At 69.9% G+C, this 115,343-nt stretch carries 88 protein-coding genes, 2 pseudogenes and 2 riboswitches (1 of these 92 running past the window's edge); of the genes and pseudogenes, 31 read left to right on the top strand and 59 right to left on the bottom strand.

Features of this window, described 5'->3' with window-relative positions; translation table 11 throughout:
- Positions 1-90: 90 nt before the first annotated feature.
- From ilvC to ABZW18_RS03525, 5 genes are all read right to left on the bottom strand, one after another.
- Positions 91-1,089 carry a ketol-acid reductoisomerase gene (ilvC, locus tag ABZW18_RS03505; RefSeq protein WP_356181472.1) on the bottom strand — a complete coding sequence of 333 codons (999 nt, stop codon included), beginning with the start codon at positions 1,087-1,089 and terminating at the stop codon, positions 91-93.
- A gap of 105 nt (positions 1,090-1,194) precedes the next feature.
- Positions 1,195-1,719: an acetolactate synthase small subunit gene (ilvN, locus tag ABZW18_RS03510; RefSeq protein WP_356181475.1), complete on the bottom strand. Its 525-nt coding sequence runs from the start codon at positions 1,717-1,719 to the stop codon at positions 1,195-1,197.
- Positions 1,720-1,766: 47 nt separating this feature from the next.
- Entirely contained in the window at positions 1,767-3,644 is a 1,878-nt protein-coding gene (locus ABZW18_RS03515) for an acetolactate synthase large subunit (protein ID WP_356181478.1), read from the bottom strand.
- A gap of 209 nt (positions 3,645-3,853) precedes the next feature.
- Positions 3,854-6,769 carry an EAL domain-containing protein gene (locus ABZW18_RS03520; protein ID WP_356181734.1) on the bottom strand — a complete coding sequence of 972 codons (2,916 nt, stop codon included), beginning with the start codon at positions 6,767-6,769 and terminating at the stop codon, positions 3,854-3,856.
- Positions 6,770-7,093: 324 nt separating this feature from the next.
- Complete coding sequence (locus ABZW18_RS03525) at positions 7,094-8,032, bottom strand: 2-hydroxyacid dehydrogenase (protein ID WP_356181480.1); 939 nt, start codon at positions 8,030-8,032, stop codon at positions 7,094-7,096.
- A gap of 169 nt (positions 8,033-8,201) precedes the next feature.
- Here ABZW18_RS03525 and ABZW18_RS03530 point away from each other — a divergent pair, with 169 nt between their 5' ends.
- Together ABZW18_RS03530 and ABZW18_RS03535 are read left to right on the top strand one after the other, a co-directional pair.
- Entirely contained in the window at positions 8,202-9,260 is a 1,059-nt protein-coding gene (locus tag ABZW18_RS03530; protein WP_356181736.1) for an aldo/keto reductase, read from the top strand.
- A 169-nt stretch (positions 9,261-9,429) separates the two neighbouring features.
- On the top strand, positions 9,430-10,584 hold the full coding sequence (locus tag ABZW18_RS03535; protein ID WP_356181739.1) for a PQQ-dependent sugar dehydrogenase: 1,155 nt from the start codon (positions 9,430-9,432) through the stop codon (positions 10,582-10,584).
- Between the two features lie 387 nt (positions 10,585-10,971).
- Here ABZW18_RS03535 and ABZW18_RS03540 read toward each other — a convergent pair whose 3' ends face one another.
- The 15 genes from ABZW18_RS03540 to mnmA form a co-directional block, all read right to left on the bottom strand.
- A complete protein-coding gene (locus ABZW18_RS03540) occupies positions 10,972-14,028 on the bottom strand; it encodes an AAA family ATPase (RefSeq protein WP_356181483.1) in 3,057 nt (1,018 codons plus the stop codon).
- Positions 14,029-14,095: 67 nt separating this feature from the next.
- The gene (locus ABZW18_RS03545) at positions 14,096-14,290 is read right to left on the bottom strand and encodes a hypothetical protein (protein WP_356181486.1); all 195 of its coding nucleotides are present in this window, start codon (positions 14,288-14,290) and stop codon (positions 14,096-14,098) included.
- A 167-nt stretch (positions 14,291-14,457) separates the two neighbouring features.
- Positions 14,458-15,024: a hypothetical protein gene (locus tag ABZW18_RS03550; protein ID WP_356181488.1), complete on the bottom strand. Its 567-nt coding sequence runs from the start codon at positions 15,022-15,024 to the stop codon at positions 14,458-14,460.
- A gap of 155 nt (positions 15,025-15,179) precedes the next feature.
- Positions 15,180-17,384, bottom strand: a complete 2,205-nt coding sequence (locus ABZW18_RS03555) for an MMPL family transporter (protein WP_356181742.1) — start codon at positions 17,382-17,384, stop codon at positions 15,180-15,182.
- Positions 17,385-17,592: 208 nt separating this feature from the next.
- Complete coding sequence (locus tag ABZW18_RS03560) at positions 17,593-19,767, bottom strand: phosphocholine-specific phospholipase C (protein WP_356181490.1); 2,175 nt, start codon at positions 19,765-19,767, stop codon at positions 17,593-17,595.
- A gap of 435 nt (positions 19,768-20,202) precedes the next feature.
- Positions 20,203-21,708, bottom strand: coding sequence for an Asp-tRNA(Asn)/Glu-tRNA(Gln) amidotransferase subunit GatB (gene gatB / locus ABZW18_RS03565; RefSeq protein ID WP_356181493.1), 1,506 nt, complete (start codon positions 21,706-21,708; stop codon positions 20,203-20,205).
- A 12-nt stretch (positions 21,709-21,720) separates the two neighbouring features.
- Positions 21,721-21,963 carry a hypothetical protein gene (locus tag ABZW18_RS03570; RefSeq protein ID WP_356181495.1) on the bottom strand — a complete coding sequence of 81 codons (243 nt, stop codon included), beginning with the start codon at positions 21,961-21,963 and terminating at the stop codon, positions 21,721-21,723.
- 109 nt (positions 21,964-22,072) lie between these two features.
- Positions 22,073-23,566 (bottom strand): Asp-tRNA(Asn)/Glu-tRNA(Gln) amidotransferase subunit GatA, encoded by a 1,494-nt coding sequence (gene gatA, locus ABZW18_RS03575; protein WP_356181498.1) that lies wholly within the window; start codon positions 23,564-23,566, stop codon positions 22,073-22,075.
- Positions 23,567-23,568: 2 nt separating this feature from the next.
- Entirely contained in the window at positions 23,569-23,865 is a 297-nt protein-coding gene (gene gatC, locus ABZW18_RS03580; protein ID WP_356181501.1) for an Asp-tRNA(Asn)/Glu-tRNA(Gln) amidotransferase subunit GatC, read from the bottom strand.
- Positions 23,866-24,230: 365 nt separating this feature from the next.
- Complete coding sequence (locus tag ABZW18_RS03585) at positions 24,231-26,384, bottom strand: bifunctional diguanylate cyclase/phosphodiesterase (protein WP_356181504.1); 2,154 nt, start codon at positions 26,382-26,384, stop codon at positions 24,231-24,233.
- Between the two features lie 219 nt (positions 26,385-26,603).
- On the bottom strand, positions 26,604-28,787 hold the full coding sequence (gene ligA / locus ABZW18_RS03590; RefSeq protein WP_356181506.1) for an NAD-dependent DNA ligase LigA: 2,184 nt from the start codon (positions 28,785-28,787) through the stop codon (positions 26,604-26,606).
- A 31-nt stretch (positions 28,788-28,818) separates the two neighbouring features.
- Positions 28,819-29,832: a methionine synthase gene (locus ABZW18_RS03595; RefSeq protein WP_356181509.1), complete on the bottom strand. Its 1,014-nt coding sequence runs from the start codon at positions 29,830-29,832 to the stop codon at positions 28,819-28,821.
- A 43-nt stretch (positions 29,833-29,875) separates the two neighbouring features.
- Positions 29,876-30,565: an SDR family oxidoreductase gene (locus ABZW18_RS03600; protein ID WP_356181512.1), complete on the bottom strand. Its 690-nt coding sequence runs from the start codon at positions 30,563-30,565 to the stop codon at positions 29,876-29,878.
- 14 nt (positions 30,566-30,579) lie between these two features.
- Positions 30,580-31,119, bottom strand: a complete 540-nt coding sequence (locus ABZW18_RS03605) for a TIGR00730 family Rossman fold protein (RefSeq protein ID WP_356181514.1) — start codon at positions 31,117-31,119, stop codon at positions 30,580-30,582.
- An 88-nt stretch (positions 31,120-31,207) separates the two neighbouring features.
- Positions 31,208-32,389 carry a tRNA 2-thiouridine(34) synthase MnmA gene (mnmA, locus tag ABZW18_RS03610; RefSeq protein WP_356181517.1) on the bottom strand — a complete coding sequence of 394 codons (1,182 nt, stop codon included), beginning with the start codon at positions 32,387-32,389 and terminating at the stop codon, positions 31,208-31,210.
- Positions 32,390-32,470: 81 nt separating this feature from the next.
- On the opposite strand from mnmA, the gene ABZW18_RS03615 reads away from it, so the two are divergent.
- Positions 32,471-33,145, top strand: a complete 675-nt coding sequence (locus ABZW18_RS03615) for an N-acetylmuramoyl-L-alanine amidase (RefSeq protein WP_356181745.1) — start codon at positions 32,471-32,473, stop codon at positions 33,143-33,145.
- A 42-nt stretch (positions 33,146-33,187) separates the two neighbouring features.
- Here the strand turns inward: ABZW18_RS03615 and ABZW18_RS03620 are convergent, their stop codons facing one another.
- From ABZW18_RS03620 to ABZW18_RS03665, 10 genes are all read right to left on the bottom strand, one after another.
- Complete coding sequence (locus ABZW18_RS03620; RefSeq protein WP_356181520.1) at positions 33,188-34,357, bottom strand: cysteine desulfurase family protein; 1,170 nt, start codon at positions 34,355-34,357, stop codon at positions 33,188-33,190.
- 367 nt (positions 34,358-34,724) lie between these two features.
- The gene (locus tag ABZW18_RS03625; RefSeq protein WP_356181523.1) at positions 34,725-35,642 is read right to left on the bottom strand and encodes a thioesterase family protein; all 918 of its coding nucleotides are present in this window, start codon (positions 35,640-35,642) and stop codon (positions 34,725-34,727) included.
- Positions 35,643-35,822: 180 nt separating this feature from the next.
- Entirely contained in the window at positions 35,823-36,482 is a 660-nt protein-coding gene (locus ABZW18_RS03630) for a trimeric intracellular cation channel family protein (protein WP_356181526.1), read from the bottom strand.
- A 25-nt stretch (positions 36,483-36,507) separates the two neighbouring features.
- A complete protein-coding gene (locus ABZW18_RS03635) occupies positions 36,508-37,599 on the bottom strand; it encodes a dipeptide ABC transporter ATP-binding protein (RefSeq protein ID WP_356181529.1) in 1,092 nt (363 codons plus the stop codon).
- Between the two features lie 17 nt (positions 37,600-37,616).
- On the bottom strand, positions 37,617-38,675 hold the full coding sequence (locus ABZW18_RS03640) for an ABC transporter ATP-binding protein (RefSeq protein WP_356181747.1): 1,059 nt from the start codon (positions 38,673-38,675) through the stop codon (positions 37,617-37,619).
- A 74-nt stretch (positions 38,676-38,749) separates the two neighbouring features.
- Complete coding sequence (locus ABZW18_RS03645) at positions 38,750-39,763, bottom strand: ABC transporter permease (protein ID WP_356181532.1); 1,014 nt, start codon at positions 39,761-39,763, stop codon at positions 38,750-38,752.
- A gap of 130 nt (positions 39,764-39,893) precedes the next feature.
- On the bottom strand, positions 39,894-41,651 hold the full coding sequence (locus tag ABZW18_RS03650) for an ABC transporter substrate-binding protein (protein WP_356181535.1): 1,758 nt from the start codon (positions 41,649-41,651) through the stop codon (positions 39,894-39,896).
- Positions 41,652-41,717: 66 nt separating this feature from the next.
- Positions 41,718-42,716 carry an ABC transporter permease gene (locus tag ABZW18_RS03655; RefSeq protein ID WP_356181537.1) on the bottom strand — a complete coding sequence of 333 codons (999 nt, stop codon included), beginning with the start codon at positions 42,714-42,716 and terminating at the stop codon, positions 41,718-41,720.
- 356 nt (positions 42,717-43,072) lie between these two features.
- Positions 43,073-43,873, bottom strand: a complete 801-nt coding sequence (locus tag ABZW18_RS03660) for an enhanced serine sensitivity protein SseB C-terminal domain-containing protein (protein WP_356181749.1) — start codon at positions 43,871-43,873, stop codon at positions 43,073-43,075.
- Positions 43,874-44,108: 235 nt separating this feature from the next.
- Positions 44,109-44,903: an enhanced serine sensitivity protein SseB gene (locus ABZW18_RS03665; protein ID WP_356181540.1), complete on the bottom strand. Its 795-nt coding sequence runs from the start codon at positions 44,901-44,903 to the stop codon at positions 44,109-44,111.
- 223 nt (positions 44,904-45,126) lie between these two features.
- Here ABZW18_RS03665 and ABZW18_RS03670 point away from each other — a divergent pair, with 223 nt between their 5' ends.
- Entirely contained in the window at positions 45,127-45,780 is a 654-nt protein-coding gene (locus tag ABZW18_RS03670) for a hypothetical protein (protein ID WP_356181543.1), read from the top strand.
- A 75-nt stretch (positions 45,781-45,855) separates the two neighbouring features.
- Here the strand turns inward: ABZW18_RS03670 and ABZW18_RS03675 are convergent, their stop codons facing one another.
- The gene (locus ABZW18_RS03675; protein ID WP_356181751.1) at positions 45,856-46,581 is read right to left on the bottom strand and encodes an AAA family ATPase; all 726 of its coding nucleotides are present in this window, start codon (positions 46,579-46,581) and stop codon (positions 45,856-45,858) included.
- A 145-nt stretch (positions 46,582-46,726) separates the two neighbouring features.
- Positions 46,727-46,840: riboswitch (glycine riboswitch) on the top strand.
- A gap of 160 nt (positions 46,841-47,000) precedes the next feature.
- On the opposite strand from ABZW18_RS03675, the gene gcvT reads away from it, so the two are divergent.
- The 4 genes from gcvT (at position 47,001) to ABZW18_RS03695 (ending at position 51,549) form a co-directional block, all read left to right on the top strand.
- The gene (gene gcvT / locus ABZW18_RS03680; RefSeq protein ID WP_356181545.1) at positions 47,001-48,131 is read left to right on the top strand and encodes a glycine cleavage system aminomethyltransferase GcvT; all 1,131 of its coding nucleotides are present in this window, start codon (positions 47,001-47,003) and stop codon (positions 48,129-48,131) included.
- Between the two features lie 122 nt (positions 48,132-48,253).
- A complete protein-coding gene (gene gcvH, locus ABZW18_RS03685; protein WP_356181548.1) occupies positions 48,254-48,631 on the top strand; it encodes a glycine cleavage system protein GcvH in 378 nt (125 codons plus the stop codon).
- A gap of 60 nt (positions 48,632-48,691) precedes the next feature.
- Positions 48,692-49,954, top strand: coding sequence for a serine hydroxymethyltransferase (gene glyA / locus ABZW18_RS03690; protein ID WP_356181551.1), 1,263 nt, complete (start codon positions 48,692-48,694; stop codon positions 49,952-49,954).
- A 212-nt stretch (positions 49,955-50,166) separates the two neighbouring features.
- A complete protein-coding gene (locus ABZW18_RS03695) occupies positions 50,167-51,549 on the top strand; it encodes an L-serine ammonia-lyase (RefSeq protein WP_356181554.1) in 1,383 nt (460 codons plus the stop codon).
- Positions 51,550-51,660: 111 nt separating this feature from the next.
- Here the strand turns inward: ABZW18_RS03695 and ABZW18_RS03700 are convergent.
- Positions 51,661-52,455, bottom strand: a pseudogene (locus ABZW18_RS03700) (short-chain dehydrogenase); the annotation flags it as partial.
- Positions 52,456-52,537: 82 nt separating this feature from the next.
- On the opposite strand from ABZW18_RS03700, the gene ABZW18_RS03705 reads away from it, so the two are divergent.
- From ABZW18_RS03705 to ABZW18_RS03715, 3 genes are all read left to right on the top strand, one after another.
- Positions 52,538-52,795 (top strand): hypothetical protein, encoded by a 258-nt coding sequence (locus tag ABZW18_RS03705; protein ID WP_356181557.1) that lies wholly within the window; start codon positions 52,538-52,540, stop codon positions 52,793-52,795.
- A gap of 37 nt (positions 52,796-52,832) precedes the next feature.
- Positions 52,833-53,951, top strand: a complete 1,119-nt coding sequence (locus tag ABZW18_RS03710; protein WP_356181560.1) for a UDP-N-acetylmuramate dehydrogenase — start codon at positions 52,833-52,835, stop codon at positions 53,949-53,951.
- Between the two features lie 1,397 nt (positions 53,952-55,348).
- Positions 55,349-56,119, top strand: coding sequence for a hypothetical protein (locus ABZW18_RS03715; RefSeq protein ID WP_356181563.1), 771 nt, complete (start codon positions 55,349-55,351; stop codon positions 56,117-56,119).
- 755 nt (positions 56,120-56,874) lie between these two features.
- Here the strand turns inward: ABZW18_RS03715 and ABZW18_RS03720 are convergent.
- The 9 genes from ABZW18_RS03720 to ABZW18_RS03760 form a co-directional block, all read right to left on the bottom strand.
- The gene (locus ABZW18_RS03720; RefSeq protein ID WP_356181565.1) at positions 56,875-57,912 is read right to left on the bottom strand and encodes an ABC transporter substrate-binding protein; all 1,038 of its coding nucleotides are present in this window, start codon (positions 57,910-57,912) and stop codon (positions 56,875-56,877) included.
- Positions 57,913-57,921: 9 nt separating this feature from the next.
- Positions 57,922-58,707, bottom strand: a complete 786-nt coding sequence (locus tag ABZW18_RS03725) for an ABC transporter ATP-binding protein (RefSeq protein ID WP_356181568.1) — start codon at positions 58,705-58,707, stop codon at positions 57,922-57,924.
- Complete coding sequence (locus tag ABZW18_RS03730; RefSeq protein ID WP_356181571.1) at positions 58,707-59,816, bottom strand: iron ABC transporter permease; 1,110 nt, start codon at positions 59,814-59,816, stop codon at positions 58,707-58,709. The genes ABZW18_RS03725 and ABZW18_RS03730 overlap by 1 nt, the downstream gene beginning before the upstream one ends.
- A 122-nt stretch (positions 59,817-59,938) precedes the next feature.
- Positions 59,939-60,032: riboswitch (cobalamin riboswitch) on the bottom strand.
- Positions 60,033-60,164: 132 nt separating this feature from the next.
- Entirely contained in the window at positions 60,165-61,175 is a 1,011-nt protein-coding gene (locus ABZW18_RS03735; RefSeq protein WP_356181574.1) for an ABC transporter substrate-binding protein, read from the bottom strand.
- Positions 61,166-61,960: an ABC transporter ATP-binding protein gene (locus ABZW18_RS03740; RefSeq protein ID WP_356181577.1), complete on the bottom strand. Its 795-nt coding sequence runs from the start codon at positions 61,958-61,960 to the stop codon at positions 61,166-61,168. Before ABZW18_RS03740 ends, ABZW18_RS03735 begins: the two co-directional genes overlap by 10 nt.
- A 1-nt stretch (position 61,961) precedes the next feature.
- On the bottom strand, positions 61,962-63,014 hold the full coding sequence (locus tag ABZW18_RS03745) for an iron ABC transporter permease (RefSeq protein WP_356181753.1): 1,053 nt from the start codon (positions 63,012-63,014) through the stop codon (positions 61,962-61,964).
- Between the two features lie 23 nt (positions 63,015-63,037).
- Positions 63,038-64,333: an MFS transporter gene (locus ABZW18_RS03750; RefSeq protein WP_356181580.1), complete on the bottom strand. Its 1,296-nt coding sequence runs from the start codon at positions 64,331-64,333 to the stop codon at positions 63,038-63,040.
- Complete coding sequence (locus ABZW18_RS03755; protein ID WP_356181755.1) at positions 64,330-65,175, bottom strand: DUF364 domain-containing protein; 846 nt, start codon at positions 65,173-65,175, stop codon at positions 64,330-64,332. Before ABZW18_RS03755 ends, ABZW18_RS03750 begins: the two co-directional genes overlap by 4 nt.
- Before the next feature lie 62 nt (positions 65,176-65,237).
- The gene (locus ABZW18_RS03760; protein WP_356181583.1) at positions 65,238-66,275 is read right to left on the bottom strand and encodes a pyridoxal-phosphate dependent enzyme; all 1,038 of its coding nucleotides are present in this window, start codon (positions 66,273-66,275) and stop codon (positions 65,238-65,240) included.
- A 606-nt stretch (positions 66,276-66,881) separates the two neighbouring features.
- On the opposite strand from ABZW18_RS03760, the gene ABZW18_RS03765 reads away from it, so the two are divergent.
- Positions 66,882-67,835: a kinase gene (locus tag ABZW18_RS03765; protein ID WP_356181585.1), complete on the top strand. Its 954-nt coding sequence runs from the start codon at positions 66,882-66,884 to the stop codon at positions 67,833-67,835.
- A gap of 7 nt (positions 67,836-67,842) precedes the next feature.
- Here the strand turns inward: ABZW18_RS03765 and ABZW18_RS03770 are convergent, their stop codons facing one another.
- The 5 genes from ABZW18_RS03770 to ABZW18_RS03790 all read right to left on the bottom strand — a co-directional run bounded on the left by ABZW18_RS03770 (position 67,843) and on the right by ABZW18_RS03790 (position 71,456).
- Complete coding sequence (locus tag ABZW18_RS03770; RefSeq protein WP_356181588.1) at positions 67,843-68,034, bottom strand: hypothetical protein; 192 nt, start codon at positions 68,032-68,034, stop codon at positions 67,843-67,845.
- A complete protein-coding gene (locus ABZW18_RS03775) occupies positions 68,031-68,360 on the bottom strand; it encodes a hypothetical protein (protein ID WP_356181589.1) in 330 nt (109 codons plus the stop codon). The genes ABZW18_RS03770 and ABZW18_RS03775 overlap by 4 nt, the downstream gene beginning before the upstream one ends.
- Positions 68,361-68,471: 111 nt before the next feature.
- A complete protein-coding gene (locus ABZW18_RS03780; protein WP_356181591.1) occupies positions 68,472-69,281 on the bottom strand; it encodes an ABC transporter ATP-binding protein in 810 nt (269 codons plus the stop codon).
- Positions 69,278-70,459, bottom strand: coding sequence for an iron ABC transporter permease (locus ABZW18_RS03785; RefSeq protein ID WP_356181593.1), 1,182 nt, complete (start codon positions 70,457-70,459; stop codon positions 69,278-69,280). Before ABZW18_RS03785 ends, ABZW18_RS03780 begins: the two co-directional genes overlap by 4 nt.
- Positions 70,449-71,456, bottom strand: coding sequence for an ABC transporter substrate-binding protein (locus ABZW18_RS03790; RefSeq protein WP_356181595.1), 1,008 nt, complete (start codon positions 71,454-71,456; stop codon positions 70,449-70,451). The genes ABZW18_RS03785 and ABZW18_RS03790 overlap by 11 nt, the downstream gene beginning before the upstream one ends.
- A 271-nt stretch (positions 71,457-71,727) precedes the next feature.
- Between ABZW18_RS03790 and ABZW18_RS03795 the strand changes: the two genes are divergently transcribed.
- On the top strand, positions 71,728-72,495 hold the full coding sequence (locus ABZW18_RS03795; RefSeq protein ID WP_356181597.1) for a TauD/TfdA family dioxygenase: 768 nt from the start codon (positions 71,728-71,730) through the stop codon (positions 72,493-72,495).
- 57 nt (positions 72,496-72,552) lie between these two features.
- On the opposite strand, the gene ABZW18_RS03800 is transcribed toward ABZW18_RS03795, so the two are convergent.
- From ABZW18_RS03800 to ABZW18_RS03810, 3 genes are read right to left on the bottom strand one after another with little or no spacing between them, the layout of a single operon-like run.
- The gene (locus tag ABZW18_RS03800) at positions 72,553-73,176 is read right to left on the bottom strand and encodes a hypothetical protein (RefSeq protein ID WP_356181599.1); all 624 of its coding nucleotides are present in this window, start codon (positions 73,174-73,176) and stop codon (positions 72,553-72,555) included.
- Positions 73,177-73,192: 16 nt separating this feature from the next.
- Positions 73,193-73,642, bottom strand: a complete 450-nt coding sequence (locus ABZW18_RS03805; RefSeq protein ID WP_356181602.1) for a hypothetical protein — start codon at positions 73,640-73,642, stop codon at positions 73,193-73,195.
- A complete protein-coding gene (locus ABZW18_RS03810; RefSeq protein ID WP_356181604.1) occupies positions 73,635-76,088 on the bottom strand; it encodes a CHAT domain-containing protein in 2,454 nt (817 codons plus the stop codon). Before ABZW18_RS03810 ends, ABZW18_RS03805 begins: the two co-directional genes overlap by 8 nt.
- Positions 76,089-76,386: 298 nt before the next feature.
- Between ABZW18_RS03810 and ABZW18_RS03815 the strand changes: the two genes are divergently transcribed.
- From ABZW18_RS03815 to ABZW18_RS03830, 4 genes are all read left to right on the top strand, one after another.
- Positions 76,387-77,547: a hypothetical protein gene (locus ABZW18_RS03815; protein ID WP_356181606.1), complete on the top strand. Its 1,161-nt coding sequence runs from the start codon at positions 76,387-76,389 to the stop codon at positions 77,545-77,547.
- 88 nt (positions 77,548-77,635) lie between these two features.
- A complete protein-coding gene (locus tag ABZW18_RS03820) occupies positions 77,636-78,580 on the top strand; it encodes a hypothetical protein (RefSeq protein ID WP_356181609.1) in 945 nt (314 codons plus the stop codon).
- A gap of 105 nt (positions 78,581-78,685) precedes the next feature.
- Positions 78,686-79,669: a M48 family metallopeptidase gene (locus ABZW18_RS03825; RefSeq protein ID WP_356181610.1), complete on the top strand. Its 984-nt coding sequence runs from the start codon at positions 78,686-78,688 to the stop codon at positions 79,667-79,669.
- Positions 79,670-79,934: 265 nt separating this feature from the next.
- A complete protein-coding gene (locus ABZW18_RS03830) occupies positions 79,935-80,855 on the top strand; it encodes a hypothetical protein (protein WP_356181613.1) in 921 nt (306 codons plus the stop codon).
- A 179-nt stretch (positions 80,856-81,034) separates the two neighbouring features.
- On the opposite strand, the gene ABZW18_RS03835 is transcribed toward ABZW18_RS03830, so the two are convergent.
- Positions 81,035-81,397 carry a cupin domain-containing protein gene (locus tag ABZW18_RS03835; RefSeq protein WP_356181615.1) on the bottom strand — a complete coding sequence of 121 codons (363 nt, stop codon included), beginning with the start codon at positions 81,395-81,397 and terminating at the stop codon, positions 81,035-81,037.
- A gap of 58 nt (positions 81,398-81,455) precedes the next feature.
- Between ABZW18_RS03835 and ABZW18_RS03840 the strand changes: the two genes are divergently transcribed.
- Both ABZW18_RS03840 and ABZW18_RS03845 read left to right on the top strand, forming a co-directional pair.
- Positions 81,456-81,923 (top strand): SRPBCC family protein, encoded by a 468-nt coding sequence (locus tag ABZW18_RS03840; protein WP_356181618.1) that lies wholly within the window; start codon positions 81,456-81,458, stop codon positions 81,921-81,923.
- A gap of 48 nt (positions 81,924-81,971) precedes the next feature.
- A complete protein-coding gene (locus tag ABZW18_RS03845; protein WP_356181620.1) occupies positions 81,972-82,292 on the top strand; it encodes a hypothetical protein in 321 nt (106 codons plus the stop codon).
- Positions 82,293-82,356: 64 nt separating this feature from the next.
- On the opposite strand, the gene ABZW18_RS03850 is transcribed toward ABZW18_RS03845, so the two are convergent.
- From ABZW18_RS03850 to ABZW18_RS03875, 6 genes are all read right to left on the bottom strand, one after another.
- The gene (locus ABZW18_RS03850) at positions 82,357-82,581 is read right to left on the bottom strand and encodes an EF-hand domain-containing protein (protein ID WP_356181623.1); all 225 of its coding nucleotides are present in this window, start codon (positions 82,579-82,581) and stop codon (positions 82,357-82,359) included.
- Positions 82,582-82,706: 125 nt separating this feature from the next.
- Positions 82,707-83,897: a YncE family protein gene (locus tag ABZW18_RS03855; RefSeq protein WP_356181625.1), complete on the bottom strand. Its 1,191-nt coding sequence runs from the start codon at positions 83,895-83,897 to the stop codon at positions 82,707-82,709.
- Positions 83,898-84,171: 274 nt separating this feature from the next.
- Positions 84,172-84,675: an ATP-binding protein gene (locus ABZW18_RS03860; RefSeq protein WP_356181628.1), complete on the bottom strand. Its 504-nt coding sequence runs from the start codon at positions 84,673-84,675 to the stop codon at positions 84,172-84,174.
- Positions 84,676-84,954: 279 nt separating this feature from the next.
- Entirely contained in the window at positions 84,955-85,722 is a 768-nt protein-coding gene (locus tag ABZW18_RS03865; protein WP_356181631.1) for an enoyl-CoA hydratase-related protein, read from the bottom strand.
- A 79-nt stretch (positions 85,723-85,801) separates the two neighbouring features.
- On the bottom strand, positions 85,802-87,052 hold the full coding sequence (locus tag ABZW18_RS03870) for an Ig-like domain-containing protein (RefSeq protein ID WP_356181633.1): 1,251 nt from the start codon (positions 87,050-87,052) through the stop codon (positions 85,802-85,804).
- Between the two features lie 289 nt (positions 87,053-87,341).
- Positions 87,342-88,574, bottom strand: coding sequence for an Ig-like domain-containing protein (locus ABZW18_RS03875; RefSeq protein ID WP_356181636.1), 1,233 nt, complete (start codon positions 88,572-88,574; stop codon positions 87,342-87,344).
- 196 nt (positions 88,575-88,770) lie between these two features.
- On the opposite strand from ABZW18_RS03875, the gene glgX reads away from it, so the two are divergent.
- From glgX to ABZW18_RS03905, 6 genes and pseudogenes are all read left to right on the top strand, one after another.
- Entirely contained in the window at positions 88,771-91,323 is a 2,553-nt protein-coding gene (glgX, locus tag ABZW18_RS03880; RefSeq protein ID WP_356181638.1) for a glycogen debranching protein GlgX, read from the top strand.
- Positions 91,324-91,510: 187 nt separating this feature from the next.
- Positions 91,511-93,508, top strand: a pseudogene (locus ABZW18_RS03885) (ABC transporter ATP-binding protein); the annotation flags it as partial.
- A 380-nt stretch (positions 93,509-93,888) separates the two neighbouring features.
- A complete protein-coding gene (locus ABZW18_RS03890; protein ID WP_356181641.1) occupies positions 93,889-95,949 on the top strand; it encodes an ABC transporter ATP-binding protein in 2,061 nt (686 codons plus the stop codon).
- Positions 95,950-96,817: 868 nt separating this feature from the next.
- Complete coding sequence (locus tag ABZW18_RS03895; protein ID WP_356181644.1) at positions 96,818-97,966, top strand: alkaline phosphatase PhoX; 1,149 nt, start codon at positions 96,818-96,820, stop codon at positions 97,964-97,966.
- 422 nt (positions 97,967-98,388) lie between these two features.
- Positions 98,389-98,976 (top strand): HNH endonuclease family protein, encoded by a 588-nt coding sequence (locus ABZW18_RS03900; RefSeq protein WP_356181758.1) that lies wholly within the window; start codon positions 98,389-98,391, stop codon positions 98,974-98,976.
- Positions 98,973-99,224, top strand: coding sequence for a hypothetical protein (locus ABZW18_RS03905; protein WP_356181647.1), 252 nt, complete (start codon positions 98,973-98,975; stop codon positions 99,222-99,224). The genes ABZW18_RS03900 and ABZW18_RS03905 overlap by 4 nt, the downstream gene beginning before the upstream one ends.
- Positions 99,225-99,535: 311 nt before the next feature.
- Here the strand turns inward: ABZW18_RS03905 and ABZW18_RS03910 are convergent, their stop codons facing one another.
- Both ABZW18_RS03910 and ABZW18_RS03915 read right to left on the bottom strand, forming a co-directional pair.
- Positions 99,536-99,748 carry a hypothetical protein gene (locus tag ABZW18_RS03910; RefSeq protein WP_356181650.1) on the bottom strand — a complete coding sequence of 71 codons (213 nt, stop codon included), beginning with the start codon at positions 99,746-99,748 and terminating at the stop codon, positions 99,536-99,538.
- A gap of 158 nt (positions 99,749-99,906) precedes the next feature.
- Entirely contained in the window at positions 99,907-100,377 is a 471-nt protein-coding gene (locus ABZW18_RS03915; protein WP_356181653.1) for a CU044_2847 family protein, read from the bottom strand.
- Positions 100,378-100,914: 537 nt separating this feature from the next.
- Here ABZW18_RS03915 and ABZW18_RS03920 point away from each other — a divergent pair.
- Both ABZW18_RS03920 and ABZW18_RS03925 read left to right on the top strand, forming a co-directional pair.
- A complete protein-coding gene (locus tag ABZW18_RS03920) occupies positions 100,915-103,128 on the top strand; it encodes a M4 family metallopeptidase (RefSeq protein ID WP_356181760.1) in 2,214 nt (737 codons plus the stop codon).
- 213 nt (positions 103,129-103,341) lie between these two features.
- A complete protein-coding gene (locus tag ABZW18_RS03925; RefSeq protein WP_356181656.1) occupies positions 103,342-105,048 on the top strand; it encodes a M4 family metallopeptidase in 1,707 nt (568 codons plus the stop codon).
- Positions 105,049-105,270: 222 nt separating this feature from the next.
- On the opposite strand, the gene glgP is transcribed toward ABZW18_RS03925, so the two are convergent.
- Entirely contained in the window at positions 105,271-107,901 is a 2,631-nt protein-coding gene (glgP, locus tag ABZW18_RS03930; RefSeq protein ID WP_356181658.1) for an alpha-glucan family phosphorylase, read from the bottom strand.
- Between the two features lie 365 nt (positions 107,902-108,266).
- Here glgP and ABZW18_RS03935 point away from each other — a divergent pair, with 365 nt between their 5' ends.
- From ABZW18_RS03935 to ABZW18_RS03950, 4 genes are all read left to right on the top strand, one after another.
- On the top strand, positions 108,267-109,478 hold the full coding sequence (locus ABZW18_RS03935; RefSeq protein WP_356181661.1) for a S8 family peptidase: 1,212 nt from the start codon (positions 108,267-108,269) through the stop codon (positions 109,476-109,478).
- Between the two features lie 308 nt (positions 109,479-109,786).
- Positions 109,787-111,850 carry an alpha-1,4-glucan--maltose-1-phosphate maltosyltransferase gene (locus ABZW18_RS03940; protein ID WP_356181663.1) on the top strand — a complete coding sequence of 688 codons (2,064 nt, stop codon included), beginning with the start codon at positions 109,787-109,789 and terminating at the stop codon, positions 111,848-111,850.
- Positions 111,847-113,580, top strand: a complete 1,734-nt coding sequence (gene treS, locus ABZW18_RS03945; protein WP_356181665.1) for a maltose alpha-D-glucosyltransferase — start codon at positions 111,847-111,849, stop codon at positions 113,578-113,580. The genes ABZW18_RS03940 and treS overlap by 4 nt, the downstream gene beginning before the upstream one ends.
- 232 nt (positions 113,581-113,812) lie before the next feature.
- Positions 113,813-115,343, top strand: the 5' portion of a protein-coding gene (locus ABZW18_RS03950; RefSeq protein WP_356181667.1) for a phosphotransferase. 59 nt of this gene lie beyond the right edge of the window; 1,531 of the gene's 1,590 nt are visible here — the first part of the coding sequence; its start codon is at positions 113,813-113,815; the stop codon falls past the right edge of the window.

Consider the following 115,343-nt stretch of genomic DNA (forward strand, 5'->3'; position numbering starts at 1 on the left):
GGTGGGGGCTGGACGCATGGCCCACCCCCCCGGGGGGTGGCCCCGGGGCATCCGCCGCGGCTCCACGTCACGCATCCGCGCGGCAGCCGGTCAGGCCTGCTCGTCGACCCAGCTCATGAGCTTGCGCAGCTCCCGGCCGGTGGTCTCCAGCTTGTGGTCCGAGTCGGCCTTCTTGTACTCGTTGTACTTGGGCAGACCCGAGTGGTACTCCTCCATCCACTTCCTGGCGAAGGTGCCGTCCTGGATCTCGGCGAGGACCTTCTTCATCTCGGCCTTGGTCTGGTCGGTGATGATCCGCGGGCCGGTGACGTAGTCGCCCCACTCGGCGGTCTCGGAGACCGACCAGCGCATCTTCTCCAGGCCGCCCTCGTACATCAGGTCCACGATCAGCTTCAGCTCGTGGAGGCACTCGAAGTACGCGATCTCCGGCTGGTAACCCGCCTCGACCAGGGTCTCGAAGCCCGCCTTGACCAGCGCGGAGGCGCCACCGCAGAGGACTGCCTGCTCGCCGAAGAGGTCGGTCTCGGTCTCCTCGGTGAAGGTGGTCTTGATGACGCCCGCGTGGGTGCCGCCGATGCCCTTGGCGTACGAGAGCGCGAGCGCGAAGGCGTTGCCGGAGGCGTCCTGCTCGACGGCCGCGATGCACGGCACGCCGCGGCCCTCCTCGTACTGCCGGCGGACCAGGTGGCCCGGGCCCTTGGGTGCGACCATCGCGACGTCCACACCGGCCGGGGGCTTGATGAAGCCGAAGCGGATGTTGAAGCCATGGCCGAAGAACAGCGCGTCGCCGTCCTTGAGGTTGTCCTTGATGGACTCCTCGTAGACCTGGGACTGGATCGGGTCCGGGACCAGAACCATGATCACGTCGGCCTCGGCGGCAGCCTCGGACGGGGTGGTCACGCGGAGGCCCTGCTCCTCGGCCTTGGTGCGGGACTTGGAGCCCTCGGGCAGACCCACGCGCACGTCGACGCCCGAGTCGCGCAGGGACAGCGCGTGCGCGTGGCCCTGGCTGCCGTAGCCCAGGACCGCGACCTTGCGGCCCTGGATGATGGACAGGTCGGCGTCGTCGTCGTAGAAGAGCTCGGCCACTTCGGATACTCCTTGTTTCTTGCGAAGAGTCGCAGTGTGCTTCCCACCGTATGCCGGGTGGGCGAGGGGAAGAATCAGGATCTCGCCATGCGGTCCTGCCGCAGGTCAGGCGCTCCGGTCCAGGGCCCGCAGCGACCGGTCGGTGATGGAGCGGGCGCCGCGCCCTATGGCGATGGTGCCGGACTGCACCAGCTCCTTGATGCCGTACGGCTCGAGCATCTTGAGCATCGCTTCGAGCTTGTCGCTGCCGCCGGTGGCCTCGATGGTGACGGCCTCCGGGGACACATCGACGGTCTTGGCCCGGAACAGCTGGACGATCTCGACGACCTGGGAGCGGGTCTCGTTGTCGGCGCGCACCTTCACCAGGACGAGTTCACGCTGAATGGCCGCACCCGGCTCGAGCTCGACGATCTTCAGCACGTTGACGAGCTTGTTGAGCTGCTTGGTGACCTGCTCCAGCGGGAGCGACTCGACGTTCACCACGATGGTGATACGGGAGATGTCGGGGTGCTCGGTGGTGCCGACGGCGAGCGAGTCGATGTTGAAGCCGCGGCGGGAGAACAGGGCGGTGATCCTGGCGAGGACGCCGGGCTTGTTCTCCACCAGGACGGAGAGCGTGTGCTTGGACATGGTCTCGTTCTCTCTTCTCTGTCTCTCTGCGTCTCTGTCCTGGGTTTTCAGTCGTCTTCGTTGTCGCCGAAGTCGGGGCGGACCCCGCGGGCGGCCAGGACCTCGTCGTTGGAGGTGCCTGCGGCGACCATGGGCCAGACCATGGCGTCCTCGTGGACGATGAAGTCCACGACGACGGGGCGGTCGTTGATGGAGTTCGCCTTGGCGATGACGGCGTCGAGCTCGTCCGGTGACTCACAGCGGATACCGACGCAGCCCATGGCCTCGGAGAGCTTCACGAAGTCCGGGATACGGGTGCCACCGCTGGGGGCGGCGGGGGAACCACTGCCCGTGCCGGCGCCGTCCGCCTCGGGGCCGGAGTGCAGCACGGTGTTGGAGTAACGCTGGTTGTAGAACAGGGTCTGCCACTGGCGGACCATCCCGAGCGCGCCGTTGTTGATGATCGCGACCTTGATCGGGATGTTGTTCAGCGCGCAGGTGACCAGTTCCTGATTGGTCATCTGGAAGCAGCCGTCGCCGTCGATCGCCCAGACCGTACGGCCCGGCAGGCCGGCCTTGGCGCCCATCGCGGCGGGGACCGCGTACCCCATCGTCCCGGCGCCGCCGGAGTTGAGCCAGGTTGCGGGCTGCTCGTAGCCGATGAAGTGCGAGGCCCACATCTGGTGCTGGCCCACGCCCGCGGCGAAGACGGTGCCCTCCGGCGCCAGCCGGCCGATACGCTCGATGACCTGCTGCGGCGACAGGCTGCCGTCCTCGGGCAGGTCGTAGCCCAACGGATAGGTGTCGCGCCAGCGGTTGAGGTTCACCCACCAGTCGGAGTAGTCGCCGGTGCGGCCCTCGTCGTGCTCGGTCTGGACCGCGACGATCAGGTCGGCGATGACCTCCCGGGCGTCGCCCACGATCGGGACGTCGGCGGCGCGGTTCTTGCCGATCTCGGCGGGGTCGATATCCGCGTGCACGATCTTGGCGTACGGGGCGAAGCTGTCGAGCTTGCCGGTGACGCGGTCGTCGAAGCGGGCGCCCAGGGCGACGATCAGATCGGACTTCTGCAGCGCGGTGACCGCGGTGACGGCGCCGTGCATGCCGGGCATGCCCACGTGCTGCGGGTGGCTGTCCGGGAAGGCGCCGAGCGCCATCAGGGTGGTGGTGACGGGGGCGCCGGTCAGCTCGGCGAGGACCTTCAACTCGGCCGTGGCGCCGGCCTTCAGCACGCCGCCGCCGACGTACAGCACCGGGCGCTTGGCCTCGGTCATCAGCCGGGCCGCCTCGCGGATCTGCTTGGCGTGCGGCTTGGTGACCGGGCGGTACCCGGGCAGGTCGGTGTGCGGCGGCCAGACGAAGGTGGTCTGTGCCTGCAGCGCGTCCTTGGCGATGTCGACCAGAACCGGTCCGGGGCGGCCACTGGAGGCGATGTGGAAGGCCTCGGCGATGGTCTTCGGGATCTCGGCCGCGTCGGTCACCAGGAAGTTGTGCTTGGTGATCGGCATCGTGATGCCGCAGATGTCCGCCTCCTGGAAGGCGTCCGTCCCGATCGCCTTGGAGGCGACCTGACCGGTGATCGCGACCATGGGGACCGAGTCCATGTGGGCGTCGGCGATCGGGGTGACGAGGTTGGTGGCGCCGGGGCCCGAGGTGGCCATACAGACGCCGACCCTGCCGGTGGCCTGGGCGTAACCGGTGGCCGCGTGACCCGCGCCCTGCTCGTGTCGGACCAGGATGTGACGCACTTTCGAGGAGTCCATCAGCGGGTCGTACGCGGGGAGGATGGCGCCGCCCGGAATGCCGAACACGGTGTCGGCGCCGACTTCCTCGAGAGAGCGGATGAGGGACTGCGCGCCCGAGACGTTCTCGGTGATGGTGGGCTGCTGCCCGCCGCTACGGGTCCGCGGCTGCGGATGGTGGGCCCCGGTGGCCTGCTCGGTCATCGACATTCTCTTCTCGAAGATGAGGGTTTTGAGTGGGTCTGCGAGGTATCAGTGCAACAAAAAACCCCCCGTGCCGTAAGGCAAGCGAGGGGAGCGCGCCGGGTGCGGTCCGCGGGGTCTTCATGGTGACCCTGCTTCAGCCGACGCGCTTTCCAAGTACGAGAATTCGGGTGCGCATGGCTCGACCTTCCCCCGGCGCCCGACGGGTGTCAAGTGGGTGGGACAGCCGTCTCATTATTTGAGCACAATGGCGGATGCACGACCGAATCCGGAGCGGCGGCTCCACCCAGCCGCACCGGCAGTGCGCTGGTGGTCAGCACGGCCTCCCGGAGGCCGTCGCGCAGGTCCGCCGAGTCCGGCACCGGGCACTGGCCGCGGGCGAGCACACGGCGCAGCCGGTGCTCGTCGAGCGGCCCCGAGAAGGCCGTCCCCTGGCCGTGGGTACAACCCATGGCCTGCAGCGCCGCCACCTGCTCCGGCAGGTCGATGCCCTCGGCGACGGACTGCAGGCCGAGGTCGGCGGCGATCCGCAGCAGCCCGGCAGTGATCTTGTGAAGTCTGGCCGACTCGACGACCCCCTCGACCAGTGCACGGTCGATCTTGAGGACGTCGACGGGGAGCCGCCGCAGGGCGGCGAGCCCTGCGCAGCCGCTGCCGAACCCGTCGAGCGCGATCCGTACACCGAGGCGGTGCAGTGCCACCAGGCGGCGTTCCAGCTCCTCTATCGGGACCCGCGGATCGGTGTCGGAGATCTCCAGGAGCAGTGCGCCGGACGGCAGGCCGTGCCGGGTGAGCAGCGCCTCGACACTGCTCTGGGCCATGCTCCGGTCGAGGATGCGGCGCGGCGACAGCCGTACGGCCACGGGGGCGGGATGGCCCGCGCGGTGCCGCTCTGCGGCCTGCTCGACCGCCTCCTCGAGCAGCCAGCGGCCGAGGTCGGCGGTACGGGCCTCCGCCTCGCCGCGCCCCCGGTCGCCGCAGCCGTGCTCGCAGACGCGCAGGTACTCCCCGGGGGTGAACAGGATGCCCTGCTGGGACCGCCAGCGGGCCTGTGCCGCGACAGCGGTGATCCGGCCACTGTCGAGCGCCACCACGGGCTGGTGGAGCAGAGCGAACTCGCCGTCGTGCAGGGCTGTTCTAATCCGTCCGGCCATTTCGGCCCTGCGGACCACCTCGGCCTGCATCTGCGGGGCGTACAGCTCGACCCTGGCCTTGCCGGCGGCCTTCGCCCGGTACATCGCCAGGTCGGCGTTGCGCATCAGGTCCTTGGGCGCGACTCCGGGCTCGGCGAAGGCGACGCCGATGCTGGCGGCGACCCGCACCTCGGTGCCGGAGACCCGGTAGGGCCGGCCGAGACAGAGCCGCAGCCGGTCGGCGACCTCGAGGATGCGGTACTCGCGGGCCGCCGCGTCACGCTTCCCGTCACCGAGGATGAGGGCGGCGAACTCGTCGCCGCCGAGCCGGGCGGCGGTGTCGCCGGCCCGTACGGACTCCTGAAGGCGGCGGGCCGCGTGGATCAGCAGCTCGTCGCCGGCCTGATGCCCGATGCTGTCGTTCACCGCCTTGAACCCGTCGAGATCGATGAAGAGGACGGCGGTCCCGGGGTCCGTCGTGCGGCGTCCGCTGAGGGCCTGCCGGACCCGCTCGGTGAACAGAGCGCGGTTGGGCAGATCGGTGAGCGGGTCGTGCTCGGCGTTGTGCTGGAGCTGAGCCTGGAGACGGACCCGCTCGGTCACGTCACGGCTGTTGAAGATCAGGCCGCCGTGGTGGCGGCTGACGGTGGACTCGACATTGAGCCAGTCCCCGCCGCCCGCGCGCCCGGGCCCGGCCCGGAACCGGTACTCGATACGGGTGGTGACCTCATCGGCGGCGTGCGCGGCGAGGAACCGCCGCAGCTCGTGCACCACCCCTCCGAGGTCCTCGGGATGGATCAGCGAGGCGAGTTCGGATCCGACGAGTTCGTCCGCGTCGATGCCGTAGACCCCCGCCGCGGCCGGGCTCACATAGCGCAGCACCCCGGTCGAGGCGGCGATCATGATGACGTCGCTGGAGCCCTGGACGAGGGAGCGGAAGTGGTTCTCCTTCTGCGCCAGCTCCTGGGTGAGCGTGACGTTGTCGAGCAGCATGATGCCCTGCCGTACGACCAGGGCGAGCACGACGGTGCACGCGGTGAGGATCACCACCCGGTCGGTGCGCCTGCCGTCGATGATGTTGTAGAGAATGCCCAGCGTGCAGACCGCTGCGGCGAGATACGGGGTGAGGGCGGTGAGCGAACCGGCGATGGGGCGGCCGGGGTGGTGCGGGCGGCGGCTCCGGTCCCAGCCGTCGGTCTCGCGACTGCCGACCCATGGGGCGTAGGCCAGAAGTATGGACCCGGCGAACCAGCCCGCGTCCAGGAGCTGGCCGGAGCGGTAGTGCTCACGCAGCAGGGGTGAGGTGAACAGCGCGTCGCACAGCACGGTGAGGGCGAGCGCGGCGATGGCGGTGTTGATCGCGGAGCGGTTGGCGGAGGAGCGCCGGAAGTGCAGCGCCAGCACCATGCTGACCAGCACGATGTCGAGCAGTGGGTAGGCCAGCGAGAGCGCGGCCTCGGAGACGCTCGCGCCTCCCTGGTGCGCGGTGTGGGCGAGCGCGAGGCTCCAGGAGATGGTGAGCAGCGAGCCGCCGATGAGCCAGGCGTCGAGAAGCAGGCAGACCCAACGGGCCTTGGTGACAGGGCGCTTGGCGAGAATGAGCAGGCCGACGATGGCAGGCGGCGCGAAGAGCAGGAAGCAGAAGTCGGCGATCGAAGGGCTGGGCACCGGCTGCCGCAGCACGACCTCGTACCAGCCCCAGACCACATTGCCGAGGCCGGCCATCGCGGACGACGCGGCGAAGAACAGCCAGGCGGGCCGGACGCCACCGGGGCGGATACGCGCACGGCACAGGCAGGAGACGGCGGCGGCCAGGGCGGCCGCCGCGAGACCGAAGTCGCCCATGATCAGGGCGAGTCGGGGCGACCCCCAGCCCAGCGCCGCACCCGTGGCGTACCCGGCGCAGACCAGGGCGAGGACGAGTTGGGGGAGCAATCCGGCTCCGCCGCCGGCGGCCGGCCGACGGGAGATCACCGCCCCCGGGGCGCTCACCGGACCGCCCTGGGAGGCGCGGTCCTGCGTTTCGGTCTGCGCGGATGCGCATGGCACCAGTTTCGCTGCCGACTGCCGCGCCGCGGCGGGTAGTTCGTCCACAGGCCGTGCATCGCCCGTCGCCCCCCTAGAGTTCCGGTCCATCGCTGCGGCGGGCGTACTGGTCCGATACGCAGCCCCCGTCGGGACGATACACCAGAGCAGTCACTCAGGGACATAGCTCCTCTACAGAGCGTAACTAGCAGCAGAAATATGGGCACTGAGAGCAATCAAACAGACCCGGAGCGTGCCGAATCGGGGTGGGGAGCGCTCCCGGAGCCTCTTCTAGGTGGTTGTGGCGACCACATTGACGAGAGGTTCATCAGCGGCAAATCGGACCAACTGTTCGCGTAGCAACCGTTTCGCACGTGGCAGGAAAGCTGAGGTCAACCCGCCGACATGCGGGGTGATGAGCATGCCCGGTGCGTGCCAGAGCGGGTGCCCGGCGGGCAGCGGCTCGGGGTCGGTGACGTCCAGAGCGGCTCGCAGCCGGCCCGTCTCCACCTGCGTGAGCAGCGCCTTGGTATCGACCACCGCGCCACGAGAGACGTTCACGAGCAGCGCGCCGTCCTTCATGCGTGAGAGGAAGCCGCCGTCGACGAGACCGCGGGTCGCGTCGGTGAGCGGGGTGGAGAGGATCACGACGTCCGCGTCCGGAAGGAGCGCCGGGAGTTCGGTGAGCGGATGCACCGGGCCGCGCGGGGTGGTGCGTGCGGAGCGCGCGATGCGCGCCACCCGCGCACATTCAAAGGGTGTGAGCCGGTCCTCGATAGCACTGCCGATCGAGCCGTAGCCGACGATCAGTACCGATTTGTCGGCCAGTGCCGGGCGGAACCCCTGCCGCCACTCCTCGGCGTCCTGGCCGCGGATGAAGTCGGGGATGCCGCGGAGAGAGGCGAGCGTGAGGGTGAGGGCCAGCTCCGCGGTGCTCGCCTCGTGCACGCCACGGGCGTTGCAGAGCCGTACGCCCGGGGGCAGGCCGGGAAGGGCGGGCTGCACGTGGTCGATACCCGCCGTGAGTGTCTGGATGACGCGTACGGCCGTCATCTCCCGCAGGGGGCGGACGGAGACCTCAGGACCCTTCATATAGGGCACGCCGTAGAACACGCAGCGGGCCGGGTCGGCGGGGAACTCCGGGCCGCCGTCCCAGAAGCGGTAGTCGAACCGGTCGGGGAGTCCGTCGATCTCCTCGGCGTGAACGGGCAGCCAAACGTCAGCGCTCATGGTCGAGAGGCTAGTGCCGAACCGCACGGGGTTCGCCCCGTTCGCCGTTCCGGCCCAGCCGTACGGTGCGTTGCCCGGTCGGCCGGGCGGCATCGTGACGGGCTCCTGCGAAAACAGGTGGACGGCAGAGGTTAGTTTGGGTGCTGACCAGGGAGAGGTGCAGGACGAGGTGGAGCGCAGGACAGTCGGCGCCGGAGCGCTCTCAGTGGGCGCGATCGGCCTCGGGTGCATGCCGATGAGCTGGGCGTACGCCGCCTCCCAACAGCACGGCGAGAGTTCGCTGCGCGCCGTCCACGCCGCCCTCGACCGGGGCACCACCCTGCTCGACACCGCTGACATGTACGGGCCGTTCACCAATGAGCTGCTGGTGGGCCGGGTGCTCAGGGAACGGCGCTCGGACGTCTTCGTATCCACCAAGTGCGGGCTGCTGGTGGGCGATCAGCACATCGTCGCCAACGGCCGGCCAGGCTATGTGAAACGGGCCTGCGACGCCTCGCTGCGGCGGCTGCAGACGGAGGTGATCGACCTCTACCAGCTGCACCGGGAGGACCCGGAGGTACCGGTCGAGGAGACCTGGGGGGCGATGGGCGAGCTCGTCACGGCGGGCAAGGTACGGGCGCTGGGCCTGTGCGCGTTCCAGAAGGGCACTCAGCGCTTCCGCCGAAGGGCGGTGGGGTCCCCGGCGCCGCAGACGGCGGGAGAGCGCGACCGCGCGCGACGGCGTCCCGCGTCCGAGATGCACGACGGAACGATCCGGCAACTGGCACGGGTGCAACAGGTTTTTCCGGTGAGCAGCGTGGAGGCCGAGCTGTCGGTGTGGTCGCCGGAGGCGATGACGGCGTTGCTGCCGTGGACCGAGTCGCGCGGAATCGGCTTCCTCGCGGCGATGCCTCTCGGGAACGGCTTCCTGACCGGCACGCTCACACCGGGGCAGGGCTTCGAACCGGATGATCTGCGGGCGCGCCATCCGCGGTTCACGGCCGAGATGATGGCGGCGAACCAGCCGATCGTGGCCGGGCTGCGGCGGGTCGGCGCGCGGCACGGGGCCACGCCCGGCCAGGTGGCACTGGCGTGGCTGCTGGCCCAGGGGCGGCATGTGGTGCCGGTGCCCGGCGCGAAGAAGCAGCGCTGGGCGGTGGAGAACGCGGAGGCCGCGGAGCTCCGGCTGACCGCTGAGGACCTCGCGGAGATAGCGGCTCTGCCGCCCGCGCAGGGCTCCTGGGACTGATCGCGCCGGTGCCGACGCGCCGCTGTGCGGGATTCCGGGGGCTGCCGGCCTTCAGTGATCGGCCTTTGGTGATCGGGAACCCCGCGCGGCGGAGCGGTGTATGTAGCAGTGTGGTGCCTGTTGACGAGCGAGAGGATCGGCCATCGTGCGACGACCTGCTGTGAATGCTGTGACCGCTGTGCTGGCCGCCGGTGCCCTGCTGTTCTCCGCCGGCTGCTCGTCGGAGAGCGAGGACACCGGCCCGCCGGAGCGGTCGGGAACCGCCTCGTCGCCGGGGAGGAGTGGCACGGCCTCGCCATCGGACCGGCCCTCGTCGTCCGCCCCGCCCGCGAAAGGCTCGGTGAAGGTGGTGCGCACGGTGGCCGAGGGGCTGGAGTCGCCATGGGGGCTCGCGGCGCTGCCCGACGGCGATCTGCTGGTCTCCTCCCGCGACACCGGGAAGATCTTCCGGATCGCGGCGGACAACGGCAAGAAGGCCGAGTTGGGCTCGGTGCCGGGTGCCTCGGCCGGCGGCGAAGGCGGGCTGCTGGGCATCGCCGTATCGCCGTCGTACGGCGTGGACCACATGGTGTACGCCTACTTCACCACGGAGTCCGACAACCGCATCGCCCGGATGATCTACGACGAGAAGAAACCGGCGGGCAGCCGGCTGGGCGCGCCGGACACGATCTTCAAGGGCATCCCCAAGGGGGCGATACACAACGGCGGCCGGATCGCCTTCGGCCCGGACAAGATGCTCTACGCGGGGACGGGCGAGAGCGGCGACCGGGGGCTCGCGCAGGACAAGAAGTCACTGGGCGGAAAGATCCTTCGGATGACACCGGAGGGCCGGCCCGCGCACGGCAATCCGGACGCGGACTCCGTGGTCTATTCCTACGGCCACCGCAATGTGCAGGGGCTGGCGTGGGACGCGGACAGGCGGCTCTGGGCGGCCGAGTTCGGGCAGGACGAGTGGGACGAGCTCAATCTCGTCGAGCCGGGGAAGAACTACGGCTGGCCGATCGTGGAGGGCAAGGGCGACAAGGCCGGTTTTGTGGATCCGGTCGAGCAGTGGAGCACCGACGAGGCCTCGCCGAGCGGTATCGCGTATGCGGCCGGTTCGATCTGGATGGCCGGGCTGCGCGGTGAGCGGCTCTGGCGCATACCGCTTGCGGGTACCAGGCCCGTGGCGAAGCCGGAGGCGTTTCTCGAGGAGAAGTACGGGCGGCTGCGCACGGTGGTCTCGGACGGGGCCGGCGGACTGTGGCTGGTCACCAGCGAGACCGACACCCGGGGCACGCCGGAGAACGGGGACGACCGCATTCTCCAGCTGAAGGTCACATGAGGGGCTGACAGGCCGATGGGCGGTCGGCAGCCGGGCCGCTGCGGGCTTGCGGGCTTGCGGGCTTGCGGGCTTGCGGGCTTGCGGGCTTGCGGGCTTGCGGGCTTGCGGGCTTGCGGGCTTGCGGGCTTGCGGCAGGGTCTCTCGGCCTCCCCCGGGCGGCGCCAATCACTCGGCCTCAGGCAGCCCGGCGTGGTCGAGGAGCCGGACGGGACGGGCGGAAGTCCGCGATGGCGGAGCGCTTCGACGGTCTCGGCCGCCCATCGCCGGCGGGGCTTGCCGGGCACGAAGCAGGTGGGGAAGGCGACCTTGGTGCCGTTCTCGGGTACCACGGGGACCGGGTCTCAGGCTGCTCGGTCATCAGGCTGATCGGTCATCAGGCACTGGCCATCAGGCACTCGGTTCCGGTTCCGCGAAGAGCCGCATGCGGTGCGCGAGCGCGGCGGCCTCGCCGCGGCCGGAAACCCCCAGCTTGGCAAGGATGTTGGAGACATGGACACTGGCGGTCTTGGGCGAGATGAACAGCTCCTCGGCGATCTGCCGGTTGCTGCGCCCGACGGCGACAAGGCGGAGGACGTCCTGTTCCCGGCGGGTGAGCCCCAGCGACTGAGCCTGGTCCGCGAGAGCCCTGGGCTCCGCGGGGAGGGCACCCTCGGCCTCGGCCGTCAGCGGCAGCCGGGCCCGACGGGCGAGCAGCTCGATGTCTTCGCGCAGCGGGCGGGCGCCCAGGCGGACCGCGCCGGCGTGCGCCTGGGCCAGCAGCGCGGCGGCCTCGTCGCGCGCGGCGTCCGCCCCTGCCCCGCCGGAGGCGAGCAGCGCCTCGGCCCACCGGTGACGGAGCTGGGCGAGGATGTACGGGTAGTCGTACGGCTCGAAGGCGGCCGCGCTCTCGGCCCAGAACTTCGGCTCGAACTCCCCTCGGGCACGGCTGATTTCGGCCTCGAACCACCGCGACCAGGCGGTCCAGACCGGCGCGGGGCAGGCGAGACTGCGGCCGGCGCCCTTGAGACGGGAAAGCAGCCGCCGCTGCTCGGCGTCGTCCATGCCGGGGAGCCCCCGCCCTTCCGCGGCCACGGTCGCACCGCTGACGAGCAGCTGCCAGACATAGGTCTCCTGCCCGAGCAGCGGCAGCAGGTCCAGTGCGCAGTTCAGTGCGGAGACGGCCTGGTCGAACCGGCCGTGCGCGGTGGCGAAGCGCATTTCGGCCTGGGCGAGGGGCAGTTCGTACTGCGGCTCCATGTCGTTCTTGCCGAGATGACCGCGGGCAGCCGCGATCAGGCCGGGCACCGGGCCGTACTGCCCACGGTTCAGCGCGAGTTCGATACGGCGCAGTTCCATGGTGGCGAGCGGCCGGGAGGTACGGCCGTGGTCACGCCATTCGTCCAGGACAGCCGCCGACCGTTCCCACTCCCCCAGCATCGCCAGCGCCTCGGCGAGGTTCCCCACCACGAAGGTCGCGCCGTCGTACATCCGGTGCCGGCCCAGTGCCTCGATGCCGGCCTCGGCCGCCTCGACCGCCTCCGCGGTACGGCCCAGCCGGTGCAGCGCATCCGCGAGGTTGCCGTGCACCCGGCCCAGGGCGCGTGGCGCCCAGAGGTGCTCGACGAGTTCGCGCACCTCGTACAGCTCCGATATGCCCCGGTCGGCCTCCCCGGCCTGGGCCCGCAGGCAGGCGAGCGTCACCCGCGCGTTGAGCTCGACCTCCTGGGCCCCCACCAGCCTGGCCAGTTCCACGGCCCGCTCGGCCAGCGGCATGCTCCCCTCGTCGGAGACGTGCAGGCTGTGCCATGCCGCGGCGTGCGTCAGCACGTCGGCGTGCACGGCGGACGGCGGCAGACCGCTCACCAGCTCCTGTGCCCGGGATATCTCCGACCAGCCGTCGCCGCGCCCCATGAAGGTCATCAGCCGGGACCGCTGCATCCAGAACCACGCGGCCCGCGTCGGGTCCTGGTTCTCGTCGATCAGCTTCAGGGCCTTCTTGACCAGGGCGTAGGCGCGCTCCGAGGCGTCGTCCCAGCGGGCCGCGACCGCCGCCTCCGCCAGCAGATCGAGGAAGTGCAGATGCCGATGCGAGCTGTCCGGATAACAGCCGCAGGGCGGGTAGGACTCGGTGCCGCCGACCCCGGGCAGCTTCGCGCGCTGCTCCGCCGGCACCTCGTCCCACAGCTCCATCGCCCGCTCCAGCAGCTTCAGTTGTTCGGCGAACGCATGCCGCCGCCGGGCCTCGCCCGCGGCCGCGAGCACCGCAGGAAGCGCCTTGGTGGCGTCGTGCGCGGAGTACCAGTAACTGGCCAGCCGGGTCGCGCGCTGCTCGGCCCGGACGAGCGAGGGGTCGGCCTCCAGAGCCTCGGCGTAGCGTCTGCTGAGCCGGGAGCGCTCGCCGGGCAGGAGGTCGTCCACGACCGCCTCACGCAGCAGCGCATGCCGGAAGCGATAGCCGTCGCCGTCGTCCGTGGGCACCAGGACGCATCCGCCGACGGCGGCCCGCAACCCCTCGATCAGCTCCTCGTCGTCGAGCCCGGAGACGGCCGCGAGCAGGGCGTACTCGACGGTGGTGTTACGGGCCGCCATCCGTACGACCCGCTGGGCCACCTCGGGCAGTGCCTCGACGCGCACCAGCAGCAGATCGCGCAGCGAGTCGCTGAGCCCGCCGGGTTCGTAGTCGCTGGTGGCCAGCTCCTCGACGAAGAAGGGGTTGCCCTCGGAGCGGTCGAAGATCTCATCGGCCAGGGCCCGGTCGGGCTCGGCCCCCTGGATCCCCGCGAGTTGGCAGCGCACCTCCTCACGGCTGAGCCGGGGCAGTTCCAGGCGCCGTACGGTCCGCAGCCGGTCCTGCTCGGCGAGGAAGGGCCGCAGCGGGTGCCGGCGGTGGATGTCATCGGTGCGGTAGGTGGCAAGCAGGACGAGCCGGGAGCGCTGGAGCGAGCGGAAGAGATAGCCGAGGAGTTCACGGGTGGAACGGTCCGCCCAGTGCAGGTCCTCGATCGCGACGACGAGCACACGGTCGGCAGCGAGCCGCTCCAGCAGCTGGGCGGTCAGCTCGAACAGCCGCGCCCGGCCTTCCTGATCATAGGTTTCGCGGGCGACCGACCCGATATCGGGCAGCAGCCGGGCGAGCTCGTCCTCGCGTCCGGCTGCCGCCTGCTCGAGCTCGCCGCCGAGTTGCCGGTGCAGGGCGCGCAGTGCGGTGGCGACCGGAGCGAACGGCAGCCCGTCCGCGCCCAGTTCGAGGCAACCACCGACAGCGGTCACCGCCCCGGCCCGCTGCGCCGTCCCGAGGAACTCCTCCAACAGGCGGGTCTTGCCGCCCCCCGCCTCGCCGCCCACCAGCACGGCTTGCGGCTCGCCTGCGGAAGCGCGTGCGAGTACGCCGGAGAGAGCGGTCAACTCCTCGGTGCGGCCTACGAAGACGGGGCTGATGGATCGGCTCTCCACGCCGCCGAGCATCGCACACGGCTCCGGCGATCCGGCACTCGTTTTTTCGGCGTGGACCGCTGGGCCTCGGACGGCATGGTCAGGCGCGGGCGGCCCGTACGGACCCGCGGCCCTCCCGCGCTTCGCTGCCGCTCACCCGCCCTTCCGCCTCGCGCTCGGCGGACCGGCGACCACGGCGCCGGCGGCCGCGGGTGGCCTGGCGGGCCAGCCGGTACTCCTCGGCCTCGCGGATCAGCTGGGCCTGGCGGGCCTGGTGCATTTCCTTCTCGAACATATCGGCTCCCGGGTGACGAAGGCTCTGTACGTGCCTCCACCTTCGTCTCCCAGGTGGTGTCGCCGCATCGGGCAACTTCCCGATCTCTGCGGGACCGGACGCCCTAGACCGCCGGCCCTGGGCGCCCCCGTTGCCGTCCCTTGCCATAAGGGGGCCGCCCGGATGCCTTAGCCCGCCGTGGGCATGCCGAAGAGGTCGAAGTACAGGGCGCCCGAGATAAGGAGGCCGAGGGCGCCGAGGGCGACTCCGGACCAGGCCACGGCCCGGATCCAGGGCGCCTGGGGCACCGCGGCCGGCTTGACGGTGGGGAGGAGGAGGACTGCTCCCGCGACGATCAGCGCAATCACGGCGAAGAAGCCGTTGAAGACGGCGGTGGTGTGCCAGGGCGTGCCGTAGAGCGCGGCAATCTGGTCCTGGGCCTGCGCTCCCCCGGAGGACGTCTTGATCTGGCCGATCAGCTGCTGGCGCTCGGCGGCCAGCCGTCCGGCCCAGGTTCCGGTGATGGAGGCGAGGCCGAGGGCGGCGCCCACGACCGCGCCGGCACCGGCACCGATGCCGGTGGAGGCCGGCACCTCGATGTACTCCGGCTCGTCGTCGAGGTCGGCGTCGGTCGGGTCGGTGGGCTCCGTCCCGGTCGGCTCGGCCGGCTCAGTGCCCCCAGGAACCTCAGTGACCTCGTCGGCGCCGGCGGTCGCGTCGGTCTTGTCGGTGTCCGTGGTCTTGGTGGTGTTCATGGTCCGCACCGTAGGGGCCCTTTCTGAGAGTCCCCTTAATGCAGTGACCCATACGGGATCCGTTTAATGCAGTGACCCATACGGGATCCGTACGACCCACGCGGCAGCCCATACGGCCCGGCACGGTCGGGCGGGCTGGTCTCCCCGCCCCGCCGTCACGGTACGAGCGCGTCGATCGTGTCGTCCTTGCGCTGCGCCGGTATGAGCAGCGGAGCGGGTTCCGGTGCCTCGATGCTCAGGCGCGGGAGGATCCGGTCCAGCCACCCCGGCAGCCACCAGTTGGCGCCGCCGAGCATATGCATCAGCGCCGGGACCAGCAGCGTTCGGAGAACGAAGGCATCGAGCGCCACTGCCGCCGCCAGTCCGATGCCGAACATCGCAATGATCCGGTCGCCGCTGAGTACAAAGGCCGAGAAGACCGCGATCATGATGACCGCCGCGGAGTTGATCACCCGTCCGGTCTCGGCCAGGCCGACCCGTACGGCCCGCCGGTTGTCCCGGGTCTGCTGCCACTCCTCGTACATCCGGCTGACCAGGAAGACCTGGTAGTCCATGGAGAGCCCGAAGAGCACCGACACCATGATCACTGGCAGGAACGGCTCGATCGGGCCTGCGCTGCCCAGCCCCAGCAGCTCACTCCCCCACCCCCACTGGAAGATCGCGACGACGACCCCGAAGGAGGAGGCGACGGCGGCGACGTTCATCACCGCGGCCTTGAGAGGGATGCCGATACTGCGGAAGGCGAGGAGCAGCAGGACGCTGCCCAGTGTGACGACCACCCCGACGAACAGCGGCAGTTTGCCGATGATCACGGATGCGAAGTCGTCGTAGGCGGCGGTGAGCCCGCCCACATGGGTGTCGAGGGCCGTGCCCTGCTCCGCCTTCGGCACGATGTCCTCGCGCAGCCGCTGGACGAGTTCGGAGGTGCGCTCCGACTGGGGGGCGGTCTCCGGGACGACGGTGATCACGCCGGTGCCACCGCTGCGGTCGACCGCGCCCGCGCTCACCCGGGCGACACCCTCCGTAGCGCGCAGGGCGTCGGGCAACTTGTCGAAAGCCAGCCGGTCGGCGGCGTCGTCGATCTCGGAGACCAGGGTCAGCGGGCCGTTGGAGCCCGCACCGAAGCCGTCGGCGAGCCGGTCGTAGGCCTGCCGGGTGGTCGTGGTGGACGGGCTGTTGCCCTGGTCGGATGTCCCGAGATGCAGGGACATGGTGGGCACCGCGAGGAGGACCATGACGACGGCCGCGAGGCCGCCGAGCAGCTTGGGGTGCCGTTCGACGAAGGCGGACCAGCGGGCGGCGAAGCCGGTGGGGAGGTCGGGCTTCGGCCCGTGCTCGGTCAGCCGCCGCCGTTCGCGGCGGCTGAGCGCCTTCATCCCGATCACGCCGAGCAGAGCGGGGAGGAGGGTCACCGAGGAGGCGACGGCGAGGATGACGGTCAGGGAGGCGGCGAGTGCGACGCCGGTGAGGAAGTTCAGCTGGAGGACCAGCATCCCCAGCAGGGCGATGCACACCGTTGCGCCCGCGAAGACGACGGCGCGCCCGGAGGTGGCGACGGCGCGCTGGGCGGCCTCGGCGACCGGTAGCCCCTGCCGGAGTCCCCGGCGGTGTCTGGTGACGATGAAGAGCGCGTAGTCGATGCCGACGCCCAGGCCGATGAGCATGCCCAGCATGGGCGCGAAGTCGGCGACCGTCATGGCGTTGCTGAGCAGTCCGATGCCCAGGTAGGCGGTGCCGACGCTGACCAGCGCGGTGGCGATCGGCAGCAGCATCGCGGAGAGCGAGCCGAAGGCGAGGAAGAGGACCACGGCGGCCGCGAGGATGCCGACGACCTCGCTGATATGAGCGGTGGACTTCTCGGTGACCGAGATGGCCGCGCCGCCCAGCTCGATCTCCAGACCGTCGGTCTCCGCGGCCTTGACGGTGTCCACGACCTCCTGCACCTGCCCGCGGTCGAGGTCCTCGGCCGGGTGCTCGAAAGTGACGGAGGCGTACGCCGTGCGGCTGTCCTCGCTGACCTGGCCGGCGCCCTCGACGCCGTACGGGCTGATGACGTCGGCCACGCCCGGCAGTTCCGCGACCTCGTCGAGCGTCTGGGCCATCCGGTGCTCGACACCGGAGGCACGGACCGAACCGCTGGCGGTGTGCCAGACGATGGAGTCGCTGTCACCGCTCTCGCCCGGGAAGGCACGGTCGAGGAGCTCTCCCGCCTGCCCGGCTTCGGTGCCTGGAACGTCGTAGTCGTTGGAGTACGAGGAGCCCGCGACGGATGCCGCGACTCCGACCCCGACGAAGGCGGCGAGCCACAGCAGGATGACGAAGAAGCGGCGCTGAAGACACCAGCGGGCGAGTGCGGCCAATTCCATGCTCCCTGAGCGTTATATGGATCTTCAGGGAAATAATCCTCAAAAACCCCAATACGTACCGGGCCTACTGTTACAGCACAGAGAGATCAATAGAGGACATCGTGTGCTGAGTCACAGTGCCCAGAGGGAAACAAGGGCAGCCCACCCGCACGGGTGAGCTGCCCTTGCAACGGAAGCGGCGCCGGGCGCCACGGAACATGCGTCAGCCGCTGACGCTCTCCCGCCCGTTCTCGATGTGGCCCATGAGGCGCCTGTGGAAGGTGTCGTCCTCCGCGACGGCGACGCTCAGGTCGTACCAGCCGTGTGCGTCGGCGGCCGAGTGGACGATCGTGCGGCGGCGGCCCGGCTTCACCACGATCTCCCGGGTCCAGTCCTCCAGGTCTGCCTGGTCGACGTAACCGGTGGGGCGCACGGTGAAGGTGATGGCCCTGGTGCCGCGGTTGGCGAGGGTGAGGTGCACATCGCGATCACGCGCGTCGATGCGCGACGTGACCTCGGCCCCGGATTCGGCCCCGACCCCGGATTCCGCCCCGGATTCCGCCCCGGCACCGGCTGCGTTCCCGGCCCCGGCCCCGCCCTCGGCCGTACCCGCGAACTCACGGCGGAAGCCGTTCGGCCCGGTGACCGTGAAGCGGTACGCGGTCCCCGCCACCGGCACATCCCAGCTCGCGCCGCCCCTGACGTCCCTGTGCTGCGGAACCGGGAACTCCGCCGCGTACGGATAGAGCGCGAGATGCGCACTCGAGCGGCCCTCATTGACCAGCGACAGCCGGACGGTCCGTCCCTCCACCCGGGCGCTGGCATCCACCTGGTACGGCAGCGGACGCGCCCGCCGCGTCCCGGGCTCCTGCACCGGCATCTCCTGCCGCTCCGGCGGTACGGGCCGCCACCGGCCGGTGAACGGCGGAACCGGAGCGGGCCTGTCGAGCTCCGGCAGCTTGCGGCCGCGCCGGAAGTCGAAGGCACCGGTCAGGTCCCCGGTGACCTTGCGGCGCCAGGGGGTGATGTTCGGTTCCTCGACGCCCAGCCAGCGCTCCAGGAACCGGATCGTCGAGGAGTGGTCGAAGACCTCGGAGCATACGTAACCGCCGACCGACCACGGCGAGATCACGAGCATCGGGACCCGGATGCCGAGCCCGGTGGGAAGGCCGTTCCAGTTCTCGTCCTCGTCGTCGCGCGGCGGGACGGGCGGCGGGACGTGGTCGAAGAAACCGTCGTTCTCGTCGTAGCAGAGGAACACGGCGGTGTGCCGCCAGACATCGGGGTGCGAGGCGAGAGCGTCGAGCACCTGGTAGACGAGGGTGGCGCTGGCGATCGGCGAAGAGGAGCCGGGGTGTTCGGAGTCGACGGCCGACGGCACCAGATAGGACACCGCGGGGAGCTTCCCAGCGGCGACGTCGTCGCGGAAGCTCGCGGCCAGGCTGCCCGTCTCGCGCCGGCGCAGCCCGCGCTCGAAGAGGCTGCGCTCGGTGGGGCTCAGCGCCGCCACGCCCTCCTCCAGGAGGCCGAGCAGCCGCGCGCGCTCGGCCTCGCCGGTTCCCGCGTCGCGTACCTTCGCGTAGAAGGCCTCCATGTACCGGAAGTCCCCGGTCCTGGACAGGGCCTTGCGGGCGACCGCCTTGAAGGAGGCGTAGAACTCGAGGTTGTTGTCGGTGAAGTTCTCCCACTCCTGGTACGTCTTCCAGCTCCGCCCGGCCTTCTCCAGCCGCTCGGCGTACGTCGTCCAGGTGTAGCCGGGGTGGCTCCCCTCGTCGTACGCGTCGTTGCCGACCGCCCGCTTCCCGTCCGCCTCGTAACCGGTCCAGCCGCTGACCAGATGGTTGCGGTTGGGGCTGGTGGAGGAGTGGATCGAGGAGTGGTAGGCGTCGCAGATGGTGAACGTGTCCGCGAGCTCGTAGTGCAGCGGCAGATCGCGGCGGTCGTAGAACGCCATCGTGGCCGCGGACTTGGCGGAGACCCAGTTGTCCGACCAGCCGTTGTTCCAGGCCTTGGCGCCGCCGTCCCAGCTGTGGTCGAGGTCACCGATGTACTGGAGGTCCTTCTTCTGCGCCTCGGCCGCCTCCCGGACGGGGAAGGGCAGGACGGTGCCCGGCGGGCCGGGCTGCGGCTGCTCGAATACGGGCTTGCCGGACGGCAGTTGGACGGCGTTGCGGTCGCCGAAGCCGCGTACCCCTCGCAGGGTGCCGAAGTAGTGATCAAAAGAACGGTTCTCCTGCATCAGGATCACCACATGCCGGATCGCGCTCAGACCGCCGGCGGGGGCTTCCGCGGCGAGCGCCGACCGCAATGAGGGCGGGAGCACGGATCCCGCCGCCGCCATGCCGGCGGTGCCCGCTCCCAGGGCGATGAGCCGCCTCCGTGAGATGTCCGTTGCCAAGAGATCCTCCCGGTGTACTTGTGACGGCCGGGACGCTAGCGAGGGCAGGTTGACGCGTGAAGTCCTGCGGACGGCTTGGCGGGAAAACGTACGCGCCCGGCATCCGGGGCGGCTGCCCCGCCGCCCTGCCGCTCCGCGGAGGACAGGTGGAAGGCCCCGTGCTGCCGGAGGTCCCGGCTGCTGTGGCTCCTCGCTGCGGGCCACCCGGCGGGCGGCCCGCGACGCAAGTACCTCCGCAGCCGCTGTACGCACCCCCACACAGCGCGAAAGGCGCATCCGGGCGGAGCGCCCACTGCGCTCCACCTGACTCCACCGGCGACGCTCCCGAATCCGAAGGGTCCAGGGAAGTCGCCCGGGGCGAGAATGGACCGGACAAAGCCGCAGGGGCGCCTCTCCCGTGTGGGAGAGCCGCCCCTGCGTTGCGCAGTGCTCGTGTCAGCCCTCGGCGCCGAGCTTCTCCAGGATGAGTTCGCGTACACGCGCCGCGTCGGCCTGGCCTCGGGTGGCCTTCATGACCGCCCCGACCAGCGCGCCCGCCGCCTGCACCTTGCCGGCGCGGATCTTGTCGGCGATCGCCGCGTTGGCCGCGATGGCCTCGTCGACGGCCGTGCCGAGGGCACCCTCGTCCGAGACGACCTTCAGACCACGCTTCTCGACGACCGTGTCGGGGTCGCCCTCGCCCGCGAGTACGCCCTCGAGGACCTGACGGGCCAGCTTGTCGTTGAGCGAGCCCTCGGCGACCAGCGCCGCGACCCGCGCGACCTGCGCCGGGGTGATCGGCAGCGCGGACAGCTCGACGCCGTCCTCGTTGGAGCGGCGGGCCAGCTCGCCCATCCACCACTTACGGGCCTGGTCGGCCGGGGCGCCCGCCTCGATCGTCGCGAGGATCGACGGGATCGCACCGGCGTTCAGCACCGACTGCATCTCGTGGTCGGACAGACCCCACTGCTCCTTGAGCCGCTGCCGCTGCACCCGCGGCAGCTCGGGCAGCGTGCCTCGCAGCTTCTCCACCCAGTCGCGCGAGGGCGCCACCGGTACGAGGTCGGGCTCCGGGAAGTAGCGGTAGTCCTCCGCTTCCTCCTTCACCCGGCCGGAGGTGGTGGACCCGTCCTCCTCGTGGAAGTGGCGGGTCTCCTGGATGATCGTCCCGCCCTCGCCCAGGACGGCGGCGTGCCGCATGATCTCGAAACGGGCCGCCCGCTCCACGCTGCGCAGCGAGTTGACGTTCTTCGTCTCGGAGCGGGTGCCGAACCTCTCGCGGCCGTACGGGCGCAGCGACAGGTTCACATCGCACCGCATCTGGCCCATCTCCATCCGGGCCTCGGAAACGCCCAGCGCCTTGATCAGCTCGCGCAGTTCGGCGACGTACGCCTTGGCGACCTCGGGTGCCTTGGCGCCCGCGCCGACGATCGGCTTGGTGACGATCTCGATCAGCGGGATGCCGGCCCGGTTGTAGTCGAGCAGCGAGTGCGAGGCGCCCTGGATGCGGCCCGTCGCGCCGCCCACGTGGGTGGACTTTCCGGTGTCCTCCTCCATGTGGGCGCGCTCGATCTCGACGCGGAAGATCTCGCCCTCGACCTCGACGTCCAGATACCCGTTGAACGCGATCGGCTCGTCGTACTGCGAAGTCTGGAAGTTCTTCGGCATGTCCGGATAGAAGTAGTTCTTCCGGGCGAAGCGGCACCATTCGGCGATCTCGCAGTTCAGCGCGAGGCCGATCCGGATGGCGGACTCGACGCCGGTCGCGTTGACGACCGGGAGCGAGCCGGGCATGCCGAGGCAGGTGGGGCAGGTCTGCGAGTTCGGCTCGGCGCCCAGGGAGGTCGAGCAGCCGCAGAACATCTTGGTCGCGGTGCCGAGTTCGACATGGACCTCCAGGCCCATCACGGGCTCGTAGGCCGCCAGTGCGTCCTCGTACGACACCAGTTCAGTGACGGTCACGAAAGTTACCTCTCAGCCCAGCAGGACGTCGTCGTCGCCGAGCCGGCGCAGCTCGCGGACGAGCAGGGCGACGCCGGTGACGATGGCGGCAGCGGAGATGGCGGCGTCGACGAGCATCAGCTTGTCGTTCTCGACGCGGGCCTTCTTGACCTGCTTGAGGACGCTGACAGCGCCGAACAGCGAGGTGCCGATGGACAGGTACGTGCCGGGCTTGGACTTCTTGAAGCCCTTGGCCTTGTCGAGCTTTCCACTCACAGCGTCTCTCCGTTCGCTTCTGTGCCCGTGCGGCGCAGAGGTGCGGTCTTGCCGCCTGTCATCCGCGGCCCGGCGGCCGCGTGTGCGTCGCTCACCATGACGTTCACGTTCACAGCGACGGTGCCTCCTCTAGCAGCGGGTGCCCCCAGCGTGCCGTGAACGCGGCCTCGACCGCGGCACCCACCCGGTAGAGCCGGTCGTCGGCCAGCGCGGGGGCGATGATCTGCAGTCCGACCGGGAGGCCGTCCTCCGGCGCGAGGCCGCAGGGCAGCGACATCGCGGCGTTGCCGGCCAGGTTGGCCGGGATGGTGCACAGGTCGGCGAGGTACATCGCCATCGGGTCGTCGGCCCGCTCGCCGATCGGGAACGCGGTGGTCGGGGTGGTCGGCGAGATGAGCACGTCGACCTGCTCGAAGGCGCGCGCGAAGTCGCGGGTGATGAGTGTGCGGACCTTCTGCGCGGAGCCGTAGTACGCGTCGTAGTAGCCGGAGCTGAGCGCGTACGTGCCGAGCATGATGCGCCGCTTGACCTCGGGGCCGAAGCCCGCCGCGCGGGTCAGGGCGGTGACGTCCTCGGCGGACCGGGTGCCGTCGTCGCCGACCCGCAGGCCGTAGCGCATGGCGTCGAACCGGGCGAGGTTGGAGGAGCACTCGGAGGGTGCGATCAGGTAGTACGCGGCGAGCGCCTTGTCGAAGGAGGGACAGGAGATCTCGACGACGTCGGCGCCCAGTTCGCGCAGCAGCTCCACGGACTCGTTGAACCGCTGCATGACGCCGGCCTGGTAGCCCTCGCCGCCGAACTCCTTGACGACGCCGATCCGCATGCCCTTGACGTCGCCGTTGCGGGCGGCCTCGACGACCGGCGGGACGGGGGCGTCGATGGAGGTGGAGTCGAGCGGGTCGTGCCCGGCGATCACCTCGTGGAGCAGGGCCGCGTCCAGCACCGTACGGGCGCACGGTCCGCCCTGGTCCAGGGAGGACGAGAAGGCGACCATGCCGAAACGGGACACTCCGCCGTAGGTCGGCTTGACGCCGACCGTGCCGGTGACGGCGGCGGGCTGGCGGATCGAGCCGCCGGTGTCGGTGCCGATGGCGAGCGGCGCCTGGTACGAGGCGAGCGCCGCCGAGGAGCCGCCGCCGGAGCCGCCCGGGATACGGGTGAGTTCCCAGGGGTTGCCGGTGGGGCCGTAGGCGCTGTTCTCAGTGGACGACCCCATGGCGAACTCGTCCATGTTGGTCTTGCCGAGGATGATGACGTCCGCGCCCTTGAGCCGCTGGGTGACCGTCGCGTCGTACGGCGGGATCCAGCCCTCGAGGATCTTGGAACCGACGGTCGTCGGGATGCCCTCGGTGGTGAAGATGTCCTTCAGCGCGAGCGGGACTCCTGCGAGCGGGCCGAGCTTCTCGCCCCGGGCCCGCTTCTCGTCGACGGCGCGGGCCTGGGCCAGCGCGCCCTCGCGGTCGACGTGCAGGAAGGCGTGCACCTTCTCGTCGACGGCGTCGATTCGGGCCAGGTGTGCCTCGGTGACGGCGACTGCGGTCAGCTCGCCAGAGGCAACCTTCTCAGCGGTCTCGGCGGCCGTGAGCCTGGTGGGATCGGTCATGATCACTCCTCCCCCAGGATCTGCGGCACCTTGAAACGCTGCTGTTCCTGCGCCGGGGCGCCGGACAGCGCCTGCGCCGGGGTCAGTGACGGACGGACGTCGTCAGCCCGCATGACATTGGTCAGCGGCAGCGGGTGGGAGGTCGGCGGTACGTCCTCGTCGGCCACATCGGAAACGCGGGCGAACGCGCCGATGATCACGTCGAGCTGTTCGGCGAAGTGGTCGAGCTCTTCGTCCTTCAGCTCCAGACGTGACAGCCGGGCGAGGTGGGCGACCTCCTCGCGCGTGATGCCAGGCATGCAGCGATCCTCAAGGGTGAGTGAGTAGGTTTTGGCCCAATCCTATGGCGGCGGCTGCCCCCGGAGCGAAACGGTTACGCCTCCGGCTGTGGGAGCGCGGCGCGGGCCGCGCGCCAGGCCCCGCGAGCCGCCCGCCCCGCCACCGCCCGGCCCCTGGCACGGACGCCCACGCGAGGGGACAGAGCGGCGCCCGCAGCACCCGCCGGGCCTTCCTTTCCATTCCCCCTCCGGCTCGAAGACCTCGTATCGCAGGGGACGTCGCCGCTCGCGCCACAGGTGAAGCCCCGGGGCCCGGCCCGGGGGCGCCGGGGCCGGTGGTCGCTCCACCGGCCGGCCCGAGGGGACCGGCCGGGCGGGTCGGTGTTTCACTTCACCGGCTGGCCCGAGGGACGGTCGGCCTTCTGGACGGCGGAGCGTTCTGGTTCGGGCTCCGACTCGGGCTCGCGCTCGGTCTCGCCGGCGGCACAGATGGCGCGCTGCCAGCCGTGCTTGCCGCGCAGCCGCAGCCAGGCTGTGGTCTCGTCCGGCGGCATCGCGGCCGCGACCAGCCAGCCCTGCACCGCGTCGCAGCCGAGGTCACGCAGCCGCTCCCAGGTCTCGTCGTCCTCGACGCCCTCGGCTACGACCAGCAAGCCGAGCGAGTGCGCGAGGTCCACGGTGCAGCGGACGATCTCCGCGTCCTCGTTGTCGATCGCGAGCCGGGCCACGAAGGACCGGTCGATCTTGAGCTCGCTGACCGGCAGCCGCCGCAGATGGACGAGCGAGGAGTAGCCGGTGCCGAAGTCGTCCAGGGACATCTTCACCCCGTGACCGGTGAGCCCGGCCAGGGTGTCGGCGGCCCGCTGCGGGTCCTCCAGCAGCACATGCTCCGTTATCTCCAGCTGGAGCGCGCCGGGCGGCACGCCGTGCCGGGCGAGCCGGGCCGCGACGGCACCGGCGAAGCCGGGGGAGTGCACATCGCGCGGCGAGACGTTCACGGCGACCGGCACCTCGAGACCGGAGGCGCGCCACTTGGCGACCTGGCTCAGAGCCGTCTCCAGGACGTACTCGGTGAGGTGGGGCATCAGTCCGGAGGACTCGGCGATGGCGATGAACTCATCGGGGCTGACCCGGCCGCGCTCGGGGTGCACCCAGCGCACCAGCGCCTCGAGTCCGACGACCTGGCCGTCGAAGCCCACCTTGGGCTGGTAGTGCAGTTCGACGTCGCCCGCGTCGAGGGCCCGGCGAAGGTCCCCCAACAGGCCGAGCCGGTCCGGGGTGTTGCCGTCCCGCTTCGCCTCGTACACCTCGACGCCGCTGCGGTCCCGCTTGGCCTGGTACATCGCCACGTCCGCGCGGCGCAGCAGCCCTTCGGCGTCCAGCGCGTGGTCGGGGAAGACGGCGACCCCGGCGCTGGCCTCCAGGACGAGGGTGAGCCCGTCGAGGTCGAGCGGGGAGCCAAGGGTGGCGACGAGCTGACGGGCGGCGCGCTGTGCGCTGGTCGTGGAGTCGGCGGTGGGCAGGAGCACGGCGAACTCGTCGCCGCCGAGGCGGGCGGCCTCCGCTCCGCGGGGCAGCGCGAGCCGCAGCCGCTCGGCGATCTGCAGCAGCAGCCGGTCGCCGGCCAGATGTCCGAGGGTGTCATTCACCGACCGGAACCGGTCGAGGTCGATGAGAACCAGCGCCGACCGCGCGCCGATCCGCTCGGCATGGTCCAGCGCGGCCCAGGTGCGCTCCAGCAGCCACTGACGGTTCGGCAGACCCGTGAGCGGGTCGCGGAGCTGCTCCTCGGCACGGGCCCGGGCGATCCAGAGGGTGGAGTCGAGGGCGATCAGCGGTACGGCGAAAAGTGGCAGCAGCAGCGGCATGCTCATCGCCACCACGCAGACGAGGGGGGCGATGCCGAGAAGCGCAACTCCTACGAGAGCCTGCCGGGCCAGGGCCGTTCGGGCGACGGTCGGCAGCCCGCCGCTGCGTGGCGACATCGTGTACCAGAGCAGGGAGCGGGTGACGGCGAGGTAGCCGAAGGCCGTGAGCCCGACCACGGGCACGACCATGAGATCCCAGGTCCGGGGCTCCCAGGGCTGCTCGACGGAGGGCACCGTGCCGAAGGCGGCGAGGATCAGGCCGGCCGAGCCGATCCCGAGGATGTCCACGGCTCCGTGCAGCACCCCCTTCCGCCAGCGGTGCCGACGGGCGGCGCCCACCAGGACCACGACGGCCAGGCTCACCAGTAGGGCCGGCACCCAGCCGTAGAGCAGCAGGGTGGCGAGGGTGAGGGCCGCCCCTGAGCCTGTGCCGCCGCACCAGCGGCCGCGGCCGAGGGCGACCAGATGACCGACGATCACTCCGGTGAGGACGGCCAGCCCCCAGCCGGCAGTGGAGTCGGGGAAGACCGCGTGGCCCTGGCCGAGCGTGCGGACGATCCCGCTGACCAGGACCGTGACGGCCAGAACGATCGTGACGGCCGGCAGTCCGGGTGCGGCGAACCGGCGAAGCCGTGACGCCGGATCGGCGCTGTCGCTGTCGGTCGGTTTCATTCCCGTCCCTCTCACAGCCGGCGGTGCCCACGCCACGCAGTGACATCCCTTCCGATGCCACTGCGTCTGATCTCCCACCACGCAGCTGTGCACGGCAGGCGCACACCCCAACAGTAGGCTGCAGAAGGCCGTTACGGGCAGCGATCGGCAGCGGTTGCCCGAATGCGACCCAGGCTCCCGTAACCATCTGGTATGCGCCGAACAGGTGAGGTCTGACGGCTATTCGGGTGGGGCCTCGGCGACTCCTCGCGCCGCGTCGGGACCTCGCTCGAGCAGCACGGCAAAGCCGTCCTCGTCGAGCACCGGCACCTTCAACTGGACTGCCTTGTCGTACTTCGATCCAGGGTTGTCACCTACAACAACGAAGCCGGTCTTCTTGGAAACGGAACCGGTCACCTTCGCTCCGCGGCTCTGCAACGCCTCTTTCGCGCCATCTCTGGTGAACGACTCCAGCGTTCCGGTGACGACCACGGTGATCCCGTCGAGCGGCCGGGCTCCGCGCTCCTGGCCGCCCTCCTCCTCCAGCCGTACGCCGGCGGCCCGCCACTTCTCGATGATCTCGCGGTGCCAGTCCTCGGCGAACCAGTGCTTCACCGAGGCGGCGATGGTGGGGCCGACGCCTTCCACGGCTGCCAGCTCCTCCTCGTCCGCCTGTGCGATCCGGTCCAGGGAACCGAACTCCCGGGCGAGTGCCTCCGCTGCCACGGGCCCCACATGGCGGATGGACAGGCCGGTGATGATCCGCGCGAGCGGGCGCTGCTTGGCGGCCTCGATGTGCTCCAGCATGGCGAGGGTGTTCTTCCTCGGCTCGCCCTGCTGGTTGGCGAAGAGGGTGACAACCTTTTTCTCGCCCGTCTTCGGGTCCCGCTTGGGCAGGCCGGTGTCCTGGTCGAGGACGTAGGACGTGATGGGCAGCAGCCGTTCCACCGTCAGGCCGAACAGATCGCCCTCGTCCGTCAGCGGAGGCTCGGACGGCTCCAGGGGCTGGGTCAGCGCGGAGGCGACCACATAGCCGAAATTCTCGATGTCGAGGCACTTGCGGCCCGCGAGATAGAAGACCCGCTCCCGCAACTGCGCCGGACAGGAACGGGCGTTGGGGCAGCGCAGATCCACGTCGCCCTCCTTCATGGGACGCAGCGCGCTGCCGCAGTCCGGGCAGTCGGCCGGCATCACGAACTCCCGCTCGCTGCCGTCCCGCAGGTCCACCACCGGTCCGAGGATCTCCGGAATCACGTCGCCCGCCTTGCGCAGTACGACAGTGTCCCCGATCAGCACGCCCTTGGCCTTGACCACGTCCTGGTTGTGCAGCGTCGCGAACTCGACCTCGGAGCCCGCCACCGTGACCGGCTCCACCACCGCGTACGGCGTCACCCGGCCCGTCCGGCCCACGCCGACCCGGATCTCCACCAGCTTGGTGTTGACCTCCTCCGGCGCGTACTTCCACGCGATCGCCCAGCGCGGCGCCCGCGAAGTGGAGCCGAGCCGCCCCTGGAGCGGGATCTCGTCCAGTTTGACGACCACTCCGTCGATCTCGTGCTCCACGGAGTGCCGGGCCTCGCCGGAGAAGGAGTCGATGAACTCCCTGACCTCCTCGAGGGAGTTGACCACTTTGTTGTGCTGTGAGGTCGGCAGGCCCCACTCGCGCAGCAGCCCGTAGGCCTCCGACAGCCGGCTGATGTCGAAGCCCGCGCGGGCCCCGATGCCGTGCACCACCATGTGCAGCGGGCGGGTCGCTGTGACCTTGGGGTCCTTCTGGCGCAGGGAACCCGCCGCGGCGTTGCGCGGGTTGGCGAACGGCGGCTTCCCGGCCTCCACCAGACGGGCGTTCAGCTCCAGGAACCGCTCCATCGGGAAGAAGACCTCGCCGCGGATCTCCACCAGCTCGGGGATGCGGTCCCCCTGGAGCCGCTCCGGGATGTCGGCGATCGTACGGACGTTGGGCGTGATGTCCTCGCCCGTACGGCCGTCGCCGCGGGTGGCGGCGCGGGTGAGCCGTCCGTGCTCGTAGGTGAGGTTGACGGCGAGCCCGTCGATCTTCAACTCGCACAGGAAGTGATAGTCGGTGCCGCCGAGTTCGCGGGCGATCCGGTCCGCCCAGCCCTCCAGCTCCGCGTCGTCGAAGGCGTTGTCGAGGCTGAGCATCCGCTCGCGGTGCTGGACTGCGGTGAACTCGGTCTCGTACGCCCCCGCGACCTTCTGGGTGGGCGAGTCCGGAGTGCGCAGCTCCGGGTACTCGTTCTCCAGCGCCTCCAGCGACCTCAGCAGCTGGTCGAACTCCGCGTCGCTGACGACGGGGGCGTCCTTCACGTAGTACCGGAAACGGTGCTCCTCGACCTGCTCAGCCAGCTGCTGGTGCTGGTCCCGCATCTCCGCGGGCACTGCTGCCTGCTGTTCGCCAGCCACCGTTGCATCCTCCCGTTGTCCGCGAGTGCCGTCACTCAGGGTTGTCTGCGAGCGATCTCGCCGCCCGGGCGCAGTGGGCGAGCGCCGCGCGGGCGTACGCGGGCGAAGCGCCCGCCAGCCCGCACGCCGGAGTGATCACCAGGGACTCGCTCAGTGTCCCCGGCGCCAGCCCCAGCCTGCGCCACAGCGTCCTGACACCCATGACGCTACCGGCAGGGTCCGACAATGCGGCGTCCGTGCCGGGCACCACTCCGGCGAAGAGCGCCGTGCCCTCCTCCACCGCCTCCCCGATCTGCTCCCCGTCACGTTCCGTGAGGAGAGCGAAATCGAACGAGATGCCCGCCACCCCGGTGCGGCGCAGCAGTGCGAAGGGCACCTCGGGCGCGCACGAGTGGACGACTACCGGGCTGTCCCCGGCCGCGCCGAGGACGGTCCGCAGCGCGCCCTCGGCCACGGCGCGGTCCACGGCCCGGTGCGTCCGGTAGCCGCTGGCCGACTTGACCTGCCCGCGCAGTACGGCGGTGAGCGACGGCTCGTCGAGCTGGAGCGCCACTCGGGCGCCCGGCACCCGCCGGCGTACGTCCGCGAGGTGGCCCCGCAGTCCCTCGGCGAGCGATTCCGCCAGGTCACGGCAGGCACCGGGGTCGGACAGAACGGCCTCGCCGTTCCTCAGCTCCAGCGCGGCCGCGAGGGTCCACGGACCGACCGCCTGCACCTTGAGCAGACCCTCATGGCCCTGGGCGAACTCCTCGACCGCGTCGAGGTCCTCCCGCATCCACGACCAGGCGCGCCGGGTGTCCCGGCCCGGCCGGTCGCCGAACCGCCAGCCGCTCGGCTCCACGCGCGCGTACATCTCGACCAGCAGCCCGGCAGTGCGGCCGATCATGTCGGCGCCGGGCCCGCGGGCGGGCAGCTCCGGCAGATGGGGGAAGGCTTCCAGGGACCCGATGACGCTCTTGGCGGTCTCGCGGGCATCCGTGCCCGGCATCGACCCGACTCCGGTGGCGACGCCCGCGGGCAGCGCGAACTTCAGTTCCGTACTCACGCCGGAAGCGTACGGGAACCCCTCTCCCGGACGTCCTGGCCGGTCACAGGCCCGGGCGCACCGATACGTCGGTGACCTCGGCGTCCCGCGGCAGATCCAGTGCGGCCAGAATCGTGCCGGCCACCGACGCGGGGTCGATCCAGCGGGACTCGTCGTACTCCTTGCCCTCCTGCTGGTGGACCTTCACCTGCATCGGGGTGGCGGTGCGGCCGGGGTAGACGGATGTGACGCGTACCCCGTTGTCGTGCTCCTCCAGGCGCAGCGCGTCGGCCAGCGCCTTGAGGCCGTGCTTGCTCGCGGCGTACGCGCCCCACTGGGCGTTGGCGCGCAGGCCGGCACCGGAGTTCACAAAGATCACATGGCCGTGCGACAGGCGCAGCTGGGGCAGCAGCAGCCGGGTCAGTTCGGCGGGCGAGACGAGGTTGGCGGCGAGCTGGGTGTTCCACGCCCTGGGGGTCAGCTCGCCGATTGCGCCGAGGTCCACGACGCCCGCGATGTGCAGCAGGGAGTCGAGCCGGTCCGGCAGCGTCTGGTGGCCGAGCGCCCAGGAGAGCTTCTCGGGGTCGGCGAGGTCTCCGACGACCGTACGGGCCCCGGGGAACCGCGCCCGGAGCTCCGAGGCGCGCCCCGCGTCGCGCGCCAGCAGCCACAGCTCGTCGCCCCGCTCGGCCAGCCGCCCGACGACGGCCGCGCCGATGCCCGAACCCGCCCCGGTGATCAGATGTGCAGTCATCCCCCCAGCTTGCATCACTGCACGCCGGTGTCCTCCTCCAGGTAGGCCATCGCTCCCGTGCCGTCCTCGGCGAAGAGGACCAGCTCGGTGAGCGGAACGGGCAGGAAGCCCTCCTCGTCCATCCGCTCGAACTGCTGCTTGAGGCCGTCGTAGAACCCTTCGGCGTTGAGCAGCACCACCGGCTTGGTGTGCATCCGGTGCTTCTTCAACTCCAGGATCTCGGTGGCCTCGTCGAGCGTTCCGGTGCCGCCCACCATGATCACAACGGCGTCGGACCGAGCGAGCATCTCCGCCTTGCGTTCGGCCAGACCCCTCATGATCAGCATCTCGTCTGCGTCCGCGCGGGCCCTGTCCCGCAGGAACTCCACGGAGACGCCGACCAGTCGGCCGCCGCTCTTCCGTACTCCGTCGGCCATCACCTTCATGAGGCCGACATTCGAGCCGCCCCAGACGAGGGTGTGGCCGCCCTTCCCGATCAACTCGGCGAATTCGCGGGCCGGCCGGGTGTAGCGCTCGTCGAGCTCGGCGGCGGAGCAGAAGACGCAGATGTTCATGCACGTCACTGTAGGCCGAGGGGTGCGTCGGGGCCGCAGGCTGCCCCGGCACCCGTCACGTACGGGACCGCAACGGCAGTTGGGACCGTCAGCTCCGGGCGGAGGCCGCCGGCCGGCGCTCCGTGGTCGCGATCGTGGCCGAGCCGACGACCCGCGTGCCGTCGTAGAGGACGACCGCCTGGCCCGGGGCCACGCCGCGTACGGGCTCGGTGAAGGTGACGCGCAGCTCCGAGCCGTCGATCAGCTCGGCGCTCACCTCGGTCTCGCCGCCGTGGGCGCGCAGCTGCGCGGTGTACGTGCCGGGGCCCGCGGGGGCGGTGCCGCACCAGCGGGGCTTGATCGCGGTCAGGGCGTCCACGTCCAGCGCCTCGGAGGGGCCGACCGTGACCGTGTTGTCCACCGGGGAGATGTCGAGGACGTAGCGCGGCTTCCCGTCGGCGGCCGGGACGCCGAGGCGCAGGCCCTTGCGCTGGCCGATGGTGTAGCCGTACGCGCCGGTGTGGCTGCCGAGCCGGGTGCCGTCCTCGTCGACGATGTCGCCCTCGGCGGTGCCCAGGCGCTTCTCGAGGAAGCCCTGGGTGTCGCCGTCGGCGATGAAGCAGATGTCGTGGCTGTCCGGCTTCTTCGCGACGGCGAGGCCACGGGCCTCCGCCTCGGCGCGGATCTCGTCCTTGGTGGTGAGGGTGTCGCCGAGCGGGAACATCGCGTGGGCGAGCTGGCGCTCGTCGAGCACGCCGAGGACATAGCTCTGGTCCTTGGCCATGTCGCTGGCGCGGTGCAGCTCGCGGCTGCCGTCCTCGCCCACCACGACGGTCGCGTAGTGGCCGGTGCAGACGGCGTCGAAGCCGAGGGCGATGGCCTTGTCCAGCAGCGCCGCGAACTTGATCTTCTCGTTGCAGCGCAGGCAGGGGTTGGGGGTACGGCCCGACGCGTACTCGTTGACGAAGTCCTCGACGACGTCCTCGCGGAAACGCTCGGCGAGATCCCAGACGTAGAACGGGATGCCGATGACGTCGGCGGCGCGGCGGGCGTCGTGGGAGTCCTCGATGGTGCAGCAGCCGCGGGCGCCGGTCCGGAAGGACTGCGGATTGGCGGAGAGCGCGAGGTGGACGCCGGTGACGTCGTGGCCCGCCGCGGCAGCGCGGGCCGCGGCGACGGCGGAGTCGACGCCGCCGGACATCGCGGCGAGTACGCGGAGGCGACGTCCGTCGCGGGGAGGGGGTCCCCCGTGCCGGGGGCCGGGGGAGGGAGCACCGGGAAATTCGTTCATAGCTCTACCAGGGTAAGGGGAACCGGCCGGGGGGCCGCAGGCGTTATCGGACCGGTGAACGACAAGCCCCGGGGGGCGCGGATGGAACAGCAGTCCCGTCAGCACATCAGCCGGCGTGCCCTGCTGGTCGGAGGCGGCGCCGCGGCCCTGGGTGCGGCGGGGTATCTCGCGTCGGACGAGCTCTCCCGGTGGTGGTGGCGGATACCCGGCAACGACAAGCCGCGCAAGGAAGGTGAGCTCGATCACCCGGGCGCGGAGTGGATACCGGCGTCCGAGGCCAATTGGCGGCGCGCGGACCGGCCGGCCGACTACGTCATCGACCGCGTCGTGATCCATGTGCCGCAGGCGACCTATCCGATCACCCTCAAGGTCTTCCAGGACCCCGGTCACGGCGCTGCGGCGCACTACGTGGTGCGGTCCGGGGACGGCCATGTCGCGCAGATGATCCGGGAGCTGGACGTCGCGTTCCACGCGGGCAACCGCGAGTTCAACGAGCGGAGCATCGGCATCGAGCACGAGGGCTGGGTCGACCGCGCCGAGTACCTCACGGACACGATGTACCGCGCCTCGGCGGAGCTCACGTCCGGGATATGCGACCGGTACGGGATACCCAAGGACCGGGAGCACATCGTCGGCCACATCGAGGTGCCGGGCACCGACCACACCTGCCCGGGTCCGCACTGGGACTGGGACCGCTATCTGAAACTCGTCCGGCAGGCGGGGCGCAAGCGCCCGGGCGCGAGCAGCGGTGCGTGAGCAGCGGGAGAGTGATCAGCCGGGCGTCGGCACCCCGTCGGCTCAGCTGAGCCCGGCAGTCCTCGCCCGCTCCACGGCCGGGCCGATGGCGCCCGCGACCGCGTCGACGTCCGCCGTCGTCGACGTGTGCCCGAGCGAGAAACGCAGGGTGCCGCGGGCGAGTTCGGGGTCCGTGCCGGTGGCGAGCAGCACATGGCTGGGCTGGGCGACACCCGCCGTGCAGGCGGAGCCGGTCGAACACTCGATGCCCTGGGCATCCAGGAGGAGCAGCAGCGAGTCGCCCTCGCAGCCGGGGAAGGAGAAGTGGGCGTTGGCGGGCAGCCGGCCCTCCGGGTCCGGGTCACCGCCGAGGATCGCGTCGGGGACGGCCTTACGGACCGCCGCGATCAGCTCGTCACGCAGTGCGCCGATCTCCCGGGCGAAGTCGTCGCGGTGATCCGCCGCGTGCTGGGCGGCCGCGGCGAAGCCCGCGACTGCGGGCACGTCGAGCGTGCCGGACCGCACCTGGCGCTCCTGACCGCCGCCGTGCAGCAGCGGCACCGGCGCGTACTCACGGCCGAGCAGCAGCGCCCCGATGCCGTACGGGCCGCCGATCTTGTGGCCGGAAACGGTCAGGGCGGCGAGGCCGGACGTGCCGAAGTCGACCGGGATCTGGCCGAAGGCCTGCACCGCGTCCGCGTGCAGCGGGATGTCGAACTCGCCTGCCACGGCTGCCAGTTCACGGACCGGCATGATCGTACCGATCTCGTTGTTCGCCCACATCACGGTCGCGAGGGCGACATCGGAAGGATCCCGGGTGATGGCCTCGCGCAGCGCGTCCGGGTGGACCCGGCCCCAGGCGTCGACCGGCAGGTACTCCACCCGCGCGCCCTCGTGCTCGGCGAGCCAGTCGACGGCGTCCAGCACGGCATGGTGCTCGACCGGGCTGGCCAGCACCCGCGTGCGCCGCGGGTCGGCCGCCCGGCGGGCCCAGTAGAGGCCCTTGACCGCAAGGTTGTCGGACTCCGTGCCGCCCGCGGTGAAGACCACCTCGCTGGGGCGCGCGCCGAGCGCGGCGGCGAGGCATTCGCGGGACTCCTCGACCGTACGGCGGGCGCGCCGCCCAGCGGCGTGCAGCGAGGAGGCGTTGCCCGTGACGGTGAGCTGGGCGGTCATCGCCTGCACCGCCTCCGGGAGCATCGGAGTGGTGGCGGCGTGATCGAAGTAGGCCATGGTGTCCACGATTCTACGAGCAGGTGCGCGGGCCCTGCGGGGCGCATCCAGGGCGCGCTGGGGCGGGTTGCCCCGGCCGCGTCCCCGGACCGGGCCCGGTCCGCAAGGCCGCCCGGGACGGGCGCCCCCCGCCGACGCCGACTGCCTACCGGCGGCCCGGGGCTGTCCGGGCTGGTCTTTCCTCGCCGACCGCCCACCCGCGGCGCCGGCTGCCTGCCCGCGGCGCCGGCTGCCCGCCCCGCGGCGCCCTGTACCGGCCTGCGGCGACATGCGGAAGCGCAAAAGGGCGTGTGAGGATCGACGCGTCCGCTCCCCCGGCCGCCCCGCCGCGCAGATCGCCGGCGGGGAACCCGTATCGCTGGGTCCGTCAGCCCAGCAGGGCCCGCGCCAGCTGGCGGGACTGTGCCACCAGACGGTCCTCGCTGTCCCAGATCTCCGCGTCCTCCTCCAGATAGCCGCCCGCCAGGTTGCGGGTGGTGATCGCGACGCGCAGCGGTCCCGGCGCCGGGCGGCATCGGATGTGGGCGGTCAGTTCGACGGTGGGCACCCAGCCGGTGAGTCCCAGATCGAAGGCCGTGGGCGGCAGTCCGTCGACGGCCAGCAGCAGGGAGAGCGGGTCGGCGTCGCGTCCGTCGGCGAGGCCGAACCAGGCACGCATCTCGCCGCGTCCGGACGGCGCTCCGACCGCCCAGCCCGCGGTGGCGGGGTCGAGCCGGAGGTCGAGCCGCTGGGTGATCGCGGTGCTGCCGGGTATGGGAGTGGCGCCCTCGGGGGCGTCCTTGGTGCTGAGGCAGTCTTCGTACGGCGGCATCGAGGGCGGCTCGGCCGAGGTGCGGATGTCCTCGGGGAGCGACGAGAGGTCGCCGTACGAGGCGAGGACGCGGATGCGCTCGACCTCGGTGCCGTCATCGGCGATCTGGAACAGCGAGGCCTGGCCGGTGGACATGGTGCGGCCGGTGCGTACGGTCCCGGTGCGGATCTCGGCCGGTCCGGGCCGGGAGGGCGTCAGGTAGTGCGCGGTGATGGTGAACGGGTCGGGGTGCGGCAGCGCCTCGCCCAGCGCGCGGCCGAGCATGGCCAGCAGATAGCCGCCGTTGACAGCGCGGATGATCGTCCAGCCCTCGGACAGCTCTGCGCCGTAGACGCCGGGTGCGCGGAGGGTGACGGCCGTGTCGCGGTCGAACTCGCTGTTCCCGATGGTTCCCGGGGCAGCGCTTGCCGCCACGGCCGGCTCCGGCTCCCGGATCGCCGCCGGTGTCTCTTCTGCCTGTGTTGCCTGTGCCATGAGGTGCACGGTACACCGAGAAGTTACCGACGGGTAGGGCCGATTTCCGTGACCTCCCGCGACGGCTTGCCGTGGTATTCCGCGAGCAGCGGCGGCGCCAACGGTCCTTTGATCCGGTCGTCGCACTCGCCCGCGAGACCCGCTACCGGAAGACCGGCGGCCCCGGGAGCCCGGCGGCCCTCAGACCTCCTCGGCCGAGGAGGAGCGCCGGTGCCAGGCCCTGGGGGCGCGCCAGCCGTAGCGCATGGCGAGGGATCGGATGACGAACGCGGTCGCCGCGGCGAGGGCGCTGGTGGCCCCGTTCAGTTCGTCGAAACGGATGAGCAGGGCGACCATCGTCGCGCCCACGATCGCCGGCACGGCGTAGAGGTCGCGGTCCCAGCGCAGCAGCGAGGGAACCTCGTTGGCGAGGACGTCCCGCAGCACGCCGCCTCCCGCTGCGGTGACCACACCGAGGACGGCGGAGGAGGTGAGCCCGAGCCCGTACTCGTACGCCTTGGTGGTGCCCGCGACGCAGAACAGGCCGAGGCCCGCAGCGTCGAAGACGAGCACCGCGCCGTTGATCCGCTCGACCTGCGGATGCAGGAAGAAGATGAGACCGGCCGCTACCAGGGGCATCAGGAAGTACCCCAGGTCCGTGAAGGCGGCGGGGGGTACGGCGCCGATGATCAGGTCGCGGACCACCCCTCCGCCCAGCGCGGTCGCCTCGGCGAGCACCGCGATGCCGAACACATCGAAGTTCTTGCGCACGGCGAGCAGCGCACCGGAGATCGCGAAGACGAAGATCCCGGCGAGGTCGAGCGAGTGCTGGACGGAGGGTGTGTACAGGTCGGTGAGCACCCGGCAATTCTGCCGGGCGCGGGGGTCAGTCCTTGCCCAGGTCCGCCGCGTCGGCAGCACCCGGCAGCGGGGTGTCGGCCGGCGCCTGGTCCGGCGCGTTCTCCGGGTGGTGGCAGGCCACCTGGTGCCCGGTCTTCAGCGCCACCAGCGGCGGCTCCTGGCCCTTGCACACCTCGGTCGCCTTCCAGCAGCGCGTGTGGAAGCGGCAGCCGGACGGCGGCGCTATCGGCGAGGGGACATCACCCTTGAGCAGGATGCGGCTGCGCTCGGTGCGGCGCTTGGGGTCGGGCACCGGCACCGCGGACATCAGCGCGTTGGTGTACGGATGCATCGGCGCCTCGTACAGCGACGCCCGGTCCGCCAACTCGACGATCTTGCCCAGGTACATCACCGCGATCCGGTCCGACACGTGCCGGATGACCGACAGGTCGTGCGCGATGATCACATAGGTGAGCCCCAGCTCCTTCTGGAGGTCGTCCAGCAGGTTGACCACCTGCGCCTGGATCGACACGTCCAGCGCCGAGACCGGTTCGTCGGCGACGACCAGCTTCGGCTTGAGGGCCAGCGCCCTGGCGATGCCGATGCGCTGCCGCTGGCCGCCGGAGAACTCGTGCGGATAGCGGTTGTAGTGCTCGGGGCTGAGGCCGACGAGCTCCAGGAGGCCCTGGACCTCCTTCTTCAGCCCGCCCTCGGGCTGCACGCCCTGGAGCTTGAACGGCGCCCCGACGATCGTGCCGACCGTGTGCCGCGGGTTCAGCGACGAGTACGGATCCTGGAAGATCATCTGGATGTCGCGCCGCATCGGGCGCATCTTGCCTACGCCGAGGTGGGTGATGTCCCGGCCCTCGAACTCGACCTTTCCACCGGTGGGTTCGAGCAGCCGGGTGATCAGCCGGCCCATCGTGGACTTGCCGCAGCCCGACTCGCCCACCACGCCCAGGGTCTCCCCCGGCCGTACGTCGAAGCTGATGCCGTCGACCGCCTGCACGGCGCCGACCTGGCGGCGCAGCACGCCCTTGGTGATCGGGAAGTGCTTGACCAGCCCTTCCACCCTGAGCAGCGGCTCGCGGTCGGCGCCGCCGGGCTGCTGCGGATTCGTCACGTTCTCCTCAGGCACAGCCTGGTCCTTGGCGGTCACAGCTTCGGCGCAATCTCTTCGGTCCAGATCCGCGTCCGTTCCTCCTGCGTCATGTGGCAGGCGGAGAAGTGTCCGCCGCCGGTCTCACGCAGCACAGGCACCTCGGTGCGGGTGACGTTGTCCTTGGGCACATCGGCGTACGGGCAGCGCGGGTGGAAGGCGCAGCCGCTGGGGACGTTGATCAGGCTGGGCGGGGTGCCCTTGACCGGGATGAGCCGGTCGGTCTGCTCGCGGTCGATGCGCGGCATCGAGCCCAGCAGGCCCCAGGTGTAGGGGTGCTGGGGTTCGGTGAAGACCCGCTCGGCGGTACCGCGCTCCACGCACCGGCCGCCGTACATCACCATGATGTCGTCGGCGAGTTCGGCGACGACGCCCAGGTCGTGGGTGATGATGATGACCGCGGAGCCGAACTCCTTCTGGAGGTCCCGGATGAGGTCCAGGATCTGCGCCTGGACGGTGACGTCCAGGGCGGTCGTGGGCTCGTCCGCGATCAGCAGTTCAGGGTTGTTCACCAGCGACATGGCGATCATCGCGCGCTGCCGCATACCGCCCGAGAACTGGTGCGGGTAGTCGTTGACCCGCTGCGACGGCTCGGGGATGCCGACCCGGTCGAGCATCTCCACGGCCTGCCGCTTGGCGGCCTTCTTGTCGACGTCGTGGTGCACCCGGTACGCCTCGGTGATCTGCGCACCGATCGTGTAGTACGGGTGCAGGGCGGTCAGCGGGTCCTGGAAGATCATGGCCATCTTCCGGCCGCGGAGCCGCCGTACGTGGTCGGGGTCGGCGGCGACGAGTTCCTCGCCGTCCAGCCACACCTCGCCGGAGATCTTCGCCCGGGCCGAGCGGTGCAGGCCCATGACGCCGAGCGAGGTCACGGACTTGCCGGAGCCCGACTCGCCCACGATCCCGAGGGTCTTCCCGCGGTGCACGTCGAAGCTGACGCCGTCGACGGACTTCACCAGACCGTCGTCGGTGTCGAAGTGGATGCGCAGGTCGCGTACCGAGAGGAAGGCCTCGTCAGGGCCGGCGGGCCGGCCGGCCACCGGCTCGCCCACGGCCGCCGCCGGGGCCGGGACGCCCGTAGCGGCGGCCTCCCGGGGTCCTGGCTGCGTCTTCTTGTCGAGCTCGCTCACGAGTACCTCACCCTGGGGTCGATGGCGGCGTACACCAGGTCCACCAGCAGATTGCAGAAGACGATGAAGAAGGCGGCGACCAGGGTCACTCCCATGACGATCGGCAGGTCGGCGTCCTTGACCGCCTGCACGGCGTAGGCGCCCATGCCCTGGAAGGAGAAGACCTGTTCGGTGATGACCGCGCCGCCGAGCAGCAGGCCGAAGTCCATACCGAAGATGGTGACGATCGGGGTGAGCGCCGCCCGCAGGCCGTGCTTGGTGACGACCTTGGATTCCTTGAGGCCCTTGGCCCGCGCGGTGCGGATGTAGTCCTCACCCATCGTCTCCAGCATGCCCGCCCGGGTGAGCCGGGCGTACAGGGCGGAGTAGAGGAAGGCGAGCGAGCACCAGGGGATGAGCAGGTTCCAGGCCCACTCGCCCGGATTCTCCGAGAACGGCACGAAGTTGATGCCGTCTTCCCAGACAGGTATCTGAACGGTGAACACCGCCAGCCCGAGCATGCCCGTGAAGAAGATCGGGAGGGAGACGCCGGCGAGCGCGACGGTCATCGCGAGCCGGTCGAAGAACGTGCCCTTCTTCAGCGCCGAGAGGACGCCGATGGCCACACCGGAGATCACCCAGATCACCGCGGCACCGATGGCCAGCGAGAAGGTGACCGGAATACGCTGGGTGAGCTCGGGCCACACCTCGATGTGGTCCTTGAAGGAGTAGCCGAAGCACGGTGCGTGACACACCGAGGCTTCCGGGCCGAAGTGGTACGTGGCGCCGGAGACGATCGCCTTGATGAAGTCCCAGTACTGGAGAATGATCGGCTGATCGAGGCCGAGGTTCCGCTTGACCGCGGCAATGGACTCCGGATTGGCGTCCTTGCCGACGTACTGGGTGGCGAGTTGGTCGACGGTCTGACCGCCCAGTCGCGGGACGAGGAAGAAGATCGCGAAGGTGACTGCGCTGACCACCAGCAGCAGCAGCACCGCGGCGAACACGCGTCGGATGATGTACGCAGCCACAGCCGAGCGGCGCCGGGTCCGCCGGGCCTGGGGTCACCAGGCCCGGCGGACTCCGGAGCCTTCACCTGCCTTTCGGGCTATGCGGGGGTCCGGGGGTCTCCCCCCGGGGGATACGGGTCGGCGGACGCGGCTACTTCTTGGAGGAGCCGATCAGCAGGTAGTCGTACATGCCGAGGTACGCCTGGGTGACCGTGACGTTGGTCGCCGACGCCGGCCGGTACAGCAGGTTCTTGCGGTAGATCAGCGGCACGGCCGAGGCGTTCTCCATGACCAGCTTGTCGACCTCGCCCCACGCCTTGGTGCGGGCGGCGTCGTCGGTGTTGGCGATTCCGTCGGACAGCGCCTTGTTGATCTTCGGGTCGTCCAGCTCCATCAGGTTGTTGCCACCCGACGGCTTGATGGCCGAGCCGTTGACGATCTGGTCCAGGAAGCCGAAGCCGGTCGGCCAGTCGGCGCCCCACGCCATCATCATCAGACCGATCTTGTGCTCGTGCACATAGCTCGGCACACCGGCGAAGTTGGCGAAGTACTTGCCCGAGGGGAACTGCTGGATCTTGGCCTTGACGCCGATCTTCCCGAGCGACGCCTGGATGGCGGTGGCCATCTGGACCTCGTCCGGACGGTCGGAGCGCGCGGTCAGCGTGGTGTTGAAGCCGTTCGGCTTACCGCACTTCTTCAGGTGCTCCTTGGCCTTGGCCACGTCACCCTTGTTGCCCTCGGTCTGGTACAGGTCGAACTTGCTGTAGCCGTTGACCGACGGGGGCAGCAGCGTGGAGGCGACATCGCCCTTCGCGTCACCGCCGAGCGCCTGCTGCACCGACGCCTTGTCGATGCCGTACTGCACGGCCTTGCGGCAGTCGGCGTTGTCGAACGGCTTCACCTTGGTCGACATCGCGAGGTAGGAGGTGGCACCGGCGTAGGGGTTGTCGGTGTTCTTCTTCTCGCTGGGCTTCGACAGGATCTTCGGCTGGGTCTTCGTCTGCAGACCGGTGCCGGCGGCGTCGACCGTGATGTCGTCACTCAGCAGGTGCTGGTCGACCGTGGTCGGGTTCACCTTGAACTTGAAGGTGATCTTGTCCGCGAGCGCCTTGCGGACCGGGTCCGTCTTCGGGTCCCACTCCGGGTTGCGCACCAGGGTCGCGCTGCGGCCCTCGTTGTACGACTGGAACTTGTACGGGCCCGAGGACACGATGTTCTTCACGTACTCGGCGCCCTTGTCCTTCTTCTGCGGCACCGGGGCCGTCTGGGAGAAGGTCGCCAGGTAGTCGAAGTCCGCGAAGGGCTTGCTCAGCTTGAACGTGATGGTCTGGTCGTCGGGGGTCTCGATGGACTTGATCCCCTCCTTCGACTTGTCCTTGTACGGGCCCTTGTACTTGTCGCCGCCCTCGAGGTACGCCTTGAAGTAGGTCGGGCCGTGCGACAGCGCCTCCGGGGCGAAATTGCTGCGCTCGATCGCGTACTTCACGTCCTTGGACGTCACCGCGGTGCCGTCCTCGAACTTCACACCCTTGCGCAGCTTGTACGTCCAGGTCTTGGCGTCCGCGCTGGGCTTGCCCAGCCCCTCCGCCAGGTCCGGGACGACCTCGAGGCCTTCCTTGCCCGCGGCCGGCTTGAAGCTCGTGAGACTGCGGCCGTACAGGCGGGAGAAGTTCTGCACCCAGCCGTAGTACGTATTGCCCGGGTCCAGGGAGTCCGGCACGTCCGAGTGCTCGAAGACGGCCGTGCCGCCCTTCTCGTCGGACTTGTTCACGACCGACTCGAGCGCGGCGTCGGCCGCGGCGTTCCCGCCGTTGCCGTCCTTGCTGTCGTTCGAGCCGCCGCAAGCGGACGCACTCAGCGCCAGCACGATGGCTGTCGCCAGGACAGCTGTCGCTTTCTTGGTTCTCATGCTGAGGAAAGCCCCCTCTATCGATTGGTACGGCGCGGTGCTCACGGTGCTCATGTCGGGGCGCCGTTACTTGCTGCGAGGGTCGAGGGCATCTCGCAGCCCGTCGCCCAGCAGATTGAAGGCCAGCACGGTGATGAAGATCGCCATGCCGGGCACGATCATGTACTGCAGATCGACCTCGTACAGGTCCACCGCACTGGTGAGCATGCCGCCCCAGGAGGCCTGCGGCGGTGCGATACCGACACCGAGGAAGCTCAGCGCGGCCTCGAACAGGATGTTGGTCGGGATCAGCAGCGTCGAGTAGACGAGGATCGGCGCGACCAAGTTGGGCAGCAGTTCGCGGAAGAGAATGAACGGTCCCCGGGCACCGAGGCTCCGCGACGCCTCAACGAACTCCCGCTCGCGCAGGCTGAGGGTCTGTGCGCGGACAATGCGGCCCATATAGGGCCAGTTGAAGAATCCGATCACGAAGATCAGCACGCTGATCCGCAGCGGCAGGCCCTCCAGACCGAAGGCGCCGTCCTGCAGGGCCGCCGAGATGGAGATGGCGAAGAGCAGCAGCGGGAAGGCCAGGAAGGTGTCCATCATCCGGCTGATGATGCTGTCGACCCAACCGCCGTAATAGCCGGCGATCACGCCCAGGATCGTGCCGATGACGACGGAGAGCAGCGTGGCTCCGGCGGCGACCAGCAGCGACACCCAGGAGCCCTCGATGATGCGGGCGAGCAGATCACGGCCGAGGCCGGGCTCGATGCCCAGCGGGTGGTCCCAGCTCATCCCGCCCCAGCCGCCCTTGGGGGCCAGGAGTTGGGGGTCGACGAGGTCCTGGTTGAGCGCGTTCGGGTCGAGCCCGAAGAGACTCTGGATCGGCTTGGACAGCACGGCGAGGAGGACCAGGAGCAGCACCACGATGCCGCCGGCGATCGCCACCTTGTCGCGCTTGAAGCGCATCCAGGCGATCCGGCCGAGGGAACGACCCTCGATCTGGCTCTGCTTGACCCCGGTGAGGACAGCCTCGGGCTGCGCCTCGGCTTCCGCCCCGGTGGTCTCGATCGGTGCGGTCACGGTGCGTTTGACCCCTCTCGGTCGGCGGTAGCCGACCCACGACCTGCCGCTGTGGCGGCTATGAATTTCACATCGCACAAGGGCCCGTGGCCCGGCGAACGTGAGTCTTCATCGCGTTTGCGATCAGCCGCCAGACCTCCCAGGGAAAGTATGCGCAACTGTGATCTGGCCTGGAGTCTGCCGTTATACGGACAGGAGGTGCGGCTGAGCGGATTTCAGAGCGGCGGGCAGGGCGGTGAGTTGGGCCCGCAAAACGCCCCGGATTCCCTCAATTTGGCAAAGGAATGACCAACGACCCGCGCCCCGCCCGGACATTGCCCGAAAGACGTCCGCATGCTGGACGGGCCCGAAGAGGGTCAGTACGGGCGTGGAGCGGCGCCCGGCTGCCTGCCGTGCGCGCCGGGAGTCCCCCCTGCGGGCGGATAGCCGTAACCGGTGGCGGGCGGGACGGCGGGCGGCGCACCGGCCGCGCCGAAGGCATCACGGTCGAAGAAGGGCCGGGCGCCGTTCCGCATCCACATCGCCACCGGGTCGTACTCGTCCGACATCGCGACGGTCGACACCGGCAACCCGTCCGGCACGGCGCCGATCGACTGCTGCATCATCACCCGCACCGACTCCACGGCCGGCGGGCTCGTGTCGTACAGATCCAGGCCGATGGCGAGATAGGGCGCGCCGAGCACCGGCTGCACCCAGGCGCGGCGCAAGGAGCGGACAGCGGGGGTGCGGTGGGCGTTCTGCGTCAGCAGCGCGTAGAACTGGGCGATCTCGATGGAGGGTTCGGAGAGCCGCAGCGGGCCGGCCGGCAGCCGGTCCAGGCCGGTGGCAATCCGCCGCAGGTCGAGCCAGGGGATACCGACGCCGCCGCCGGGGGCGTGCGGATTGAGCCAGAGGCCCCAGCGGTCGGGGAAGAGAGAGGTCGCCACTTCCCAGCCGGTGACCACTTCATGGGCCCGGTTCCAGCCACTGGCCGCGAGCTCCTGGGCGGAGGTGACGCAGGGCGCGTAGCCCAGGCCGTCGACTTCCATGTTCCCGTACTGGGCGTCCGGCGACCCCGCCTGGCCGTGCCAGAGCAGCATCCAGACGCTGCCCTCCGCGAGGGTGCGCAGCAGCGCCTCGTAGGCGTCGTACCGTCCGGGCGTCACCTGTTGCAGCATCTGCTCGACAGCTCCGGCCGTCGCGGTGCTGCCGTCCTGCCGCCCACCGCCACCCTCGAACGAGTCGCGGCGCTCCGCCCCCCTGCTCGGGCCGCTCACGTGGCTCCGCCCTTTCTTTCGGTCTCTCGGCACCCGCTCCGGGGGCATCGTGCGCGCCCCGCCCGGTTATCCAACCAGCTTACGAGTCCGAAAGCGGACGCCCTCGCGGCCCGGGTTCCGTAGGCGCGGTCGCTGTTCAGCGCTCCGCGGTGTGGAACGGCCGCACCCGCTCCAGCATCCAGTCGCCGACCGGGTCCCGCGCGATGTCCAGCAGCACCAGCTGTACGGGCCAGGGCAGCGGCACCGCGCCGAGCGCCCGTCCGAGCGCGTTCATCACGCTCTCCCGGTCCTCCGGTTCGTTGCGCACGAGTTCGACCCCGACGAAGAGAGCGGGGGCGTCGCCCTCGACGCTGGCGAGGACGCGGCGGGCGGTCCGTACGAGACCGGTGACGGCGAACTCCCCGGCCGCCGCGGCGAGGAAGTCGACCGGCTCGTCCTGCCAGTCGGGCTCGAACAGGCGTACCCGGGCACCGCCGGCCGCGCTGTCGAGCTCCGTGCGGCCCATCCGGCACAGTTCGGCGACGGCGGGGGGAGGCAGGGGGATGCCGACCGCACCTCCCGGGTTGACCGCGATGCCAAGCTGCGGCGGCAGACCGCGGGCGAAGTCGCGGGCGGGCGCGACGGTGAAGGACATATGGGCTCCGACGACCTGGAGGAACTGCCGCTCGGAGCTGAAGACGGGGACGTACGCGGCGCCGTCGATCTCCACGGTGGGCAGATCCAGGTCACGGCTCTCGCGGCTGCCGCCGTTGGGCAGCGGCACCCACACATGGCTGCGGCCGAGCACCTCGACCAGCCGGTGACCGGCGCCGGCCACCCCGAGGGAGGCGGCGAGCACCTCCTCCAGTTCGTTGCCCGGAAAACCACCGGACGGCACTCCGCCGGGAGGCAAGGAGTACCCGTGCTGCTCCGTCTGCTCGGTCAAACTCATCGGTCCCCACCACCGTTTCCTCCGTACTGCACACGCACCCTAACGGCTGCAGCTCCAGGTGCCCTCGGGGGCTGCCCGAATCTGTGACGAAAGCGCAGACCAGAGCAGAGAATCCCGACATTCCAGTCGCCACTCTCCGTATGCGTCAAGTTGCGCTCCGTGCTGGCCCTTTGCACGGTGGACGGGTCGTACCCACTCGCACCATCGAAAGGGAAGCAGTGCCATGCCCATAAACCGCAAGACCAGCATTCTGATCGCGTCCATCGCATGCGGCGCTCTCCTGTGCGTCAGCGGCGGTGCCGCCGTCGCCGCGGCGGACAACGCCCCCGCCCGCTCCGCCGACGTAAAGGCCGCGCTCAAGGCTCCCGTCCCCAATTCCGAGGCCCTGGAGCGGCAGAACGAGGCGCTCGGGGAGCTGAACGGCGCCCTCCAGCCCGTTCACGAACTCCTCTCGGCCGTCCTCAAGGCGCCGGACGGCAAACTGTCCGCCACCGAAGCGGCACGGCACGCCAACGCGGCCAAGAAGGCGCTCGAGGAGCTCAAGGCCGCCGCTCCGCAGTCCGCGGACGGCGTCAACGGCTCGGCCGGCAGCAACCAGGCCACCGAGCAGGCCCAGCAGCTCCAGGTCAAGACCATCGAGGACCTGCTGGCCGCGATCAACGCCCTGCTCGCGGCCATCGCCACCGGCGACCCGGCGGCGATCGCGGCAGCCCTTCAGGATGTCATCGACGCCGTCACCGACCTGATCATCGGCACCGTGGTCGGCGGCGGACTGCCGGCGCCGAGCCTCTCCGTACTGCAGAACCCGCCCGCGGTCTCGAGCACCTCGCAGTCCTCGACAGTGCAGAGCGAGTCGCCCGCCGCGTTCATGCAGTAACGCTCGAAGTTGTCCCGTAGTTGTCTCGTAGTAGTTGTCTCGTAGTGATGCGGAGGGCAGAGCGGATCCCGTCGGCTACTCGAAGCCGATGCCGTTCAATGCGCTCGCGGCCCTGCGGTCCAGCAGCACGGCCGAGGTGCAGCCGCCGGGCAGCCGCCCGCCCTCCGCATCCGCGACCAGCCGGCGCACCGCGCGGCGGTGCCGCGCGAAGGCGTATCCGGAGACCCCCCGGCCCCGCGAGGCCTGGCCCTCCAGGGCGACCTCCGGCGGTACGTCCAGCAGCACCAGGTGCAGAGATCCGCCCCGGCGGCGGGCGTCGCGCGCCAGCCAGCCGCGCACCCAGCCGAGCGTGCCGCAGTCGTGCACGACGACGCTGCCGCCCGAGCGCAGCGCCCGGGCCAGCCCGGCGTAGTGGGCGACCCGGACCAGGGGCCGGTAGAGGGCGTACGGCAGCAGGGCCGGCAGCCGCTGCTCCCAGCGGTCCCGGGTGTCCTGCGAGTCGATCCGGCGGACGGCTCCGCCGCCGGCGTCCAGGCCTGCGGTGGCCCGCTTGATCAAGGTGCTCTTGCCACTGCCCGGCAGCCCGGAGACGACCACCACATCCCCGGCGGGGTAGCGCAGCTCGCGTGCGTCGGTTCCCCGCAGATCGGTTGCGGGGGCGCACCGTCCCGGCCTGACGACCGGCGGTACGGCATGCATCGGCGGCTCCGGCTGCTGGGGCTGCTGGGGCAGGGCGCCCAGGACACGGCCCGACCCGACCGCCGACGTTGTCGCGTACATTCCATATCTCTGCACCGTGATCGTCCTTCCAGGTCCGGTCACTGCGGCCCGTGCGCGCAGAGTTTCAAGAAAAGGTAATGCCATACAACCGCCTTACCTCCGGTCCTGACTGCCGAACGTGTCACAGGCGTGCAATGATGTCGGCGCCAACTCCATACCGGCCGCTTGAACCCGCGCGGGAGAGTCCCCGGATACCGGACCGGCCGCTGTGCCGGACGCCGGGGCGCCGAAGGAGCAAGTCCTCCCTTGAATCTCTCAGGCCCCGTACCGCGTGGACTAGGCACATCTGAAAAGCGGGCCGCCGCAGTGCGGTCCCACCCAAGGTGCAAGCCATGACCCCGATGCGGGGTCGTGGCGAACCTCTCAGGTTCCGATGACAGATGGGGAGGCTGTGTTCTTTCCGACGCCAGCCTCGCCACCCGTGCCAGGGAGCCTGAAACATGACCGATGCACCACGCCGCACCGCGCTGGATGCCCTGCATCGCGCGCTGGGCGCGAACATGACCGACTTCGCGGGCTGGGACATGCCCCTGCGCTACGGCAGTGAGCGCGACGAGCACATCGCGGTCCGTACCCGCGCCGGACTCTTCGACCTCTCCCACATGGGCGAGATCACCCTGACCGGCCCCCAGGCCGGTGAGCTGCTGGACTACGCGCTGGTCGGCAATCTCTCGGCGCTCGCCCCCGGCCGCGCCCGCTACACCATGATCTGCAACGCCGAGGGCGGCATCCTGGACGACCTGATCGTCTACCGCCTCGGCGAGCTGGAGTTCATGGTCGTGGCCAACGCCTCGAATGCCCAGGTGGTGCTCGACGCGCTGACCGAGCGTGCGGCCGGCTTCGACGCGGCCGTACGGGACGACCGGGACGCGTACGCGCTGCTCGCCGTCCAGGGCCCCGAGTCCGCGGCCATCCTGAAGTCGCTGACCGATGCCGATCCGGACGGGCTGAAGTACTACGCGGGCCTGCCCGGCACCGTCGCCGGAGTGCCCGCGCTGATCGCCCGTACGGGCTACACCGGCGAGGACGGTTTCGAGCTCTTCGTCTCCCCGGGCGACGCCGAGGCCCTGTGGCAGGCGCTGACCGAGGCGGGCGCGGACCGCGGGTTGGTGCCGTGCGGGCTGTCCTGCCGGGACACGCTGCGCCTGGAGGCGGGCATGCCGCTGTACGGGCACGAGCTGACCACGTCGCTGACGCCGTTCGACGCGGGTCTGGGGCGGGTCGTGAAGTTCGAGAAGACCACGAACGGCGGCGACTTCGTGGGGCGCCAGGCCCTGGAGGCGGCGGCGAAGCGAGCCGAGGAGGCCCCGCCGCGCAAGCTGGTCGGCCTGATCGCCTCGGGCCGCCGGGTGCCGCGCGCCGGGTACGGCGTGGTCGACGCCGCGTCCGGAACGGTGATCGGCGAGGTCACGTCGGGCGCGCCCTCGCCAACGCTCGGCAAGCCGGTCGCCATCGCCTATGTGGACGCCGCCCACGCGGAGCCGGGGACGGCGGGAGTCGCGGTGGACATCCGCGGCAGCAACGAGCCGTACGAGGTCGTCGCGTTGCCCTTCTACAAGCGGCAGCGCTGATCTACAAGCTGTGCAGACCGCCGACGGGCCCCCGCCTGTCTGTCGCGTATCTCTCGTCACGCCTGTCCCATCTTTCAAGACCACGTAGCAGAGCACGCCCCCGTATCCAGGAGAATCAGGTCATGAGCAACCCCCAGCAGCTGCGTTACAGCAAGGAGCACGAGTGGCTCACCGCCGCCGAGGCCGGTGTGTCGACCGTGGGCATCACCTCGCACGCCGCCGATGCCCTCGGTGACGTCGTCTTCGTCCAGCTACCGGAGGTCGGCGACACCGTCACCGCGGGCGAGCCCTGCGGCGAGCTCGAGTCGACGAAGTCCGTGAGCGACCTGTACGCGCCGGTCTCCGGCGAGGTCACCGAGATCAACCAGGACGTCGTGGACGACCCCGCGCTGGTGAACTCCGCCCCGTTCGAGGGCGGCTGGCTGTTCAAGGTGAAGGTGAGTGACGAGCCGGCGGATCTGCTGTCCGCCGACGAATACACCGCGTTCACCGGCAACTGATACCGCCCACACCGCCCTTCCAAGGATGCGCCCCGAGCGCCCCACCTGAACGGGATCCCGATGTCGCTTCTCAACCAGTCCCTGCACGAGCTCGACCCGGACGTCGCCGCCGCGGTCGACGCCGAGCTGCACCGTCAGCAGTCCACCCTCGAGATGATCGCCTCGGAGAACTTCGCTCCGGCCGCCGTCCTCGAGGCACAGGGCTCGGTGCTCACCAACAAGTACGCCGAGGGCTACCCCGGCCGCCGCTACTACGGCGGCTGCGAGCACGTCGATGTCATCGAGCAGCTCGCGATCGACCGGATCAAGGCGCTGTTCGGCGCGGAGCACGCGAACGTACAGCCGCACTCGGGCGCGCAGGCGAACGCGGCCGCGATGGTCGCCCTGCTCTCCCCCGGAGACACCATCCTGGGTCTGAATCTCGCCCACGGCGGGCACCTGACCCACGGTATGAAGATCAATTTCTCCGGCAAGCTCTACAAGGTCGCCGCCTACCACGTCGACGAGCGGACCAACCAGGTCGACATGGACGAGGTCGAGCGCCTCGCCAAGGAGCACCGCCCGAAGCTGATCATCGCGGGCTGGTCGGCCTACCCGCGGCAGCTGGACTTCGCGGCCTTCCGGCGGATCGCCGACGAGGTCGGCGCGTATCTGATGGTCGACATGGCGCACTTCGCGGGCCTGGTGGCCGCGGGTCTGCACCCGTCGCCGGTGCCGCACGCGCATGTGGTGACCACGACCACGCACAAGACGCTGGGCGGCCCGCGCGGTGGCGTGATCCTGTCGACGGCCGAGCTGGCGAAGAAGATCAACTCGGCGGTCTTCCCCGGTCAGCAGGGTGGCCCTCTGGAGCATGTGATCGCGGCGAAGGCCGTGTCGTTCAAGGTGGCGGCGACCGAGGAGTTCAAGGAGCGCCAGCAGCGCACGCTGGAGGGCGCGAAGATCCTGGCCGAGCGGCTGACCAGGTCCGATGTGGGCGAGGTAGGCGTCTCGGTGCTGTCCGGTGGCACGGATGTCCATCTGGTTCTGGTGGACCTGCGTAACTCCGAGCTGGACGGGCAGCAGGCAGAGGACCGCCTCCACGAGGTGGGTATCACCGTCAACCGCAACGCCATCCCGAACGACCCGCGGCCCCCGATGGTCACCTCGGGCCTGCGGATCGGCACCCCGGCACTGGCCACCCGCGGCTTCCGGGCGGAGGACTTCGCCGAGGTCGCGGACATCATCGCCGAGGCGCTGAAGCCGTCGTACGACACGGAGGCGCTCAAGGCCCGCGTGACCGCGCTGGCCGAGAAGCACCCGCTGTACCCCGGCCTGAAGTAGCAACAACGTGAAGTAGCGACGAGGTACGGAATCGGGGCGACAGGCGTGTGACACCCACTCCCCGCCCCGATTCCGCAATACGTCCATATTTGTTCCAATCTGTCCCAAGCGTTCAGATCCATCCACAGCCACCCCGTTGCCCTCGCTGACCGCGAACGCAGCCGGGCGGTCCACTCCCCGCCACGCGGGGTGAACCGCGGGAGTCCGCCACCATGGCCATCTCCGTCTTCGACCTCTTCTCCATTGGCATAGGGCCGTCCAGCTCGCACACGGTCGGCCCGATGCGCGCCGCACGGATTTTCGTCGGGCGCCTCAAGAAGGAGGGGCTCCTCGCGCAGACGGCCTCGGTCCGGGCGGAGCTGTTCGGCTCGCTCGGCGCGACCGGCCACGGCCACGGCACCCCCAAGGCGGTCCTGCTCGGCCTCGAGGGCCACTCGCCGCGTTCGGTCGACGTCGCGACGGCCGACGACGAGATCGACCGCATCCGCCGCACCGGGCGCCTGCGGCTGCTCGCCGCGGAGATCGGCGAGGCGCATGAGATCGACTTCGACGCGTCGGCCCAGCTGATCCTGCACCGCCGCCGCTCGTTGCCGTACCACGCCAACGGCATGACCCTCTTCGCCTACGACGAGTCCGGTGCGCCGCTGCTGGAGAAGACGTACTACTCGGTGGGCGGCGGCTTCGTCGTCGACGAGGACGCCGTCGGCGAGGACCGGATCAAGCTCGACGACACGGAGCTGAAGTACACCTTCCGTACCGGCGACGAGCTGCTGCGGCTCTCCCGGGAGAGCGGACTGTCGATCTCGGCCATGATGCTCGAGAACGAGAAGGCGTGGCGCAGCGAGGAGGAGATCCGCGAGGGCCTGCTGGAGATCTGGCGGGTGATGCAGGCGTGTGTCTCCCGCGGCATGTCGAGCGAAGGCCTCCTCCCGGGCGGCCTGAAGGTCCGCCGCCGCGCCGCGAACTCCGCCCGCCAGCTGCGCGCCGAGGGCGATCCGACGGCCCACGCGATGGAGTGGATCACCCTCTACGCGATGGCGGTCAACGAGGAGAACGCGGCGGGCGGCCGCGTGGTCACCGCGCCCACCAATGGCGCGGCCGGGATCATCCCGGCCGTCCTGCACTACTACACCAACTTCGTGCCGGGCGCCGACGAGGAGGGCGTGGTCCGCTTCCTCCTCGCCGCGGGCGCCATCGGCATGCTCTTCAAGGAGAATGCTTCGATCTCCGGCGCCGAGGTCGGCTGCCAGGGCGAGGTCGGCTCGGCCTGCTCGATGGCGGCCGGGGGCCTGGCGGAAGTCCTGGGCGGCAGTACGGAGCAGGTCGAGAACGCCGCCGAGATCGGCATGGAGCACAACCTCGGCCTGACCTGCGACCCGGTCGGCGGCCTGGTCCAGATCCCGTGCATCGAGCGCAATGGCATGGCCTCCGTGAAGGCCGTGACGGCGGCCCGTATGGCGCTGCGCGGCGACGGCCGGCACCACGTGTCTCTCGACAAGGTCATCAAGACCATGAAGGAGACGGGCGCGGACATGAAGGTCAAGTACAAGGAGACGGCGCGGGGTGGGCTCGCGGTCAACGTCATCGAGTGCTGAGAAAGCACACCTGACCAGGCGTTTCTCATCTTTGGGCGCTGTCACGGGCTTCCCCGTCTGCACGGAGTCGCGTTCACTGCTTCCAGTCGGGCCATTCGGTCGCTGCTCGATCTATCGGGGTGAACCGCTCGTCACGTCACCTGAGAGCGCATCCGCCCTGGCAGCGTACGCCGCGGTGAACCGTTCGGCGGCATCCCAGAGTTCGCCTTCGCGCCGCTCGTCGTAGGACTCCTCCGACGAGCGGTCCGCACGGCTGCGGTCGACGTAGGAGCCGGTCGGCGCCTTGGTCGTGCCGAGGACGACGTCGGCGAGGTAGCGCCCCGCGGCACTGCGGCTGGTGGCGAACGGGGTGAGGGTCATCACCGGCAGGATGCGCCGCATCGCGAACCGGGAGAGGGGGTCGGCGTTGCGGGCAAGGCCGGTGCCGGGGACGAAGCCCGGGTTGTAGGCGACGGCGTCGATCCCGGCCGGCAGGCGGCGCGCGTACTCGTGCACGAGGTAGATGGCGGCCAGCTTGCTCGTCGAGTACGCGGTACGCCCGGCGACCGCGGTATCCGGCTTGGGGAAGGCGCCCGTGCGGGCCAGGACCTCCGGGGACTTCCAGGCCGGGCCGGGCACCATGCCCAAGTTGTGCTTGAAGTCGCCGAAGTGGGTGTCACTGGCGGTGATCACTATCCGGGCGGGAGCGGCGAAGCGGTCCTGGAGCAGGCGAACGAACAGGTAGTTGGCGAGCACGTTGACGGCGAAGGTGGCCTCGAACCCGTCGGGTCCCTCGGTCAGTGCGTTGGTGTACTGCATTCCCGCGTTGCCCACGAAGCCGCGCAGCGGCGGCAGGTCACCGCTATCGAGCCGGTCGCGGATCTCGGTGGCGGCCGAGCGGACGCTCTCCAGCGAGCCGAGGTCCGCCGCGACGTACGAGACCGTGTGCCCGCCCGTGGCGAGTTCCGCAGCGAGTTGTGCGCCGGAGGACGCCCAGCTCGATCGTCTCGTGAGGGAACTGCGAGGAGTATCCGACGTCTTCGCTCATCACTGGGCCACGCAGACGGCCGCCACCCAGCACACGACCGACCGGAAGACGATCCGGCATCCGGAGATCGGCGATATCCTGCTCGACTGCGACGTCCTCATCGTCCCCGGCGCGGACCTGCGCATGGTCACCTACACGGCAGCGACCGGAAGCAGCGACGCGGGGAAACTGGACCTTCTTCGCGTCACAGGTTGCCGTACCGCCACCGCGCTCCCCTGAGCCCGGAGAAAGCGCACGAAGAGGAGCAGCGGATCATATGCACGTCATTCCCGGGGCACCGCTCGCCCCGCTGACCACGCTGGGCGTCGGCGGGCCGACTGCGGCGCTCGTCGAGCTGCACGACGCCACGGATTTCCCCGAGCTCGTGGAGTATGTGGAGTCGGCCATCGGTCACCGCGGCCCGCTCGCCATCCTTGGCCTGGGTAGCAACGCCGTGGTGCACGACGCCGGTTGTTCCTCTCCCGTCCTGCGGATGGCCAACCGAGGCATCCGATTCCGCGAAGACCGGGACGACGACCGAGTGCTCCTGGAAGTGCAGGCCGGGCACTCCCTGGCGGACGTGGTCGACACGTCCATCGCGGAGGGCCTGACCGGCATGGAGATGCTCACCGGCATTCCCGGTACGACCGGGGCTACTCCGGTGCAGAACGTAGGCGCGTACGGCCAGGAGATCTCCGACACCCTGGTCGAGGTACGGGCCTGGGACTGGCGGCTGAACCGCCCCGTCACCCTGTCGGCGGCACAGTGCCGGCTGGGCCACCGCACCAGCGTCTTCAAGCGGTTCCGGCGCTGGACGTTGCTGAGCCTGGTGTTCGCTCTGCGCCGTTCCGCGCTCAGCGCGCCCATCGACTACCGGCAGGTCGCCACCGAGCTCGACGTACCGATCGGCAGCCGCGTTCCGCAAGCCGAGGCGGCTCGTGCCGTGCGCGCGGTCCGCGACGGCAAGGGCATGGTGCTGGCTACCGCCGGTCGCGACAGTCGCTCGGTGGGCAGTGTGTTCCTCAGCCCGGATATCCCGCCCGCCCAGGCCGAAGTCCTGCGGGCACGCAACGCACCGGTGAACCGCTTCCCCGACGGTTCGACGAGAGTGAGTGCGAGCTGGCTCATCGGGGAGGCGGGCTTCACGCTCGGCAGCCCGGTCACCGGCGGGGTGCGCATCTCCTCCCGCCACTACACCCTGGTCGCCGACGAGGGCGCTACTGCCGCCGGATTCGCCTCCGGCATCGACATCGTGCGCTGCCAAGTCCTTGAGCGCACAGGCGTTGTGCTCTCACCCGAGATCGACTTCCTGGGCGATTGGGAACCGCTCCCGGCGGGTCCCCTCACGGACAGAGCCTCAAGGTCCCGGTCCGCCGTACCCGTCAGTGAGCCGTGAGTTCGGCGCGACGCATGCACCCGGCTACGCTTTCTCAGGCACGCGGCCCGGGCCCTGCTGAAGAGCCTCAGGCGGCAGGCCACACAAGCACCGGCCCATCAGAGACAGCAGAGCTCTGGCCGCTGTCGACCTGAAGGTCAAGTACAAGGAGACGGCGCGGGGCGGGCTCGCGGTGAACGTCATCGAGTGCTGAGAAATCCTGTCTCATCTTCCACGAGGACGCCTCCAAAGTCCGCACCGGACACGGCCCGGAGAACATGACCGCCCTCCGCACTTCGCCATCAACCAAGTCCGCGCCGCCGGTCACACCAGCATCTCCGCCGGCCTCCTGAGATGCCATCCCTTCAAGCAGCCGCTGACTCGGACTCAACTGGCCAGCATCGATCCAAGTTCGTGAGACTTTGCGATCACCCGGACGTCCGGGCACGTCGACGCCCTCACTTGTGGATCTCATGACCTACCTGTGGACAGCCGCAATCCGGATGCTCGCATTCCTCGCATGAATGCGATCTGGGTGCATCGTTTTCATGCTGAGACGCCGACTCGCGCGACTGGGAGATTAAGCCAAGACGGTGCTCTCCTGAAGTGGATGGGCCATGGATCCAACTGCGCAGTTGGCCCTACCTTTCCGAGTAGCGAGAAGGCGTACATGAGTGCATGAGCCCCCTCGATATCTGGCCAATCCCGCTCCAGCACGGCTGTGGCGGTGGCTATTTGCTGTGAGTCGCAGATATCTTCGGTGCTGGCGATGACTTGCGGTGCACCGGGAAGGTCCTGGTGTGGTTTCGCAGGTTGCGAGGGGGATCTATGAAGCGCGGAAGGATTTTGGCGTCCTTGGCTGCGTTAGCGGGGCTGGCATTGCCCTTCATGGGCAGCCCGGCGAACGCTCAGTCCGCACCTCCGAACGAGACGTCAGAAGCGATTGCTGCCCCCCATCTCACAGTTAATCGGGCAACTGTCGTACCGGCCTCCGTAACAGCTAGCAAGTCCACGGGGCACCTGCAGCCAGCGGACACAATCACCTGTACACCGCAGGTGCAGAAGCCGCATAACTCAAGCCACGTCAACGGCACGGTCAACGTAGTCGTGACGATGAAATGCACAAAGCCCGTCACGCGTATAGCCATCCGTGCAGCCCTGTACCGGAATGGTAACCTCGTCAAGGACTCCGGGTCGAAGAACGTCTACGGTTCCGCGTCCGCAAAGAACAATGCAGCCGTTAGGTGCTCAAACGCGAACTATCAGGGATGGATGTCCTACGTCGTGGACTTCCCAGCCGGTTACACCCCGCCGAGCGGCTCCGGATCCGGATTCGGAAGCGTGGTTTCGATCACCTGCTGACGGCAGCCTGCCGCCTGCGAGGTGATCATGGTGGGCACAGGGAAGGGAAGGCTTCTATGAGTGATCCAGCAATCCGAATCCTCAGGGACCGGGTGGCAGAACTCGATTCCCCCCCTGTGCCCGCTAGCGCGTCCACTGCTGATCCGCAACTTGAACATTTCGTCTCGGTGATGAGCTTCTATACCAATACGGAGATGGCCGCTGAGTCCGACGGCGCGGCTGTTCTCACTCCGGACGATGCCGACGACGTAACTCATAGATGCCAACTGCTCAAGGATATCGCGCAGAGAGAAAAAGGACTTGCCGAAGGGCCGTTGCGTCGGGATCGGCAGCGGTGGATTGGTACGTCTGCGACTTTGGACAGGTCATGCTTCGTCGAGGCAGCAGAGACCGCCGATCTTTCGCCGAGCACGAAACCATTCAACCTTGGTCTGTATACGGCGACAGCGACTCAGCGCGGTGACAGCATGTGGCAGACGTATCTCAACCCCTATTACGGATCGGATCTACATCCGCTGCCATGGCACAGTTGGCAGGTAGAGGTGAGAAAGGAAGCCTCGGTCTTAGAAATTACCTCAGCTCGTAGCTGGGCTGAATTCGTCGTGCGGTACGCCCGGGTAGACGGTGGAATCATCTACCCGGACTGGAATAAGGCGGCCCAGCACTACAGTGGTGTCCACATGACCCTGCGGGCGATCGTCGCGACGCAGGGATTCCAGTTCTTCACTGAGCACGGTGTGACCGCTGCCCCGTACTGGGACATTGAGTCGACTCTCTGGCTGCGGTGGTGCTTCTCGTCGGTAGTGCGCCAGGGCGTTACTTACTGAGAGCGCTGATCCCGCACAGCTGAGGGTGGGGGCAGTTGCGATGGGACTCGAAGGGGCGGCCGTACTTCTGCCTCCCCAAGGGCGGTAAGACCCGCAATGTGACCCTCTCGACCAACCTCGCGCTCCGCGCCCATGAGCATCTCCGGCGCTTTCCGTCGGTCGAGTTCAGCTCCCGTTGCGCACCCCGAGACACCGACGACACCACTCGAAGCTCGGCAGCGGAAGCCAATTACGGTCGGCTCTTCCTGAGCGTCTCAAGGGCAACCGGATCAATTACCGGACATGGGACAGCCGAGTTGGAACCGGTGCATCGACGTCCTCATTCCCACCGCCCCTGCGAAGACCCGACATCCCGGACGCATGTTTTCGGCGCTATGGCCGAGTTGCTGGGCCAGCAGCACGGTGGTGAGCCGGTCGTGCTTCTTCTGTACCTGCAGTACTGATCAGCTCAACGGTACGCGGCAGGTGCTGGTCCGACCCTGACCCGAGGCCTGCTGTCAGGCGTGCCCCTGGACCGCCCGCGGGAGAGGGTGGTCCAAGGGCACACCTGTCCAAGAACTGGCTTTCCTCGACCAGGACGGATCCCTCATCCACAATCCGGGTATCCGGGTATCCGGGTTTCCGGATTTCGGCCGAAAGCCGTCCCTCGGTCAGAAAACAGGCACCGACCAAGGCTCCCGGTCAGCTCTGCCACGTCATTTGGCACGATGACAGCGGCGATGGCCGAGGCAGGCCATCATGAATTCTGCTTTCGGTCATCGCTTCAGCTTCCGCAGATCTGCGGCGAGCGAAGCGACGGCCGCGGGATTGCGCGGGCTCTCCACCAGGTCCGCGTAGTCGAGGACGACGATCCGGTTGTTCTTGATGGCCGAGACGTCCGCAAGCGGCGGATAGGACGTCAGGAACTTTCTCTTCTGCTCGGCGCTGGTGTCCCCGTAGTCGTTGATCACGATCACTTCGGGGTCGCGCTCGACGATGGTCTCCCAACCGACGGTCGTCCAGCTGTCCTTGAGGTCCTTCATGACGTGGTCGCCGCCCGCCTTGGTGATGATGTCGTGCGGCCCGGCATACGCACCCGAGGTCAGCGGCCTGTCACGGCCGTCGTCGTAGAGGAAGACCCGGGGCCGGTCGCTGCCCTTGGGGGCCTTCGCCTGCGCTGCGGTCACCTGCCCTCGAAACTTCGCGATCAGCGCTTCGGCACGGTCCTCGACGTCGAAGATCTTCCCCAGGTTCCGCAGATCGGTGTAGAGCGCTTCGAGCGGCGGCATCACGCCACGCGCCTTGCCGCGCCCGTTGCGGCAGGACTCGGACAGCAGATACGAGCCGATACCGACCCTGTCCAGCTCAGCGGGCGTGAAGCCCTCCCCCTCGTTGAATCCGTAGTTCCAGCCTGCGAAAACCAGATCGGCGCGGGCGCCGAGGACCAGCTCCTTGTTGATCGTCTTCTTGGAGAGCCACGTCGTCTTCCGATAGCCGTCCTTCCACGGGACGGAGTCGAGATCGCCCCTGTCGTCCGGCATCACGTAGCCCGCCATGCGGTGCTCCAGGCCGAGCGCGAACATGATCTCGGTGATGCCGACATCATTGGTGACCACGCGCCCAGGGGCCTTGTCATAGGTCTTCTTCCGGCCGCAGTTCTCGACGGTCACCGGATAGTGGCCACCGGACTGCGCGCCGCCGTCCCCTCCGCCTCGGGAGGTGACCTCGGCGCCGCAGCCGGTGAGCGCCAGAGCCGCGGCGAGCGCGAGAGTGGCGTGGCGTACGAGAGCGGCGGGGCGTACGAGATGGGGCATGGTGGCTCCTTACGAGGCGGGCTGAGCAGGAGGCAGACGGTCGAAGAGCAGTTGCACGGCCCCGGATTCGGGATGCGGAACGCGGTGCGCCCGTACGCCGAAGACATCGGCCAGCAGTTCGGGCGTCAGCACGTCGTACGGAACGCCCGAGGCGACGATCCGGCCGTGCTCGATCACGTAGAGCAGGTCGCAGTGGACCGCCGCGAGGTTGAGGTCGTGCAGCGCGGTGAACACGGTCAGGCCGCTGCCGCGCACCAGGTTCAGCATCTCCAACTGCTGTGCGATGTCGAGGTGGTTGGTGGGCTCGTCGAGCACGAGTACGCGCGGCTGCTGGGCGAGCGCGCGGGCGATCAGGACCCGCTGCTTCTCCCCGCCGGAGAGGGTGAGGAAGCCACGGTCCGCGAGGTGGTCCGCGCCGACCCGCGCCAGTGCGGCCTCGCACGCCCGCCGGTCCTCGGCTGTGGTCCGGGCCGCCGCCGGCTGGTGCGGCAGCCGCCCCATCGCCACGACCTCGGTGACCGTGAAGTCGAACTCGGCGACCGCCTCCTGGGGAAGCGCGGCCAGCCGGCGGGCACCCTCCCGCGTGCTCATCGCCCGCAGGTCCTCCCCGCCGAGCCGGACCGTCCCGGCCGAGGGGCGGAGCGCCCGGTAGACGCAACGCAGCAGGGTGGACTTGCCACTGCCGTTCGGACCGACCAACCCGACCAGCTGCCCGCCGCCCACCCGCAGCGTGACGTCCTCCACCAGCCGCGTACCCGCGATCTCGACCGTGAGGTCATCGATGTCGATCCGCATCAAGCGCCTCCGAAGGTGTAGCCGCGGCGGCGCATCAGCAGAACGAAGCACGGCACGCCGATGACCGCGGTCAGCACGCCGACCGGTAGCTCGGTCGGCGCCAGCACGATCCGGGAGAGGATGTCCACCCAGATCAGCAGGACAGCACCCGCCAGTGGCGCGACGGCCAGCACTCGGCGGTGGTCCGCGCCGACCAGCATCCGTACGGCGTGCGGCACCATCAGCCCGACGAAACCGATGGCACCACTGACCGCGACGACCGCCCCGGTGACGGCCGCGGAGACCAGGAACAGCTCCTTGCGCAGCCGCCCCGCGTCCACGCCCAGCGCGGCCGAGGTCTCGTCGCCCATGGCGAGGGCGTTCAGGCGGCGCGCCGACAGCCCGAGATGGGCGAGGCCGGCGAGCACGACGACCGAGACGATCGGCAGGGACGCCCAGTTGGCCCCACCGAGGCTGCCGAGCAGCCACATCATCGCGGAGCGCGCCGCCTCACCGCGCTCGGCCGCGAACACCATGAACGTGGTGACGGCCGAGAAGCCGTAGGACATCGCGCTGCCCGTGAGGACGAGCCGCAACGGGGTCAGACCACGAGCGGTGCGAGCGATCGCGTACACCAGCGTCATGGCGAGGAGCGCGAAGAGGAAGGCCGCGGTGGAGAGCGCCCAGATGCCGAGCGCGCCCAGCGCCCCGAAGAGGAGGACAGCGTTGGCGCCGACGGCCGCGCCCGAGGAGATGCCGAGGACGAACGGGTCGGCGAGGGCGTTGCGCACCATGGCCTGCACGGCGGCGCCGATGGCCGAGAGCCCTGCTCCGACGACCGCGGCGAGCAGGGCCCGCGGTAGGCGCAGTTCCCAGACGATGGTGTACGCCGGGACCTCGTCGGGGGCTATCGCTCCGCCCGTCAGCCCCGACCACAGGTACCCCAGCACCTCTCCCCAGGAGAGCCCGGAAGCCCCGATCCCCGCCCCACAGGCGAGGGAGAGCACCAGCGCGGCACAGAGGGCTGTGAGGAGGGGTGGCAGGGGGACTCGTCCGGGCGGCGCGGGCCCGGCGCCCGTTCGGGCGGGGGGCGGCGCGGCAGTGCTGCTGCGTTCGACCGGTACGGCCACGGGCGGATCGCCTTCGCCTCGGGCCGTGCACCTACGGGGCAAGGAGCGGCCCGTGACGCGGTGCGCCCGGCGCAGCACCCTCTCGCAGTCCACGGCGAGTTGACAGGAGCATTCGCCGCCGCGGGTAATCGGGCTTGCGGGGCGACGGGACCTGTGTCAGGACCATCGCTCCGCCTACCGTTGCGGGTCAGCGCCGGACTTCGACCGGACTTCCCCCGCGGGGCGCTTGCAGCCTAGCGCGCTCCGGGCGGTGCGCCGGCCAGGGGACCGGCGGTGCACCGCGCCGCGCACGCCGGGCCACGCGTCAGGGCCGTGCCGGAGCACGGCCCTGACGCCGGTGCGGCATGATCAGCGTTCGCGCGAGCCCAGGTACTTCGCGAACTTCTCCAAGCCGTCGATGTTGCGCGGCCCGCTGATGCCCTCGTTGTAGTCGAGGATGAAGAAGTTGTTCTTCTTGACCGCGGGAAGCTCCTTGGTGTGGGGGGACTTCTTCAAGAAGTCGATCTTCTTCTTCGCGGGCAGGTCACCGTAGTCGAGGATCATGATGACTTCGGGTTCGGCCTTTGCGACGGACTCCCAGTTCACCTGTGTCCACCGCTGGTCGAGGCCGTCGAAGATATTCTTGCCTCCGGCGGTCTTGATGATGTCGTTGGGCGGAACCTGGTTGCCCGCGGTGAAAGGCTGGTCGGTGCCGGAGTCATAGAGGAAGACCGACGCAGGATCGCCCTTGGGCGCCTTTGCCTCGACGGCCTCCACGCGCTTCTTCAGACCGCCTACGACCTTGTCCGCCTTGTCCTCGACCTTGAAGATCCGGCCGAGCCGCTCGAGGTCGGCGTACAGGGCCTCGAACGGAGTTTTCTTCTCGGGGTACTTCGGGTAGTTGAAGCAGCTCTCGGTGTGCATGAAGCTCTGGATCCCGAGCTTGTCCAGGATCTTCGGGGTAATGCCCCGCTGATCGCTGAAGCCCGAATTCCAACCCGCCACGACGAAATCCGACTTGGCGTCCGCGACGAGTTCCTTGTTCAGGAGATCGTCGCCGAGCATCTTCACCTTGGCGTACTCGGACGCCCACGGGGACTCGCTCACGGGCGGGTTCGCCGGCGGCATCACGTACCCGTGCACGTGGTCGGTCAGCCCCAGGCTGAACAGCTTGTCCGCACTGCCGCCCTCGTACGCGACTACTCGCTTCGGGGTCCTGTATTCGACCGGCTCACCGCATCGCTTGACGGTGACCTTCTCGGATTCCTTGGCGTCCGACTCGACCTCGGCTCCACAGCCACTGAGCAGCAGCGTGGCCGCGAGCGCGGATCCGAGGGCGGTGCGCTGCCGCACCGAGCCGAGCGATCGGGTTATGGGCATGACGTGATGTGCCTTTCAACGGGGGTGAGTGAATACAGCAACTGCGGATCGCCCGTCAGCGGGTGGGAAATGATGCTGGCTTTGACACCGAATACGTCGTCGACCAGTTCGGTGGTGAGAATGTCCTCGGGTGTGCCGGTCGCCAGCAGGCGCCCTTGGGAGAGCACACCGAGCCGGTCACAGGCGGCCGCGGCGAGATTGAGGTCGTGCAGCACGACCAGGACGGTGAGTCCAGAGCCTCGCAAGAGCGAGAGGAGCTCGACCTGGTGGCGCACGTCGAGGTGGTTGGTCGGCTCGTCCAGCACCAGGATCTTCGGTTCCTGGACGAGGGCGCGGGCCATCAGAACGCGCTGGCGTTCTCCGCCCGACAGCGTGAGGACTCCGCGCCGGGCGAGGTGGCGGATGTCGAGCTGGTCCATCGCCCGCTCGCACAGGTCCCGCTCCCGCCGGCTGAGCACCTGATTGCCCTGCACGTGGGGCGTGCGTCCCAGCGCGATGACCTCCTCGACCGTGAAGTCGAGGTCGACGGCACCGTCCTGGGTCATGGCCGCGATGACTTGCGCGCTCCGACGCATCGTCAGGCGGGAGAGTTCCTCCCCGCCCACCCGCACGGTGCCGGAGCTCGGGCGCAGCGCCCGGTACACGCACCTGAGAGCGGTGGACTTCCCGCTTCCGTTCGGGCCGACCAAGCCCACGACCTGACCGCTCTCCACCTCCAGCGACAGGTCACGCACCAGGCTCTTGCCGTCGGTCACCACCGAGAGCCCGTCAAGCGTCAGATCCATCTCAACGGCCTCCGAACATGTAGCCCTTGCGGCGCATCAGGGTGATGAACACCGGCACCCCGACGAGCGCCGTGATGACGCCCAGCGGCAGCTCGCGCGGGGCCACCAGCGTCCGGGACACCAGGTCGACCCAGACCATGAACACCGCCCCGACCAGCGGGGTGATGGCCAGCACCCGGGCATGGGTGGCCCCGACGACCATGCGCACCAGGTGGGGCATGACCAGTCCGACGAAGCTGATGGCACCGCTGACGGCCACCATCACCCCGGTGATGAGCGAGACGAGCACGAGCAGGCCCTTGCGGTGCCGGTCCGGGCTGATGCCCAGGCTCGCGGCGGTCTCGTCACCGAGCGCCATGACGTCCAGCGCCCTGCCGTACCGGTACAGCACGGCTGTGCCGAGCAGCACCGCCACGGACACCACCGGAAGCGCGCCCCAGGTCGCGGCGCCGAAGCTTCCCATCGTCCAGTACAGGACCATGCTGGTCGCCTCGCTGTCCGGCGCGAAGTAGATGATCACGCTCATCACCGCTTGGAACCCCAGGGACATGGCCACACCGGTCAGGACGAGACGCAGCGGGGAGAGCGAGCCCCGGCTGGAGGAGGCGGCGTACACCAGGATCGACGCCACCAGGGCGCCGATGAAGGCACCGGCGGACACCGCGTAGATGCCCAGCGCCGCCAGCCCTCCGGTGACCGTGACGCCGACGGCGCCGACAGACGCCCCCGAGGACACGCCCAGAACGAAGGGGTCGGCGAGCGCGTTGCGCACCATCGCCTGGATGGCGACACCGATCGCGCTCAGCCCCGCCCCCACGAGCGCCGCCAGCAGCACCCGCGGGGTACGGATCTGCCAGATGATCTGGTACGTCGCGGTCTCCTCGGCCTGGATGCGCCCGCCGCTGAGAGCGGCCCACAGATATCGGGCTGTCTCTCCCGGTGTGATCACGGCGGACCCCAGGCCGACCGCCACGACAACGGAGCCGAGGAGAACGACGAACAGGACGGCGCATGTCACCGCCAGACCCTTGCGGGAGGCGAGCCGGCCTTTCACACCCGTCTCGGGTCGGGGGGATGTCACGTCGGCCGACCCGGCGGCGCGTCGCCCGCCTCCTGCCCGGGCTCGGCCGGGGAGCCCGAGCGGGACACCAGGAAGGCAGCCCCCAGCGCCACGATGACCAGGGCCCCGAAGGCGACGGCGATGCCCGGGTAACCGGCCAGACCGAGGCCGGCGCCACCCAGGGCGGCGCCCACGAAGACTCCGAGGCTCATGCCCGCGGCGTTGACGCTCAAGGCCGAGCCACGCAGCGTCCCGCAGCGCCGGACGATGAGGCTGACCACACACGCGGCCACCACCGCGTGGCCGGCCGCGTGAAGCGACGTCAGCACGAGCGCGAGCGGAAGCCAGTGCGTGAAGTAGAAGCCCACGACCGTCACCAGCGCGGCGACCAGGCCGATGCCCAGCATGCGCTCCGTACCGATCCGTGGCTCGGCGGAGTTGGTGATCCGCCCCGTGAGGAGGTTGCTCACGAAGAACGACGCGCCGCTCAGTGTCCATACGAACGCGAAGAGCCCGGGGCCGAGTTCGAAGCGATCGTCGTAGTAGGCCGCCAGATAGGCGAGGTAGCCCATGAACACCGCCGTGCGCAGCATGGCGATGAGGAGCAGCGGCACCACGCCGGGAATCGCCCCCAGGGCCTTGAACGACGCGAGGTAGCTCAGTCGCTGCTCGCTTCCGGTGTCCTCGCCGTCCTTGTTCTTGCCCCGCGCGAAGAAGACCGCGGCCAGGAGGAGCGAGGCCGCGGTCACGGCGACGAGGTCTCCCTCCCAGCCCCAGAACAGCGCGGGCAGGGCCACGACCGGTGCCGCGAGCATTGCGGTCATCGACTGCGTCGCCGTGACCAGGGTCGCCGCCCGGCCGGCCGCCTTGCCCGTGCCGAAGCGGTCGGCGGCGGCCGCGGTGAGGGCCGGGTTCAGTACGGACGTACTCGCGCCGACCAGCAGGCAGAACACGGCGAGCAGGATGAAGTCCCCGCTCGCGCCCAGGGCCGCGGAGGCGCCGAGAGCGACGAGTCCTCCCGCGGCCGCCCACTCCTTGCGCACCCGGTCGATGAAGGGAGCGAGAGCAGTGCCGACCAACAGGGCGGCCAGGCCGCCCAGTCCGCGGAGTCCGCCCATCGCGGCGACGCTGCTCCCCGCCTCGTCGGCCATCGGCACCAGGTAGGTGCTGAAGATGGTGAACGGCAGCAGGCCGACCGCGGAGGCCAACAGGACCGGCCACAGGGTACGGGCCATCCGAAGGTCGCTCGGCAGCGGTTCCTCCGCCTCGGGGGCCTCGCGGTCCATCGCGGCGTCCTTGGTGTCGATGCTCACGAACGCTCCTCCTCCGCAAGCACCGACGTGCCGGCGCGGTAGCGGTACAGGAGCGTCGGGTCCGCGCTGAACTGGGAGAAGGGGAACGGCTCGGCGGACAGTGCGGTGACCCCGGCGGGCAGGAACGCCCGGGCGACGGCGCTGCCGGTCTGTGCGTAGACGACCAGCGGCATGCCCTGCTCACGGCAGTGCTCGAGGATGAGGTCGAACGTGCCGTTGCTCAGGGTCATGCCGGTGGCCACGACGGCATCGGCTTCCTTGAGGACTTCGGTCATGTCGTCGCTGACCTGCTCGCCCCACTGGGTGGTACGCAGGTTCAGGTCGCAGGGCAGGCAGACCCCGCCCCGGTCGCGTATCGCCGCGACCAGAGGGTTGACCACACCGATGAGGGCCACCTTCGTGCCCGGCTCGATGTCGAGCAGACCGGCGATCGCGGCGTCGCGGGCCCGTGCACGGACCTCCGGCGTCCCGGTGGGCAAGGTAACCGGCTCGGCCTCCGTCGCGTCCCGGTGCGGCCGTGCCTGGGCGAGACAGGCGTCGAGGGCGGCGATACGGACCGGGGTCGACTCGTTCCGGAGCAGGGTGTCCAGCGTGTGGCCGGAGGCGTTCTCGCAGAAGTCGGGGGCGAGTTCACCGGCCTCGAAGGAACAGGCGCCGAAGGACTGCCCGACACGAAGCAGGAGGTATTGGTTGTGGTAGGTGACCTGGCTCCCGGCCAGCCGGGTGGTGTGGTAAAGCCAGAACGCGCTGGTGACGGCCAGGTCCTTCGGATCGGGGCCGTAGCCGCCCGACAGTACGGCGTCCGTCAGTTCCGCCACTGTCTGCGGGTTGGGGTGTGACATTTCGGGTTCTCTCATGGTGGTTGTCGGTGCTGCGGTCATGGGCGCGCGCCGGTGACGTGCTGTCAGACGCCTTCGGGAATCGCCGGAGTGCCTTCGCCGTTCTCATCCGCATCCCGGAGGTCCGCCCAGGAAGTCGTCGACCAGGGATGTCTCAGCTCGTCCCGAGAGGTGATCTCGTGCGGCTTCAGGGCGTCGATGTCGTGGGCTTCGGCGTGCCTGGCGAAGGCGTTCTCGACGTAGCGATGACCCGTATCGGCTGCGATGAAGACGTAGGTGCGGGAGTTGTCCCGATGGCGTTCCCAGCGGGTGGTCAGATAGGCGGCGCCGGTCGACAGTCCGGCGAATATGCCGCTCGTCCGCAGGAGATCGACCGCGCCGGACATGGCGTAGTCGAAGTTCACCCAGTGCACCCGGTCGTACAACTCATGCCGGACGTTCCTGAATTCGATGGCGCTGCCGATCCCGGCGATGATCATGTCCGGGTCCGATACGTGCTCCGAGCCGAAGGTGACGCTGCCGAAGGGCTGCACGCCGACCAGGGATACGTCTCTCCCCGCTTCGCGCAGATAGGTGGCGATGGCTCCTGTCGAAGCGCCGGAACCCACTCCGCCCACCAGGGCCAGCGGTCCGTCGGGGATCTCCTGAGCGATCGTCCCGGCGACGTCGCGGTAGCCGTAGTAGTGGATGCTGTCGTGGTACTGCCGCATCCAGTGGTACGACGGGTTCGCCTCGAGGATCTCGGCGATCCGCCGGACCCGCAGCTCCTGGTCGAGGCGCAGGTTCTTCGACGGCTCGACCTGCTCCAGGGTGACGCCGAGTATTTCCAGCTGCACACGGAGCGTCCGGTCCACTGTCGTGGAGCCCACGATGTGGCACTTCATGCCGTAGCGGTGACAGGCGAGCGCGAGCGCCTGTGCGTAGATTCCGCTCGAGCTGTCGATGAGGGTGTCACCAGGTTTGACGGCACCCGACTCGAGGAGGTGACGGACCGCTCCCAGGGCCGAATAGATCTTCATCGTCTCGAACCGAAGACAGACCAAGTCCGGCTGCAGTGATATGAGATCCGGTTTCTTGACTGCTTCTGCTATGTGCTCGTACATTCCCGCCTCCTCGTCAAGCAGCCGGCTGGCGACGCATCTTGAACACGTACGTCTGAGGCGGAGACATCCGAAATCGCCGTGGCACGGGTGCGGTGCTGCTCACCCATGGTTCCTCCTCGTTCTGGTCGTGACTGCGGGTCTGGTCGGGATCAACTGCCGGCTACGACCTCGGATACGCGCCGCAGGGGCGCCGGGGCAGGCGGCACGGAAGAGTTGTCATGCGGTGTCCGCTCGGGGAGTGCGCAGCACGTGCGTGACGCCGCCTTCGCTGCCCACAAGCCCCCGTCGCTGATCACGACGGGCACAGGCGGGCTCGGGCGACGTCGCAGAGCATCACATTAATTGAAAATGATTGTCAAGACCGATAGTCGTCACCGAGCGGCGGGACCACGCCACCCCCGCGCCAAGTGGAGACAGTCGACCACCGAGCACCGCCACACCCGGGGGTACCGACTTGCCTCGCCATGCCTGATAGATTAAAACGGTTATCACTTTCATCTGACGTCCAACCAACCCTCTGCCGACTGGCTGGATCGCCCGATCTCTCTCCCGACGCGTCCTTGCCCGGTCACGGCAGGCGGGCGGGCGGACAAGGAGAGGAGTTCCGTGAAGCTGTCCCAAGAGGTCGTGCTGCGACCTCGTCCGATGCGACAGGCACCGACTGGGGTGGGCACCGCCTTTGGGACCTTTGGCGAACTGCTCCAGGGCGTACTGCCGGAGGAGGACGGGGACTTCCTGGTGACACTGCCCGTGGCCCGGTGGACGAGGGCCACGTTCCGGCAGGATCCCGGCTCCATGGACGTGGCGGTCCGGCCATCCCACAAGCGGAAGGCCCTTCAACTGGCACGCATGATCACTGACGAGGCCCTGCAGTCGCCGGGAGGGCTCCTGACCGTCAACAGCGTGATCCCGGAAGGCAAGGGACTGGCCAGCTCCTCGGCCGACCTGGTCGCCACCGCACGTGCCGTGGGACAAGCCCTGAACATCGCGATGCCGGCCTCCCGGATCGAGAGACTGCTGGCGCGCATCGAACCCACTGACGGCGTGCTCTACCCAGCCATCGTCGCCTTCCACCACCGCACCGTCCGCCTGCGCGCGGTCCTCGGGTCCCTCCCGGCCATGGCCGTGGTGGGGATCGACGAGGGCGGCGCCGTCGACACGGTCGACTTCAACCGCATCCCCAAACCGTTCACGGCGGCCGACCGGCACGAATACGTCCGCCTGCTGGACCGGCTCGCCGACGCCATACGCTCGCGGGACCTCGCGGAGGTGGGCACGGTCGCGACCCGGAGCGCGTTGATGAATCAGGCACTTCGGCACAAGTGGTCCTTGGAGCCCATGCGCGAGATCTGCCGTGAGGTCGGCGGGTTGGGCGTGGCCGTCGGGCACAGCGGCACGACCCTGGGCGTGCTGCTGGACACCGGTGACCCCGCGTACACGCACCGCGTCACCGCGGCGGCGCAGGCATGCTCGGAGCTGGCGGGGAATGTGGCGGTCTACCGGACCCTCAGCTTCCGTAACGCCCTCTGCACGGGGTCCGGCCTTCCCGCTCCGGCGTGATTCCGCTTCATGGCAGGTCGAAAGGCAGGAGGATACCGTCGAGCGCGCGGGCACTCGGGGAGTCGACGCCCTCGGGGAGCATGCCGATGGCATCGAGGACGATGCGGCGCAGACGCTCCGTGTTCTCGGCGAAGACCTTGAAGACCTCTTCCCGGGCGACGCTCTCCTCCGCGTCGATGCCCGCGTCCAGATCGGTCACGAGGGCCACGGCGGCATAGCCCAGGGCGAGTTCACGGGCCAGGACGGCCGCAACTCAGGATCGGCGGGCAGAGTGAGCGGGGAGCGCTCCACCTCTACGAACGACAGCGAGCGCGCGGCGAGCCAGTGCCTGAACGACTCGGGCGTGCCGATCGGCTCGAGAGGGTTGACGGGCCGTGGCGACTCAACGAGCTGCGGCCGCTCGGGCAGGACGGCTCGGAAGATCACCTCAGAGAGCGGCTCGACCGCACCCTGCGCCCAGATGGTCGCGGCCAGCCGCCCTCCAGGTCGCACCAGCCGCAGCAACCGCTCCGTTCCCGTGGCCATATCGGGAAAGAAGAAGATGCCCAACGCACACACCACGGAGTCGTAACCACCCCGTGGAGCGGGCCAGTCAACTCGGTGTGGGGCTCCCTCAGTGGTGAGGGCGGCAGGAGCTCAGCCGGACTCGGCCACCGCGTTCGCGCCACCATGGCGCGACTCCGGGGCGACGCCGCGGTAGGCGAGTGTGAGATTGCCCAGGGCGTCGTAGCCGACTTCGGCGTCGACGTCGAAGACGTCCTCCAACCGGCCTCGGGTGAGCACATCTTGCGGCTTACCCGACGCAACGAGGGTGCCTCGGTGCATCAGGATGAGCCGGTCGCAGAACCGGGCAGCCACGGACAGGTCGTGCAGGGCGACCAGGACGGTCTGGTCCGTGGCGGCCAGCAGGTCCATCAGTTCCAGTTGGTGCTTCACATCGAGGTGGTTGGTCGGCTCGTCCAGCAGGATGCCCCACGGCTGTTGGGCCAGGGCACGCGCGATGTGAGCACGCTGGCGCTCACCGCCGGACAGGGTCTTCCACGCCCTTGCTGCCAGGTCGGTGAGCCCCACTCGGGCGAGCGCCGCGTCGATGATCACTCGGTCGGTGGGGTCAAGGTCCCGCCACCGGTCCCGGAACGGGGTCCGTCCCAGCGCGACGACGTCGGCAACGCGCAGATCGCTGTCGGCCTGGGAGGTCTGTTCGACGAACGCGACGTGCTGGGCGATGCGGCGCGCGTTCCATCCGCGGATGTCGTGGCCGTCGTATCGGATCACGCCTTTGGTCGGGGCGCGTAGCCCGGAGACGCAACGTAGGAGCGAGGACTTGCCGGAGCCGTTGGGGCCGATCAGTCCGACCGTCTCGCCGGGCTGTATGTCCACGTCCACGTCCCGGACGATGGTCATGCCCTCCACCGCCCAGCTCACTCGTTCGACCGCGATTCTCACAGCTCTCCTCGTTTGCGCAGGATGAGGAGGAACAGGGGCACCCCGAGCAGGGCCGTGAAGACCCCGACAGGAACCTCCTTGGGTGCGAACGCGACCCGGGCCAACGCGTCGGTCCACACCAGGAAGACCGCGCCGGCCAGTGCCGTGAACGGCAGCAGAACGCGATGCAGTGGCCCGACCAGGAACCGGACCCCGTGCGGCACGATCAGCCCGACGAACCCGATCGCCCCGACGGAGGCGACAGCGACCGACGTCATCAAGGCCGTCGCGCCCAGCAGCACCATCCGCGTCACCCGTACGTTGATGCCCAGCGACGCCGCGGTGTCCGTGCCGAAGGCGAATCCGTCGAGCGCGGTCGCGCACAGCCAGACCACGGCCAGGCCTGTCACGGCGACGACCGCGCAGATGATCGTTGCCTCCCAACGGGCCGACGCCATCGAACCCAGCAGCCAGTAGGTGATCGCGCGCGTGGTGTCGGCATCGCCGGACGCGATCAGGATCAACGAGGTGAGAGCCGTGAAGAGCTGGCCTACGACCACCCCGGTCAGCACGATCCTGACCGAGTCCAGACCGCTGCGGCGCAGCAGCAGCATCAGCAGACCGAAGGACAGGAGCGAGCCGACGAAGGCTCCGCCGGTGATTCCCACCGTGCTTGCGCCGATGCCCAGGAGGACGACCACGACGGCGCCGGCCGACGCGCCTGAGGAGACACCCAGCAGATAGGGGTCGGCCAGCGCGTTGCGGGTGATCGACTGCAGTGCGGCACCGCACACCGCCAACGAGGCGCCGACCACGGCGGCCATGAGAACGCGCGGGGCGCGAAGGTCCCAGATGAGGGAGTCGAGCAACCGGGGCAGCGGCTCGACCGGCAGACCGAGGCGGCTGCCCAGGGCGCGGCCGAGGTCGGAGTAGCCGATATCGCTGGTCCCGATGCGCACCGAGACGGCCAGCGATGCCAGGAGCGCCACGACGCCGAGGAGAGACAACGCCACCCGGCCCCATGCGGCGCGGTGAGTGGTTGGCGGGAGCGAGTCGTGGGCCGGGAGCGAGTCGTGGGCCGTTTCCCGTACGCCTGCGCCCCGGGCTGTCGGATGCAGCACCGACGCCGTGATGTCCGATGGTGCTGACGGGATGGTGGACGGCGTTCCGCCGGCCTGCTTGACGGGGCTAGCGGACATGGCCGAGGTCTTTCATCCCGTCCACGAACAGCCGCAGCGTGTTCACCGTACGCACCGACGGATCCAGTTCGATACCGGGCACCTGGATGATCCGGTTCTTCCGGACCGCCGACAGCCGGGACACCACCGGGTGCTCCCGCATCATCCTGATCTTTTCCTTGGCGCTGTCTCCGGGCGCCCCGCGCTCGGAGAGATCACCGACCACGATCACGTCCGGATCGCGCTGGGCAATCTCCTCCCACGACACCTCCGGCCACTCCTCGTTCACATCGTCGAACGCGTTCCTGGCTCCGATGAGCCTGCTCATGTCGCTGGGCATCCCGCCCTTTCCGGCGACGTAGGGAATGCCCTTGAACGTGGAGTACAGCCATACGACGGACGGTTGACCCTCCAGTTCCTCCCGGGCCTTGGTCGCCTGCGCTGTCGCCTTACGCTGCTCGGACACCAGCGCGGAAGCCCGGTCCTCGACATGGAAGATCCGTCCCAGACTCTCGTAGTCCTGGAACAGTCGCTCGAAAGGCGTTGTGTCGGGCTTGTTCACCTCGGGGCAGTCCACGGCGCTCACGAATGACGGCAGGCCCAACTCCCGCAGTTCCTCACGTGTTCCGACCCTGTCCTTGGTGTACAGGTCGGTGAACGAGGAGACAGCCAGGTCCGGAGCCGCGGCGCGGAGCTGCTCGCCGGTGAGGACCTTGGGACTCAGCACCGGGACCGTGTCGTATGCGGCCCGATACTTCGGCGCGATCTTCGTCTTCAGATTCGACGTCCCCACCATGCGATCCCGCAGCCCCAGCGCCAGCAAGGTCTCGGTCGATGACTGGTCGAGCGAAACGACCCGCTTCGGCGGCTCGTTGAACGAGAGGTTCTGTCCGCAGCTCGCCACCGTCACCTTCTCCGATGAAGCCCCCGGAGCCGATGAGTTCTCCGCGGGACTGGAGCAGCCCACAGCCACCAGGGCGAGCGCGAGCACGGCAGTGAGACGAGCACGGTGCGACATGGGCGTCCTCCGGATTTCGGTACACGGGCGCTGAAGAGCGGCGGAGAGTCAGCCGATAGTGTAGCGACAATCATTTTCATTAGACGCAGTCGTGCAGCGACAGATCCTGGCCGACGCCGCATCAAGGGACGGAGGAGCACCACCAGTGACAGCAATCGTCGGCGTCGCAGGCGTCCGATCCCCTGTTGCAGTCCCAGGGATCCGTCCTGCCTGAAGCGACCTTCTTGCGGCTCCACGACATGCCCCTGCGCGAAAGGACCACACCGGACCGATGCTCATCTCCCAGCAGTCAGCCGTCGGCATCGTCCCCGCCCGCATCGACATCGGGCGCGCGGGCGAAGCCCCTCACCAACTCGCCCACAGCGGTGCCGTCATCCTGACCGGAGTCGAAAACAACGACGACGCGCTCGTCGTCGCGGCCGCCGCGGCCCTCGGTCACCGGCTGCGGCAGCTGTTCCCGCTGCGCCAACGGCGGTCGCACAACGGGAGCCCCGTCCATCTGCATGCCGACAGCTTCGACGTCGTCGTCGACGTGGGATGCGTACCTCACCGACGACGTGACCCCGACGAGGACTACGTCCTCGTTCAGTGCGTCCAGCCCCCGAGTTCGGGCGGGGACTCCTTCCTGGCCGACGCCTACCGGTTCGTGGACGACTGCGCGACTGCGGACCCCGCTCTCCGGGAATTCCTGACCCGGACCGACGTCGACCTCTACGGAGCGTGGGCGGGGCTGCGGGGGCTCCCCACGACACCCCGCGTCGGCAGGCATGTGGAGTACACCCGTACGGGTCGGCGCATCGTCCGGCGCACCGATGGCGCGGTCCCGCTGCACCGGGATCCCGACACCGAACACATTGAGGCCATGCTGGGCCGCTTTCAGGATGCGGTGCGCGACGTGGAAGGGAGCCTTCCTCGCTTCCGGCTTGCCAAGGGAGAAGTCCTGATCCTGGACAACTACCGCTGCTGGCACGGGCGCGATGCGCACACGGGCGACCGGGGCGTCCGTATTCTCACCCTGCGCAGCTCGGACGCTCGCTGACATGGCAGGGACTCCCAGGCATGTTGACCACCCGGGCAACCCCACCCTGTGGGGGCGTCAGTGGCCGTGGTGGGTGAGGGCCGCCCAGATCTGGAGGTCGTCGAGCGGCCTGCCCTGTATCTCGCGGGCTGTCTCGCCCAGTTCGCGCGGGGCGACGCGTTTGCGGGTCGAGCATCCACAGCGGCGCGCAGGGCGCCGGCCGGTGAGCCGGCCGCCTCCGGGGCTTCGGACCGTCCCAGGCCGCTGAGGTAGTGGTGGAACATGTACATCAGCAAGGAGGTACGGCGGTCGTCGACGATCGCCCAGCGGGAGGCCGACCACCGAGGCGGCGCCCGCGCCGAGGAACACCGTCGAGAGGGTCAGCGCCTCGTCGTGGTCGGTCAGGGTGGGGTCGCTGGTGCAGTTGGCGAGCACCACCAGTCCGCCCGCGGCCCTGGGATCGCGTCCGTAGGTGTCCGCCAGGATCTCGGCGACGGTCAGCTCACACGCCGGGTTCGGCGTCGAGTCGAGCTCCAGCCTGGAGTCCGCTGCCGTCGGCCCGGTGGTGGCATGGCAGTTGATCCCGCAAAGACCGGTACGCCCCGGCCGGCCGGCGGGGTCCCGTAGCGCGGGCCGGCTCCGCGACGGTCGTGCCGTCGGGCGCGCGGGCCCGTCGGAGCGTGCGGGGGTGGTCCGGGCCACCGGCTTCGGGCCACGGTCAGTGCCAGCGGTTCCGGACGCGGTCGAAGGTGAGCGTACGGCCCTCCGAGCCGGCCAGGTCGAGCTGGAAGAGCTGCCGGTAGGCGGCGTCCGGCAGGTCTGCCTCGAGGACGATGCGGGTGGCGGACCGGGTGTCCTCGAGCAGCAGCGGACGCTGCGGCTCGGGCACGGACGCGTCCTCGGACCGGCCGAGAGCTCCGGCGACGACCCGCTTCACGGCGCCGTACGCGTCCTGCGCCAGGCTTTGGCCGAGGCTGCCGAGGAAGCCGCTGAGCGGCAGCACGACGAGGACCAGCCACGTCAGTTGCTCGCTCCGGACGGTCTTCACCAGCCGCGCCCGAGCGTCGAGGCCGAGTTCGGACAAGCCGCGGGAGAGCGCGTCCCGCTGTTCCTCGGTGGTCTCGGCACCGAAGTAGACACGGGCGGTCATGGGTGTCGGCTCAGTCATCCGTGTTCTCCCCGAGCTGCCAGATCTGCGCGTTGTGGTCGGTGCTGCCGGTCGCCACGAAACGGCTGTCCGCGCTGAACGCGACGGATGTCACCGGTCCGTCGTGGCGGATGACCAGCGGCCGTTCGCCTTCCGCTTCCTCGCTCATCGCCCACAGGCAGGCCCGGCCGTCGTCGCAGCCTGCTCCCATCCAGCGGCCGTCCACGCTGAAGGCCACCGCGTTCACCGACGCCTGATGCGGGATCAGCCGCGTCGCGGTGCCGTGCGGCAGCGTCCACACACGGACGCAGCCGTCGGCGCCCGCGGTGGCGAAGCGCTCACCGTCCCGGAGGAAGGAGACGGCGTTCAGCAGGCCCGGCCGGTCGAAGGAGCGGACGGGGGTGTGCCTGCCGCGGGTGTCCCACAACAGGATCCGTCCGTCCCTGCCGATGGTGACCAGATGCCTGCCCCGGTGGCCGAACGCGAGATCGGTGACCGGCGCCGACACGGGCAGCCGGTGGACGCAGCGCCCGTCCTCGGTGCTCCACAGTCCCGCGGCCGACCAGCCGCAGGTGGCGATGAGCGTGCCGTCCGGGCTGAACGCGATGCGGCGGGGCTCGGTGACGACGTCGTGGCCGAGGTCGATCGTGGTCACCTCGGTGCCGTCCGCTGCGTGCCAGATCCGTACCGAACGCCTGCTGGACGCGGCCACGAAGCGGCCGTCCGGGCTGAAGCACGCCACGCGCGTCCCGGACGGGAGCCCCAGGCGCAGCTGGTACGCGTCGCGCCCCTTGGCAACGTCGACAACCCGTACGACACGGCTCCCGCCGCCGACGGCTAGCTGTTCCCCTTGCGGGCCCAGGCTCACCGAGTGGACCGGGAACAGGGAGGCGATCGTCCGTACATGGTGGACTCCGGTGAAGGCGCCGACGGAGGCCGCCGCGCCGGGCCCCGGGGGTCGGCTCCCGCGTCGCCGCAGGTCGACTGCCCGTGCGTGCTCCGGCCGGGCAGGCGGGGCGGACTGGGCGGATGTAGGTGGAAGGGTCCCCGTCTCAGGCGCGGGTGCCCCCGCGGATACCTGCGTGGATGCCTGCGCGGGAGACGGCTCCGGCGCGGGATTCGGCTTCGCTGCCGAGGCTTGCACAGGTTCCGGCCGGGGCGCAGGTCCCGGCTCGGGCGCGAGTTCCGGCTCGCGCGTCACGAGTTGCCGCTCACGCGCGCGTACTGGCTCGGGTACGGATAGCAGCTCGGGTACGGATGCGGGCAGCGGCAAGGCGACCGCGGGAGGCGAGGTGACCGGGGCAGGCTCCGGACCGGGATCCCGCGCCGCCCCCCGCACAGGTTCCCCCGTTCCGGGGAAAGCGGCGATGTCGAAGATCCGGCCGCTGGAGGCACGCAGATAGACCATGGGGATACCCCACTCCAGCGACTCCTCCTGCGCGATGCGCATGTTCCGCCGGGCCGCCGTCACGCTGTGGTGGACCGGACTGCCCTCGGCGATCCGCTCGTAGAAGGTGCGGCTGAACTGCCACGCCGCCTCGTCGCTGATCGCGAACTGCATGGCCACGACAGCCGGTACTCCCTTGCGCAGCAGTGCCGCCGCCACGCTGGAGAACAGGTCCCTCGGGTCGGCCCGCCCGGTCCCGCAGGCGTTGAGCACGACGAGCCGGAGCGAGGTGTGCTCCTGGAGCAGGAGCGCGAAGCTTGACGCCGACATCGGTCGGCTGGTGCCCGTCGCCTCGCCGGTGAAGGCGAGCGTCCCCTCGCCCGAGCGGGGGTCGAACCCGCCGTGGCCGATGAAGTGAAGCACATGCGGCTTCTCACCGACCAGCGCCCTCTGCAGGTCCCGCCAGGTCTGGCCGGGGACCCAGCTGAGTTCGACGAGCCCCCTGCGCAGCAGGCCGTCCAGTGCCTCGCGGAGCTGCCGCTGTTCGACCTCCACGTCCAGCCTGGCCAGGTCCGGGGGCCGGCAGACCACCCCGAGAATGCGCAAGGGCGCCGCCACGCTCAGCGGGCGCTGCGGGACCATCAGTTGGAGTTCGCGGATCAGCGGGTGGTCGAAGGCCAGATACTCGTTCGCGGCCGGGTCGTACATGTACTCCCAGGGGAGCCGGGCGAGTTCGGGCGACTGGACCTCGAGGACGATGCGCAGCTCACGTTGCTCGCGTGCCGCCTGATCCCGGCTCGCCAGGAGCAGGGCTTCGGCCCGGCCGCTGAAGAGTGAGGCGTAGAGCCGCTCGCCCAATTCACGGACCGGTTCCTCCTCCGGGGTGGGGATACGGCGGAAGGTGGTGGCCGACAGCATGACGGCTTCCGCGATCCTCCGGAGCAGTGCACGCACCCTGGGATCGGCGGTCAGGAGCGGGTATTCGCTTTGCACGCCGGTGCCCGACGTCGTTCGTATCGTCGAGATCTGTTTGCTGTCTCCGGTCGCATAGACGCTGATGTGGACGTCGAGCGCCTCCATACGCGCTCCCCCCGCTCCTCTTGACGCCCGCGCACATGGGCGAATGTGTGGTGGATGCTACGACTTCCCACGCGGTCGGAGCACGCTTTTCGCACGGAGGCTGCTATTCCGTTCATCGCGGAAACGATCCTCCACCGGAAGGGGCGCTGAAGAAAGCGGAGCGCCCCCCGCGCGCGCCCTCAGCCTCAGTTGTGCTCCGCATGCATCAGGGAATCCGTTTCACGGCGATGCCGCCGGTGCCATGCTGTGGCGGAGAGGTTCCCGCTGGCGATTCCGCGGGAACCGGGGGGAGTTGAACATGGCGGAAGACGGTGCCCTTTCCGAATCACCGGGGCAACTCGGCTTCGGAATAGGCGTGGTGGGGCCCAGCCGGGTGGGGAAGACTTCGCTGATCGTGTCGATCATCGCGGACGCACCGCGCGTTCTCGCCGGGATGCCGGCCTCGCTGCGGGCCCGGGACCCGTGGACCGAGGGCGCGGTCATGCGTCGGCGCAACGAGCTGGACGGGTCGGTCAAGGCGGGCTCGTTCGAGAGGAAAGCGCTGCGTGGCACCGAGAAGGAGGCGTACTACAAGCTCGCCCTGGAAACCGGTATCGCCGGTGTCTCCGTCGACTTGACCCTGCTGGACTTCCCCGGATGGTGGCTCAGCCCGGGAGCGGATATCCGGCGCCCCGAGGAAAACTGGCGCGAATGCCGGGAATTCATGGCGCAGAGCACGGTGCTGCTCGTTCCCGTGGATGCGACCGTGCTGATGTGCAGCACGGAGGCGGACCATCATCGTGCGGCGCCGGAACTGCTGAAAATCGCGCAGGTGGAGGCAGTCGCGGAGGAGTGGGCGACGGAACGGCAGTACGCCGACGAGGAACCCGCGCTGCTGCTCCTGGTGCCGATGAAATGCGAGAGCTATTTCGCCGACAACGGCGGCTCCGTGGACCGTTCCGACGAGCTCTTCGAGGCGGTGAGCAAGAGCTATTCACGCGTGCGGGACGTGGTCCGGATGAATGCCCCGCACGCCCAGATCCTCTACTGCCCGCTGGACACCCTGGGCTGTGTGGAACTTGGCGGGGAAACCGCCTGGGTGCCCGACCGCGAGGACGGCGGACTGCAACTGAGCGCCGAATTCGTGGTGCGCCCTCCTGCCGAGATTTCCGTCGAGGGAGCCGAGGACATCCTCATCGCCCTCTGCCGGAACCTCGCCGAGGCCCGGCGGGCAGTCCAACAGGAGTTCGCGAACGAGGCCGAGGGGACCAGCGCCGAGGCGGCCGAGGCGGCAGCGCGCAGATACGGGTTCATGACGAACGTGAGGATGTGGCTCGACGGCACGCGAGCGGGTCTGAAGGCCGATCAGGCCATCACCGCCGCGCGGGCCAAGCGCATCCAGCGCAAGCTGGAGCACTTCGAGCACATGGTCGATGAGCTTGCCGCCCGGCCCATGGGGCCGCGGATCCGCGAGATGTGAACCGCGAGCCGTGAACCGATTGGCGATCTGCGAGCTGCGAGCTGTGATCCGCGAGCCGTGAGCGGCGAGCGCGGGGGAAGGAACGACCATGCGGGTTCATGTGCTGACCAGGAGCTGGCGCAGACAGGACGACTACACCTGGTTCCCGGGCAGGCCGGAGGACCGGTGGTGGGAGCAGTACGGCGAACAGGCCGACTTCGACTATCCCGTCCTGCTCGTGGAGACCGCCGGCCGGGGACGATGGCGGGCGTACATCGGCGGCCTGACCACCTCACGGGACGATGCGGTCGGCACACCGATCCGGCTCTCCCTCGCCCTGGACGGTGACTGCGGAGCACGGCCGGAGACGGTGCTCACCGCCGCCCTCGTCGAGGAGTGGCTGAGCGTCCAGGCGGGAGTCACGGCGAAGCAGGACGCCACCGGATGCCTGGACCGGGCCTTCGACGAGGACACGGTCGCCGGTCTGTTCGGCGGCACTCAGGAGGTCGACCGGCTCATCGACTCCGCGCTGAGCGCATACGGAGGTGACGGCGGCCCAGCTCCCGTAGGCGCCCTCTCCGTTGCCGGCTCCTCCTCGCCGGAGTCCTCCTCGCCGCCCTCCTCGCCGAAGTCCTCCTCACCCGAGATCTCCCCGCCCGACGAGTCCTGGGCGGCGGGGCTGGCCGGTGCGGAGGCCCGCGCCGCGTTCGTCGTCCACGCCCGGGGCCTGCTGGCGGGCACCGCCGTTGGCCGGGCCCTCGTACTCAACAGTCTCGGCGGCGGGGACGCGCTGCCCCGGCCGAATGACGCCGAACACCTGATCGTCCTGGCCGACGGCGGCCCGGGAAAGTTCGGCCCGACCCCCGTGGCCATCCGGAGAAAAGCCCCACCGCGGGACACCAATCGACGAGGGTCCGGGCGGCTGGCGCTGGCCGCCCTGACCGGAGCCGCCGTGGGCACGGCCGTACTGCTCCGGCAGGCACTGCGGCTCCTGCGTCGTTCCGTCTCCCGGAACGGGCCCGGCACTCCCCCGCAGCGGGAACGGCAGCCGTAGACGGCCCCCCTGCCGCGCCCTGCTGCGACCCCGTCCGATCGACGACAACTCGAACCCACGGCGGCGGATCCGCGTGCTGCTGCCCCTGCCAGGAGGTCCAGAACCGTGACCGCTACAGCCGCGCCCCGGGTCCGCTTTCCCGGAATTGCTTCCCAGGCCTACGAGCATCCCGCCGCGCAGGCGGCCCTCACCGCGGTCCACAAGGCCAAAGGCGTGGACGAACTGCTGAAGAAGCTCACCGGATCCACCACCGAGGCGGCCCTGCGCATGCACCATCTCGCCTCCGCGGTGAAGGTGGGCGGGACTCAGTTCCGCGGCCTGCACACCCTCATGTCGGAAGCGGCGACAACGCTCGATGTGGCGGAACCACCGGAGCTGTACGTCAGCCGGGGCGCCGGGTTCAACGCGTTCACCATCGGCTTCCGACGTCCGTTCATCGTGCTCGGCTGCGAGCTCGTCGACAGCCTCCACGAGGAGGAGATCCGGTTCGTCGTCGGCCATGAACTGGGGCACGCGGTGTCCGGGCACGCCCTCTACCAGAGCCTGGCCTGGATCCTCGCCCGCGTCGGGGTCAGCGGCCTGTCGAGCGTCCCCGGGGCCGTGCTGATCGCCAAGGGGATCGAACTGGGGCTGTACGACTGGGCACGCAAGTCGGAGCTCTCCGGCGACCGGGCGGGACTTCTCGTCGGCCAGGACGTGGAAGTGGCCGTTCGCACGCTGATGAAGCTCGCCGGTGGCACACAGACCGAGGAGATGAGCGCGGAGGCGTTCCTGGAGCAGGCGGCCGAGTTCGAACTCAGCACCACCGGAATGAAGAACCGGGTCATCAAGTGGATGATGCCCTCCAGCACCCACCCGCTGCTCGTCGTCCGCGCCGCGGAGCTGGACCGTTGGGTACGCGGCGGCGAGTACGGCCGTATCGTCCACGACGGCGACTACCCCATGCGCGGCGAACCCACCTCCGTGCCCAGCCAGTTGATCCGCACGTTCGACAACGTCAGGCACACGCGCAAACTCAAGCGTGACGACGCCGGCCAGCTGACCCGGGACGGCTTCGTACGCCGCTCCTTCGGCCGAGATCCGGAGTAGCCGGGCAGTGACACCAGGCGTGGAACCGGCCCTTCATGGACCGGTTCCACGCGGTGTGGGATGCGTCCCGGTGGACCGGTGGATCCACGCAACACCAGGTTCCCGCAGGCGCGCGGCAACCTCCGCCCCCGGAGCGGCGTCCCCTACCTCGAGGGACGAACGGGCCCGGCCCGGGCAGCTCCGGGCAGCGGCGTCACGCGGACACGAACACCATCAGCCGGTCCACGCCTCCGCACTCGGCTGACACAGGGAAACGGAGCCACTGGTGTACCTCGGCCTCATGACGGCTGTCGCTGCGTCCGTCTGCTACGGCACGGGGTCGGTTCTGCAAGCTGTGGGGGCGCGCAAGTCCGCGCGCCGGGAGAGCGCGGCGGCCTCGGCCGCCGGGGTCACCCAACGTGGCGGACCCAGCCTGTCATCCACCGCCAAGGCCGCCGTGACCTGGGAGTTCATGCTCGGTACGGTGCTGGATTTCGTCGGCTTCGGGCTCGGTGCGCTGTCCGCCAGGATGCTGCCGCTCTTTCTCTCGCAGACCATCATCAGCGCCAATCTGGTGATCACCGCGGTGCTCGGCATCAAACTGCTGGGCATCAGGCTCAGCCGCCCGGAGTGGGCCTCCATCGCCGTGGTCTGCTCGTCCCTCGTACTCCTGGCCACCGCCGCAGGTCCCGAGGGCCACGAGCACACCCCGATATCCACCCACTGGTGGCTCCTCGCGGCCTCCGTGCTGCTGGTCGGCGGCGGCACGCTCGCGGTGCGCCGGCTCGGCTCGCGGGCCGCGATCCTGGCCGGTCTGCTATCGGGTCTGGGATTCGGAGCGCTCGGCGTAGGAGTGCGCGTGCTGGGCGGCGTGGCCCCGTTCGACCCGCTCACCATGGTGTCCGACCCTGCCTTCCACGCCATCGTGGTGGCCGGTGTCGGCGGCATGTACCTGCACACCGTCGCCCTGCAAATCGGCTCGGTCAACGGGGCCACAGCGGCCCTGGTGGTGGGCGAGACGGTGGTGCCCGGCTTCCTCGGCGTGCTCTGGCTCGGCGACTCCTCCCGCCCAGGCTTCGCCTGGGTCGCTGCCTTCGGCTTCCTGCTGGCGGTCGTCGGCGCGGTCGCGGTCGCCTGGTTCGGCGAGCCGGAAGCCGCCGCGGCGGCGGAACCGCAGAAGCCGGCTCCGGCGCTCACGCACAGCTGATCCTGCCGACGCCGCTGCACGCACGCGTGCAGCGGCGGGAGTTGACGGGCAGATCTGACGGCTCCTGCTTCCCGGACCGTACGGGCGGTCGTACAGGCGGCAGCCGTACAACCGACGCCCGTGCGACCGGCGGCCGTACAACCGACGCCCGTGCGACCGGCCGGATCGGACAGCGACCCTCAGGCAACCCAGGCCGGGAGGAGCCTGTCGCCATCCGCAACCGCGCATGCGGGGGCTCCCTGCCCGGCGGCGCCCTCCACGTGTGCACGCGCGCCCGCGCGGGTGGCGACGATCGCGGTGAAACCGGTCCGCGCATCGCTGATCACCCGGCGCCGGACGTCGGCCGGCATCACGACCGTGTCCCCGGTGGCGACCCCGAACGGCTCCCCGCCGAGTTCAACGGTCGCCCCGCCCTCCAGGACGGTCCACACCTGCTCGCTGTCGAAGGCATGCGCGGGTCCGGACTGGCCCGCCCGCATCTCGACCCGCCAAACGGCGAGTCCGGCGGTATCGCCCTGGGTGGACGAGGCGAGGGTGGTCATGACGGCGTTCGGGGGCCGCCGACTAGCGGAGCCCTGACCAGGGTGCCAGGGTGGTGATATGGGTGATACGCGGGTGGTGGTCGAGCGGCGGATCGCGGCACCGGTCGGGCAGGTGTGGGAGGCGCTGACCGATCTGGAGTCGGCTCCGCAGGTTCTCAGCGGGGTGGAACGGGTCGAGGTGCTCACCTCCGGGCCCTTCGCGGTGGGCACCCGGTGGCGCGAGACCCGACGGATGTTCGGGAGGGAGGCTACTGAGGAGATGTACGTGACTGCGGCCGAGCAGCCCGAGCACATCGTCGTCGAGGCCGACTCACGGGGAGCTCACTACGTCTCCGAGTTCACCCTGTCCCCGGAGCCGGAGGACACCACCGCCGTACGGATGGCGTTCTCGGCCACCGAACCCGGCGGCTTCGCCGGACTGCTCACCAAGCTCTTCGGCAAGCTCGGCGCCAGGGCCGTGGTGAAGGCGATGGAGAAGGACCTCGCGGATATCGCCGCGGCGGTGGAGCGCCCCGCCGCTTCCTGAACCTGATCCGGGCGTCCGTTGTCAGTGGTGCCGCTTACGCTCCGCCGTATGAGTTACGCAGACCTGCGCGAACTCCGGACCGCGCTCAGCACCGCCTCCGACATCGCCGTCGGTTTGGAGGCCGTTCCGTCCGGTCATCAGGCGGACGAACTCGTCGTCGCCCTGCGGCGGGCGCTCGCCGCCGTCGGTTCCCTGTCCGCCGAGCGCGGCGCCACGGGGTGCTCCCTGCATCCGCGCGGCGCCGTGGACCCGCTGTACGGGGACCCGGAGGACCCACTGCCGCCCGGCTACGGCAAGTGCCTGCTGTGCAACGACCGCAGAAGGCGGGCCGGCACGCGCCGGGCCGGCTGTCAGAGACCCCGGCGCTGAGAGCCCCTCGCCGACGACGGCCGCCGACAGCGGCCTGCGACAGCCCCCGCCTCGCCGCTACGGCCTACTGCTGTGCCGCGTGCTGCTGGGTCGCCCAGAACTCGTCGAAGGAGAGCAGACCGTCACCGTCGCCGTCGGCGCTGTTGATCACGGCCTGGGCGACCGTTTCGGTCACAAAGGGGTCACCCAGCTGAGCCATCACGCTCTTGTACTCGGTCGCCGAGATCAGCCCGTCCTTGTTCAGGTCGTACCGCTCGAACGCGCGCCGCGCCGCCTCGATGTCCGCCACTGCTCCACCCCTTCGATGTTGCTTTCCTGACGAGCCACACATTATCGGCTCGGTCAGCGGGGGCCTCAGCGGCTGCTGCGGACAAGGCGACAGCGATGGCGACAGCGATGGCGACAGCGACTTCGTCAGCGGAAGATGCCGGTGTGGCCGAGGGAGTAGCGGCCCGGCTGCGGGTAGACCGCGAGCCCGTGCGGGCCGCCGCCGACCGGGATGCGGGCGAGCTGCTTTCCGGTGCGGGTGTCGATCGCGTACACCTCGGAGTCGTAGCGCCCGGAGAGCCACAGCACCTTGCCGTCGGCCGAGACCCCGCCCATGTCCGGGCTGCCGCCCTGCGGCAGCTTCCACTTCTTCGTCAGCTTGCCGCTGGGGAAGTCGAAGACGGAGATCGTGCCCTCGCCGCGGTTGGAGATGTACATCGACTTCGAATCCCGGCTGATGTAGAGGCCGTGGGTACCCCGGCCGGTGGGCATCAGCTTGGGAGTGGTGAATCTGTCGCCGTTCAGGACCCAGGTTCCGTGCGCCATCATGTCGGCGACGTACCACGTCTTCCCGTCGGGCGAGATCTTCACATCCTGCGGCATGGCGCCCTGGAAGGGGAGTTTCTGCTTCCCGATGACCTTCATCCGCTCGGTGTCGACCTTGAGGAGTTCACCGGAGAACTCGCACGAGACGATGAAGTACCGGCCGTCGGGCGAGAAGTCGGCGTGGTTCACGCCGTAGCAGTCGACGGGCACGGTCTTCTTCACGGCCATGGTGTGCGGATCGCGGAAGACCAGCTCGCGGTCGAGGGAGGCCATGACGACCGCGTACCTGCCGTTGGGCGTGAAGTAGAGGTTGTACGGGTCGTGGACCTTCACCGGTTTGCCGGCCTTGCCCGTCGCCGGGTCGATGGGGGTGAGCGTGTGGCCGCGGTTGTTGTTGACCCAGAGCGTCTTCAGGTCCCAGGACGGGACGACGTGCTGCGGCTGGATTCCCACATCGATGGTCTCGACGACCTTGTACGTCTTCGGGTCGATGACCGAGACCGTGTTGGAGTTGGTGTTCGGCACATACACCCGGGACGGGAAGTCCTTCACGACCGGGGACAGCCGTCCCGGTCGGTCCGCGGCGTAGAGGTCCTTCGGATCGAGCACCGGCGGCATGCCGGGCAGGCCGGCCGGAAGGGCCCGCGGTGCGCCGCTCGGCGGCCGCGAGTGGGCGCCGTGGGTGCCGGACGCCTCCGTGCTGCCCTCGGAGGATGCGGCGGCGCAGCCGGAGCTCGCGAGCAGCAGGAGGGCGGCGAGCGCCTTGCCGGCGCGGGCGGTGGTGGATCTCACGCGGTCATTCAAGGCCAGGAGGACCGGTAAGACCGGCATTGCTCCGATCGGGGGCCGTTACGTGTCTTTCCGGCAGTTCATCCAAGGCCACAAGGCCTTCTGACACGGCCTCGGTCCAGCCGGATCACGGCCGCTTGCGCACGACACACGGACGACGGCTGGGCCACGGTCTCTATGGCTCAGCAGTCTCCGCAGCTCCACGGCCTCCGCGACTCCACTCCACGGCCTCCGCGACTCCACTCCATGGCCTCCGCGGCTCAGCGGTCCCCACCGCTCAGCGGTCGGCGACCCGCATCTCGAACCAGGTGGTCTTGCCCCGCGGCAGCAGGTCGACCCCCCACCGGTCCGAGAGCTTGTCGACCAGGAATAACCCCCGGCCGCTGGTGTCGAGCTCATGCACCGGCAGCAGACAGGGCAGCCCGCGGGAGGGGTCGCGGACCTCGATCCGGATCCATCCGCGGCGGCGCAGCATCCGCAGTCCGAAGGTGCGCGCGCCGGTGTGCCGTACGGCGTTGCCGACCAGCTCGGAGACCAGCAGCACGGCGTGCTCGGCGAGCTGCGCGGAGAGGGCCCACTGACGGAGCACCACCGACTGCGTCAGCCGGCGGGCCGTACCGGCGGATTCGGGACGCGAAGGCAGCTGCACCTCCTCGACGGTCGGATTGCCGAACAGTTCGAGCGCTTTGAGCGCCTGCTCCTCCTCGACGGTCGGCACCCGTCGCGCAGCGGCCGTACTGGTACGGCGCCGCGGCTGCTCAACTCCCTCGAGGCCCGCCATGAACCCATCATGACCCGCCCTCACGTGGTTACGGGCTGGAACCAAGGGATTACATTTGCCGGAATCAATGACTCCGGCAACGCCAACGACATATGCCCACGGCAGTGGAACCCCATCCACGACCGACTGAGCAGCGATGACGCCATGCGTACGGGTGATCGCCGAACGTTTCTGGCGGGGGAGTTGCTTAAGGTCGCCTTAAGGTGTGGATAATTCGCCCGCACGGGGGAGTCCCACGAGGGCGTCCGCTGCCCCGTATGGGGATGAACTCGGTCCGGATCAAAGGAACTTGGCCTTGCCGGGCCCCTCTTCGACGAAGCTGCGCATGCCCGTTTCCCGGTCCTCGGTGGCGAACAGTCCCGCGAACCAGTTCCGTTCGATCGCCAGTCCGGTGTCGATGTCCGTCTCGAGCCCGGCGTCGACGGACTCCTTCGCCGCCCGCAGGGCGATGGCCGGGCCCTGGGCGAGCTTCGCGGCCCAGGCGTGCGCCTGCTCGTACACCTCGGCGGCCGGTACGACCCGGTCCACCAGACCGATGGCCAGCGCCTCGTCGGCCTTCACCTGACGGCCGGTGAAGATCAGGTCCTTGGCCTTGGACGGGCCCACGAGCCGGGACAGCCGCTGGGTGCCGCCCGCTCCCGGGATCAGGCCGAGCAGGATCTCCGGCTGGCCGAGCTTGGCGTTGTCGGCGGCGATCCGGATGTCGGCGCACAGCGCCAACTCGCAGCCGCCCCCCAGCGCGTAGCCGGTGACCGCGGCGACGACGGGCTTGGGGATACGGGCGACGGCGGTGAAGGAGTCCTGCAGACCGCGGGACCGGGCCACCATGGCCGCGTGGTCCATGGCCTGCATCTCCTTGATGTCGGCGCCGGCCGCGAATACCTTCTCGCCGCCGTACAGGACCACGGCGCGTACGTCCTCGCGGCTGGTCGCCTCCTCGGCGAGCTCGCGAAGCCGGTCCTGGGTGGCGATGTCCAGCGCGTTCATCGGCGGGCGGTCGAGACGGATGGTGCCGACGCCCTCGGCGACCTCAAGATGCACAGTCATGCCCGCAGGTTAGCGCCCGTTAATGACGCCGGGCCCGGTGCGGTTGGTCACAGCACCGGGCCCCGAGACGGCCGGCCGCCTACTGCGGCGCCTTCCAGTCGTCCCAGTCCATGTTCCAGCCGTTGAGACCGTTCTCCGGCTGGATCTCCTTGTCCTTGGAGTTCTTCACGACGACCACATCGCCGATGCGCGAGTTCTTGAAGAACCACGCGGCCGGAGTCCCGCCGTCACCGCCGCCGCGTGCGTCGAACAGCCCTATGCAGCCGTGGCTGGCGTTGACGCTCCCGAACGTCGGCCTGCCCGCCCAGTAGTTGCCGTGGATGAAGGTCCCGGAGTCGCTCAGCCGCATCGCGTGCGGTACGTCCTTGATGTCGTAATCATCGCCGAAGCCGACCGTCTCACCGTTCATCCGGGTCACCCGGTGCTTCTCGCTGATCACCATCTGACCGTTGTACGTGGTGGTCGCGGGAGCGCCGGCGGTGATCGGGATGGTCTTGATCACCTTGCCGTCGCGCTTGACGGTCATCGTCTTCTTCTTGGCGTCGACGGTGCTCACCTGGCTGCGGCCGACGGTGAACTTCACCTTCTTCACCTGCTCGCCGTACACGCCGGGCCTGCCCTCGACGCCGTCGAGGTTCAGACGGAGCGTCACCTCGGTGCCCTTGGCCCAGTACTTCTCGGGCCGGAAGTCCAGCCGGTCGTTGCCGAACCAGTGGCCCTCGATCGGAACCGAAGGCGAGGCCTCGACCTCTATCGCCTTCTCCACCGCCGCCGGGTGGGTGATCCCCCGGCTGAACCTGATCGACACCGGCATCCCGGCGCCGACCTCGGAGCCGTCCTCCGGCGTGAAGTGGCCGACGAAGGTGTTCTTCGGTACGAACGTCGTGAAGGTGGTGTGTTTGGCCGACCGGCGGCCGTCGGAGTCCTTGGCGACCGCGTCCACCGTGTACTTGGCGGCGGAGCCGAGATGCCCGGTCGGCTTCCACGAAGCGCCGCCCTCGGTGAACTTCCCGGCGACCTTGTTGCCCTTGGAGTCCTTGACCTCTACGGACGTCAGCTTGCCCTTTTCCGCCCTGACCTCGAGCGCTCCGGTGGTCACCACATCGTCGGCGCCGTCCTTCGGGGTGACCTTGACGACCGCCCGCGACGCCTTGGTGTCGACGCCGTCGCCCTTGCCGCCGCCGTCCTTACCACCGCCGCCCGCGCCCGAGCCACCGCCGCAGGCCGTGGCGCCGAACAACAGCGCTCCGGTCAGTACCGCGAGCAGTCCCTGCCCCCTGCGCCGACCCCGCCGTCCGGCCGGCGCCCCCGATATCGGCTCCACGTTCAAGTGAACTCTCCCCTCGCACGGACCACTCACCCGGCCCGGCCCGCATCCCCCGCGCGCGAGAACCAGCGCACGCCGATAGATAACCACACAGACGTAAGAGAGAACTCCCCGTGAATGTCACGGATCAGTCCCAAGTACAGGGCACGGATGCGGACCCGGATCCGGGAGATAACGGGGCCGGGGAGAGGGGGTGCCGACCCGGCTGTCCGGGCGCGGAGTCGGGCACGGAGTCCGGGCTCTGTGTCAGGTCGAGGTGTCAGGTCGACGTGTTCGGTTCACGGCCGAGGTGTCAGTTCAGGGCCGAGCCCGCCCGCCACTTCGCCCAGGACATGTTCCAGCCGCTGAGGCCGTTGTGCGGATCCACCATGCGGTCGGTGCTGCGCACCACTTCCACCACATCCCCGACCAGGGAGTTCTCATAGAACCAGCGCGCCGGGGTCGGCTTGCGGCCGCCGCGCACATCGCGCAGCCCGATGCAGCCGTGGCTGGTGTTGGACATGCCGAAGGTACTGGGCGGGGCCCAGTAGTTGCCGTGCAGGAAGGTCCCCGAAGTGGTCAGTCGCAGGGCGTGCGGCACATCCGGGATGTCGTACGCGTCGCGGAAGCCGACGGTGTCCCCGTCCATCCTGGTCACCGCGTACCGCTCCATCACCACCATCTTCCCGTTGTAGGTGGGACTGCCCGGCGCTCCAGCGCTGATCGGCAGCGTCGCGTGCCGTCTGCCGTCACGCAGCACGGTCATGGTGTGGGCGGCGGCGTCGACCGTACTCGTCTGGCTGCGGCCGATGGTGAAGCGCACCGTGCCCTGCTGGACGCCGTGGATGCCCTGGGACGCCTCCACATCGCGCAGCCGCATCCGGATGGAGACCTCGGTGCCCGGCCGCCAGTACGTACGGGGGCGGAAGTCGAGCCTCCGGCTGCCGAACCAGTGCCCGGCGACCCGCACCGGCGGACTCGCGCTGACCCTGATGCCGCGCTCGACGGCCGCGCGGTCGGCGATGTGCCGGTTGAACTCGAGCGAGACGATCATGCCGGTGCCGACCAGGGCGTGGTGCCCGGGCCGGAAGAAGCCGATGAACCGGTCATCGGGGATGTCGGCGGTGAAGGTGGTGTGCCGCACGGTTCGGTGGCCACGGCCGTCGACGGCGACCGCGTTCACGCTGTATGTGCCCGCCAGTTCGAGCCGGCCGCCGCTCGACGGCAGCCAGCGCCGCCCGTCCCGGCTGATGGTTCCTGCGACCGGCTCGTCCTGCCCACCGTCGATCCGGACGACCCGGACCCGCTCCAGCCGCCCCTCGGCCACCGACACTTCGACCGGATCACCGGGCAGTACGCCATTCGCCCGGTCCGGCGGAACGACCTTGATCCCCTGCGCGCGCGGATGCGGCGGCCCGCCGAACCCGGCCCCGGACCCACCGCAACCGGCCACCGCCGTCAACGCCACCACCACTGCCACTGCCACTGCCACCGCGACGGCGAGAACCGCCCCTGTGCGCCCTACGCGCCCCGCTACCTGTCTCACGCCGAACCCAACGATCATCCCCCTGTGGTGGAAACGTGAGGGCGGGGCCCCGAGCGGGCAGAACAGGTGGGAGGACGGCGGGCCGGGGGACGTCAGGAAGGGACGCCGGGCGCCCTCCCGGGCGGGGTCGTGGTTGCGCGACGGCTCAGCCCGCGGACCGCCGCCCGCCCAGCCACGAGCCGCCGGAGGCGAAAACGTGTCGAGCGCACCCGAGCACGAGGCAGTCACGGGCGGCCCGGAGGGGAACGGCGACGGGCGGATGCGGGGGGCGTCCGAGGCGAACGGCCTGCCGCACGCCGGGGCCGTCACCACACGGACCGCGGGCCCTCCCTCGCCCGCCTCGGGCCCGGACGCCGGCCGCACCACCGCCGTACCGCCTTCGACAGCGACCGGCCCCGCTCGCGGCGGACCGGCGCCCAGCGCCGGGGTGCCCGCCGCGCCGGGGAGTCCGGAGCCGCTCGGTGCCCGGTTCCGGGTCGGGACCGATGGGGTGGCGGGGACCAACTTCGCCCTGTGGGCCGCAGGGGCGGAGGCCGTCGAGGTGTGCCTGTTCGACGCGGACGGCACCGAGACACGCTGTGCGCTCGGCGAGCTGACCCATGAGATCTGGCACGGCTTCGTGCCCGGCGTACGCCCCGGACAGCGCTACGGCTTCCGGGTCCACGGCCGCTGGGACCCGTGGACCGGCGCCCGCTGGAATCCGGCCAAGCTGTTGCTCGACCCGTACGCCCGGGCCGTCGACGGGGATTTCGGGGATTCGGCCGGGGGTTCGGCCGGGGATACGGCCGGGGGGGCGGCCATCGGCTCAGCCGCCGATGACCGCGGTGCCCCCGTGGGACGCGGCGGCGGGCTGCCGCCCGAGGTGTACGGGCACGTACGGGACTGGCCGCATCAGCATGTCGCCGACACCGTCCGCGACGACCGCGACTCCGCCCCCCACGTACCCAAGGGCGTGGTCGTATGGGACGACGACGACTGGTCGGACGACCGCCGCCCCAAGACGCCCTGGGCCGACTCGGTCATCTACGAGCTGCATGTGCGCGGTTTCACCATGCGCCACCCGGGCGTCCCGGAGCGGCTGCGTGGCACGTACGCGGGGCTCGCGCACCCCGCCGCCCTCGAACACCTCACCCGGCTGGGGGTGACGGCCGTGGAGCTGCTGCCGGTGCACCAGTTCGCGCACGAGGACCATCTGCTGCGCCGGGGCCTGCGCAACTACTGGGGATACAACTCCATCGGCTACTTCGCCCCGCACGCCGCCTACTCCGCCTCCGGCACCGGCGGCGAGCAGGTCGGCGAGTTCAAACGGATGGTGCGCGCCCTGCACGCGGCCGGCATCGAGGTCATCCTCGACGTCGTCTACAACCACACAGCGGAGGCCGGGGAGCTGGGACCGATGCTCTCGCTGCGCGGCATCGACAATCGCGGCTACTACCGGCTCCAGCAGGACCCCCGCCGCTACGCCGACTACACCGGCTGCGGCAACACCCTCCACGTCGTGCAGCCGGGCGTCCTGCGTCTGATCACCGACTCGCTGCGCTACTGGGTGACGGAGATGGGTGTCGACGGCTTCCGCTTCGACCTGGCCGCCGCTCTCGCCCGCTCCATGCACGACGTGGACATGCTCTCCCCCTTTCTCGCCGTTATCGCCCAGGACCCGGTGCTGCGCCGGGTGAAGCTGATCGCCGAGCCGTGGGACGTCGGCTCCGGTGGCTACCAGGTCGGGGCGTTCCCGCCGCTGTGGACGGAGTGGAACGACCGCTACCGCGACGCCGTACGGGACTTCTGGCGCGGCGCGCTCCCGGACGTGCGCGACCTCGGCTACCGGCTGTCCGGCTCCAGCGACCTGTACGCCTGGGGCGGCCGCCGCCCCTACGCCTCCGTCAACTTCGTGACGGCGCACGACGGCTTCACGCTGCGCGACCTGGTGAGTTACGAGCACAAGCACAACGAGTCCAACGGCGAGGGGAACCGCGACGGCACCAACGACAACCGGGCCTGGAACTGCGGCACCGAGGGCGAGACGGACGACCCCGCGGTGCTCGCGCTGCGCCGCCGCCAGCTGCGCAATCTGCTCACCACCCTGCTGCTGTCCACCGGTGTGCCGATGCTGGTCGCCGGGGACGAGCTGGGCCGTACCCAGGGCGGCAACAACAACGCGTACTGCCAGGACAACGAGACCGGCTGGCTGGACTGGTCGCTGCTGGAGGAGCCCGGATGGCGCGCCCTGACGGAGCTGGTCTCCCGGCTGATCACCCTGCGCCACGCCCATCCCGTGCTGCGCCGCCGCGCCTTCTTCTCGGGCCGGCCGCAGGGGCCGGACGGGCTGCGCGACCTGGCCTGGTTCACGGCGGAGGGCCGGGAGATGACCGAGCACGACTGGTACGCCCCGACGGCGACCCTGGGTATGTACCTCTCGGGCCACGACATCCCACAGCGCGACGAGCGGGGCGAGCCCGTCATCGACGAGAGCTTCCTCGTCGTCCTCCACGCGGACCCCGAGCCGGGGCGCTTCACCCTGCCGGGGCCGCCGTGGGGCACGGAGTACGAAGTGGTGGTCGACACCTCGCGCGAGGACCAGTCCGGGCCGCCCGGTGCCCGGTATCCGGCGGGTGCTCAGCTTCCGCTGCCCGAACGGTCGTTGTTCCTGCTGCGAGCCACCACATCAGGGGCGGCCGGGGCTTCCGGCGCTTCGGGTGCTTCGGGCACTTCCGGGACGGGCGAGGCGGGCGGGGCGGCCGGGCGGTGATCCGGGGAAGCGGCGCGGGCGGCGCGGCGGGCAGCGGTCACCGACCGCCCGTCGGGCCTGCCGCGGGCGGGCCTGCCGCGGGCGGGCCTGCCGCGGGCGGGCCTGCCGCGGGCGGGTTCGCGGGGTCGGACACTCGCAGGAGAAAACAGGTGAGCACTGTCAGTCGCGAACCGTAGTCTCGCTCGTGATGACTGCCATGTGCACCGAGCCGACGTCCGACGCCCCCCGACAACGTTCCACCGTACGGTCGCTGCTGCGGCTCTGGCCGTACGTACGGCCCGTGCGGGTGCGGCTGTTCACGGCGGCTCTCGTCGCGGTCGTCGCGTCCTGCCTGGGGCTGGTCATCCCGCTCGTCCTGAAGTGGATCGTGGACGGGCCGGTGGCCGGGCGGGATCCGGGCGGGGTGTGGCTCGGAGGCGCGTATCTGCTGCTCCTCGGGATAGGGGAGGCCGGGCTGTTCGGGCTGCGCCGCTGGCTGGTGGCGCGGCCCCTCGCCTCGGTCGAGGCGTCGATGCGCGCCGACCTCTACCGTCATCTGCAGCGGCTGCCGGTCGCCTTCCACGACCGCTGGGCGTCGGGACAGCTGCTGTCCCGGGCGACCACGGATCTCATGCTGCTGCGGATGTTCCTGGCCTTTCCCATGACCTTTCTGCTGGTCAACGGCACGACCATCCTGGTGGGTTTCGCGATCCTACTCGGCCAGGAGTGGACGCTCGGGCTGGTGCTCCTCGCCCCCGTCGTGCCGTTGCTGATCCTGTGCTCCTGGTTCGAGGCGCGCTACTCGGTCGCGGCCCGTACCGCTCAGGACCAGGTCGGCGATCTGACGACGGTCGTCGAGGAGGGCGTACTCGGCATCCGCATCATCAAGGGCTTCGGCCGCCACCGCAGCCAGGCACGGGCCTTCCGGTCGCTGTCCCTCCGGCTGCGCGGGACGGAACTGTACAAGGCACGGCTGCTCGCCGGGCTGTGGGCACTCATCCTCACCCTGCCGGAGATCGCGATCGGCGCGGCGCTGGTGCTGGGGACCGTCCGGGTGGCCGACGGCGAGCTGTCGGCCGGGACGCTGGTGGCGTTCCTGTCGACGGCGCTCGCGCTGCGCTGGCCGGTGGAGTCGGTCGGCTTCCTGCTCGCGATGAGCCAGGAGTCGGCGACCGCCACGGAACGCTACTTCGAGGTCATGGACGAGCGGGAAGCGGCCGATGCTCACACATCGGCCTTCGACGACCGGCCCATGGCCGGGGCCGGCAGTTCCGTCGGGCGGGCCGGCGCCGGGGTGGGTGCCTCGGGGACCGGGCCGGGCACGGGGCCGGCGTCGGCGTCCGCGTCGGCATCGGCGTCAGCGTCAGCGTCAGCGTCAGCGTCCGCGTCCGCGTCGGATGGCAACGCCGTCGGCTTACGGAAGGATCCCGGGGCTCTCGGCGGAGCCGAGGAAAGGACGGATGAGCCGGCCCCCTACCGCCCGGAAGGCGGACTGCGGTTCGAAGGCGTCGAGTTCCGCTACCCGGACGCTCCCCCCGACGCACCACCCACCCTCCGCGGCGTGGATCTGCACATCGGGCATGGCGAGACCATGGCGCTGGTCGGGGCCACCGGATCCGGAAAGACGACCCTCACCGCACTCGTTCCCCGGCTCCAGGAACTGACCGGCGGCCGGATCACACTCGACGGCGCGGACATCACCACCATGCCCCGTACCCGCCTGCGCGAGCTGGTCGCCGTCGCCTTCGAAGAGCCGACGCTCTTCTCCGCGACCGCCGCGGAGAACGTGTCGATGGGCACGGAGGGGGCCGGGGAAGAGGAACTCCTCAGGGCCCTGGAGGTCGCGCAGGCCGACTTCGTGCACGACCTGCCGCAGGGCACCCGCACCCAGGTGGGCGAGCAGGGCCTGAGCCTCTCCGGCGGCCAGCGGCAGCGGTTGGCGCTGGCCCGCGCGGTGGTCGGGCGCCCGCGCTTCCTCGTACTCGACGACCCGCTGTCCGCGCTGGACGTCCACACCGAGGCACTGGTGGAAGCCGCCTTGCGGCAGGTGCTGGCGGCCACCACCGCGCTCGTCGTCGCCCACCGCCCGTCCACAGTGCTGCTCGCCGACCGGGTGGCGCTGCTGTCCGCCGGGCGGATCGCCGCGGTCGGCACCCACCGCGAACTGCTGCGCACCAGCCCGGAGTACCGGACACTCATGTCGGGCGTCCCTGACGACCCGGACGGCGCACCCGCCGCGGATGACCAGCAGCCGGATCTGGAACCGGGGCCGGGGCCGGAGCCGGTACCGGAGGCGGAATCTGAGGCGGAACCTCAGCAGGAGTCAGGGCCGGAGGCCGTCGTCCCCCGCCGCTCCGCGGGCCCGGGCCCCGTATCGGACGAGGCCGCACCGAGCTGCACGACATCCCGGGACGACCCGGCCCCGGACTTCTCGGACGGACCGCTCGGCACCGCCGACTCGGGGTACGGCAGCCCGCAGCACGGCACCGGACTCGACCGGAGCCGCGGAAGCGGTACCGGCGGCGACTTGTCTTCGGGCGGCGGTACGGGACTCGACCGATCCCCGGGAGAAGGGGGTTCTCCGCGATGACCACCACGGTCTCCGGTCACCCGGCACCCGACGGCGACGGCAGCGACGGCCGAAGCGGAGGCGGCGACCGCAGCGGCCCCGAACTCTCCGCCGACCCCACCCCCGGGGCCGACGCTCCCGCCGGCCCGCGCACGACCCGTACCGCGGGCAGACCCGCCGACACGGACGAACCTGCAGCGGACGGGCCGGCAGCGGACGGGCCGGCAGCGGACGAACCAACAGCGGGCGGGCCCCGGCCTTGCCGGGACGCCCCGGCGACGGGCGACCCGTTCGACCGGGACGTGCTGCCCGCCCCCAAAGGTGCTTCCCGCGCCTTGCTGTTGTCCCTGTTGCGGCCCCACCGCGGACGGGTCTGGCCCGCCGTGCTCCTTCTGCTGATGCAGCAGGCAACCGTGCAGGCGGGTCCGCTGCTGGTCGCGTTCGCCATCGACCGGGCTGTCCCGGCGATCCGCGCGGACGACCACGGGCCGCTGACCGCGGTCGCCGCGGCGTACCTCCTCTGCTCGCTCGCCTCCGGCGTGCTGCAGTACACCTTCGTACGCGCCTCCGCGCGCATCAGCCAGGACGTGCTGCTCGACCTCCGGAGCCGGATCTTCCGCCATGCCCAGGCCCTCAGCGTGGACTTCCATGAGCGCTACACCTCCGGGCGGCTCATCTCCCGGGCCACCACCGACGTCGAGGCGCTGCGCGAACTGCTGAACGAGGGGCTGGAGGAACTGCTCGGCGTCGGCCTGTCCATCGTCTACATCTCTGCCCTGCTGCTCTATCTCGACTGGAGTCTGGGAGCCGCCGCCGTGCTCTCCTTCGGACCGCTGTATCTGCTCGTACGGTCCTTCCGGCGGCGGTCGATGGCCGTCTACAGCAAGCGGTCCACCGCGATCGCCGCCGTCATCGTGAAGTTCGCGGAGACGATGAACGGCATCCGTCCGGTGCAGGCGTTCCGGCGCGAGCAGGTCAACGACACCGAGTTCCGGCAGCTCAACCACCGGCACGAGCGGGTGAACGGCGACGCGATCCTGGAGATGGCGCGCTATGTGGTCTCGTCCCGGCTCGTCGCCAACGCGGCGTTGGCGGCCATCGTGCTCTGGGGCGCGTACCGGGTGGCGTCCGGCGGCCTCGCACTGGGCGTGCTCGCCGCGTCCGTGCTGTATCTGCGGAGGCTGTACGACCCGATCGACCGGCTCGGGATGTTCCTCAACTCCTACCAGTCGGCCGCCGCCTCGCTCGAGAAGGTCGCGGGTCTGCTCGCCCAGCGGCCCTCCGTGCCAGAACCGGCCGATCCGCAGCCCCTCCCCGAGCCCCGGCCGGGTCGGCCGGGCCGGCCGGTCGTCTTCGAGGACGTGCGCTTCGCCTACCGCACGGGCGGCGAGGTGCTCCCCCGTTTCGACCTCACGCTCGACGCGGGCCGCACTGTGGCCGTCGTCGGCTCGACGGGCGCGGGCAAGTCCACCCTCGGAAAGCTGCTCGCACGCTTCTACGACCCGACCGAGGGCCGTGTCCTGCTCGACGGGGTGGATCTGCGCGATCTCGCGGCGCCGGAGCTGCGCCGCGGTGTGGTGATGGTGACCCAGGAGGCCTTCCTCTTCTCCGGCACGGTGGCCGAGAACATCGCGATCGGCCGTCCCGACGCGGGCCGGGAGGAGGTCGAACGCGCGGCCAAGGCGATCGGCGCCCACGACTTCATCGCCGCCCTGCCGGACGGCTACGACACGGACGTACGCAAGCGGGGCGGCAGAATCTCGGCGGGCCAGCGGCAGCTGGTGGCGTTCGCCCGCGCGCTGCTCGCCGACCCGGGCGTGCTGATCCTCGACGAGGCGACGTCCTCGCTGGACATCCCCGGGGAACGGGCCGTGCAGCGTGCGATGCACACCGTGCTGCGCGGCCGTACCGCGGTGGTCATCGCGCACCGGCTGTCGACGGTCGAGGTCGCCGACCGGGTGCTCGTGATGTCGGACGGCCGGATCGTCGAGGACGGCACCCCGGACGAACTCATCAAGAACAAAGGGGCGTTCGCCGCCCTCCACGACGCCTGGCAGGACAGCCTGGTCCGGCGCTAGGGCATTGTAGGAGCCGCGACTCGATGCGCAATGTCGACGCTCGATGCGCAGTGAATGCGCAAATCCGGGCTTCAGTGCGCAATGACTCGGACCGACCAGCCCGATCTCTTGTGATCCTTCAGGGCGGGTACGCAAGGCACCTACGGCGGTCGATCCGGTACGACGGCGAGTCGGTACGCGCAGTGCCCTTCGCCCAGCTGCGCTTGGCGGATGTCGCCGAGTCGGCGCCGTGGCGGCGGGTCCGGTCGGTAGACGGGCAGGGCCCACGACTCGGGTGCTATTACGCGTCAGCGGCCACGGGCGGGCATGTGGTCTACGAGACCGTCTGGAGCCGGCCCGTCTGCTGCCGGCCGGCTTCGACCCGGCGGTGCGAGGATCTTTGCCCGGCTGTGTCGGCTGGTGGCCCCGGTCGGTTGACCGGGCACGGAGCCATGTCCCGGATTTTCTGCTGGTGATGTGGTCGGGGCGGTGCGGGTGGTCGACGTGAGGCCGATGGACCGGCTGAGCGATCCCAAGATCGCGGGAGGCGCTGGTCCGGCCGGATCAAGATGCTCGAACGCCAGACCTACGGCCGCGCCGACTTCGAACTCTCAAACGACGTACGATCCCGGCCAGTTGACAGGCTGCGCTGGGAAGGGCCGAAGGGGCCGATCGGGCGTCCACCACATGGTGTGAGGAAGTTCCGCTCTCGTTCACTTGTGCCGTACCTGATCGTTTCTGCGTGGAATCTACTCACCGGTTGGCCGGAAACAGTTCGCTTTGGGGAGCCTTATCGGCCAGCTGCGGCGGTCCTACTCTCTCTTCCCGGTGACCAGTTGGCACGTAGCACGGATCGCTCGCTCGCTCTTCCTTGGATGAAGGAGTAGATGTGGATCGTCGTACTCTTCTTCGTGCCGCCGCCGTCGGCGCCGGCGCAGCGGCCTTCTCCGGTTCGCTGTGGCGGCAGGCCGCCGCCTATCCCGCCCTGCCCGGCCCCAGCCCGTACGGGTCCCTGCAGTCGGCCGACGCCAACGGCATCATGCTGCCGGCAGGCTTCACCAGCCGGGTGATCGCCCGCTCGACTCAAAAGGTGGCCGGCACCAACCACACCTGGCACAAGGCCCCGGACGGCGGCGAATGCTTCGCCGACGGAACCGGCTGGATCTACGTCTCCAACGCCGAGGTCGGCAGCGGTGGTGGCGGGGTCAGCGCGGTGAAGTTCAACAGCAGCGCCGCCATCACCGGGGCATACACCATCTTGTCCGGCACCAACCGCAACTGCGCCGGCGGCTCGACCCCGTGGAACACCTGGCTGTCCTGCGAGGAGGTCGACACCGGCTACGTCTACGAGACCGACCCGTGGGGCGTGAACCCCGCGGTCCAGCGGGCGGCGATGGGCCGGTTCAACCACGAGGCCGCCGCCGCCGACCCGGTCCGCAAGGTCATCTACCTGACCGAGGACAAGTCGGACGGGCGCCTTTACCGGTTCGTGCCCACCACCTGGGGCGCCCTGTCGTCGGGCACCTTGCAGGTGCTCAAGGAGGTCTCCGGCGTACTGTCCTGGGCGAACGTGCCCGACCCGGACGGCAGCCCCACCGCGACCCGCTACCAGGTGTCCGGGGCGAAGGTGTTCAACGGCGGGGAGGGCTGCTACTACCGGTCCGACATCTGCTACTTCACCACCAAGGGCGACAACCGGGTCTGGGCCTACAACGCGGCCGCCAACACCCTGGCCGTGGTGTACGACGACAACGTCTCCGGCGCCCCGCTGACCGGTGTGGACAACGTCATCTCCGCCGCCGTCGGCGACCTGTACGTGGCGGAGGACGGCGGCAACATGGAGATCTGCATCATCACCCCCGACGACATCGTCGCCCCGTTCCTGCGGGTGACCGGCCAAAGCTCGTCGGAGATCTGCGGGCCGGCGTTCAACCCCGCAGGAAACCGGCTGTACTTCTCCTCCCAGCGCGGCACCTCCGGGTCCAGCAGCGGCGGCATCACCTACGAGGTCACCGGCCCGTTCCGCACCTCCCTGTGACCAACACCGTCCGCATCGATCAATGACCGGGGCGGCGCGGGCTGTCCATACTCCACCGCAGCCCGCGCCGCCCCACCCACACTCAGCACGGCGAGCGCACCTCCAACACTGGCGGGGCACGCCAACGCCGGGTTCGTCGCCGCCGTGGGCGACCACAAGCCTCCAGGGTCCCGCTCACCTGCGCTGACCCCACCACCCATATCTCCGGGCTCGCCGCTCTGCCGAGAGTCGGCGAGAAGCGAGCCCCCACCCCGACTCCGGACTCTCGTCCCCGGCTGACGCTCCCCGCCCCGAATCCCCGTCATTTCCAGGAGTCCTCAGTGAACCCTGCCCTGTTCCCAGGAGGAATTGTGTCTCGTTCCCGTGCCCTGTCCCGGAGCCGCTGGTTCGGCCTGACCGCTGCGACACTGGCCGCCGTCGCACTGTCAACGACGGCGACAACCCCGGCTCACGCGACCCCGCCCAACATTCCCAGCAAAACCACCGCACAGTCCGAGCTCAACGCACTGACGGTTGCGGCCGAAGGCAGCATGACCGGCTATTCGCGGGACTTGTTCCCGCACTGGATCACCATCTCCGGAACCTGCAACACCCGCGAGACGGTGCTCAAGCGCGACGGCACAAACGTGGTCGTCGGCAGCGACTGCTACCCGGACTCGGGCAGCTGGCACAGCCCGTACGACGGCATCACCGAATACGCCGCGTCCGACATCGACATCGACCACGTGGTCCCGCTGGCCGAAGCCTGGCGCTCCGGGGCCGGCTCGTGGACGACCAGCAAGCGTGAGGACTTCGCCAACGACCTCGCCTACCCCCAGCTCATCGCGGTGACCGACAACGTCAACTCCTCCAAGGGCGACAAGGACCCGGCTGCCTGGAAGCCGCCGCTGTCCTCCTACTACTGCACCTACTCCAAGATGTGGATACGGTCCAAGTACCACTGGGGCCTGACCCTCCAGTCCAGCGAGAAGACCGCGCTGCAGAGCATGCTCAACACCTGCTCGTCGTGACCGAACTCGAGTCCGCCTTCACCGCTCCTCCTGATGGAGTGTGGACCGACGAGGTCGGCACGATCACCGGCGAGCTGGAACTGCACACGGTCTGCACCGACAAGGGATTGCTCATCGCCCGTGTTCGCTACGCCGGCGCGCTGGAGTGGTACACCGTCCGCGGTGGTCAGGCCCAGCTAATCGACATGCGCGATCACCACGCCGTGCACCAGTTGCTGGTGAACGTGCTCCATTACCCAGGCAGCTGAGCAACACCACCAACACCCACGCCCGGCTGGTCCACACTGATCAGCCAGGCGTGGGTGTCAGCACGTCCATGCGACCCCAGCCGCAGCTGTCGGTGACGGCTGGCGCGGGTCGCCACGCGGATGCGGGAGCGGTCTCGATGGACAATCCACCCGGGAGACGAGGCAGCCCCGTCCGTCGGTGCCGGTGCCGGCCGGCGGAAACTCCGGAATTCGGGTTCGGTGGGCGGTCGATCCACGGTTTCGTGAGCAGTTCCGCGTGATCACGAGCATCATCCGAGCAAAAGCCGGGCGATCACGAGCATCAGTGACGTTCAGTGATGGTCAGTTGCCGGATGCTCGCGGCTTTCCCCACTGGGCCGACCGACGGTCCAGGCTCGCCACGCCGTCTGCCAGTCGTCCGGACCGCTGGTGGGGATGGTGGAACCTGCCCAGGCGATGTAGCCGTCGGGACGGACGAGCAGTGCGGGGCCGGGGTCGGTGCGCCGGGCCTGCGCCACCGTGGTGTCGACACGGGGGGCGTCCATTTCGCGGATGAGCAGGAAGCCGGGGGTCCGCTGCAGTTCGGTGAACAGCGGGGGCCCGGAAGACGCGGCACAACCCCCGCCCCCGCACGTACGAGCGCCGCCGCGGCTGGAACCCACTCACGAAGAACTCAGTGGCCGACCAGTCCTGGCCGCAGCCCTTACGACCCCTCGGACGCGAGGCGGGGCGCCGGAGGCCTCGGCGTACTGTCCCGGGCCCACTCCGCCGACACGGTGAAGTTCGCCTCGGTGGCGGCCTTGGCGATGACCGCCCCCGCCTCCGCCGTGATCTTGATTCCGAACTGGACGCTCACCCGGTCAGGCGGCGCGGCCAACCCCCGCACCTGCCCGACCACGGCCTCGATCGCGGGGCGCATCCGCACCAGCGCCGTCTGCAGCGTCTCGGACGCGGTCTGTACGGCCTGCCCGGAACGCCCGGTGTCCACGACCCGGCCGCCCCTGCCGCCCCGGCCGTCCGGTCCGCCCTCTCCGGCCTCTCCGCCCCGACCGTCCTGCCCGACCGGCCCGCCCGACCGGCCCCATCCGCCCGGTTCGGCCGTCGGTCCGTCGTCCGGCACCTCCACGAACACCGAACCGCCGCCGTCCAACTCGAACCGTACGATCTGCGTCACGCCGTCCGCCCCTCCACCCATGGTCAACACCCTTCCCCACAAGGGATTTCGGGATAGTGCCCAGCATGGCACCCGGCTACCCGCGAGAGGCTGAGACCCGGGGCGCAGCCGCCGCACCGCGGGCCCCGGGACGGCAGGCCCGTTCGCTATCCGGGCACGGCTCTTTGGCCAACGGACGTTTTCCGGCCAACTTGTTGACGCGCTCCTGACATCCACGCAGCCTGATGTCACTCTTCCCTCGACCGCCCAACAGCGCCCCCCACAGCCTCAGCGCTGCGTCCCGGTCCGCACCTCGGCACGTCTCCCCCCAGGTACCACCTGTTCTGCCAGGTTCCACCTGTTCTGCGAACTGCTGTGTTCTGCCCGGCGGCATACCCCTGCCTTCCGGTCCCCCTGGCCACGCGACCCGGCGTGACCGCAGCAGAAGGAGTCCGCGTGAGACGCACCCCCCAGGCCCCCCGTCGCGCAGCGGCCGGGGCTTCTCCTGCCGGACGGCGGCGTGCCGTCACGACCGGCGCGCTGGTCGCCGTCACGGCGCTGGTCGCCGTCGGTGTCCAGACAGGACCCGCCAGCGCGCGGCCGGACGGTACCGCCCAGGCCGCCAAGGCCTACGCGCAACCCGACCCCGGCGCGCTGCCCGCCAAGCTCTCCCCCGCCCAGCGGGCCGAGCTGATACGCGATGCCAACGCGACGAAGGCGGAGACCGCCAGGTCCCTCGGCCTCGGCGCCAAGGAAGAACTGGTCGTCCGCGATGTCGTCAAGAACGCCGACGGCACGACCCACACCCGCTACGAGCGCACCTATGCCGGACTCCCCGTTCTCGGCGGCGACCTCATCGTCCACGAGACGGGGGCGGGAAAGGTCGAGGGCGTCACCAAGGCCGTCAAGTCCCGTATAGCGGTACGGGACACCAGCGCCGCCGTCACCGCCGGGGCCGCCGAGCAGCAGGCCGTCACGTCGGCGAAGGCGGAGGGCTCGAAGCGGACCGAGGCCTCCCGGGCGCCCCGCAAGGTGGTCTGGGTCGCCGACGGCAAGCCGCTGCTCGCCTGGGAGACGGTCGTCGGCGGACTGCAGCACGACGGCACCCCGAACGAGCTGCACGTCGTCACCGACGCGCGGACCGGGAAGACGCTGCACGAGTACCAGGCGGTCAACGAGGGCACCGGCAACAGCCAGTACAGCGGCCAGGTGACCATCGGCACCGCACCCTCGTACACGATGACCGACACCACCCGCGGCAGCCACAAGACGTACAACCTCAACCACGGCTCGTCGGGCACCGGAACGCTCTTCTCCGACCCCGACGACGTCTGGGGCGACGGCAATCCGTCCACCGCCCAGACCGCGGGCGTCGACGCCCACTACGGCGCCGCGCTGACGTGGGACTACTACAAGAACGTGCACGGCCGCAGCGGCATCCGCGGCGACGGCGTCGGTGCGTACTCCCGCGTCCACTACGGCAACAACTACGTCAACGCCTTCTGGCAGGACTCCTGCTTCTGCATGACGTACGGCGACGGCTCGGGCAACGCCAAGCCGCTCACGTCCATCGACGTCGCGGCCCACGAGATGACCCACGGCGTGACCGCGGCCACGGCCAAGCTCGTCTACAGCGGTGAGTCCGGCGGCCTCAACGAGGCGACCTCCGACATCTTCGCCGCGGCCGTCGAGTTCAACGCGAACAACCCCAAGGACGTCGGCGACTACAACGTCGGCGAAAAGATCGACATCAATGGCAACGGCACCCCGCTGCGCTATATGGACAAGCCCAGCAAGGACGGCTTGTCCAAGGACAACTGGTACTCCGGTATCGGGAATGTCGACGTCCACTACTCCTCGGGCGTCGCCAACCACTTCTTCTATCTGCTTTCCGAGGGCAGCGGCCAGAAGGTCGTCAACGGCGTCTCCTATGACAGCCCGACGTACGACAACCAGCCGGTTCCCGGAATCGGGAGGGCCAACGCCGAGAAGGTGTGGTTCAAGGCGCTGACCGAGCGCATGAGCGCCAACACCAATTACGCGGGAGCCCGTACGGCCACCCTGCAGGCCGCCGCGGACCTGTTCGGCCAGGGCAGCGCGACGTACAACACGGTCGCCAACACCTGGGCGGCGGTGAACGTCGGCACCCGGGTCTCCGAGGGCGTCTCCGTCACCAACCCCGGCAACCAGAGCAGCACCGTGGGCCAGCCCGCCGGCCTGCAGGTCAAGGCGACCAGCAGCGCCTCGGGCGCGCTGCGCTACTCGGCGACCGGCCTCCCGGCCGGCCTGTCCATCAACTCCTCGACCGGCCTCATCTCCGGTACCCCGACCACCGCGGGGACCAGCAATGTGACGGTCACGGTCACCGACTCGGCCAACAAGACCGGCACCGCCGCCTTCACCTGGACGGTGAGCACCAGCGGTGGCGGCAGTGTCTTCGAGAACACGGACGACGTCGCGATCCCGGACGCGGGGTCCGCGGTGAACTCGCCGATCAGCGTCAGCCGCACCGGCAGCGCGCCCAGCGCCCTCAAGGTCGACGTGGACATCGTCCACACCTACCGCGGTGACCTGGTGATCGACCTGGTCGCCCCGGACGGCACCGCTTACCGGCTGAAGGGATCGAGCGCGTTCGACTCTGCGGACAACGTCAAGGCGACCTACACCGTCAACGCCTCCTCGGAGGTGGCCGGCGGGTCCTGGAAGCTTCGCGTCCAGGACGTCTACGCCCGGGACACCGGCTACATCAACAGCTGGAAGCTGTCCTTCTGACGGGTAGTTGAGGAAAACCCCACGATCGGGCGGCGTCCGGGGAGCATCAATTCCCCCGGACGCCGCCCTCGTTCGTTTCCACGTGTATCGCTCTCGTCGCTATGCGCACGGTCCACGTGCGCCGGCCTCGTTCGTATTCCGAACCCTGATCTTTGGGTAACGGACCATTTCCCGCCAATGTGTTGTCAGACCCATGACATCCATGCGGTCCCAATGGCACTCTGCCCAAGCACCACATCAACACCAGCACCTCCTACCCCCCACACTTCAGGAGGAGTTCGAGTGAGCTCTGCCCACATATCCCGTAAGTCCCGCGCCAGACTCGCAGCCGCCGCATTCGCGGCAGGCGGTCTGCTCGCCGCGGGTGTCGCCAACGGCTCGGCCGACGCCGCACCGGCCCGCGCCGAATCGAAGGCCCGGCCCGCCGACTTCTCCGCCTCGCAGCGCGCCGAACTGCTGCGTGACGCCAACGCCACCAAGGCCGCGACAGCGAAGTCGCTCGGCCTCGGCTCGCAGGAGAAGCTGGTCGTCCGCGACGTCGTGAAGGACGCCGACGGCGCCACCCACACCCGTTACGAACGCACCTACGACGGCCTTCCCGTCCTCGGCGGCGACCTCGTCGTCCACGAGACGAAGAGCGGCAAGGCCGAGGGCGTCACCAAGGCCACGAAGGCCGAGATCCGGGTCGCCGGCACCAAGGCCGCCGTCTCCCCCGCTGCCGCGGAGAAGAGCGCGGTCGAGTCCGCCAAGGCGGCCGAGGGCTCCAAGGCGGCCAAGGGCGCCGAGCCCCGCAAGGTGATCTGGGCGGCCTCCGGCAAGCCCGTCCTCGCCTGGGAGACCGTCACCGGCGGCGTCCAGAAGGACGGCACGCCCAGCGAGCTGCACGTCGTCACCGACGCCCAGACCGGCAAGAAGCTGTACTCGTACCAGGCCGTTCACACCGGCTCCGGCGAGAGCCAGTACAGCGGCAAGGTCGAACTGGGCACCTCCAAGTCCGGCTCGGAGTTCTCGCTCACCGACGCCGACCGCGGCGGCCACACCACCAGCGACCTCGGCCACGGCCAGTCGGGCGAGGGCAAGCTGGTCACCGACGCCGACGACACCTGGGGCAACGGCAAGCCCGACGAGCCGCAGACCGCCGCCGTCGACGCCCACTACGGCGCGGGCCTCACCTGGGACTACTACAAGACCGTGCACGGCCGCAGCGGCATCAAGGGCGACGGCAAGGGCGCATCGACCCGCGTCCACTACGGCAACAACTACGTCAACGCCTTCTGGGACGACAGCTGCTTCTGCATGACGTACGGCGACGGAGAGGGCAACGCCAAGCCGCTCACCTCCATCGACGTCGCGGCCCACGAGATGACCCACGGCGTCACCTCCGCCACCGCCGGCCTGGAGTACAGCGGTGAGTCCGGCGGCCTCAACGAGGCGACCTCCGACATCTTCGCCGCGGCCGTCGAGTTCAACGCGAAGAACGCGAAGGACGAGGGCGACTACAACGTCGGCGAGAAGATCGACATCAATGGCAACGGCACCCCGCTGCGCTACATGGACAAGCCCAGCAAGGACGGCTCGTCCAAGGACGACTGGTACGAGGGCGTCGGCAACGAGGACGTGCACCACTCCTCCGGTGTCGCCAACCACTTCTTCTACCTGCTGTCCGAGGGCAGCGGCGCGAAGGAGATCAACGGCGTCAAGTACGACAGCCCGACCGCCGACGGCTCCAAGGTCGAGGGCATCGGCCGGGACAAGGCCGAGAAGATCTGGTTCAAGGCCCTGACCACCTACATGACCTCGACCACCGACTACCACGCGGCGCGCGAGGCGACGCTGAAGGCCGCCACCGATCTGTACGGGGCCGACAGCGCCGAGGCCAAGGGCGTCGGCAGCGCCTGGGCCGGCGTCAACGTCAAGTGAGCGAGTGAACGGTCGAGCGAGTCACCGTGACCGAGCGACCGACACCGAGTCGCCCTGACCGAGTGACCGAGTGACACATGAGACCGGGCGGTGCCCGGGGGCGTCCTTCCTCGCCCCCGGGCACCGCCCTTCCACATCGGTGGGGAGCCCGCGTCCGCGCTGTCGGCCCGCATCCACATCTGTGGGCCCGAGTCCGCCCGGCGCGCCGACGGCGACCGACGGTCAGCGCAGCAGCACTCCGGCCGCCTCACGCGTGGCCTCCGAAGGGGCCGCGACCAGCCCGGTCTCCGCGCTGCCGGCCAGCAGCGGGTGCGCGGGCAGGATCCGTACGGTGTAGCCGAACGGGCCGGTCCGGTTCAACACGAGCGGCCCCTCGTACAGCCGGCGGCCCTCCGTGTCCGTTCCACCGGCCGGTTTCAGCGCCACCGCCACCGCGTCCCTGATCCGGTCCTCGGCGTCGACCCGCCCCGCCACGGCCTGCACCTCCACGTCCTCGGGCCTCAGACCGTCCAGCGCCACCCGGACCCGCAGCGACAGCGTGGACCCCAGCTCCGCGCTGCCGCCCACCTCCATGGCCGCGCCGGCCTCCACATGGTCGACCGCGACCCGCGGCCAGGCCGCGCGCACCCGCGCCTTCCACGCGGCCAGGTCCCGGGCCGCCTCGGCGTCGAGCGCGCGGTGGGAGCGGGCGGCCGGGGCGTACAGCCGCTCCACGTACTCACGGACCATCCGCCCGGCGAGGACCTTGGGGCCGAGCGAGACCAGGGTCTGCCGGACCATCTCGATCCAGCGGTCGGGCAGTCCGCTGCGCCCCCCTTGGTCGTAGAAGCACGGCGCGACCCGCTCCTCCACCAGCTTGTAGAGCGCGTCCGCCTCGAGGTCGTCCCGCCGCTCCTCGGTGGTGGCCGAGCCGTCGGCGGTGGGGATCGCCCAGCCGAAGTCGGCCTCGTACCACTCGTCCCACCAGCCGTCCAGCACCGAGAGGTTGAGGCCGCCGTTGAGGGCGGACTTCATTCCCGAGGTGCCGCAGGCCTCCAGCGGGCGCAGCGGGTTGTTCAGCCAGACGTCGCAGCCGGGGTAGAGCTTCTGGGCCATCGCCATGCCGTAGTCGGGCAGGAAGGCGATGCGGTGCCGCACCCGCGGGTCATCCGTGAACTTCACCAGCTCCTGTACGAGCCGTTTGCCGCCGTCGTCGGCCGGATGCGCCTTGCCCGCCACGACGATCTGGACCGGCCGCTCGGAGTGGAGCAGCAGCCGCATCAGCCGGTCCCGGTCGCGCAGCATGAGGGTGAGCCGCTTGTACGAGGGGACGCGGCGCGCGAAACCGATGGTGAGCACGCCGGGGTCGAGGACATGGTCGATCCAGCCGAGTTCGGCGGTGCCGGCGCCGCGCTGCCGCCATGACGTGTACAGCCGCTTCCGTACCTCCTCCACCAGCTGTTCGCGCAGCGTCCGGCGCAGCTCCCACAGCTCGGCGTCGGGGATGTGGGCGAGGGCGTCCCAGCGCGGCGCGGCGCCGGTGGCGAGGGCGTCCTCGGCCCGGTCCACGCCGAGCCGGCCGGCGCGGAGCCGGCGGACCTCGGGGGCGACCCAGGTCGGTGCGTGCACCCCGTTGGTGACGGAGGTGATCGGTACCTCCTCGGGGTCGAAGCCGGGCCACAGACCGGCGAACATCTCCCGGCTGACCTTGCCGTGCAGGGTGCTCACACCGTTGGCCCGCTGGGCCAGGCGCAGCCCCATCACGGCCATGTTGAAGAGGTTGGACTCGCCGCCGGGGTAGGTCTCCATGCCCAGCTGGAGGATGCGGCCGAGGTCGACACCGGTCAGCTCGCCGCCGTCGCCGAAGTGGCGGGCGACGAGGTCGCGGTCGAAGCGGTCGATGCCCGCGGGCACCGGGGTGTGGGTGGTGAAGACGGTTCCGGCGCGTACGGCTTCCAGGGCGGCGTCGAAGTCCAGTCCCTGTTCGCCGAGTTCGCGGATCCGCTCCAGGCCGAGGAACCCGGCGTGCCCCTCGTTGGTGTGGAACACCTCGGGCGCGGCGTGCCCGGTGAGCCGGCAGTACGCCCGGACGGCCCGGACGCCGCCGATGCCGAGCAGCATCTCCTGCAGGAGCCGGTGTTCGCTGCCGCCGCCGTAGAGCCGGTCGGTGACGTCACGCTCGCCGGGTCCGTTCTCCTCCACATCGGAGTCGAGCAGCAGCAGCGGCACCCGGCCGACGTGCGCCTGCCAGATGTACGCGTACAGGGACCGGCCGCCGGGCAGGGCGAGAGCGATCTGGCTGGGCCTGCCGTCGGACTCGCGGAGCATGGACAGCGGCAGCTCGTTCGGGTCGAGCACGGGGTACTGCTCCTGCTGCCAGCCGTCGCGGGAGAGGGACTGCCGGAAGTAGCCGTGCCGGTAGAGCAGTCCGACGCCGATCAGGGGGGCACCCAGGTCGCTGGCGGCCTTGAGGTGGTCACCGGCGAGGATGCCGAGGCCGCCGGAGTACTGCGGAAGGGCTGCGGTGATACCGAATTCGGGCGAGAAGTAGGCGACGGCGGCGGGCAGCTCGGGGTCCGCGCTCTGGTACCAGCGGGGGCCCGCGAGGTAGTCCTCCAGGTCGTCGGCCGCGGCCGTGAGCCGACGGAGGAATCTTCGGTCCTCGGCGAGAATCCCCAGCCGGGCGGCGGACACCGAGCCGAGCAGCCGCAGCGGGTCGCCGCCGGCGGCCTGCCAGCCGTCCGGGTCGACGGCCTGGAAGAGCTCACGGGTCTCGGGGTGCCAGGACCAGCGCAGATTGCGCGCCAGTTCGCTGAGCGGTCGTAGAGGTTCCGGAAGGACGGGGCGCACGCTGAATCGACGAATGGCCTTCACAGTTCCTACCATTTCAGGGCGAGCGGCTGATTTCAGGACTGCACATCCGAATTGCAGGCGGCCTTCACAATTCCCGCCATCTCGGGGCGCGCACCAGGCAGCAGGGGCGCACATCCGGACTGCGGGTGGCCTTCTTCCAGCGACGGTAGCCGCGTCCCGCCTCCGTCATCCACGGCGCGCGCCCCGCAACGCCTCCATGCGCCCGAACGGTCGCAATGCCCCAAGGTGGCCGGAAATCGCCGCACCCTGCCCGCACGCTCCTCCGGCCGCGTGGCCGATTGCTGCTGCACAAAGTCTTGTACCGGCCGGTAGATAAGGAGACGCTGACGCACATCGAGTCGAGGTCGACGAGGGGAAAACAGCACATGGCACTGACGCGAAACCATCGTCTGCGGCTCACCGGAGCTGTGACAGCGGTCTCCACGGCGGCGGTACTTTCGGCCACCCTGCTACCCACGAAAGCCGTCGCCACCGAAGAGCGAATAGTGGGCGCCGGGTCGCCCGGCGCGGTCGGCAACAGTTTCATCGTCACGTTGAAGTCCGGCTCCGATGGAGTCGACGCGTCTTCCGAAGCGGGCAAGGACCTGGCTCGGAAGTACGGCGCGAAGGTGGGTCACACGTACACCTCCGCCCTCAACGGCTACGCGGTGAAGGTCGACGAGGCACAGGCCAAGCTACTGGCGGCCGACCCGATGGTGGCCTCGGTCACACAGGACACCGAGATCTCCATCGATGGCACCCAGAAGAACCCCCCGTCCTGGGGCCTCGACCGGATCGACCAGCCGAGCCTGCCGCTGAACAATTCCTACAGCTGGCCGGACAGCGCCGGCTCGGGCGTGAAGGCGTACGTCATCGACACCGGTGTGCGCACCTCGCACGCGGACTTCGGCGGCCGGGCGACCAGCGGTCATGACTTCGTCGACCAGGACAACGTTGCCGACGACGGCAACGGCCACGGCACGCATGTGGCCGCCAACATCGCCGGCAGCTCGCACGGCGTGGCGAAGAAGGCGGACATCGTCGCCGTACGAGTGCTGGACGACGAGGGCTCCGGCACCACCGCGCAGGTGATCGCCGGCATCGACTGGGTGGCCAAGCACGCCCAGAAGCCCGCGGTGGCCAATATGAGCCTCGGCGGTGTCGCCAACCCCCAGCTGGACGAGGCCGTACGCAATGCCATCGCGTCCGGCGTGACCTTCGCTGTCGCGGCGGGCAACGACGGCGTCCCGGCGGACCTCTTCTCACCCGCCCGGGTGAGTGAGGCCATCACCGTCGGGGCGACCGACCGGAGCGACAACCGGGCGTCCTTCTCCAACTGGGGCTCCAAAGTCGATCTGTTCGCGCCGGGTGTCGACATCACCTCGGCGTGGAACTCCTCCGACTCGGCGACGAAGACCATCTCCGGCACGTCGATGGCCACCCCGCACACGGTGGGCGCCGCCGCTCTCCACCTCGCCGACCATCCGACGGCGTCCCCGGCCGATGTCGGCAAGGCGCTGACGGCGAAGGCGGCCTCCGGCAAGGTCAAGAATCCGGGCCTGACCTCCCCCAACCTCCTGCTCCAGGTGAACAACTGACCGACTGACAGCAGAAAACGACGGTCCCGGACCGGTCCCGCCCACTCGGCGCGGGACCGGTCCGGGCTTTTTGCCATTACGCCCCGGTAGCACACCTGTCGCCGGATTGGCCTCCCATTCCCCGTGGGCAGGCTCCTTGGCGGTAACGAGTCTCGCGCCACACGCCACACCGAGCAGGACCCAGTCGGCCACCTGAGTGAACGCGGACAGGAGCTGCCATGCCCGCAGCCAACACATCGTCAACGAAACAGATAGAAAGTACAAAAGCCCACAAAGTGGCTGACACTGCAACACCACCAGGTGATCCCGTGATCGGACGCATTCCCGTTCTGGACATCCGCCCGCTGGTCGACTGCGGGCGCCGCCCTGCGAAGGCGGTGGTCGGCGAGAGTTTCGAAGTCAGTGCCACCGTCTTTCGCGAAGGGCACGACGCCGTCGCAGCGAATGTGGTCCTCCGCGATCCGGCCGGACGCGCCGGCATGTGGACCCCCATGCGCGAACTCGCTCCCGGCACCGACCGCTGGGGCGCCGAGGTCACGCCCGACGCCGAGGGCCGCTGGACGTACACGGTCGAGGCCTGGAGCGATCCGGTCGCCACCTGGCGGCACCACGCCGGGATCAAGATTCCCGCCGGGATCGACACCGCGCTCGTACTCGCCGAGGGCGCCGCCCTGCACGAGCAGGCCGCTGCCGGGGTCCCCAAGAGCGAGGGGCGCGAGTGCGTGCTGCGCGCCGTCGACGCGCTGCGTGACGAGGGGCGGCCCGCCGCCGCACGGCTGTCCGCGGCCCTGGCTCCCGAGGTCGTCGCCACCCTCCGCCGCCATCCGCTGCGCGAACTGGTCAGCACCTCCCGCCCGCTGCCCCTCCAGGTGGAGCGGCAGCGGGCGCTCTACGCTTCGTGGTACGAGCTCTTCCCGCGCTCCGAGGGCGCGGTCTTCGAGGAAGGACGGCCTCCGGTCGGCGGGACCTTCCGTACGGCCGCCGAGCGGCTGCCCGCCGTCGCGGCGATGGGCTTCGACGTCGTCTACCTACCGCCGGTCCACCCGATCGGCACCGCCTACCGCAAGGGTCCGAACAACTCCCTGTCGGCCGGGCGCCACGATGTCGGCTCCCCCTGGGCGATCGGCTCCGCCGAGGGCGGGCACGACGCGGTCCACCCCCGCCTCGGCACGCTGGAGGACTTCGACCACTTCGTGAAGAGGGCGCGCGATCTTCGGATGGAGGTCGCGCTGGACTTCGCCCTGCAGTGCTCGCCCGACCACCCCTGGGTGGAGAAGCACCCCGAGTGGTTCCACCACCGGGCCGACGGCACGATCGCGTACGCCGAGAACCCGCCGAAGAAGTACCAGGACATCTATCCGATCGACTTCGACACGGATCTGAGCGGGATCGTCCGCGAGACGCTGCGCCTGCTGCGCTTCTGGATGGGCCACGGAGTGCGGATCTTCCGGGTCGACAATCCGCACACCAAGCCGGTGTCCTTCTGGGAGAAGGTCATCGGCGAGATCAACCGCAACGACCCAGACGTGATCTTCCTCGCCGAGGCGTTCACCCGGCCCGCGATGATGCACACCCTCGCGGCCATCGGCTTTCAGCAGTCGTACACGTACTTCACCTGGCGCAACACCAAGCAGGAGCTGACCGAGTACCTCGGCGAACTGTCCGGCGACGCAGCTTCGTACATGCGCCCGAATTTCTTTGTGAACACCCCCGACATCCTGCACGCCTACCTCCAGGACGGCGGGCGGCCCGCCTTCGAGGTGCGCGCCGTCCTCGCCGCCACGCTCTCCCCCGCCTGGGGCGTCTACGCCGGGTACGAGCTGTGCGAGAACACACCGCTGCACCCCGGCAGCGAGGAGTACCTGAGCTCGGAGAAGTACGAGCTGCGCCCGCGCGACTGGGAGGCGGCCGAGCGCGAGAACCGTACGATCGCGCCGCTCATCTCCACGCTCAACCGGGTCCGGCGCCGGCATCCCGCGCTCCAGCAGCTGCGCCACCTGCACTTCCACCCGGTCGACAACGACGCGGTGATCGCCTACTCCAAGCGCGCCGGAGGCGGCAGCCAGGACACCGTTCTCACCGTCGTCAACCTCGACCCCCACCACACCCAGGAGGCCACGGTCTCGTTGGACATGCCGGAACTCGGCCTCGACTGGCACGAGTCCGTGCCGGTGCGCGACGAGCTCACCGGCGAGACCTACCACTGGGGCAGGGCCAACTATGTGCGCCTCGAGCCGGGCATCACGCCCGCGCACGTTCTCACCGGCTGGGGATCCGGGAGCCCGCGGCACCAGCCGTCGGCAGCCCGGCCCCAGGGAGAGCACAAGGCCCTGCGACCGTCCTCACCGATCGGAGGGTCACCCACAACATGATCGTCAACGAGCCCGTCCAGGACACCTTCGAGGACACTCCGGCCAAGGACCGCGATCCCGACTGGTTCAAACGCGCGGTCTTCTACGAAGTGCTGGTGCGGTCCTTCCAGGACAGCAACGGCGACGGCGTCGGCGACCTCAAGGGGATCACCGCCAAACTCGACTATCTGCAATGGCTGGGCGTCGACTGCCTCTGGCTGCCGCCGTTCTTCAAGTCGCCGCTGCGCGACGGCGGCTACGACGTCTCGGACTACACCGCGGTGCTCCCGGAGTTCGGTGATCTCGCCGACTTCGTGGAGTTCGTCGACGCCGCGCACCAGCGCGGTATGCGCGTGATCATCGACTTCGTCATGAACCACACGAGCGACCAGCACGAATGGTTCCAGCAGTCGCGCAGTGACCCCGACGGGCCGTACGGGGACTACTACGTCTGGGCGGACGACGACAAGCAGTACCAGGACGCCCGGATCATCTTCGTCGACACCGAGGCCTCCAACTGGACCTTCGACCCGGTCCGCAAGCAGTACTACTGGCACCGGTTCTTCTCCCACCAGCCGGATCTCAACTTCGAGAACCCGGCCGTCCAGGAGGAGATCGTCTCGGCGCTGCGCTTCTGGCTCGACCTCGGCATCGACGGGTTCCGGCTCGACGCAGTGCCCTATCTGTACGCCGAGGAGGGCACCAACTGCGAGAATCTGCCGCGCACGCATGAGCTGTTGAAGCGGGTGCGCGCCGAGATCGACACGCACTATCCGGACACCGTGCTGCTCGCCGAGGCCAACCAGTGGCCGGAGGACGTCGTCGACTACTTCGGCGACTTCCGCAAGGGCGGCGACGAGTGCCACATGGCCTTCCACTTCCCGGTGATGCCGCGGATCTTCATGGCCGTACGGCGCGAATCCCGCTACCCCGTCTCGGAAATCCTCGCCAAGACCCCGGCCATCCCCTCCGGATGCCAGTGGGGAATCTTCCTGCGCAACCACGACGAGCTCACGCTCGAAATGGTCACGGACGAAGAGCGGGACTACATGTACGCGGAGTACGCCAAGGATCCACGGATGCGCGCCAACATCGGCATCCGCCGGCGGCTGGCCCCGCTGCTGGACAACGACCGTAATCAGATCGAGCTGTTCACCGCTCTGCTGCTGTCCCTGCCCGGCTCGCCGATCCTCTATTACGGCGACGAGATCGGGATGGGCGACAACATCTGGCTCGGCGACCGCGACGCGGTGCGCACACCGATGCAGTGGACCCCGGACCGCAACGCGGGCTTCTCCTCCTGTGACCCCGGCCGGCTCTCGCTGCCGACCATCATGGACCCGGTCTACGGCTACCAGGTCACCAACGTGGAAGCGTCGATGAGCAGTCCGTCGTCGATGCTGCACTGGACCCGCCGGATGATCGAGATCCGCAAGCAGAATCATGCCTTCGGCCTCGGCTCGTACACCGAACTGCCCTCCAGCAACCCGGCTGTACTGGCCTTTCTGCGCGAGTACAAAGACGATCTCGTTCTGTGCGTGAACAATTTCTCTCGTTTCGCGCAGCCGACCGAACTCGATCTCCAGGCCTTCAACGGCCGGCATCCGGTGGAACTGATCGGCGGGGTGCGCTTCCCCGCCATCGGTGAGCTGCCCTATCTGCTGACGCTCGCCGGACACGGCTTCTACTGGTTCCGGCTCCGCAAGCCGGGAACCGCCGTCACGACGGCCAACGCAGCCGTCACGAGCTGACGGTCACCGCCCACGGCGGAATGGCATATGCGGATTCCGCAGGGAATTCCATTTCCGGTTTCCACCGGCCCGCCGTGGGCACTCTCACCTAGTACCGCGCAGCGAATAGGCCAATCGCCTTACCTGTACGGACGATCCTCACCCGACACGTCCCGCACCGCCGGACAGCTATTGCCGCAATCCGGGACACTCTGCCCATTCTGTGGTGTGCCCGGGGAAAGGACGCGACGCCATGTCGGAAGGCTCGACCCGCGCCAACCCGACCCGTGCGGCCACGGCCACCCCTGTCCCCGTGGCTCCGGCCATCGGGCCTCCCAGAGCGGTGCTGCCCTCGCTCGTACCGCTGCTGCGCGAATGGCTCCCCCGGCAGCGGTGGTTCGCCGGCAAGGGCCGACCCATCACGGGCTTCTCCCTCGTCTCCGCCACGGAGCTGCTGCCCTGCACGGCGAGCGGCGCCACCCCCGGTCTGCTCCATCTGCTCGTTCAGGCCCAACAGACGGGCCCACCGCGGGCTCAGCCCGGCGAGTCGGACTGCTATCAGCTGCTGCTGGGCATCCGCTCCGCGCTGCCCTCGCAGCTCGCCCACACGCTGATCGGCCGGCCCACCGGCGGCCCGCTGCACGGCCGTACGGTCTACGAGGCCCTCCAGGATCCGCGGCTCGCCGGGCTGCTGCTCGAACGGCTCAGAGTGCCGGGACGGCTAGGCGCGCTGCGCTTCACCCGGGCTCCCTCGACGGCCATTCCCTCCGGGCTCACGCCCCGGCCGATCGCCGTGGAGCAGTCCAACTCCTCGGTGGTGTACGGCGATGCGTACATTCTCAAGGTCTTCCGGCGGGTCGGTGCCGGGATCAACCCCGATCTCGAGCTGCCGCTCGCCCTGGCTGAAGCCGGATGCCGGCGGGTGCCGCACCCCACCGCGTGGTTCGAGACGACCGCCGAGTCGGCGCAGCCGGGCGGGCCGGCGGCCGAGCCGCTGACCCTGGGCGTCCTGCAGCCGTTCCTGCCCGGCTCCGCCGACGGCTGGCAGCTCGCCCTCAACTCCCTGTCCGTACGCGCCGACTTCACGAGTGCGGCACGCGCGCTGGGCCGGGCCACGGCCGAGGTGCACACCGCGCTGGCCGCCGCGCTGCCCACCGCGGTGCTCCGCAGACAGCAGATCGACGTACTCGCCGCGGGTATGACGGAACGTCTGGACGCTGCCGCGGCCGCGGTTCCGGCGCTGCGGCCCTACCGCGACCGGCTGCGCGCCGCCTTCCACGACTTGGCCGCGCTGGGCAGGCGCGGCCGCACGTGGCCGGCGCAGCGGATACACGGCGATCTGCACCTCGGGCAGACGCTGCGGACCGCCCAGGACGGCCGTTGGGCGCTGATCGACTTCGAGGGGGAACCGGCCCGGCCCATCGCCGAGCGGCGCCGGCTCCAGCCGGTGGCCCGCGACATCGCGGGCATGCTGCGCTCCTTCGACTATGCGGCCCGTACGCACCACCCGGCACCGGACACCTCGGCCTGGGCCCAGGAGTGGGCGCTGCAGAACCGTGCCGCCTACTGCGACGGCTACGCGGCGGCATCGGGCGTCGACCCGCGCGACGAGCCGGAGCTGATGCGCGCCTACGAGACCGACAAGGCGGTGTACGAGGTGCTCTACGAGGCGCGGCACCGGCCGGACTGGCTGCCGGTCCCGATGGCGGCGATCCAGCGCCTGGCGGGAATGCCGGACGGTCTGCGCGGGCCGGCCGGGTCGGCGGGCCGGAGGGCGGCGGAGG

The organism is Streptomyces sp. NPDC004647 (genome assembly GCF_040609575.1).
Taxonomy (GTDB): domain Bacteria; phylum Actinomycetota; class Actinomycetes; order Streptomycetales; family Streptomycetaceae; genus Streptomyces.

What these genes read in the sequence shown, in the direction of transcription:
- ilvN (WP_356181475.1), bottom strand. Translation starts at nt 1,719, where the DNA reads ATGTCCAAGCACACGCTCTCCGTCCTGGTGGAGAACAAGCCCGGCGTC.
- ABZW18_RS03515 (WP_356181478.1), bottom strand. Translation starts at nt 3,644, where the DNA reads ATGACCGAGCAGGCCACCGGGGCCCACCATCCGCAGCCGCGGACCCGT.
- ABZW18_RS03525 (WP_356181480.1), bottom strand. Translation starts at nt 8,032, where the DNA reads ATGAGCGCTGACGTTTGGCTGCCCGTTCACGCCGAGGAGATCGACGGA.
- ABZW18_RS03540 (WP_356181483.1), bottom strand. Translation starts at nt 14,028, where the DNA reads ATGCTCGGCGGCGTGGAGAGCCGATCCATCAGCCCCGTCTTCGTAGGC.
- ABZW18_RS03545 (WP_356181486.1), bottom strand. Translation starts at nt 14,290, where the DNA reads ATGTTCGAGAAGGAAATGCACCAGGCCCGCCAGGCCCAGCTGATCCGC.
- ABZW18_RS03550 (WP_356181488.1), bottom strand. Translation starts at nt 15,024, where the DNA reads ATGAACACCACCAAGACCACGGACACCGACAAGACCGACGCGACCGCC.
- gatA (WP_356181498.1), bottom strand. Translation starts at nt 23,566, where the DNA reads ATGACCGATCCCACCAGGCTCACGGCCGCCGAGACCGCTGAGAAGGTT.
- gatC (WP_356181501.1), bottom strand. Translation starts at nt 23,865, where the DNA reads ATGCCTGGCATCACGCGCGAGGAGGTCGCCCACCTCGCCCGGCTGTCA.
- ABZW18_RS03585 (WP_356181504.1), bottom strand. Translation starts at nt 26,384, where the DNA reads ATGAAACCGACCGACAGCGACAGCGCCGATCCGGCGTCACGGCTTCGC.
- ABZW18_RS03600 (WP_356181512.1), bottom strand. Translation starts at nt 30,565, where the DNA reads ATGACTGCACATCTGATCACCGGGGCGGGTTCGGGCATCGGCGCGGCC.
- ABZW18_RS03605 (WP_356181514.1), bottom strand. Translation starts at nt 31,119, where the DNA reads ATGAACATCTGCGTCTTCTGCTCCGCCGCCGAGCTCGACGAGCGCTAC.
- mnmA (WP_356181517.1), bottom strand. Translation starts at nt 32,389, where the DNA reads ATGAACGAATTTCCCGGTGCTCCCTCCCCCGGCCCCCGGCACGGGGGA.
- ABZW18_RS03615 (WP_356181745.1), top strand. Translation starts at nt 32,471, where the DNA reads ATGGAACAGCAGTCCCGTCAGCACATCAGCCGGCGTGCCCTGCTGGTC.
- ABZW18_RS03620 (WP_356181520.1), bottom strand. Translation starts at nt 34,357, where the DNA reads ATGGCCTACTTCGATCACGCCGCCACCACTCCGATGCTCCCGGAGGCG.
- ABZW18_RS03625 (WP_356181523.1), bottom strand. Translation starts at nt 35,642, where the DNA reads ATGGCACAGGCAACACAGGCAGAAGAGACACCGGCGGCGATCCGGGAG.
- ABZW18_RS03650 (WP_356181535.1), bottom strand. Translation starts at nt 41,651, where the DNA reads ATGAGAACCAAGAAAGCGACAGCTGTCCTGGCGACAGCCATCGTGCTG.
- ABZW18_RS03660 (WP_356181749.1), bottom strand. Translation starts at nt 43,873, where the DNA reads ATGCTGCAACAGGTGACGCCCGGACGGTACGACGCCTACGAGGCGCTG.
- ABZW18_RS03665 (WP_356181540.1), bottom strand. Translation starts at nt 44,903, where the DNA reads ATGAGTTTGACCGAGCAGACGGAGCAGCACGGGTACTCCTTGCCTCCC.
- ABZW18_RS03670 (WP_356181543.1), top strand. Translation starts at nt 45,127, where the DNA reads ATGCCCATAAACCGCAAGACCAGCATTCTGATCGCGTCCATCGCATGC.
- gcvT (WP_356181545.1), top strand. Translation starts at nt 47,001, where the DNA reads ATGACCGATGCACCACGCCGCACCGCGCTGGATGCCCTGCATCGCGCG.
- gcvH (WP_356181548.1), top strand. Translation starts at nt 48,254, where the DNA reads ATGAGCAACCCCCAGCAGCTGCGTTACAGCAAGGAGCACGAGTGGCTC.
- glyA (WP_356181551.1), top strand. Translation starts at nt 48,692, where the DNA reads ATGTCGCTTCTCAACCAGTCCCTGCACGAGCTCGACCCGGACGTCGCC.
- ABZW18_RS03695 (WP_356181554.1), top strand. Translation starts at nt 50,167, where the DNA reads ATGGCCATCTCCGTCTTCGACCTCTTCTCCATTGGCATAGGGCCGTCC.
- ABZW18_RS03710 (WP_356181560.1), top strand. Translation starts at nt 52,833, where the DNA reads ATGCACGTCATTCCCGGGGCACCGCTCGCCCCGCTGACCACGCTGGGC.
- ABZW18_RS03715 (WP_356181563.1), top strand. Translation starts at nt 55,349, where the DNA reads ATGAGTGATCCAGCAATCCGAATCCTCAGGGACCGGGTGGCAGAACTC.
- ABZW18_RS03720 (WP_356181565.1), bottom strand. Translation starts at nt 57,912, where the DNA reads ATGCCCCATCTCGTACGCCCCGCCGCTCTCGTACGCCACGCCACTCTC.
- ABZW18_RS03725 (WP_356181568.1), bottom strand. Translation starts at nt 58,707, where the DNA reads ATGCGGATCGACATCGATGACCTCACGGTCGAGATCGCGGGTACGCGG.
- ABZW18_RS03735 (WP_356181574.1), bottom strand. Translation starts at nt 61,175, where the DNA reads ATGCCCATAACCCGATCGCTCGGCTCGGTGCGGCAGCGCACCGCCCTC.
- ABZW18_RS03740 (WP_356181577.1), bottom strand. Translation starts at nt 61,960, where the DNA reads ATGGATCTGACGCTTGACGGGCTCTCGGTGGTGACCGACGGCAAGAGC.
- ABZW18_RS03755 (WP_356181755.1), bottom strand. Translation starts at nt 65,175, where the DNA reads ATGTCACACCCCAACCCGCAGACAGTGGCGGAACTGACGGACGCCGTA.
- ABZW18_RS03760 (WP_356181583.1), bottom strand. Translation starts at nt 66,275, where the DNA reads ATGTACGAGCACATAGCAGAAGCAGTCAAGAAACCGGATCTCATATCA.
- ABZW18_RS03775 (WP_356181589.1), bottom strand. Translation starts at nt 68,360, where the DNA reads ATGGCCACGGGAACGGAGCGGTTGCTGCGGCTGGTGCGACCTGGAGGG.
- ABZW18_RS03785 (WP_356181593.1), bottom strand. Translation starts at nt 70,459, where the DNA reads ATGTCCGCTAGCCCCGTCAAGCAGGCCGGCGGAACGCCGTCCACCATC.
- ABZW18_RS03790 (WP_356181595.1), bottom strand. Translation starts at nt 71,456, where the DNA reads ATGTCGCACCGTGCTCGTCTCACTGCCGTGCTCGCGCTCGCCCTGGTG.
- ABZW18_RS03795 (WP_356181597.1), top strand. Translation starts at nt 71,728, where the DNA reads ATGCTCATCTCCCAGCAGTCAGCCGTCGGCATCGTCCCCGCCCGCATC.
- ABZW18_RS03805 (WP_356181602.1), bottom strand. Translation starts at nt 73,642, where the DNA reads ATGACTGAGCCGACACCCATGACCGCCCGTGTCTACTTCGGTGCCGAG.
- ABZW18_RS03810 (WP_356181604.1), bottom strand. Translation starts at nt 76,088, where the DNA reads ATGGAGGCGCTCGACGTCCACATCAGCGTCTATGCGACCGGAGACAGC.
- ABZW18_RS03815 (WP_356181606.1), top strand. Translation starts at nt 76,387, where the DNA reads ATGGCGGAAGACGGTGCCCTTTCCGAATCACCGGGGCAACTCGGCTTC.
- ABZW18_RS03820 (WP_356181609.1), top strand. Translation starts at nt 77,636, where the DNA reads ATGCGGGTTCATGTGCTGACCAGGAGCTGGCGCAGACAGGACGACTAC.
- ABZW18_RS03835 (WP_356181615.1), bottom strand. Translation starts at nt 81,397, where the DNA reads ATGACCACCCTCGCCTCGTCCACCCAGGGCGATACCGCCGGACTCGCC.
- ABZW18_RS03840 (WP_356181618.1), top strand. Translation starts at nt 81,456, where the DNA reads ATGGGTGATACGCGGGTGGTGGTCGAGCGGCGGATCGCGGCACCGGTC.
- ABZW18_RS03845 (WP_356181620.1), top strand. Translation starts at nt 81,972, where the DNA reads ATGAGTTACGCAGACCTGCGCGAACTCCGGACCGCGCTCAGCACCGCC.
- ABZW18_RS03860 (WP_356181628.1), bottom strand. Translation starts at nt 84,675, where the DNA reads ATGGCGGGCCTCGAGGGAGTTGAGCAGCCGCGGCGCCGTACCAGTACG.
- ABZW18_RS03865 (WP_356181631.1), bottom strand. Translation starts at nt 85,722, where the DNA reads ATGACTGTGCATCTTGAGGTCGCCGAGGGCGTCGGCACCATCCGTCTC.
- ABZW18_RS03890 (WP_356181641.1), top strand. Translation starts at nt 93,889, where the DNA reads ATGACCACCACGGTCTCCGGTCACCCGGCACCCGACGGCGACGGCAGC.
- ABZW18_RS03910 (WP_356181650.1), bottom strand. Translation starts at nt 99,748, where the DNA reads ATGGACGCCCCCCGTGTCGACACCACGGTGGCGCAGGCCCGGCGCACC.
- ABZW18_RS03925 (WP_356181656.1), top strand. Translation starts at nt 103,342, where the DNA reads ATGGCACTCTGCCCAAGCACCACATCAACACCAGCACCTCCTACCCCC.
- ABZW18_RS03935 (WP_356181661.1), top strand. Translation starts at nt 108,267, where the DNA reads ATGGCACTGACGCGAAACCATCGTCTGCGGCTCACCGGAGCTGTGACA.
- treS (WP_356181665.1), top strand. Translation starts at nt 111,847, where the DNA reads ATGATCGTCAACGAGCCCGTCCAGGACACCTTCGAGGACACTCCGGCC.